The organism is Amycolatopsis melonis (assembly GCF_040064235.1).
GTDB classification, from domain to species: Bacteria; Actinomycetota; Actinomycetes; order Mycobacteriales; family Pseudonocardiaceae; genus Amycolatopsis; species Amycolatopsis melonis.
The window spans coordinates 56629-167801 of the sequence record NZ_JBDZYD010000003.1 but is presented as its reverse complement, the minus strand read 5'-3'; the positions used below and the strand labels follow the sequence as shown (position 1 = coordinate 167801).

The 111173-nt window shown below is 70.9% G+C and carries 114 protein-coding genes, 1 tRNA gene and 1 other RNA gene (2 of these 116 only partly in view); 65 read left to right on the top strand and 51 right to left on the bottom strand.

Features of this window, described 5'->3' with window-relative positions; translation table 11 throughout:
- The 6 genes from ABJI51_RS08660 to ffs all read left to right on the top strand — a co-directional run.
- Window positions 1-559, top strand: the 3' portion of a protein-coding gene (locus ABJI51_RS08660; RefSeq protein WP_348948989.1) for an ABC transporter ATP-binding protein. Its footprint begins 230 nt before the window's first position; only the last 559 of its 789 coding nucleotides appear in the window; its start codon lies beyond the left edge, outside the window; its stop codon occupies window positions 557-559.
- A gap of 26 nt (window positions 560-585) precedes the next feature.
- Complete coding sequence (locus ABJI51_RS08655; RefSeq protein WP_348948988.1) at window positions 586-3327, top strand: sensor histidine kinase; 2742 nt, start codon at window positions 586-588, stop codon at window positions 3325-3327.
- Window positions 3324-3758 carry a roadblock/LC7 domain-containing protein gene (locus ABJI51_RS08650; protein WP_043776017.1) on the top strand — a complete coding sequence of 145 codons (435 nt, stop codon included), beginning with the start codon at window positions 3324-3326 and terminating at the stop codon, window positions 3756-3758. The genes ABJI51_RS08655 and ABJI51_RS08650 overlap by 4 nt, the downstream gene beginning before the upstream one ends.
- An 8-nt stretch (window positions 3759-3766) precedes the next feature.
- Entirely contained in the window at window positions 3767-4114 is a 348-nt protein-coding gene (locus tag ABJI51_RS08645; RefSeq protein ID WP_348948987.1) for a DUF742 domain-containing protein, read from the top strand.
- Window positions 4092-4691: a GTP-binding protein gene (locus tag ABJI51_RS08640; protein WP_348948985.1), complete on the top strand. Its 600-nt coding sequence runs from the start codon at window positions 4092-4094 to the stop codon at window positions 4689-4691. Before ABJI51_RS08645 ends, ABJI51_RS08640 begins: the two co-directional genes overlap by 23 nt.
- Before the next feature lie 21 nt (window positions 4692-4712).
- Window positions 4713-4807: signal recognition particle sRNA small type (gene ffs / locus ABJI51_RS08635), an RNA gene on the top strand.
- A 148-nt stretch (window positions 4808-4955) separates the two neighbouring features.
- Here the strand turns inward: ffs and ABJI51_RS08630 are convergent.
- Window positions 4956-5981, bottom strand: coding sequence for a spermidine synthase (locus ABJI51_RS08630; RefSeq protein ID WP_489617902.1), 1026 nt, complete (start codon window positions 5979-5981; stop codon window positions 4956-4958).
- On the opposite strand from ABJI51_RS08630, the gene ABJI51_RS08625 reads away from it, so the two are divergent.
- Window positions 5916-8177 carry a DNA polymerase III subunit gamma and tau gene (locus tag ABJI51_RS08625; protein WP_348948984.1) on the top strand — a complete coding sequence of 754 codons (2262 nt, stop codon included), beginning with the start codon at window positions 5916-5918 and terminating at the stop codon, window positions 8175-8177. The genes ABJI51_RS08630 and ABJI51_RS08625 overlap by 66 nt on opposite strands.
- Window positions 8178-8208: 31 nt before the next feature.
- Here the strand turns inward: ABJI51_RS08625 and ABJI51_RS08620 are convergent, their stop codons facing one another.
- Window positions 8209-8640 carry a PPOX class F420-dependent oxidoreductase gene (locus ABJI51_RS08620; protein WP_348948982.1) on the bottom strand — a complete coding sequence of 144 codons (432 nt, stop codon included), beginning with the start codon at window positions 8638-8640 and terminating at the stop codon, window positions 8209-8211.
- Between the two features lie 49 nt (window positions 8641-8689).
- Between ABJI51_RS08620 and ABJI51_RS08615 the strand changes: the two genes are divergently transcribed.
- On the top strand, window positions 8690-9043 hold the full coding sequence (locus tag ABJI51_RS08615; protein ID WP_348948980.1) for a winged helix-turn-helix transcriptional regulator: 354 nt from the start codon (window positions 8690-8692) through the stop codon (window positions 9041-9043).
- Here the strand turns inward: ABJI51_RS08615 and ABJI51_RS08610 are convergent.
- The gene (locus tag ABJI51_RS08610; protein ID WP_348948978.1) at window positions 9028-9879 is read right to left on the bottom strand and encodes an N-acetylmuramoyl-L-alanine amidase; all 852 of its coding nucleotides are present in this window, start codon (window positions 9877-9879) and stop codon (window positions 9028-9030) included. The genes ABJI51_RS08615 and ABJI51_RS08610 overlap by 16 nt on opposite strands.
- Window positions 9880-9957: 78 nt before the next feature.
- On the opposite strand from ABJI51_RS08610, the gene ABJI51_RS08605 reads away from it, so the two are divergent.
- The 3 genes from ABJI51_RS08605 (at window position 9958) to ABJI51_RS08595 (ending at window position 12327) form a co-directional block, all read left to right on the top strand.
- Complete coding sequence (locus ABJI51_RS08605) at window positions 9958-10317, top strand: YbaB/EbfC family nucleoid-associated protein (protein ID WP_348948977.1); 360 nt, start codon at window positions 9958-9960, stop codon at window positions 10315-10317.
- 5 nt (window positions 10318-10322) lie between these two features.
- A complete protein-coding gene (gene recR / locus ABJI51_RS08600) occupies window positions 10323-10919 on the top strand; it encodes a recombination mediator RecR (RefSeq protein WP_348948975.1) in 597 nt (198 codons plus the stop codon).
- Window positions 10920-11007: 88 nt separating this feature from the next.
- Entirely contained in the window at window positions 11008-12327 is a 1320-nt protein-coding gene (locus ABJI51_RS08595; RefSeq protein ID WP_348948974.1) for a glycosyltransferase 87 family protein, read from the top strand.
- Here the strand turns inward: ABJI51_RS08595 and ABJI51_RS08590 are convergent.
- Both ABJI51_RS08590 and ABJI51_RS08585 read right to left on the bottom strand, forming a co-directional pair.
- Window positions 12284-12838 (bottom strand): glucosaminidase domain-containing protein, encoded by a 555-nt coding sequence (locus ABJI51_RS08590; protein WP_348948972.1) that lies wholly within the window; start codon window positions 12836-12838, stop codon window positions 12284-12286. The two genes, ABJI51_RS08595 and ABJI51_RS08590, sit on opposite strands and share 44 nt — an antisense overlap.
- A 58-nt stretch (window positions 12839-12896) precedes the next feature.
- On the bottom strand, window positions 12897-13994 hold the full coding sequence (locus ABJI51_RS08585; protein WP_348948971.1) for a UDP-N-acetylglucosamine 2-epimerase: 1098 nt from the start codon (window positions 13992-13994) through the stop codon (window positions 12897-12899).
- Window positions 13995-14078: 84 nt separating this feature from the next.
- Between ABJI51_RS08585 and ABJI51_RS08580 the strand changes: the two genes are divergently transcribed.
- From ABJI51_RS08580 to ABJI51_RS08530, 11 genes are all read left to right on the top strand, one after another.
- A complete protein-coding gene (locus ABJI51_RS08580; RefSeq protein WP_348948969.1) occupies window positions 14079-15098 on the top strand; it encodes a glycosyltransferase family 2 protein in 1020 nt (339 codons plus the stop codon).
- Window positions 15095-16399: a lipopolysaccharide biosynthesis protein gene (locus tag ABJI51_RS08575; protein WP_348948967.1), complete on the top strand. Its 1305-nt coding sequence runs from the start codon at window positions 15095-15097 to the stop codon at window positions 16397-16399. The genes ABJI51_RS08580 and ABJI51_RS08575 overlap by 4 nt, the downstream gene beginning before the upstream one ends.
- Window positions 16400-16484: 85 nt before the next feature.
- A complete protein-coding gene (locus ABJI51_RS08570) occupies window positions 16485-18452 on the top strand; it encodes a DUF6541 family protein (protein WP_348948965.1) in 1968 nt (655 codons plus the stop codon).
- Between the two features lie 23 nt (window positions 18453-18475).
- Entirely contained in the window at window positions 18476-19213 is a 738-nt protein-coding gene (locus ABJI51_RS08565; RefSeq protein WP_348949784.1) for a glycosyltransferase family 2 protein, read from the top strand.
- Window positions 19214-19226: 13 nt separating this feature from the next.
- Window positions 19227-19661 carry a DUF2304 domain-containing protein gene (locus ABJI51_RS08560; RefSeq protein WP_348948963.1) on the top strand — a complete coding sequence of 145 codons (435 nt, stop codon included), beginning with the start codon at window positions 19227-19229 and terminating at the stop codon, window positions 19659-19661.
- 52 nt (window positions 19662-19713) lie between these two features.
- A complete protein-coding gene (locus ABJI51_RS08555) occupies window positions 19714-20202 on the top strand; it encodes a uridine kinase family protein (protein WP_431605593.1) in 489 nt (162 codons plus the stop codon).
- 316 nt (window positions 20203-20518) lie between these two features.
- A complete protein-coding gene (locus ABJI51_RS08550) occupies window positions 20519-22189 on the top strand; it encodes an ABC transporter substrate-binding protein (RefSeq protein ID WP_348948961.1) in 1671 nt (556 codons plus the stop codon).
- Window positions 22190-22273: 84 nt separating this feature from the next.
- Window positions 22274-23275 carry an ABC transporter permease gene (locus ABJI51_RS08545; protein ID WP_348948960.1) on the top strand — a complete coding sequence of 334 codons (1002 nt, stop codon included), beginning with the start codon at window positions 22274-22276 and terminating at the stop codon, window positions 23273-23275.
- On the top strand, window positions 23272-24195 hold the full coding sequence (locus ABJI51_RS08540) for an ABC transporter permease (protein ID WP_348948958.1): 924 nt from the start codon (window positions 23272-23274) through the stop codon (window positions 24193-24195). The genes ABJI51_RS08545 and ABJI51_RS08540 overlap by 4 nt, the downstream gene beginning before the upstream one ends.
- A gap of 6 nt (window positions 24196-24201) precedes the next feature.
- Window positions 24202-25197, top strand: a complete 996-nt coding sequence (locus ABJI51_RS08535; RefSeq protein WP_348948956.1) for an ABC transporter ATP-binding protein — start codon at window positions 24202-24204, stop codon at window positions 25195-25197.
- Entirely contained in the window at window positions 25194-26306 is a 1113-nt protein-coding gene (locus tag ABJI51_RS08530; protein WP_348948954.1) for an ABC transporter ATP-binding protein, read from the top strand. Before ABJI51_RS08535 ends, ABJI51_RS08530 begins: the two co-directional genes overlap by 4 nt.
- Window positions 26307-26367: 61 nt before the next feature.
- Here ABJI51_RS08530 and ABJI51_RS08525 read toward each other — a convergent pair whose 3' ends face one another.
- Entirely contained in the window at window positions 26368-26799 is a 432-nt protein-coding gene (locus ABJI51_RS08525) for a YybH family protein (RefSeq protein ID WP_348948952.1), read from the bottom strand.
- Window positions 26800-26882: 83 nt separating this feature from the next.
- Between ABJI51_RS08525 and ABJI51_RS08520 the strand changes: the two genes are divergently transcribed.
- The 3 genes from ABJI51_RS08520 (at window position 26883) to ABJI51_RS08510 (ending at window position 29840) form a co-directional block, all read left to right on the top strand.
- The gene (locus tag ABJI51_RS08520; protein ID WP_348948950.1) at window positions 26883-27239 is read left to right on the top strand and encodes a YciI family protein; all 357 of its coding nucleotides are present in this window, start codon (window positions 26883-26885) and stop codon (window positions 27237-27239) included.
- On the top strand, window positions 27236-28423 hold the full coding sequence (locus ABJI51_RS08515) for an RNA polymerase sigma factor (RefSeq protein ID WP_348948949.1): 1188 nt from the start codon (window positions 27236-27238) through the stop codon (window positions 28421-28423). The genes ABJI51_RS08520 and ABJI51_RS08515 overlap by 4 nt, the downstream gene beginning before the upstream one ends.
- 778 nt (window positions 28424-29201) lie before the next feature.
- A complete protein-coding gene (locus tag ABJI51_RS08510; protein WP_348948947.1) occupies window positions 29202-29840 on the top strand; it encodes a DedA family protein in 639 nt (212 codons plus the stop codon).
- On the opposite strand, the gene ABJI51_RS08505 is transcribed toward ABJI51_RS08510, so the two are convergent.
- On the bottom strand, window positions 29837-30736 hold the full coding sequence (locus ABJI51_RS08505) for an EamA family transporter (RefSeq protein WP_348948946.1): 900 nt from the start codon (window positions 30734-30736) through the stop codon (window positions 29837-29839). The genes ABJI51_RS08510 and ABJI51_RS08505 overlap by 4 nt on opposite strands.
- Before the next feature lie 86 nt (window positions 30737-30822).
- Between ABJI51_RS08505 and ABJI51_RS08500 the strand changes: the two genes are divergently transcribed.
- On the top strand, window positions 30823-31728 hold the full coding sequence (locus ABJI51_RS08500; RefSeq protein ID WP_348948944.1) for a LysR family transcriptional regulator: 906 nt from the start codon (window positions 30823-30825) through the stop codon (window positions 31726-31728).
- A 61-nt stretch (window positions 31729-31789) separates the two neighbouring features.
- Window positions 31790-32692, top strand: a complete 903-nt coding sequence (locus tag ABJI51_RS08495) for an SDR family oxidoreductase (RefSeq protein WP_348948942.1) — start codon at window positions 31790-31792, stop codon at window positions 32690-32692.
- A gap of 95 nt (window positions 32693-32787) precedes the next feature.
- On the opposite strand, the gene ABJI51_RS08490 is transcribed toward ABJI51_RS08495, so the two are convergent.
- Together ABJI51_RS08490 and leuA are read right to left on the bottom strand one after the other, a co-directional pair.
- A complete protein-coding gene (locus ABJI51_RS08490; RefSeq protein ID WP_348948940.1) occupies window positions 32788-33759 on the bottom strand; it encodes a helix-turn-helix transcriptional regulator in 972 nt (323 codons plus the stop codon).
- Window positions 33756-35516 (bottom strand): 2-isopropylmalate synthase, encoded by a 1761-nt coding sequence (gene leuA, locus ABJI51_RS08485; RefSeq protein ID WP_348948938.1) that lies wholly within the window; start codon window positions 35514-35516, stop codon window positions 33756-33758. Before leuA ends, ABJI51_RS08490 begins: the two co-directional genes overlap by 4 nt.
- Before the next feature lie 240 nt (window positions 35517-35756).
- Here leuA and ABJI51_RS08480 point away from each other — a divergent pair, with 240 nt between their 5' ends.
- Window positions 35757-36128, top strand: a complete 372-nt coding sequence (locus ABJI51_RS08480) for a hypothetical protein (RefSeq protein WP_348948936.1) — start codon at window positions 35757-35759, stop codon at window positions 36126-36128.
- Window positions 36129-36137: 9 nt separating this feature from the next.
- Here the strand turns inward: ABJI51_RS08480 and ABJI51_RS08475 are convergent, their stop codons facing one another.
- From ABJI51_RS08475 to ABJI51_RS08465, 3 genes are all read right to left on the bottom strand, one after another.
- Entirely contained in the window at window positions 36138-36992 is an 855-nt protein-coding gene (locus tag ABJI51_RS08475; RefSeq protein ID WP_348948934.1) for a hypothetical protein, read from the bottom strand.
- A 26-nt stretch (window positions 36993-37018) separates the two neighbouring features.
- Window positions 37019-38173 (bottom strand): helix-turn-helix domain-containing protein, encoded by a 1155-nt coding sequence (locus ABJI51_RS08470; RefSeq protein WP_348948933.1) that lies wholly within the window; start codon window positions 38171-38173, stop codon window positions 37019-37021.
- 113 nt (window positions 38174-38286) lie between these two features.
- On the bottom strand, window positions 38287-38877 hold the full coding sequence (locus tag ABJI51_RS08465; protein WP_348948931.1) for a nitroreductase family protein: 591 nt from the start codon (window positions 38875-38877) through the stop codon (window positions 38287-38289).
- 228 nt (window positions 38878-39105) lie between these two features.
- Here ABJI51_RS08465 and ABJI51_RS08460 point away from each other — a divergent pair, with 228 nt between their 5' ends.
- Window positions 39106-40371, top strand: a complete 1266-nt coding sequence (locus ABJI51_RS08460) for an aspartate kinase (protein ID WP_348948929.1) — start codon at window positions 39106-39108, stop codon at window positions 40369-40371.
- Complete coding sequence (locus tag ABJI51_RS08455; RefSeq protein WP_348948927.1) at window positions 40371-41408, top strand: aspartate-semialdehyde dehydrogenase; 1038 nt, start codon at window positions 40371-40373, stop codon at window positions 41406-41408. Before ABJI51_RS08460 ends, ABJI51_RS08455 begins: the two co-directional genes overlap by 1 nt.
- A 12-nt stretch (window positions 41409-41420) precedes the next feature.
- On the opposite strand, the gene ABJI51_RS08450 is transcribed toward ABJI51_RS08455, so the two are convergent.
- Window positions 41421-41669, bottom strand: a complete 249-nt coding sequence (locus ABJI51_RS08450) for a hypothetical protein (protein WP_348948925.1) — start codon at window positions 41667-41669, stop codon at window positions 41421-41423.
- Window positions 41670-41830: 161 nt separating this feature from the next.
- On the opposite strand from ABJI51_RS08450, the gene ABJI51_RS08445 reads away from it, so the two are divergent.
- Together ABJI51_RS08445 and ABJI51_RS08440 are read left to right on the top strand one after the other, a co-directional pair.
- On the top strand, window positions 41831-43021 hold the full coding sequence (locus ABJI51_RS08445) for an RtcB family protein (RefSeq protein ID WP_348948924.1): 1191 nt from the start codon (window positions 41831-41833) through the stop codon (window positions 43019-43021).
- A gap of 16 nt (window positions 43022-43037) precedes the next feature.
- Complete coding sequence (locus ABJI51_RS08440) at window positions 43038-43418, top strand: DUF8711 family protein (protein WP_348948922.1); 381 nt, start codon at window positions 43038-43040, stop codon at window positions 43416-43418.
- A gap of 78 nt (window positions 43419-43496) precedes the next feature.
- Here the strand turns inward: ABJI51_RS08440 and ABJI51_RS08435 are convergent, their stop codons facing one another.
- Complete coding sequence (locus tag ABJI51_RS08435) at window positions 43497-44633, bottom strand: MFS transporter (RefSeq protein ID WP_431605592.1); 1137 nt, start codon at window positions 44631-44633, stop codon at window positions 43497-43499.
- A gap of 613 nt (window positions 44634-45246) precedes the next feature.
- Between ABJI51_RS08435 and ABJI51_RS08430 the strand changes: the two genes are divergently transcribed.
- Window positions 45247-45771: a hypothetical protein gene (locus ABJI51_RS08430; RefSeq protein WP_348948918.1), complete on the top strand. Its 525-nt coding sequence runs from the start codon at window positions 45247-45249 to the stop codon at window positions 45769-45771.
- Window positions 45772-46091: 320 nt separating this feature from the next.
- Here the strand turns inward: ABJI51_RS08430 and ABJI51_RS08425 are convergent, their stop codons facing one another.
- Window positions 46092-47144 (bottom strand): alpha/beta hydrolase, encoded by a 1053-nt coding sequence (locus ABJI51_RS08425; protein ID WP_348948917.1) that lies wholly within the window; start codon window positions 47142-47144, stop codon window positions 46092-46094.
- A 126-nt stretch (window positions 47145-47270) separates the two neighbouring features.
- Here ABJI51_RS08425 and ABJI51_RS08420 point away from each other — a divergent pair, with 126 nt between their 5' ends.
- The 5 genes from ABJI51_RS08420 to ABJI51_RS08400 all read left to right on the top strand — a co-directional run bounded on the left by ABJI51_RS08420 (window position 47271) and on the right by ABJI51_RS08400 (window position 51185).
- Complete coding sequence (locus ABJI51_RS08420; RefSeq protein WP_348948915.1) at window positions 47271-47843, top strand: NADPH-dependent FMN reductase; 573 nt, start codon at window positions 47271-47273, stop codon at window positions 47841-47843.
- A 136-nt stretch (window positions 47844-47979) separates the two neighbouring features.
- Window positions 47980-48402: an organic hydroperoxide resistance protein gene (locus ABJI51_RS08415; RefSeq protein ID WP_348949780.1), complete on the top strand. Its 423-nt coding sequence runs from the start codon at window positions 47980-47982 to the stop codon at window positions 48400-48402.
- A gap of 45 nt (window positions 48403-48447) precedes the next feature.
- On the top strand, window positions 48448-48924 hold the full coding sequence (locus ABJI51_RS08410) for a Dps family protein (RefSeq protein ID WP_348948913.1): 477 nt from the start codon (window positions 48448-48450) through the stop codon (window positions 48922-48924).
- Between the two features lie 73 nt (window positions 48925-48997).
- Window positions 48998-50386, top strand: coding sequence for a glutamate decarboxylase (gad, locus tag ABJI51_RS08405; RefSeq protein ID WP_348948911.1), 1389 nt, complete (start codon window positions 48998-49000; stop codon window positions 50384-50386).
- A 172-nt stretch (window positions 50387-50558) separates the two neighbouring features.
- The gene (locus tag ABJI51_RS08400; protein WP_348948909.1) at window positions 50559-51185 is read left to right on the top strand and encodes a TIGR03085 family metal-binding protein; all 627 of its coding nucleotides are present in this window, start codon (window positions 50559-50561) and stop codon (window positions 51183-51185) included.
- On the opposite strand, the gene ABJI51_RS08395 is transcribed toward ABJI51_RS08400, so the two are convergent.
- From ABJI51_RS08395 to ABJI51_RS08370, 6 genes are read right to left on the bottom strand one after another with little or no spacing between them, the layout of a single operon-like run.
- Window positions 51151-51846: a hypothetical protein gene (locus ABJI51_RS08395; protein WP_348948907.1), complete on the bottom strand. Its 696-nt coding sequence runs from the start codon at window positions 51844-51846 to the stop codon at window positions 51151-51153. The two genes, ABJI51_RS08400 and ABJI51_RS08395, sit on opposite strands and share 35 nt — an antisense overlap.
- Window positions 51843-53654: a carbamoyltransferase family protein gene (locus ABJI51_RS08390; protein ID WP_348948905.1), complete on the bottom strand. Its 1812-nt coding sequence runs from the start codon at window positions 53652-53654 to the stop codon at window positions 51843-51845. Before ABJI51_RS08390 ends, ABJI51_RS08395 begins: the two co-directional genes overlap by 4 nt.
- Window positions 53655-53674: 20 nt before the next feature.
- Window positions 53675-54919: a hypothetical protein gene (locus ABJI51_RS08385; RefSeq protein WP_348948903.1), complete on the bottom strand. Its 1245-nt coding sequence runs from the start codon at window positions 54917-54919 to the stop codon at window positions 53675-53677.
- Window positions 54916-56157: an ATP-grasp domain-containing protein gene (locus tag ABJI51_RS08380; protein WP_348948901.1), complete on the bottom strand. Its 1242-nt coding sequence runs from the start codon at window positions 56155-56157 to the stop codon at window positions 54916-54918. Before ABJI51_RS08380 ends, ABJI51_RS08385 begins: the two co-directional genes overlap by 4 nt.
- Complete coding sequence (locus tag ABJI51_RS08375; RefSeq protein WP_348948899.1) at window positions 56154-56795, bottom strand: glycosyltransferase family protein; 642 nt, start codon at window positions 56793-56795, stop codon at window positions 56154-56156. Before ABJI51_RS08375 ends, ABJI51_RS08380 begins: the two co-directional genes overlap by 4 nt.
- A gap of 57 nt (window positions 56796-56852) precedes the next feature.
- Window positions 56853-57164, bottom strand: coding sequence for a glycosyltransferase (locus tag ABJI51_RS08370; protein WP_348948897.1), 312 nt, complete (start codon window positions 57162-57164; stop codon window positions 56853-56855).
- A 271-nt stretch (window positions 57165-57435) separates the two neighbouring features.
- Between ABJI51_RS08370 and ABJI51_RS08365 the strand changes: the two genes are divergently transcribed.
- Genes ABJI51_RS08365 through ABJI51_RS08345 form a run of 5 tightly spaced genes read left to right on the top strand, consistent with a single transcriptional unit; the run spans window position 57436 to window position 61457 of the window.
- Window positions 57436-58212, top strand: coding sequence for a hypothetical protein (locus tag ABJI51_RS08365; protein ID WP_348948896.1), 777 nt, complete (start codon window positions 57436-57438; stop codon window positions 58210-58212).
- Window positions 58209-59240 (top strand): GNAT family N-acetyltransferase, encoded by a 1032-nt coding sequence (locus tag ABJI51_RS08360; RefSeq protein ID WP_348948895.1) that lies wholly within the window; start codon window positions 58209-58211, stop codon window positions 59238-59240. Before ABJI51_RS08365 ends, ABJI51_RS08360 begins: the two co-directional genes overlap by 4 nt.
- The gene (locus tag ABJI51_RS08355; RefSeq protein WP_348948893.1) at window positions 59237-60244 is read left to right on the top strand and encodes a GNAT family N-acetyltransferase; all 1008 of its coding nucleotides are present in this window, start codon (window positions 59237-59239) and stop codon (window positions 60242-60244) included. The genes ABJI51_RS08360 and ABJI51_RS08355 overlap by 4 nt, the downstream gene beginning before the upstream one ends.
- Window positions 60238-61257, top strand: coding sequence for a GNAT family N-acetyltransferase (locus ABJI51_RS08350; protein ID WP_348948892.1), 1020 nt, complete (start codon window positions 60238-60240; stop codon window positions 61255-61257). Before ABJI51_RS08355 ends, ABJI51_RS08350 begins: the two co-directional genes overlap by 7 nt.
- Before the next feature lie 14 nt (window positions 61258-61271).
- A complete protein-coding gene (locus ABJI51_RS08345; protein ID WP_086679218.1) occupies window positions 61272-61457 on the top strand; it encodes a tautomerase family protein in 186 nt (61 codons plus the stop codon).
- A gap of 62 nt (window positions 61458-61519) precedes the next feature.
- Here ABJI51_RS08345 and ABJI51_RS08340 read toward each other — a convergent pair whose 3' ends face one another.
- Window positions 61520-63370 (bottom strand): S9 family peptidase, encoded by a 1851-nt coding sequence (locus ABJI51_RS08340; RefSeq protein WP_348948889.1) that lies wholly within the window; start codon window positions 63368-63370, stop codon window positions 61520-61522.
- Between the two features lie 39 nt (window positions 63371-63409).
- Between ABJI51_RS08340 and ABJI51_RS08335 the strand changes: the two genes are divergently transcribed.
- The gene (locus ABJI51_RS08335; RefSeq protein ID WP_348948887.1) at window positions 63410-64153 is read left to right on the top strand and encodes a methyltransferase domain-containing protein; all 744 of its coding nucleotides are present in this window, start codon (window positions 63410-63412) and stop codon (window positions 64151-64153) included.
- A 162-nt stretch (window positions 64154-64315) separates the two neighbouring features.
- Here ABJI51_RS08335 and ABJI51_RS08330 read toward each other — a convergent pair.
- From ABJI51_RS08330 to ABJI51_RS08320, 3 genes are all read right to left on the bottom strand, one after another.
- Window positions 64316-64389: transfer RNA gene (locus ABJI51_RS08330), tRNA-Pro, on the bottom strand.
- Between the two features lie 29 nt (window positions 64390-64418).
- On the bottom strand, window positions 64419-65399 hold the full coding sequence (locus tag ABJI51_RS08325; protein ID WP_348948886.1) for a metallophosphoesterase: 981 nt from the start codon (window positions 65397-65399) through the stop codon (window positions 64419-64421).
- Between the two features lie 97 nt (window positions 65400-65496).
- Window positions 65497-65931 (bottom strand): hypothetical protein, encoded by a 435-nt coding sequence (locus tag ABJI51_RS08320; RefSeq protein WP_348948884.1) that lies wholly within the window; start codon window positions 65929-65931, stop codon window positions 65497-65499.
- Between the two features lie 252 nt (window positions 65932-66183).
- Between ABJI51_RS08320 and ABJI51_RS08315 the strand changes: the two genes are divergently transcribed.
- Window positions 66184-66558 (top strand): hypothetical protein, encoded by a 375-nt coding sequence (locus ABJI51_RS08315; RefSeq protein ID WP_348948882.1) that lies wholly within the window; start codon window positions 66184-66186, stop codon window positions 66556-66558.
- Between the two features lie 64 nt (window positions 66559-66622).
- Here the strand turns inward: ABJI51_RS08315 and ABJI51_RS08310 are convergent, their stop codons facing one another.
- Window positions 66623-68794 carry a transglycosylase domain-containing protein gene (locus ABJI51_RS08310; RefSeq protein ID WP_348948881.1) on the bottom strand — a complete coding sequence of 724 codons (2172 nt, stop codon included), beginning with the start codon at window positions 68792-68794 and terminating at the stop codon, window positions 66623-66625.
- 344 nt (window positions 68795-69138) lie between these two features.
- Between ABJI51_RS08310 and ABJI51_RS08305 the strand changes: the two genes are divergently transcribed.
- Window positions 69139-69435: a WhiB family transcriptional regulator gene (locus ABJI51_RS08305; protein ID WP_348948879.1), complete on the top strand. Its 297-nt coding sequence runs from the start codon at window positions 69139-69141 to the stop codon at window positions 69433-69435.
- 82 nt (window positions 69436-69517) lie between these two features.
- On the opposite strand, the gene bagB is transcribed toward ABJI51_RS08305, so the two are convergent.
- Genes bagB through ABJI51_RS08290 form a run of 3 tightly spaced genes read right to left on the bottom strand, consistent with a single transcriptional unit; the run spans window position 69518 to window position 71901 of the window.
- Window positions 69518-70627: an ATPase BagB gene (gene bagB / locus ABJI51_RS08300; protein ID WP_348948877.1), complete on the bottom strand. Its 1110-nt coding sequence runs from the start codon at window positions 70625-70627 to the stop codon at window positions 69518-69520.
- Window positions 70624-71631 carry an ATPase BagA gene (gene bagA, locus ABJI51_RS08295; protein WP_348948876.1) on the bottom strand — a complete coding sequence of 336 codons (1008 nt, stop codon included), beginning with the start codon at window positions 71629-71631 and terminating at the stop codon, window positions 70624-70626. The genes bagB and bagA overlap by 4 nt, the downstream gene beginning before the upstream one ends.
- 21 nt (window positions 71632-71652) lie before the next feature.
- Window positions 71653-71901, bottom strand: a complete 249-nt coding sequence (locus ABJI51_RS08290) for a hypothetical protein (RefSeq protein WP_348948875.1) — start codon at window positions 71899-71901, stop codon at window positions 71653-71655.
- A gap of 316 nt (window positions 71902-72217) precedes the next feature.
- On the opposite strand from ABJI51_RS08290, the gene sp36 reads away from it, so the two are divergent.
- The 7 genes from sp36 to ABJI51_RS08255 all read left to right on the top strand — a co-directional run bounded on the left by sp36 (window position 72218) and on the right by ABJI51_RS08255 (window position 76577).
- Entirely contained in the window at window positions 72218-72379 is a 162-nt protein-coding gene (sp36, locus tag ABJI51_RS08285) for a Sp36 family protein (protein ID WP_003068074.1), read from the top strand.
- 4 nt (window positions 72380-72383) lie between these two features.
- On the top strand, window positions 72384-72839 hold the full coding sequence (locus tag ABJI51_RS08280; protein ID WP_348948873.1) for a RidA family protein: 456 nt from the start codon (window positions 72384-72386) through the stop codon (window positions 72837-72839).
- The gene (locus tag ABJI51_RS08275; protein WP_348948871.1) at window positions 72839-73465 is read left to right on the top strand and encodes a hypothetical protein; all 627 of its coding nucleotides are present in this window, start codon (window positions 72839-72841) and stop codon (window positions 73463-73465) included. Before ABJI51_RS08280 ends, ABJI51_RS08275 begins: the two co-directional genes overlap by 1 nt.
- A 36-nt stretch (window positions 73466-73501) precedes the next feature.
- Window positions 73502-74635, top strand: coding sequence for a hypothetical protein (locus ABJI51_RS08270; RefSeq protein ID WP_348948869.1), 1134 nt, complete (start codon window positions 73502-73504; stop codon window positions 74633-74635).
- 108 nt (window positions 74636-74743) lie between these two features.
- Window positions 74744-75562 (top strand): NUDIX hydrolase, encoded by an 819-nt coding sequence (locus tag ABJI51_RS08265; protein ID WP_348948868.1) that lies wholly within the window; start codon window positions 74744-74746, stop codon window positions 75560-75562.
- On the top strand, window positions 75559-76326 hold the full coding sequence (locus ABJI51_RS08260; protein ID WP_348948866.1) for an MBL fold metallo-hydrolase: 768 nt from the start codon (window positions 75559-75561) through the stop codon (window positions 76324-76326). The genes ABJI51_RS08265 and ABJI51_RS08260 overlap by 4 nt, the downstream gene beginning before the upstream one ends.
- A complete protein-coding gene (locus ABJI51_RS08255) occupies window positions 76323-76577 on the top strand; it encodes a glutaredoxin family protein (protein WP_072475762.1) in 255 nt (84 codons plus the stop codon). Before ABJI51_RS08260 ends, ABJI51_RS08255 begins: the two co-directional genes overlap by 4 nt.
- On the opposite strand, the gene ABJI51_RS08250 is transcribed toward ABJI51_RS08255, so the two are convergent.
- Together ABJI51_RS08250 and ABJI51_RS08245 are read right to left on the bottom strand one after the other, a co-directional pair.
- Window positions 76555-77730 carry a carboxylesterase family protein gene (locus ABJI51_RS08250; RefSeq protein ID WP_348948864.1) on the bottom strand — a complete coding sequence of 392 codons (1176 nt, stop codon included), beginning with the start codon at window positions 77728-77730 and terminating at the stop codon, window positions 76555-76557. The two genes, ABJI51_RS08255 and ABJI51_RS08250, sit on opposite strands and share 23 nt — an antisense overlap.
- Window positions 77727-78548 (bottom strand): VOC family protein, encoded by an 822-nt coding sequence (locus tag ABJI51_RS08245; protein WP_348948862.1) that lies wholly within the window; start codon window positions 78546-78548, stop codon window positions 77727-77729. The genes ABJI51_RS08250 and ABJI51_RS08245 overlap by 4 nt, the downstream gene beginning before the upstream one ends.
- Before the next feature lie 83 nt (window positions 78549-78631).
- Here ABJI51_RS08245 and ABJI51_RS08240 point away from each other — a divergent pair, with 83 nt between their 5' ends.
- Window positions 78632-79597 carry an Lrp/AsnC family transcriptional regulator gene (locus ABJI51_RS08240; protein WP_348948860.1) on the top strand — a complete coding sequence of 322 codons (966 nt, stop codon included), beginning with the start codon at window positions 78632-78634 and terminating at the stop codon, window positions 79595-79597.
- 413 nt (window positions 79598-80010) lie between these two features.
- Here the strand turns inward: ABJI51_RS08240 and ABJI51_RS08235 are convergent, their stop codons facing one another.
- The 4 genes from ABJI51_RS08235 to ABJI51_RS08220 form a co-directional block, all read right to left on the bottom strand.
- Window positions 80011-81069 carry a DNA polymerase III subunit beta gene (locus tag ABJI51_RS08235; protein WP_348948859.1) on the bottom strand — a complete coding sequence of 353 codons (1059 nt, stop codon included), beginning with the start codon at window positions 81067-81069 and terminating at the stop codon, window positions 80011-80013.
- 40 nt (window positions 81070-81109) lie between these two features.
- A complete protein-coding gene (locus ABJI51_RS08230) occupies window positions 81110-82360 on the bottom strand; it encodes an MFS transporter (RefSeq protein WP_348948857.1) in 1251 nt (416 codons plus the stop codon).
- Window positions 82361-82791: 431 nt separating this feature from the next.
- On the bottom strand, window positions 82792-83466 hold the full coding sequence (locus ABJI51_RS08225) for a Crp/Fnr family transcriptional regulator (RefSeq protein ID WP_003081747.1): 675 nt from the start codon (window positions 83464-83466) through the stop codon (window positions 82792-82794).
- 148 nt (window positions 83467-83614) lie between these two features.
- Window positions 83615-83866: a hypothetical protein gene (locus tag ABJI51_RS08220; RefSeq protein ID WP_003081722.1), complete on the bottom strand. Its 252-nt coding sequence runs from the start codon at window positions 83864-83866 to the stop codon at window positions 83615-83617.
- Window positions 83867-84092: 226 nt separating this feature from the next.
- Here ABJI51_RS08220 and nth point away from each other — a divergent pair, with 226 nt between their 5' ends.
- Genes nth through ABJI51_RS08200 form a run of 4 tightly spaced genes read left to right on the top strand, consistent with a single transcriptional unit; the run spans window position 84093 to window position 87254 of the window.
- Window positions 84093-84776 (top strand): endonuclease III, encoded by a 684-nt coding sequence (nth, locus tag ABJI51_RS08215; protein ID WP_348948854.1) that lies wholly within the window; start codon window positions 84093-84095, stop codon window positions 84774-84776.
- Window positions 84773-85372, top strand: a complete 600-nt coding sequence (locus tag ABJI51_RS08210) for a TlpA family protein disulfide reductase (RefSeq protein ID WP_348948852.1) — start codon at window positions 84773-84775, stop codon at window positions 85370-85372. Before nth ends, ABJI51_RS08210 begins: the two co-directional genes overlap by 4 nt.
- Window positions 85369-86073: an NUDIX hydrolase gene (locus tag ABJI51_RS08205; RefSeq protein WP_348948851.1), complete on the top strand. Its 705-nt coding sequence runs from the start codon at window positions 85369-85371 to the stop codon at window positions 86071-86073. The genes ABJI51_RS08210 and ABJI51_RS08205 overlap by 4 nt, the downstream gene beginning before the upstream one ends.
- Window positions 86070-87254 (top strand): MarP family serine protease, encoded by a 1185-nt coding sequence (locus ABJI51_RS08200; RefSeq protein WP_348948850.1) that lies wholly within the window; start codon window positions 86070-86072, stop codon window positions 87252-87254. The genes ABJI51_RS08205 and ABJI51_RS08200 overlap by 4 nt, the downstream gene beginning before the upstream one ends.
- Here the strand turns inward: ABJI51_RS08200 and ABJI51_RS08195 are convergent.
- Window positions 87251-88129, bottom strand: coding sequence for a TetR/AcrR family transcriptional regulator (locus tag ABJI51_RS08195; protein WP_348948848.1), 879 nt, complete (start codon window positions 88127-88129; stop codon window positions 87251-87253). The genes ABJI51_RS08200 and ABJI51_RS08195 overlap by 4 nt on opposite strands.
- Before the next feature lie 109 nt (window positions 88130-88238).
- Here ABJI51_RS08195 and ABJI51_RS08190 point away from each other — a divergent pair, with 109 nt between their 5' ends.
- Entirely contained in the window at window positions 88239-89327 is a 1089-nt protein-coding gene (locus ABJI51_RS08190; protein WP_348948846.1) for an FAD-dependent oxidoreductase, read from the top strand.
- Here the strand turns inward: ABJI51_RS08190 and ABJI51_RS08185 are convergent.
- Genes ABJI51_RS08185 through nhaA form a run of 3 tightly spaced genes read right to left on the bottom strand, consistent with a single transcriptional unit; the run spans window position 89314 to window position 91966 of the window.
- On the bottom strand, window positions 89314-90240 hold the full coding sequence (locus ABJI51_RS08185; protein ID WP_348948845.1) for an alpha/beta fold hydrolase: 927 nt from the start codon (window positions 90238-90240) through the stop codon (window positions 89314-89316). The two genes, ABJI51_RS08190 and ABJI51_RS08185, sit on opposite strands and share 14 nt — an antisense overlap.
- Before the next feature lie 4 nt (window positions 90241-90244).
- The gene (locus ABJI51_RS08180) at window positions 90245-90736 is read right to left on the bottom strand and encodes a phage holin family protein (protein WP_348948843.1); all 492 of its coding nucleotides are present in this window, start codon (window positions 90734-90736) and stop codon (window positions 90245-90247) included.
- Between the two features lie 42 nt (window positions 90737-90778).
- Window positions 90779-91966 (bottom strand): Na+/H+ antiporter NhaA, encoded by a 1188-nt coding sequence (nhaA, locus tag ABJI51_RS08175; protein WP_348948841.1) that lies wholly within the window; start codon window positions 91964-91966, stop codon window positions 90779-90781.
- 187 nt (window positions 91967-92153) lie between these two features.
- Between nhaA and ABJI51_RS08170 the strand changes: the two genes are divergently transcribed.
- Window positions 92154-93611: a peptide MFS transporter gene (locus ABJI51_RS08170; protein WP_348948840.1), complete on the top strand. Its 1458-nt coding sequence runs from the start codon at window positions 92154-92156 to the stop codon at window positions 93609-93611.
- Here the strand turns inward: ABJI51_RS08170 and ABJI51_RS08165 are convergent.
- Window positions 93608-94336 (bottom strand): VIT1/CCC1 transporter family protein, encoded by a 729-nt coding sequence (locus ABJI51_RS08165; RefSeq protein ID WP_348948839.1) that lies wholly within the window; start codon window positions 94334-94336, stop codon window positions 93608-93610. The two genes, ABJI51_RS08170 and ABJI51_RS08165, sit on opposite strands and share 4 nt — an antisense overlap.
- A 129-nt stretch (window positions 94337-94465) precedes the next feature.
- Between ABJI51_RS08165 and ABJI51_RS08160 the strand changes: the two genes are divergently transcribed.
- Complete coding sequence (locus ABJI51_RS08160; RefSeq protein WP_348948837.1) at window positions 94466-94807, top strand: cupin domain-containing protein; 342 nt, start codon at window positions 94466-94468, stop codon at window positions 94805-94807.
- A gap of 77 nt (window positions 94808-94884) precedes the next feature.
- On the opposite strand, the gene ABJI51_RS08155 is transcribed toward ABJI51_RS08160, so the two are convergent.
- From ABJI51_RS08155 to ABJI51_RS08145, 3 genes are all read right to left on the bottom strand, one after another.
- A complete protein-coding gene (locus tag ABJI51_RS08155) occupies window positions 94885-95373 on the bottom strand; it encodes a DUF6319 family protein (protein ID WP_348948836.1) in 489 nt (162 codons plus the stop codon).
- A 141-nt stretch (window positions 95374-95514) separates the two neighbouring features.
- Window positions 95515-97497: an acetate--CoA ligase gene (gene acs, locus ABJI51_RS08150; protein ID WP_348948834.1), complete on the bottom strand. Its 1983-nt coding sequence runs from the start codon at window positions 97495-97497 to the stop codon at window positions 95515-95517.
- Window positions 97498-97597: 100 nt separating this feature from the next.
- The gene (locus ABJI51_RS08145) at window positions 97598-98197 is read right to left on the bottom strand and encodes a GNAT family N-acetyltransferase (RefSeq protein ID WP_348948833.1); all 600 of its coding nucleotides are present in this window, start codon (window positions 98195-98197) and stop codon (window positions 97598-97600) included.
- A 112-nt stretch (window positions 98198-98309) separates the two neighbouring features.
- Here ABJI51_RS08145 and ABJI51_RS08140 point away from each other — a divergent pair, with 112 nt between their 5' ends.
- From ABJI51_RS08140 to ABJI51_RS08130, 3 genes are read left to right on the top strand one after another with little or no spacing between them, the layout of a single operon-like run.
- Window positions 98310-98807 carry a phosphoribosyltransferase gene (locus ABJI51_RS08140; protein WP_348948831.1) on the top strand — a complete coding sequence of 166 codons (498 nt, stop codon included), beginning with the start codon at window positions 98310-98312 and terminating at the stop codon, window positions 98805-98807.
- Window positions 98800-99522, top strand: a complete 723-nt coding sequence (locus ABJI51_RS08135; protein WP_348948829.1) for a Fic family protein — start codon at window positions 98800-98802, stop codon at window positions 99520-99522. The genes ABJI51_RS08140 and ABJI51_RS08135 overlap by 8 nt, the downstream gene beginning before the upstream one ends.
- A gap of 50 nt (window positions 99523-99572) precedes the next feature.
- Complete coding sequence (locus ABJI51_RS08130) at window positions 99573-100094, top strand: hypothetical protein (RefSeq protein WP_348948827.1); 522 nt, start codon at window positions 99573-99575, stop codon at window positions 100092-100094.
- A gap of 1 nt (window position 100095) precedes the next feature.
- Here ABJI51_RS08130 and ABJI51_RS08125 read toward each other — a convergent pair whose 3' ends face one another.
- Window positions 100096-100401 carry an ArsR/SmtB family transcription factor gene (locus ABJI51_RS08125; protein WP_348948825.1) on the bottom strand — a complete coding sequence of 102 codons (306 nt, stop codon included), beginning with the start codon at window positions 100399-100401 and terminating at the stop codon, window positions 100096-100098.
- Between the two features lie 55 nt (window positions 100402-100456).
- On the opposite strand from ABJI51_RS08125, the gene ABJI51_RS08120 reads away from it, so the two are divergent.
- Entirely contained in the window at window positions 100457-101650 is a 1194-nt protein-coding gene (locus ABJI51_RS08120) for an MFS transporter (RefSeq protein ID WP_348948824.1), read from the top strand.
- Here ABJI51_RS08120 and nicT read toward each other — a convergent pair.
- The 7 genes from nicT to ABJI51_RS08085 form a co-directional block, all read right to left on the bottom strand.
- Entirely contained in the window at window positions 101586-102674 is a 1089-nt protein-coding gene (gene nicT / locus ABJI51_RS08115) for a Nickel transporter NicT (protein ID WP_348948822.1), read from the bottom strand. The genes ABJI51_RS08120 and nicT overlap by 65 nt on opposite strands.
- Before the next feature lie 115 nt (window positions 102675-102789).
- Window positions 102790-103719 (bottom strand): N-acetylmuramic acid 6-phosphate etherase, encoded by a 930-nt coding sequence (locus ABJI51_RS08110; protein WP_348948820.1) that lies wholly within the window; start codon window positions 103717-103719, stop codon window positions 102790-102792.
- A 23-nt stretch (window positions 103720-103742) separates the two neighbouring features.
- Complete coding sequence (locus ABJI51_RS08105) at window positions 103743-104744, bottom strand: MurR/RpiR family transcriptional regulator (protein WP_348948818.1); 1002 nt, start codon at window positions 104742-104744, stop codon at window positions 103743-103745.
- Window positions 104745-104956: 212 nt separating this feature from the next.
- Complete coding sequence (locus ABJI51_RS08100) at window positions 104957-106678, bottom strand: serine hydrolase domain-containing protein (RefSeq protein ID WP_348949779.1); 1722 nt, start codon at window positions 106676-106678, stop codon at window positions 104957-104959.
- A 47-nt stretch (window positions 106679-106725) separates the two neighbouring features.
- Complete coding sequence (locus ABJI51_RS08095) at window positions 106726-107985, bottom strand: exo-beta-N-acetylmuramidase NamZ family protein (RefSeq protein WP_348948816.1); 1260 nt, start codon at window positions 107983-107985, stop codon at window positions 106726-106728.
- Window positions 107982-109721: a glycoside hydrolase family 3 protein gene (locus tag ABJI51_RS08090; RefSeq protein ID WP_348949778.1), complete on the bottom strand. Its 1740-nt coding sequence runs from the start codon at window positions 109719-109721 to the stop codon at window positions 107982-107984. The genes ABJI51_RS08095 and ABJI51_RS08090 overlap by 4 nt, the downstream gene beginning before the upstream one ends.
- 641 nt (window positions 109722-110362) lie before the next feature.
- On the bottom strand, window positions 110363-111173 hold the 3' portion of the coding sequence (locus ABJI51_RS08085) for an HAD family hydrolase (RefSeq protein ID WP_348948814.1). Its footprint extends 20 nt past the window's final position; the window shows 811 of its 831 coding nt (coding positions 21-831); its start codon lies off the right edge, out of view; it ends in the stop codon at window positions 110363-110365.

Here is a 111173-nt window from a genome sequence, read left to right as displayed (position 1 = left end):
CGGGCTGGTCTTCCAGCACGGCGCGCTCTACCCGTGGCGCAGCGTCGAGAAGAACGTCGCGTTCGGACTCGAGCTGCTGCCGATCGACGCGGCCGAGCGCGCCCGGCGCGTGGACTGGTACCTCGCCGAAACCGGGCTCGACACCGTGCGCCGGTCGCTGCCGAAACAGCTTTCCGGTGGCCAGAAGCAGCGCGTCGCGATCGCGCGGGCACTGGCGTGCGAGCCGGAAGTCCTGCTGCTGGACGAACCCTTCGGCGCGCTGGACGTCCAGACCAAAGAGGACATGCAGGTGCTCATCCGGCAGGTGTGGGCCGACACCGGCACCACGGTGCTGATGGTCACCCACGACGTCGAAGAAGCGGTGTTCCTCGGCGGCCGCGTGGTGGTGCTCGCCTCCGACCCCGGCCGGATCGCCGCCGACGTCGAGGTGACGCTGCCCGCCGAACGGGACCTGGCGGTGAAGCGCACACCGGAGTTCCTCGCGCTGCGTGCCCGGATCGAGGACCTGGTCCGGGAGCAGCACCGCGGGCACGTCAGCCGGGTGGCCGCGGCCGAGTGAGAACGCCAAGACGGGAAGGTGGCGGGATGAGACACGGCAGGTCGGCCGCCAAACGGGCAGGCGGCGGGGGTTTCCTCGCCCGGCTCGGCATTCGCGGCAAGCTGAACCTGCTGCTGCTGCCCCCGCTGGCCGCGGTGGTGCTGGTGTCGGTGCCGTTCGTGCTCACGCAGGCGAACAGCGCCGGCGCGGCCACGCAGTCGGCGACCGTCGCCCGGCACGCCCAGCAGCTCGGCGGGCTGATGTGGCAGCTGCAGCGCGAGCGGCTGCTGACCGCCGCGTTCGTGGCGACGCCGTCGGCGAGCCCGGACCAGATGCTCCAGCAGCGCAAGGTCGTCGACGCGGCGGTCGAAGACGTCCGCAACGCGCTCGGCTCCGACGCCCCCGACGAGCTTTCCGCGGCACTGACCCGGATCGGCTCGCTCCGCGAGCTGCGGGAGAACGCCGCCCGCCGCGGTGTCGCCCTCGACAGCGTGGCCCGTACCTACAACGCCGTGATCGACGCGGTGATCGACTCGCTCGGCCTGGTCCCGCAGCTCACCAGCGACGCCGAGGGCGCACGGGAGCTGACGGCGCTGGACGCGCTGCTGCGCGCGAACGAGGAGAACTCGCTGCGCGCCATGGCCCTCATCGTGACCGCGGTGTCGCCCGACGCCGGACGGCCCATCCTGGACGACGCGACCCAGCAGGCGCCGATCTTCATCGACCGGTTCGTCCGGCAGGGCGACGACGGTGACGACGACCAGCGGGCCGCGCTGGTCGTCCGGGTCGAGCAGAGCGAGGCCGGGCGGCGCGTCGACGACCTCGCCGCCCAGGTCGGCAGCCCCCGCGACGCGGCGGGCACCACGCAGTACGTCGCCGACGTGCTTTCGGCGGCGGACACCCATGCGGGACAACGGAAACTCGTCCAGGAACGGGCGATCAGCGAGATCGCCGACTCCGCGACCGGGCGTGCCGACAGTGCGACCCGGCTGGCCTGGACGGTCGGCCTCGGCGCGGGCGGGCTGTTCCTGCTCGTCGCCTTCCTCGCCGTCGCGGTGTCCCGCTCGATCGCCGGCCCGCTGCGCCAGCTGACCACCGCGGCGACGTCGGTCGCCGACCTCGCGGGCACCGAGCTCGTCCGCGTGACCGACACCGAGGAAGCCGAGGAACAGATCCCGCGGCTGGCCACCATCGACGTCGTCTCCGACGACGAGCTCGGCAAGCTCGCCGCCGCGTTCAACCGGGTCCAGACCACCGCGGCCGAGCTGGTCGAACGCCAGGCGCTGACCCGGCGCAACACCAGCCTGATGTTCGCGAACGTCGCGAAGCGCACGCAGAACCTCGTCGGCCGCCAGCTCGCGCTGATCGACGAGGTCGAGCGCAACGAGCAGGACACCCGGCTGCTGGCCAGCCTCTACCGGCTCGACCACCTCTCCACCCGCCTGCGCCGCAACGCCGACAACCTGCTCGTGGTGTCCGGCACCCGCGACGAGACCCGCATCGCGGGCCCGATCGAGCTGGCAACGGCCCTGCGCTCGGCACTCGCCGAAATCGAGGACTACCAGCGGGTCAAGCTCGGCGTCGTCGCCGAGATCCTGCTGTCCTCGGCATTGGGCGCCGACCTGGTGCTCGTGTTCGCCGAGCTGCTGGAGAACGCGACGTCGTTCTCGCCGCCGGGGTCGATGGTCGAAGTGGACACGATGCTGCTCGCCGACGGCGCCTGCCTGGTCAGCATCGTCGACCACGGCATCGGCATGACCGCGGAGAAGCTGGCCGAGGAGAACAAGCGGCTCGTCGAACGCGAACGTCTCGAACTCGCGCCGACCAGCGTGCTCGGCCTGTTCGTGGTCGGCCGCCTGGCCCGGCGGCACGACCTCGGCGTCGAACTGCTCGCGACGCCGACGACCGGCGGTGTGACCGCGCGGCTGACCATCCCGCCGTCGCTGTTCACCCACCGCACCGGTCAGGCCCCGAAGAAACCCGAAGCAGCGCCGGTGATCCCGGCGCCCGCCACGGCCCCGCGCCACGCCGCTCCCGCGTCGTCCACTGTGGAAGAAGTCCGGTCCACTGTGGAGGATTTCCGGCCGCCTGCCGCCGAGCGGCCCGTCGAGCTCCCGCCGCCGGCGATCCCGGCGCTGCTGAGCACCGGCAACGGCAACGGCTTCCGCTGGTTCCGCGAGCTGGAACCGGTCTGGCCGGACGCCGAACCCGACGTCGGGCCCGCCGAAGAGCCCGAGGCCGAGGCCGAAACCCGCGGCGGGCTGCGCCGCCGGGTCCGCGGCGCCCAGCTGCCCACCACGGGAACCTCGACGCCCGTCGACGACGGCAAACCACGTCACGACCCCGACGCGACGAAGGCCGCCATGGACGGCTTCGCGAGCGCTTTCGCGAAGGCCGCCGAGGTCAGCGCGATGACGACCGACCCGCCGTCCGCGCCGCCCACCGTCGTCACCGAACCCGTGAGCCCGTCCCTCCCGGTCCGCGTCCCCGCCCTGGACGTGCCGCCGTCGGCCCCGGCCCCGATCACCGCCGCCCCGCAGTCGCGGGACGGCCTGGTCCGCCGCGTCCCCGGCGCCCAGCTCGCCCCCGGCCTGCGCCAGCAGCCCGCCGGGCGGCCGCTCGCCCGCGCCGCCGTCACCCGCGCCAAGCGGGACCCGGCGGCCGAGCGGGCGGCGTTCGACGCGTTCGCCGCAGGCCTCGCCAAGGCGGACGTGGTGACGGCAGACAGCCCGCCGCAAGGCGTGGTCGCCGGTCGTGTGATGGAACGAGGAGAAGAGAGCAGGAAATGAGCATCCCCGCACCTGGCGTCAGTGTCGAAGCCCAGAACTTCAACTGGCTGGTGAGCCGCTTCGCGCAGCACACCGCGGGCGCGATAGCCGCCATCGCGGTCTCGGCCGACGGCCTGCTGATCGCGATGTCGTCGGAGCTCGAACGCTCCAACGCCGACCGCCTCGCCGCGATCTCCTCCGCCATGCTCGGCCTCGCACACGGCGTCTCCGAAAGCCACCCGCTCGGCTCACCCGACAAGGTGATCATCGAGCTCGAGCACGGCTACCTGCTGGTCTGCACCATCAGCATCGGCTGCTCGCTCGGCGTCCTGGCGAACAAGCAGGCCAGCCTCGGCACCATCGCCTACGAGATGGCGATGTTCGCCAACCGCGCCACCGAGGTGCTGACACCGGGCCTGATCGAGGAGCTGAAGAACACCGTCGGCAGTTAGGGGAAGCGATGACCGAGGAACCTTCGCTGCTGCGGCCGTACCTGATGACCTCGGGACGGGCCCAGCCGGTCGACCAGAGCCTCGAGATCGAGGCACAGGTCATGACATCCCGCCTCGGTGCGGCGTCGCACCCGAAGCTCACGTTCGAACGCCAGGAAATCGTTTCCCTCTGCCGCAACACGATGTCGGTCGCCGAGGTGGCCGCCATGCTCGGCCTCCACATCGGCGTCGCCAGGGTACTGGTGGCCGACCTCGCCGAACTGGGCTACGTCGTCGTCCGGCGGCCGGGCAACCACAACAAGCACGACCTCGGCATGATCGAAAGGGTCATTCGTGGACTCGAAGCCATACACTGAACCGGGCGCCCGGCCGCCGGCCCCGGTCAAGATCGTCATCGCGGGCGGCTTCGGCGTCGGCAAGACGACAGCGGTGTCGTCCATCTCCGAGATCAAGCCCCTGACCACCGAGGCGGCCATCACATCGGTGGCGGCCTCGGTCGACCGCACCGGCCACGTCCCGGCCAAGACCACGACCACCGTCGCCCTCGACTTCGGCTGCATCACGATCGACGAAGAAGTCAAGCTGTACCTGTTCGGCACCCCCGGCCAGGACCGCTTCGGCTTCATGTGGCAGGACCTCGTCCACGGCGCACTCGGCGCACTGGTGATCGTCGACACCCGCCGCATGGACGACTGCTACCCGGCAGTCGACTACTTCGAGAACGCGGGCCTCCCCTTCGTGGTGGCGGTCAACATGTTCGACGGAGCACTCGGCCACAACCTCGACGACGTCCGCTGGGCACTCGCGGTGAGCGACGACGTCCCCCTGATCACGTTCGACGCCCGGCAGAAACTCTCGGTACGCGACGCACTGCTGGCAGTCCTGCACAACACGTTCAAGAAGGCCAGAGCCCAGGCGGGCGCAGGCGCTTGAGCACCCTTCGCTACACTGATCCACGGACCCCGCGCGGCGTCCACCCTGTGAACCTCCCCAGGGCCGGAAGGCAGCAAGGATAAGCAGGCTCTGGCGGGTGCGCGGGGTCCCCTTCGTTTCGGCTCCGGCTCTCGGGGCTTCGCCCCTTCGCCGGGCCTTCACTTCGTCCTTTTGCCCGGGGGGCCGAGCCCCCCGGACCCCCACGGTGCCTTCGTCGCGGCCTGGGGGGTCTGCCGTGGCCTCTTCCGTGGCTTGGGGTGTGTGTCAGAACAGGCCCAGGATGTCTTTGGGTGGGGTTGGGGGGTGGGGTGTGTCTGTGTCTGTTAGGGGGTGGGCTTTGGCTGCCAGTTTTTGGAGGTCGGGGCCGTGGATGCATCTTGCCGGGAATGGGGCTGAGGCTGTTCGGGTTGCTATTTTGGCTGTTGGGAGGGGGGTTGGGGAGGCTGCGAATACCAGGTTTCCGAAGCGGCGGCCTCGGAGGACTGCTGGGTCTGCCAGGAGGAGGACGTGGGGGAATGCTTCGTGGAGCGTGGCTAGGAAACGGCGGGCGAAAGGGAGGCCTGCGCCGTCTGTGATGTTGGCCAGGTAGGTGCCTTGGGGGCGGAGGATTTTTGCCGCTGCTCGGGTTGCTTCGAGGGTTGCCAGGGTTGCTGCCAGGGTTGCTCTCTCGAATGCGTCGATCACCAGGAGGTCTGCCGAGTTTTCGTGGCGTGTTGCCAGGCCCGTGCGGCCGTCTGTGATGCGGACGCGGAGGCCTGGGATCTTCAGGCCCAGGTGGGTGCGGACCAGGTCTACCAGCTCTGCGTCCGCGTCGAAGACCAGCTGGCGTGAGCCTGGCCTTGTTGCTGCGATGTACCTGGGTAGCGTGCAGGCTGCTCCGCCGATGTGGAGGGCTTCCAGCGGGCCCTGCGGTAGGTGGTCTATCACGTCGCCGAATCGGCGGATGTAGTCGAACTCCAGGTGGGTTGGGTTGTCGAGGTCGACGTATGACTGCGCTACGCCGTCCACTGACAGTAGCCAGGCGTTGCTGCGGTCGTCGTCTCTGCGCAGCTCGGCCGTTCCGAAGCGCACCGGGTGGCGGCCGGGGAGCGGGCCGGGCTTTCGTGTGCGGCTCACGGTGTCCGAGGCTATCGGAAACGTTCCGGCCACCCTGGCGACAAGCCCGGCCACCTTCGCCCTGACCGCAGGGCGAAGGTTGTCGGTGGTGCCCGGTACCCTCGCGAGGTGGCTCTCGCGCTGTACCGCAAGTACCGTCCGGCGACCTTCGCCGAGGTCATCGGTCAGGAGCATGTGACCGAACCTCTCCGCACGGCGCTGGCCGCCGGGCGGATCAACCACGCCTACCTGTTCTCGGGGCCGCGTGGCTGTGGCAAGACGTCCAGCGCGCGCATCATGGCGCGCTCGCTGAACTGCGCCAAAGGACCGACGCCGGACCCGTGCGGCGAGTGCAACTCGTGCCGCGCGCTCGCCCCCGAGGGGCCGGGCAGCGTCGACGTCACGGAACTCGACGCGGCCAGCCACGGTGGTGTCGACGACGCCCGTGAGCTGCGGGACAAGGCGTTCTACGCGCCTGCGGAGTCGCGCTACCGGGTGTTCATCATCGACGAGGCGCACATGGTCACCACGCAGGGCTTCAACGCCCTGCTGAAGATCGTGGAAGAGCCGCCGGAACACGTCATCTTCATCTTCGCGACCACCGAGCCGGACAAGGTGCTCACCACCATCCGCTCGCGCACGCACCACTACCCCTTCCGGCTGATCCCGCCGAGCTCGATGCGGGAGCTGCTGGAACGCAACGTCGCGGCGGAGGGCGTCCAGGTCGAGCCCGCGGTGTACCCGCTGGTCATCCGCGCGGGCGGCGGGTCGGCGCGCGACACGCAGTCGGTGCTCGACCAGCTGCTGGCCGGCGCCGGGCCGGACGGCGTCTCGTACTCGCGGGCGGTCTCGCTGCTGGGCGTCACCGACGTCGCGCTGATCGACGACATGGTGGACGCGCTGTCGACCGAGGACGCCGCCACGGTGTTCGGCACGGTCGAGAAGCTGACCGAGGCGGGCCACGACCCGCGCCGGTTCGCCACCGACCTGCTCGACCGGCTGCGCGACCTGGTGCTGCTGCGCGCGGTGCCGGAGTCCGCGGGCGGCCTGGTGTCCGCGCCGGAGGAGGAGCTGTCGCGGATGGTCGCGCAGGCCGAGCGGATCGGCCTCGCCACGCTGTCGCGCTACGCCGACATCGTCCACAATGGACTCCTGGAGATGCGCGGCGCCACCTCGCCCCGGCTCGTGCTCGAGCTGCTGTGCGCGCGGATGCTGCTGCCCTCGGTGACCGACGCGGAGAAGGCCCTGCTGGCCCGCATCGAGCGGCTGGAGCGCCGCGCGACGGCCCCTTCCGCCCCGGCTGAAGGCGGCGTGGAACCCCCGGTCCGGGCGACGCCGGAGCGGGAGTTCTCCCGGCCGTCCCAGCGCGCGGCCTCGGCGGGCCCGGCCCCGCTGCCCGAGCCGGTCAAGCCGCCCGGTCGCGTGGCCGAACCGGCACCGGCAAAGCCCGCGGACGACGGCGCCGCGCCCGCCGACGGTGGTTGGGGGACGCCGCGGACGCCGGGTGGCGGCACGCCTGCTCCGGCTGCGGCTCAGTCGGCTGACGGTGGCTGGGGAACGCCACGCACCCCGGGTGGCGGCACGCCCGCTCCGGCTGCCCCACCGGCTCCGGCTGCGGCCGCAGCCCAGCCGTCCGACGGTGGCTGGGGCGCGGTCCGCACCCCGGGCGGCGGCACGCCCGTCCCCGCTGCCACACCGGCTCCGGCCGCAGCCCAGCCGTCCGACGGTGGCTGGGGCGCGGTCCGCACGCCGGGCGGCGGCACCCCCACCCCCGCCGCCACACCGGCCCCCGCGCCGGAAGCCGCTCCTTCGGGCGGCATGGACGCGGCCGCGATCCGCAACGTCTGGCCACAGCTGATGACCGCGCTGCGCAAGTTCACCGGCGGCCGCAGCCTCGAGGCGATGCTGACCCAGGCCGCGGTGGCGAGCGTCGAGGGCAACGCCGTCACGCTCACCCACAAGTCCGAGCCACTGGCCCGCCGCCTCTCCGACCAGGACAACGCCCGCAAGATCGCCGGCGCGCTGTCCGACGTCCTGGGCGGCGACTGGCAGGTCCGCTGCGTCCACGGCAACGCCCCGGCGGCGGCCCCCGCGGCCCGTCCCCCGCAGGCGGCGCCCGCGCCGGAGCGGTCGTTCACGCGCCAGTCGGCGGCCGCCCCCGCCGAGCCCGCGCGACCGGCGGCCCCGCCTGCGCCGTCGCGGCCCAAGGTCACGACGACCGAGCCGGACATCCCGCTGCCCCCGGAACCGGCCGACGAGGACGACGAGGACCTCTACAACGAGGACGCCAGCCCGGCCCCGCCGCCACCTCCGCCCCCGCCGGAGCAGGACCCGGACGAGGTGGCCCGCAAGCTCCTCTCCGAGCACCTCGGCGCCCGCCCCCTGGACTGACGAAGAGCACATCGGGCGCCCGTACGGACCCTCAGGACGCCCAGGGGCCGATGCCGGTGACCCGGTCGGCCGTGATCCGCACGATGACGGCCGTCCGGGAACCCTGGTTGCCCAGCTCGTACCGCTCGGCGCCCAGGTATCGCCGGGCCTGGCGGTCCATCAGCGCGGTGAACTCGCCGGGGATGTCCGGCCCTGTCACCCGGGCCGTGCCCCGGACCAGCAGATACTGCGGCAGCCCCAGCGCGTTGCGCTCGTCGTGGTCCTCGATCAGCACCGTGACGCGTGGGTCGCGCCGGATGTTGCGCACCTTGGGGCGGCTGCCCTCCATGCCCATGACGATCTCGTCGCCCTCCCGGCTGGCCCAGACCAGCGAGGTCTGCGGGGAGCCGTCGGGGTTGATCGTCGTCAGCACGGCGTCGAACGGCCGCTCGAACAGGCGGTGACAGCTTTCGGGAAGTTTCATGCTCCCGAGCCTAGGAATCCGAAAGGTACCGCTCGGTACCTTGGTTTCCATGGGTGACTTCTCCGGCGACGTCTTCCTCGCCGACTGCCCGGCCCGCCTGGCGATCGAGATCATCGCCGACAAGTGGGCCGTCGTCGTGGTGTTCGCGCTCAGCCGCGGCCCGCGCCGGCACGGCGAGCTGGCCGCCCTCATCGGCGGCATCTCCCGCAAGGTCCTCACGCAGACCCTCCGCAAGCTCCAGGGCTACGGGCTCGTCGAGCGGCACGCGTACGCCGAAGCGCCGCCGCGGGTCGAGTACTCGCTGACCGAGCTGGGCCAGACGCTCGTCGAGCCGATCGGCGTCCTCACGCAGTGGGCGACGCGGCACGGCGAAGCCGTCCTCGAAGCTCAAGAAGCGAGGTAGGCCTCGATCGCGGCCGCGATGGCGGCGGCGAACTGCTGCCGCCCGGCCGCGCTCGTCATGCGGGCCGCCTCGGCCGCGTTGCGCATGTTCCCGCACTCGACCAGGGCCGCCGGGCGCGTCGACAGGTTGAGCCCGGCCAGGTCCGACCGCGGCGACAGGCCGTTGCTGCCGATGTAGTTCGCCGCGCTGAAGCCGTTCGTGCGCATGGTGTCCCGCAGCGTCTGCGCCAGCCGCAGCGACGGCGCGCCCTGCGCGGCGTTCAACGGCGGCGCCGAGTACGCGACGTGGAAGCCGGTGGCCCCGGCCGCTTCCGAGCCGTCGGCGTGGATCGAGACGACCGCGTCGGCGTCGGCTTCGTTGCCGATCGCCGCCCGGCGGTCGACGCAGGGGCCGACGCCGGTGTCGTTCTGTCGCGTGTAGACAACGCGGATTCCCTTGGCGGCCAACGCTTCCCCGACGCGCTGGGCGACGTCGAACGTGAAGGCGTGCTCGGGGTAGCCGCCGTCGGTCGAGGTGCCGGTGGTGTTGCACGGCTTGGTCTGCCCGCGCCCGGCGGGCACCGGCCGGTTGATCTCCGCCGGGTGCGCGCCGTTCCCGCCGTTGTGCCCGGGATCGAGCACGACGACCTTCCCGGCAGGCGTCGGCGTGGACGTCGGCGGGGCGGACGTCGGCGTCACCGCGGACGGCGTCGACGGCGGGGAAGACGTCGGGGAAGACGTCGAGGTGGCCGCCCGCGTGGTGCCGGGCGCGGCCGCCGGTGACTCTTCTTCGCAGCCGCTGAGCAGCAGGGCCCCGGCCAGCAGCAGGGGGACAGTCGCGCGTCGCACGGCGACCACGGTGCCACAGCCCGCCACCACGCGGGGCGCGACTACCCTGGTGGGGACACAGGCGTGCAGAGAGGACCGAGTGCGATCATGGCGCAACCAGGCGGCGGCTTCGACCTTTCCCAGCTGATGCAGCAGGCGCAGCAGATGCAGCAGAAGCTGGTGGAGGCCCAGGAGGAGCTCGCCAACACCGAGGTCACCGGCACGGCGGGCGGCGGGCTGGTCACCGCGACCGTCTCCGGGGACAGCCAGCTGAAGAGCCTGCAGATCGACCCGAAGGTCGTCGACCCCGACGACGTGGAGACGCTGTCCGACCTGGTCGTCGCGGCGGTCCGCGACGCGTCGGCGAACGCGCAGAAGCTCACCGAGCAGAAGCTCGGCCCCCTGGCCAGCGGCCTCGGCGGCGGTGGCGGCATGCCGGACCTCGGCAGCCTCGGCTTCGGCGGCTGACGAACTTGTACGAGGGTGTCGTCCAGGACCTGATCGACGAGCTCGGGCGGTTGCCGGGGGTCGGGCCGAAGAGCGCCCAGCGCATCGCGTTCCACCTGCTGGCCACCGACCCGGCCGACATCGCCCGCCTGCAGGAGGTGCTCGGCAAGGTCAAGGAGGGCGTGCAGTTCTGCGAGATTTGCGGCAACGTCTCCGAGCAGCAGACGTGCCGCATCTGCCGCGACGAGCGCCGCGACCTGACGGTCATCTGCGTGGTGGAGGAGCCGAAGGACGTCCTGGCGGTCGAGCGCACCCGCGAGTTCAAGGGCCGCTACCACGTCCTGGGCGGCGCCCTCGACCCGCTGTCGGGCATCGGCCCGGAGCAGCTGCGCATGCGCGAGCTGCTCAAGCGCATCGGCGAGGCGGACATCAAGGAGATCATCATCGCCACGGACCCGAACACCGAAGGCGAGGCGACGGCGACGTACCTGGTCCGCATGCTGAGGGACTTCCCGGGCCTGAGCGTGACGAGGCTGGCATCGGGCCTCCCGATGGGCGGCGACCTGGAGTTCGCGGACGAGCTGACCCTGGGCCGCGCCCTCTCCGGACGCCGGGCGCTCTGAGCGCCACTCCCGGATACCTCTTTCGGGCTAATCTGCGGGGTTGTTTTCCGGTCACTACACTGGCCCGCAGCCGAGGGGGGCAGGGTAGATGGCGATGACCATGTCCCGGCGGCAGCCGGGCGAACGCAGCTTGCCGGCACCGGTGTGGTGGGTGGCGCTGTCCGGGACACTCCTGCTGGTCGTGTTCGCGGGCTACACGGTGTGGGCCGGTGTCTGGTCGGCGACCGGGATCTATCTCGAGGACTTCCGGTCCTATGTGGCCACGGGCCGGGCGGTGCGCACCGGGATGCCCCTCTACGAGCCGGGTGTCTCGCACCTGCCGACGATCGGCGGCACGTTCAAGTACACGCCGTTCGCGGCCGGGGTGTTCGTCCCGTTGACGGTGATCCCGAAGCTGCTGCTGCCGTTGTTCGCCGTGCTGGTGAACCTGTTCTCGCTGCTGGCCGTGGTCTGGGTGTCGCTGGGACAGCTGGGCTACGCACGCGATCACGGCCGGGTGGCGGCGACGGCGGCGCTGACGGCGCTCGCGCTGCCGATGCAGCCGGTGCTGATGAACTTCACCGCCGGCCAGGTGAACCTGCTCCTGCTCCTGCTGGTGCTGGCGGACCTGACCGGCCGCAGGCACTGGTGGACCGGCGCGGGCGTCGGCCTCGCGGCCGCGATCAAGCTGACTCCGGCGATCTTCGTGGTGTACCTGCTGCTGACCCGCCGCTTCCGGGCGGCGGCGGTGGCCGTGGCGACGTTCGGCGCGACGGTGCTGGCGGGCTTCGTGGCCCTCCCGCGTGACTCGGCGGCGTTCTGGTCGGCCAATGTGGCGGACCCGTCGCGCATCACGGGTGACAGCGAAGTGATGTCCCCCGAGAACCAGTCGATCCGCGGCGCCCTCGCCCGCTTGCTGGACGTCCAGGACGTCCCGGGCACGGTCTGGGTCCCGGTGACCGCGGCGGTCGCCGTGGCGGCCCTCTGGATCGCCGTGCGGGCGCACCACCGGAACCGGGAACTCCTGGCGCTGAGCGTGGTGGGCGCGCTGATGGTCCTGGTGACCCCGTGGACGTGGACGCACTACTGGGTGTGGTTCATCCCGTTCTTCGTGATGGCGGCCTGCGCGGCCCACCGCGCCCGCCACTGGTGGCCGGCGGGCGTGCTGGTCCTGGCCTACCTGCTGGTGCTGCCCTGGCAGGTGGGGTCGGGCCGCAAGGACATCCCCCTGGTGGGCTTGGTGCTGCTCCCGGAAAACCATTCACCGGTGGCACAGGCGCTGGCCCACGCGCTGTACGTGGCGCTGGCTCTGGCGCTGTTGCTGGTGTCGGCCCTTCGCCCGGCCTGGCTCGACCCGGGCGAGGACGAGCCCGCACCGGCCGGGCTCACTGGTCGAGGCGGCGCAGGTCGTACCGGTCCATCAGCCTGATCACCTTGTCCGCGTACTCCGGGTCGGTGGCGTACTTCTTCGCCACCGCACGGATGAACGCATCCGGGTCGTCACGAACCGGCAGCGCCGCCGCGTAGTTCGACGAAGTCGTCAACAGGCGCCCGTAGTCGCGGAACGAGTCCCCGATCGACGCGTACGACCGGAAGTACGCGTCCACCGGATGGCACGGCGGCGGCACGCATTCCGTCGTCGGGTACCGCGCGCAGCGCACCGCGATCGGGCCCGGGTTCGTCGGCGTCACGCACTTGAAGCCGAAGTAGTTGCGCTCGTCCGCCGACAGCTTGCTGCGGCCCCAGTTCGACTCCAGGATCGACTGGGCCACCGTCACCGATGCCGGGATGTCGTACGCCGCGTGGATCGCGCGGGCGATCGGGGCCGCCGCGCCGACGTACTCCTGCTGGAAACCCGAATCCAGCGCGGCCTCGCGAACGGATGCCTGGTCGACCGGCGGGGTCACCAGCAACAGAGCGGCAAGTCCGATGTGGATCATGGCGGAAAAGCTGCCCGATCCACCGCGGATCAGCGACCCGCGTCACCCGATGGAGGCCTCAGCAGTAGCCGAGCTGTGCCAGGGTGTCCACGACGATCTCGGACGGGTGGTACTTGTCCATCCAGGACTCGCCACGGCGGTTCTGGTACGTGTCCAGGAAGTTCTGCAGCTTGTCGCCGCGCATTTCGGTCAGGACGACCGTCTCGCCGAGGTGCTGGGGGGTCTCCGTGCGCTCGCGGTGCACCGCGCAGGGGAGGCCGAGGTAGTAGCACTCCGCCGAAAGACCACCCGAATCGGTGACGACGTACTCGGCGCGGGCCACCAGCGGCAGGAACTTCAGGTACCGCATCTTCGGCTGGACGATGAACTGGTCGTCGAAGATGTTCCCGATGCCCAGCGAGCGGATCTTCTCGCGCTCCGGCGCGCCCGCCATGTACAGGATCGGCATCTTGCGGCTCTGCTCGCGCAGGATCTCCAGCGCCTCGCGGTACTTGTCCGGGCGCGACACCAGCTCGAAGCGGTGCAGCGTGGCCAGGCCGAACTTCTCCGGCAGGTTCGGCACGTCCAGCGGCTGGCCGATGGCAAGGCGCATCGCGTCGATCGCCGTGTTCGCCTCGGTGTCGACCACCACGCCGCGGGCGTTGCGGAGGTTGTTCACCTCACGCGCGCTCGGCGCGAAGTGGATGTCGACGATCTTCGCCGCGATCTTGCGGTTCAGCTCCTCCGGCAGCGGCGAGAGGATGCTGCCCGACCGCGCGCCCGCCTCGACGTGCCCGACGCGGGACTTGAGGATCCGCTTCCCGATCAGCGAGCCGTACGGCGTGGTGAACGTGTCGCCGTGCACCAGCACCAGCGGCGGGCGGCCGTCCTCGGTCAGCGCGGCGCGCAGCTCGTGGCGGCGGCTCCACGCGGTGCGCAGCACCTGCGCGGCCCAGCCGGGCACCTGGGCGGGCGACTCGAGGTTGTGGGCCTTGTCCTGCGGCACGAGCCAGACGTCCGGCTCCGGCATCTGCAGGTCGGCGAGAACGTCGGCGACCTCGTCGACGTGCTGGGCGGTGAACCAGATCTTCGGCCGCATCCCGCGCTCGCGGATCCCGTGGTAGACGGGCGCGATCTTGATCAGTTCCGCGGTGGTGCCGAGAATGAAGGAAATCACCGGAGGAGCCCATTTCTGGTCGGGTGCGGTGGCGTAAGGATACTGGCCGACCCGGCGCGGGGGTCGCCGGGTAGCCTCGGCACGGTGAGTGCGAACCCGCTCCTCCCCTCGCTCAGCGTCGTGATCCCGGTCTACAACGAGCAGGACTGGATCGAACGCAGTGTCGGCGCGCTGCTCGCGTCGGCGTCGGCCGCGGACTGGCCGATCGAGGTCGTCGTGGTCGACGACGGCAGCACGGACGCGACCCCGTCGCGGCTCGACGAGCTGCGCGAACGCCACGGCATCACCGTGATCAGCCAGCCGAACGGCGGCCGGTTCGAGGCCCGCCGGGCGGGCATCGCCAAGTCGTCCGGCGAGTGGGTCGCGCTGCTCGACAGCCGCGTCATCCTCGACGAGCACACCCTGACCTTCCTGCGCGACCAGCTCGTGGAGCACCCGGAGCGCGCGGTCTGGAACGGGCACATCAACGTCGCGTCCGAGCACAATCCGTACGCGGGCTTCATGGCCGGGCTGGTCAAGGTGCCGTGGCGCAAGTACTGCGCCAACCCGCGCCTGATGTCGTACGGCATCGAGGAGTTCGACGTCTACCCGAAGGGGACGACGTTCTTCTGCGCCCGCCGCGGCCTCCTCGAAGGCTCCGTGACGGCCTTCGCGTCGCTCTTCGACGACCTCCGCTTCGCCAGCGACGACACCCGCATGCTGCGGTGGATCGCCGAACGCGAGCGGATCTGGCTGGCCCCGGAACTGTCGGCGACCTACAACGGGCGTGACTCGTTCAAGAAGTTCACGCAGCAGGCCTACTTCCGCGGCACGACCTACGTGGACTCCTACATCGCCTCGCCCGGCCCGGCCCGCAACGCCCTGTTCGGCGCGCTCGCGGCCGGCGTGCTCGGCCTGGCCTTCGCCGCGAAGAAGCCGAAGACCACCCTCGCCGCCGGAGTCCTCGGTGCGGTCGCCGCGGGCGAGGTCGTCAAGAAGTGCGGCGCGACCGGCCCGGAGGCCCGCGCGGTCACCAAGCTGCTGCCGGTGTTCGCCGCCGGCTTCGGCGCCGGTGTCCTGCGTGGACTGGCCATGGCCGTGCGCGCCGGGCTGCGCCGTCGATGAGTGCCGACGTGGAGACCCCGGCCGTCGCGGGCAGCGGACGCAGGACGGCGGGCAGCCTCGGCGGCTCGCTGATCGTCTCGATCGGCCTCGGGTACGTGCTGACCGTGGCCTGCCAGCGGCTGCTGCCGCCGCAGGAGTACGCGGTCTTCGTCACGTTCTGGGGCCTGGTGATGGGCCTGGGCAGCGCGCTCTCGCCGCTGGAGCAGGAGCTCTCGCGCCAGTCCGCGGTGGCCGCGCTGACCGGCGGCAAGGCGGGCCGTCCGGCCCTGCGCGCGGTCGCGGTCGGGATGTTCGTCGCGGCCGCCTTCTCGCTCGCGCTGCTGATCCCGCCGGTCAACGAGCGGCTGTTCCACGGCGAGTGGTCGCTGGCGGTCATCGTGCTGGCCGGCGGCGTCGCCTTCGCCTGCCAGTTCGGCACCCGCGGCCTGCTCATCGGGCAGCACAGGGTGAAGTCCTTCTCGCTGCTCGTGGTCGCCGAACCGGCCGTGCGTGCCCTCATCCTGGGCGTCCTGTTCGTCTCGGTCGCCTACAACGTCGTGTCACTGGCGATCGCGGTCGCCGCCGGCTCGTTCGCGTGGCTGCTGTTCGCGCGGCCCGCCCGGCAGCTGCTCGATGTCCACGTCGAAGGCGACGGCTGGGGCGTCACGACCCGCCGGATGAGCATGCTGCTGGTCGGCGCCGCGTTGACGGCGGCCGTCATCACCGGCTACCCGGCGCTGGTCGGCCTGCTGGCCCCCGGTGGTGACGGCGACCGCGTCGGCGCCCTGTTCGCCGCGCTGGTCATCGCCCGGCTGCCGCTGACGCTGATCGGGCCGGTGCAGTCGCTGGCCGTGCCGTTCGTGGTGCGGCTTTCGGTCACCGAAGAGGGCCGCCACCGGCTGCGCCGCGTGCTGGCCCTCGGCGCCGCCGCGTCGCTGGTACTGGCCGCGCTGGGCGCGCTGGTCGGGCTCTGGCTCGGCCCGTGGGCGGTCCGGTTCGTCAGCGGCCCGGAGTACGCCATCGACGGCTGGCCGGTCGCCGGTCTCGTCTGGTCGTCGGTGCTGCTGGTGCCGATGCAGCTGCTCACGGCCGTGCTCGTCGCCCGCACCCAGGCCCGGCTCGTGCTGGTGACCTGGGCGGTGGTCACCGGCACGGCCTCGCTGCTGCTGGTCCTGCTGCCCGGTGACACGGTGTTCCGCGCGGTCGTCGCCCTCGCCGCGGCACCGGCGCTCGGCCTGGCCGTCGTGCTCGCGTTCGTCCTGCGCCGGGCGCCGGAAACCGTGTCCGGGGCAACCTCGGGCACCGGTGAAACGTCTTCATAGCCGCCCAGTAAGGTGCGGTTGCGAACCCGCCGGTAGGGACGGGAAAACGGCGTGAAATGCCGGTAAGGTTTGGACTGCGAATTCGATGAACGTGCTACTCGTTTTGCTCGCGTTCTGGCTGCCGGGTCTGGTGTTCGGTGCCGCGATCCGGCTGCGTGGCTGGACGCTCGCCGCCACCGCGCCCATGCTGACCTTCGGCCTCGTCGCGCTGGGCATCCCGGTGCTTGGCCGGTTCGGCATCCGCTGGACGATGCTCGACGTCGCGTTGTGGACGCTCGTGCTGTCGGCGGCCGGGTTCGCGCTCGCCTTCGCCGTGACGCGCTTCACGCGCCGTCGCCACCCCGACTGGACGGAACCGGAGCGGCCCGCCCGCAGTGTCCGCGACCACGTCCTCATCGGCCTCGGCGTCGCCGCCGGCCTGGGCATCGGCACCGTCACGTTCCTGCGCGGCGTCCGGAACATCGGCAACGTCCAGCAGGGCTGGGACGCCCCCTTCCACGCGAACCTGGTGCGCTGGATCGCCGAGCACGGCGACGCCCGGCCGTCGACCGTCGGCACGATCGCGAACCTGCCGGACGAGACGCACTACTTCTACCCGGACACCTACCACGCGCTGCTCGCCCTGGTCTTCGGCAAGGGCGGCCTGACGATCATGCCGACGCTGAACCTCGCGGCGCTCGCGGTGGTCCTCACGGTGCCGCTCGGCGTCGCCGCGATGTGCCACGCCTGGCGCATGCCGCCGATCGGCGTGGCCGCGGCCGCCACGGTGTCCGCGTGCTTCACGGTGTTCCCGTACGACTCGCTGTGGCGTGGTCCGCTGTGGCCGTTCGTCGCCGGCGTCGCGCTCATCCCGGCGATGCTGGCGGTCGCCCGGCACCTGCTGGAGCCGCGTGGCATCGCCGGGCCGGTCGGCATCGGGGTCGGCGTCGCCGGGCTGTGCGGCCTGCACACGAGTGTCGTGTTCGTCGTCATCGTGTACTTCCTGCTGATCCTCGCCGCGGTGCTGTTCCGCTTCGAGCCGATCACCTGGCGCCGCTCGCTGCCGTCGCTCGCCGCGACCGTCGTGCTGGCCGCGGCGTTCGGCCTCCCGGTGGTGCTCCCGTCGCTGTACAACGCCGGCGGGGTGACGAGCGCGTACTGGGCGTCCGAGGCCACGGTGTCCGGCGCGGTCGGCGAGACGATCACGTTCTCGCCGATGGCCGCGTTCCCGCAGTGGTGGATCGGCATCCCGGCGATCATCGGCATCTTCCTGCTGGTGAAGCACCGCCGGATGCTGTGGATGGTCGGCGCGTACGTCGTGCTGGGCGGGCTGTTCGCCGCGACGGTGTCGCTCGAAACCAACCTCGTGCACACCCTGAGCAGCCCGTTCTACAACGACCACTGGCGCATCGCGGCCCTGGTGCCGCTGGCCGGCTGTGTCGCGTTCGGCGAGTTCGCGCACACCGCCTCCGGATGGTTCGCCGAGAAGGTCGCCCCGCGGTTGCCGAACCTCAAGCCCGCCACGCTCACCCTGGTCGGCGTGGTGGTCGTCGCGCTGGTCGTCGGCGGCCTCAGCCGGGGCGGCTACATCGGCCGCAACGCGGCCCGCCTGCAGCTCAACTACAGCGGCGGCCCCACGGTCAGCAAGGACGAGGAAGCCGCCTTCACCTGGCTCGCCCAGCACACCGCGCCGGGCGAGCGCGTGCTGAACGACAAGGCCGACGGCTCGGTGTGGATGTACGCGCTCGCCGGGGTCATGCCGACGCAGTGGAACTTCTACGGCGCCGAGTTCGACACCGACGCGGGCTACCTGAGCGTGTTCGCCAACGACGTCGAAAAGTACCCGAAGGTGCGCAAGCTGCTCACCGACCTGAAGGTCCGGTACGCGTTCGTCGGGTCGGGCAAGGTGACCGCGACGACGCAGAACGACGTCGGTCTCCAGCACCTGGACACCAGCCCCGGGTTCAAGCTGGTCTTCCGCAACGCCGGCGCCAAGATCTACGAGATCGAGGGCCAGCAGGGCGTCGTGGCCGCCGGTGCCGCGCCCGGGTCCGCAGCCGGTAACGGGCAGTGAAAGGCTAAAGTGATCGCGTGTCCATGACCTCCGTGACCAGCCGCCGCGTGCTCATCGTGATGCCCGCGCTCAACGAGTCGGCGAGCGTCGCATCGGTCATCGAGCAGGTCAAGCGGGCGCGGCCCGAGGCCGATCTGCTGGTCGTCGACGACGGCTCGGTGGACGACACCGCCGCGCTGGCCCGCGCGGCCGGGGCCGAGGTGGCCCGCCTCGCGGTGAACCTCGGGGTCGGCGGCGCGATGCGCACCGGCTTCCGGTACGCCGCGGCCCGTGGCTACGACGTCGTCGTGCAGGTGGACGCGGACGGCCAGCACGACCCGGAGGAGCTGGACGCGCTGCTGCGCGGCCTCGACGACGCGGACATCGTGATCGGCTCCCGGTTCGCCGGCAAGGGCTCCTACAAGGCCAGCGGGCCGCGCAAGTACGCCATGGTGGCCCTGTCGATCGTGTTCTCCCGGCTGGCGAAGACGAGGCTGACCGACGTCACGTCTGGCTTCAAGGCCATGGGACCGCGGGCGATCAAGCTGTTCGCCGGCTACTACCCGGCGGAGTACCTCGGCGACACCGTGGAGTCGCTGGTCATGGCCATCCGGGCCAAGCTGACCATCAAGGAGATCCCGGTCATCATGCGCGAGCGCGCGGGCGGGACGCCCAGTCACTCGCCCGTCAAGTCGGCCGTCTACCTGGGCCGGGCCGGTCTGGCGCTGCTGCTCGCGCTGGTCCGCCGCCGCCCCGCGGTCGACTCGTCCGACTCGGCATAAGGAGCTTGGGAAGATGGCCGGTTGGCGCATCCTCAGCATCGTCATCGCTTGCCTGGTGCTGTTCGTCGTCATCGAGATGATGCGGCGGCGCAAGCTTCGCGAGAAGTACGCGGGCGTGTGGCTGATCGTCGCCGTCGGCGTCGTGGTGCTGGCCGTGATCCCCTCGGCAGCGCAGTTCCTGGCCCGGCTGACCGGGGTGGAAACCCCGTCGAACTTCGTCTTCCTCCTGGCAGGCGTGGTGCTGGCGCTGGTGTCGCTGCACCTGTCCACCGAAGTCGGGCACCTCGAGGAAGAGGTACGCACGTCCGTCGAGGAAATCGCGTTGCTGCGCTGCGAACTCGAAGACACCCGGCGGGCGCTGGAAGGCCGGATTTCCGAGCTGGAAGCCAAGACCGCCGCGCCCGATGATGTCAAAGGGCTTCCGGAGGTTGAGCGCGTCAGCAAGTGACGCCGTGATCGAGGCCCTGCTGGCCGCTCCGGCGCGGCTGGGCGGGGTTCGGGTGCTGGCCGTCGACGGGCCGTCGGGGGCCGGGAAATCCACCTTTGCCGCCCGGGTCGTTGCCGGGCTTCGGTCCCGGGGGTGCCGGACCGAACTGGTCAGCACCGATGCCTTCGCCACCTGGGACGACCCCGTCTCGTGGTGGCCGCGGCTCGTCGATGGTGTCCTGCGGCCACTGTCAGACGGCGTTCCCGGGGCCTACCGGGCCATGGACTGGACCACTGGGGTGCCCCGGCCGGGTGAACTCGTCGTGGTGAACGTGGCGGATGTGCTGGTGCTGGAGGGGGTTTCCAGCGGACGCACTTCGGTAAGACCTCTGCTTTCCCATCTCTGCTGGCTCTCCGGCGGCTCCGAAGCCGAACGGCTGGCCCGGGCCGTCGCGCGGGACGGCGAGGCCGCACGGGCGGAACTGGGCCGCTGGCAACGGTTCGAGCGGGGCTGGTTCGCCGTCGACGGTACCCCCGGAGCCGCGGACACCCGACTTTCGTAGGGAACGGACCGCCTACTCTGCGTAGAACGAACGCCCGGATCGATCCAGTGTTTCACCACGACCGGGCTAACGCCGGTACCGCCAAGTGAGTTAGTGATCCAGCACAGTGGGCAGTCGCAGTGCCCAAACGGTCACATTCTGTCGTGATTTACGGACACATTGCGGTCAAATCGACGTCCACGTAGCGCGATCGTAACCTCACGTGCTTAAGTGCGAGCCTTGTTCCCGCTAGTGTCGGCGAACACACGATCGTCCGCGAGTTCCTGACCGACCGGACGGTGACTTTGAAGCCGAAACATCTCCCAAGGGGTGCCAGATGCAGCAATTGCGGCTGACCCGAACACGCCGCGTGGCCCTGATCGGGCTCGCCGGCGCGCTCGCGGTTTCGCTGTCCGCCTGTGCGGAATCCAAGCGTGAAGAGGGCGCCGGGGGTGGTTCCGGGGGCACGATGATCTTCGGTGCGGCCGGTAACCCGAAGCTGTTCGACCCCGCGTTCAACGACGAGGGCGAGACCTTCCGGATCACGCGGCAGATCTTCGACACGCTGATCCAGAACAAGCCGGGCACCGCCGACCTCGAGCCCTCCCTCGCGGAGAAGTGGGAGCCGAGCAACGACGGCAAGACCTGGACGTTCACCCTGAAGTCCGGCGTCAAGTTCTCCGACGGCACCCCGATGGACGCCACGGCGGTCTGCTTCAACTTCGACCGCTGGTACAACATGAAGGGCGCCGCCGCCCAGAGCCAGATGATCTACTACGGCGACGTCTTCGAGGGCTTCGCCAAGAACGAGGGCGACGCGGGCGGCCAGCCGGTCTACAAGAGCTGCGAGGCCAAGGACCCGACGACCGCGGTCCTCAACCTGAACAAGGCCAAGGGCGCCTTCCCGGCCGCGTTCACGCTGCCGTCCTTCGCGATCCAGAGCCCGGCCGCGATCAAGCAGTACAACGGCGACACTGTCACCCAGAGCGGCGACTCGTTCACCTACAGCGAGTACGCGAACAAGCACCCGGTCGGCACCGGCCCGTTCAAGTTCGAGAGCTGGGACCAGGCCAAGGGTGAGATCACCCTGGTGCGCAACGACAGCAGCCCGACGCCGGCGAAGCTCGACAAGCTGATCTTCAAGGTCATCCCGGACGAGAACGCCCGCAAGCAGGCGCTGAAGGCCGGCGACATCCACGGCTACGACTACCCGAACCCGGCGGACTACGGCCTGCTGCGCAACGACGGCGAGCAGGTGCTCATCCGCCCGTCGTTCAACGTGCTGTACCTGGGCATCAACCAGTCCGGCAACCCGAAGCTGAAGGACGTCCGCGTCCGCCAGGCGCTGGCCTACGGCATCAACCGCGAGCAGTTCGTGAAGAGCAAGCTGGCCGAGGGTTCCGAGGTCGCGACCGAGTTCGTCCCGAAGGTCATCTCGGGCTACACCGACGACGTCACGAAGTACCCGTACGACGTGGACAAGGCCAAGCAGCTCCTGCAGGAAGCCGGCGCGCAGAACCTGACGCTGAAGTTCTACTATCCGACCGAGGTCAGCCGTCCGTACATGCCGAACCCGGCGGACACCTTCACGGCGATCTCCGAGGACCTGAAGAAGATCGGCATCACGATCGAGGCGCACGCCGAGCCGTGGAACGGTGGCTACAAGGACGACGTCCAGAAGTTCGGCAAGCAGGACCTGCACCTGCTCGGCTGGACCGGTGACTACAACGACGCCGGCAACTTCGTCGGCACGTTCTTCGGCCGCGAGAAGAAGGAGTTCGGGTTCAACAACCCCGAGCTGTTCCAGGCGCTGGCCGCCGCGGACGCGTCGCCCGCCGGTGACGCGCACGCCAAGGCCTACCAGGAAGTGAACAAGAAGATCATGGACTTCCTCCCGGCGGTCCCAATCGCGTACCCGACGCCGGCCATCGTGGTCGGCCCGAAGGTCAAGGGTCTGGTGGCGAGCCCGCTCACCGACGAGCGCTTCAACACCGTGACCGTGAGCTGATTGCAGCTATCAGCCGAGCAGGGGGTGGGTGCTACCGCACTCACCCCCTGCGCCTGATCCCGGGCTGGCGACAAAGGACTCCACGTGCTCCGTTTCATCGTGCGTCGGCTGCTACAAGCGATCCCGACGCTCTTCATCCTGTCCATCCTGGTCTTCGCATGGCTGCGTTCCCTGCCCGGCGGTCCCGCCACCGCGCTGCTGGGTGACAAGGCAACGCCCGAGAAGATCGCCGACCTCAACCGCGTACTCGGCCTCGACCAGCCGATCTTCCTGCAGTACTTCAAGTTCCTCGGCCGGGCGCTCACCGGCGACTTCGGCAACTCGCTGGTCTCGACCCAGCCGGTGATGGGCGAGATCGTCACCTTCCTGCCCGCCACCATCGAGCTCGGCGTGTCCGCGATGATCATCGCGGTCGTCGTCGGCATTCCCGCCGGTTACCTGTCCGCCCGCTACCGCGGCGGCGTGGTCGACAACGGTGTCATCGTGCTGAGCCTGATCGGCGTCGCGGTGCCGGTCTTCTTCCTCGGCTACATGATGCAGGACGTCCTGGCGGCCCCGCTGGGCCTGCCGTCGCAGGGACGTCAGGCCGCGGGCCTCGACGCCACGGCCATCACCAACTTCGCCATCCTCGACGGCATCATGACCAGCGAGTGGGATGCCGTCTGGGACGCGATCCGGCACCTGATCCTGCCCGCGTTCGCGCTGGCCACGATCCCGCTCGCGGTGATCACCCGGATCACCCGCGCGTCCGTGCTCGACGTCCTCAACGAGGACTTCATCCGCACGGCGAACTCGAAGGGCCTGACCCAGCCGGTGGTGCGCCGCCGTCACGTGCTGCGCAACGGCCTGCTCCCGGTGGTCACCACCATCGGCCTGCAGACCGGCGCGCTGCTCGGCGGGGCGGTGCTGACCGAGCGGGTGTTCAACTTCCGCGGCCTCGGGTTCCTGCTTGCCGAAGGCATCGAGCGGCGTGACTACCCCCGGCTGCAGGCCCTGCTGCTGTTCGGTGCGGTGGTGTACGTGCTGGTGAACATGCTGGTCGACATCTCGTACGGGATCATCGACCCGAGGGTGCGTGTGCGATGAACACTCTGCTGAACAAGAAGAAGGAACCGATCGACAAGCTCGCCGCGGCGAGCGGGCGCAGCCTCGGCGGCGAGGCGTTCCGCCGGATGCTGCGCAGCCCGGTCGCGATCACCGGCGGCGTCATCACCGGCCTGTTCCTGATCATCGCGATCTTCGCGCCGCTGCTGGAGCCGAAGGACCCCGACGTCCACTACCTCGGCGACCAGATCCGGCCGAACTTCATCCCCGGCGCGCAGTCCGGGTTCCCGCTCGGCGTGGACGACTTCGGCCGCGACTTCCTGTCGCGGCTGATCGCCGGTGCCCAGCAGACGCTGATCGTCGGTGTGCTCGCGACGCTGGTCGGCGTGCTGATCGGTGTCATCATCGGCGGGCTCGCCGGCGCGTTCGGCGGCTGGGTCGACACCGTCCTCATGCGACTGGTCGACGTCATGCTGTCGTTCCCGTCGCTGCTGCTGGCCATTTCGATCGCGGCGCTGTTCGCGAAGCCGAGCCAGTGGACGGTCATCCTGGCCGTGTCGATGATCGGCGTGCCGATCTTCGCCCGGCTGCTGCGTGGTTCCATGCTCTCCCAACGCGATGCCGACCACGTCCTCGCGGCGACGTCGCTGGGCGTGAAGCGCGGGACGATCGTGTTCCGGCACATGCTGCCGAACTCGCTCGGCCCGGTCATCGTGCAGGCGACGCTGACGCTGGCAACGTCCATTCTGGAGGCCGCGGCGCTGTCGTTCCTCGGCCTGGGCGACCCGGACCCGTCGCGGGCGGAGTGGGGACTGATGCTGGGCAAGGCCTCGCACCAGTTCCTCGACGTCCGCCCGGAGCTGGCGTACTACCCGGCCATCGCGATCATCGTGGTGGCGCTCGGGTTCACGCTGCTCGGCGAGTCCCTGCGCGAAGCCCTCGATCCGAAGAACAGGCGGTGAGCACCCATGGCACTCCTTGAAGTCCGCGACCTTTCGGTCGTCTTCCAGCGCAAGGGGGAGCGCCCCTTCACCGCGGTGGACGGGGTCAGCTTCGACGTCGAGCCGGGCCAGACGGTCGGCCTGGTCGGCGAGTCCGGCTGCGGCAAGTCCGTGACGTCGCTGGCGATCATGCGGTTGCTGGCCCGGCGCGGCAACACGGTCACCGGTTCGGTGCGCTTCGAGGGCACCGACCTGCTCAAGCTGTCCGACAAGGACATGCGCGACCGCCGCGGCCGCGACCTCGGCATGGTGTTCCAGGACCCGCTGTCCTCGCTGAACCCGGTCATCCCGATCGGGCTGCAGATCACCGAGGTGCTGGAACGCCACCGCGGGATGTCCCGCAAGGCGGCGTCGGTGGAAGCGGTCGACCTGCTCGGCAAGGTCGGCATCCCCGACCCGTCGCGGCGGCTTTCCGAGTACCCGCACCAGCTTTCCGGCGGGATGCGGCAGCGCGCGCTGATCGCGATCGCGCTGGCGTGCCGCCCGCGGCTGCTCATCGCCGACGAGCCGACCACCGCGCTGGACGTCACCATCCAGGCCCAGATCCTGGCCCTGCTGCGGGAACTGGTGCAGGACACCGGCACCGCGCTGATCATGATCACGCACGACCTCGGCGTCGTCGCCGGGCTGTGCGACGAGGTCAACGTGCTCTACGGCGGCAAGATCGTGGAGCGGGCGCAGCGGCACCGGCTGTTCGCCGAGCCGCGGCACCCGTACACGCACGGCCTGCTCGCGTCGATCCCGCGCCTGGACGCCGGCCGCGGCGAGAAACTGATCCCGATCCGGGGCTCGGTGGCCGACAACATCCCGTGGGACCACGGGTGTGCGTTCGCGCCGCGGTGCCCCAACGCGCTGCCGGTCTGCCGCGAGGTCCAGCCGGAGCTGGCGCCCGACCAGGGCGGGCTGCTGCGCTGTCACAACCCCGTGCGGCCCGCGGTCGCCGCGGGAGGAGGAACCCGATGACCCGTCCCGCTGGTGACGTGCTGCTCGAGGTCACCGACCTCAAGGTGCACTTCCCGATCAAGAGCGGCGTCGTGTTCGACCGGACGGTCGGGCACGTGTTCGCGGTCGACGGCGTCGACCTGTCCATCCGCCGCGGCGAAACCTACGGCCTGGTGGGCGAATCCGGGTGCGGGAAGTCCACTTTGGGCCGGGCGATCCTGCGGCTGAACGAGCCGACCGACGGCCACGTCGTCTTCGACGGCACGGACGTCGCCCACCTCAAGGGCGAGCAGCTGCGGAAGGCCCGGCGCCGGATGCAGATGATCTTCCAGGACCCGCTGTCCAGTTTGGACCCGCGGCAGTCGGTGGAGTCGATCCTGCTGGAGGGCATGCGCGCGCACGGCCTCGACAAGGACAAGGAGGCCACCCAGCGGCGGCTGCGCGAGCTGCTGGCGGCGGTCGGCCTGCCGGAGACGGCGCTGCGGAAGTACCCGCACGAGTTCTCGGGCGGGCAGCGCCAGCGCATCGGCATCGCGCGGGCGCTGGCCGTGGAGCCGGACCTGATCGTCGCCGACGAGCCGGTGTCCGCATTGGACGTTTCGGTGCAGGCCCAGGTGGTCAACCTGCTGGAGGACCTGCAGGACCAGCTCGGCCTGACGTACGTGGTGATCGCGCACGACCTCGCGGTGGTGCGGCACATCTCCGACCGCATCGGCGTGATGTACCTGGGTGCGCTGGTCGAGGAGACCGACGCGGACTCGCTGTACCGGGACCCGCTGCACCCGTACACGCGGGCGCTGCTGTCGGCCATCCCGGTGCCGGACCCGCAGGTCGAGGACACCCGCGAGCAGATCCTGCTCGCCGGTGACCTGCCCTCGCCGGCGAACCCGCCGTCGGGCTGCCGGTTCCACACGCGCTGCCCGTGGCGGCAGGCGAGCCTGTGCGACACCGACCGCCCGCAGCTGCGCGAAATCGGCAGCGGGCACCGGGTGGCGTGCCACTACGCGGAGGACATCCGCGACGGCCGCATCCAGCCGCACGAGGTGGAGCCGGAACTGGTGGAGCTCACCGGGGCGCTGAACCCCGACCTGGGCCCGCCGGACATCGGCACCTCCGCCGAAATCCTCTAGCCGGAGCTTTCACGTGAAAGTGGCGGGTGCCTGCGCCCGCCACTTTTACGTGAAAGTGGCGTCAGGGCTTGAGGTCGAGCGCGGCGCTCATCGAGCCGTCCATGTAGAACGGCGTCGAGTCGTGCACGTGGGCGATCCGCCACTCGCCGCCGGTCCTGCGGAAGCCCGTCGTGGACCGGAACCACAGCTCGAACTTCTGCGGCATCCCCTTCGGCGTCGTCGACAGCCGGGTGAGGCAGTGGCTGTAGGCGACGTCGCCGCCGACGGTGACCTCGAGGTCCCGGATCTCGTACTCGATCGGGCCGTCGAAGCCCGCGAACCAGGCCTTGCGCACCTCGGCGTCTTCGCCGTGGTGCACCAGCGGCGGCGCGAGGGTGTACGCGACCGCGTCGGGAAGGTACTGCCCGGCGAGCGTCTCGGCGTCACGCTCGGTCATCGCCTTCGCGCGGGCGGTCATCAGCTCGCGAATCTGCTTCTCGTCCTGCTCGGTCATGCCATCCTCCTGGGGTGGTGGTTGCCTGTCACCTGGGACGTAGGTGCCGCCGCGCGGATTTCGACATCCAGCGGGAGGCGTTCGTGAAATTCGTGGTCCTGATCTACGGCAACCCGGAGTCCCGCGCGGCGTGGGAGGGGATGAGCGAGGAGCAGCAGGCGGCAGGCCTGGAGTACTACCGGCAGCTCAACGCCGACCTCGACGCGTCCGGCGAGCGCATCGTCTCGGAGCGGCTGGCGTTCCCGGAGCGGGCCAAGCGGGTCCGCGTGACCGGGGACGGCCCGCTGACGACCGACGGGCCGTTCGCCGAGGCCAAGGAGTTCCTGGCCGGGTTCTACCTGCTGGACTGCGCGGACTTCGACCGCGCGACGGAGATCGCCGCGCGCATCCCGGAGGCGGCGTTCGGGGTGGTGGAGGTGCGGCCGGTGATGGGATTGTGAACCCGGAGCTGCTGCGTACGCTGGCCCCGCAGGTCCTGGCGGCGCTGGTCCGCCGGTACGGTGACTTCGACGCCTGCGAGGACGCCGTCCAGGAGGCGCTGCTGGCGGCGTACCGGCAGTGGCCGTCCTCAGGGATCCCGGACAACCCGAAGGGCTGGCTGATCACGACGGCGTCCCGCCGCCGCATCGAGCAGTGGCGCAGCGACACGGCCCGCCGCCGTCGCGAGGAGGAGGTGGCGCTCGCGCAGCCACCGGAGCCACCGCCGGTCCCGGACGTCGACGACACGCTGACGGTACTGCTGCTGTGCTGCCACCCATCGTTGCCGAGGCAGTCCCAGGTGGCGCTGACGCTGCGCGCGGTCGGAGGTCTGACGACGGCGGAGATCGCGCGGGCGTTCCTGGTCCCGGAGCCGACGATCGGCCAGCGCATCAGCCGGGCGAAGCGCTCCCTGCGCGGCGCGCGGTTCGGGCCACCGGAGCCATCGAGGCTGGCGGCGGTGCTGCAGGTGCTGTACCTGATCTTCACGGAGGGACACACGGCCAGTTCCGGAGACGAGCTGAACCGGGTGGACCTGACAACGGAGGCAATCCGCCTGACCCGCCGCCTGCACGCATCGCTCCCGGAAGACGGCGAGGTCACGGGGTTGCTGGCGTTGATGCTGCTGACGGAGGCCCGCCGCCCGGCCCGGGTGTCACCATCGGGCGCGCTGGTCCCACTGGACGCCCAGGACCGCGCGTTGTGGAACGCGGAGCTGATCGAGGAGGGGACCGCACTGATCACGGGAGCGCTGACATCGGCCCCGGTGGGCCCGTACCAGCTGCAGGCGGCGATCGCGGCGGTCCACGCGGAGGCGAAGTCGGCGGCGGAGACGGACTGGAAGCAGATCCTGACGCTGTACGACCTGCTGCGCGTGGTGGCCCCGGGACCGATGGTGACGTTGAACCGGGTGGTGGCATTGGCCCAGGTGAACGGCCCGGCGGCAGGCTTGGCAGAGCTGACGACGGCGGCCGCGGACCCGGCACTGGCGACGCACCACCGCGTGGACGCGGTCCGAGGGCACCTGTTGGAGTTGTCGGGCGACTTGAAGGGAGCGCGGGAGGCGTACGAGGCGGCGGCCGGGCGGACGTTGAGCCTGCCGGAGCAGGAGTACCTACGCGCCCAGGCGGCCCGGCTTAGCCCGTGACTCGTGCTCTTTGGCTGGGTCCCCTCGCGGGCCTTGGCAGAGTCACGTCCCGCGGTGGTGCTGCGCGAGTGTGGTGACCTGCTGGGGGTGGGTGGTCGCCTCGGTGCGGGCGACATGAACGACTCTTTCATGCCGTCAGACGACATGAACGACTCGTTCATGTCGTGCGGGACCTGCGGGAGGCATTGCCGGGGGCCTCCTGCCGGGACCAGCCCGCCCAGCCGGAGCCGCTCCCCCCCCCCCCCCCCGGAACCTCGCATGCCCCGCCGGAGCCGCCCCGCCCCTGCTGGGGCCCGCCCTGCTGGAAGTCCACCCCGCCGGAGCCGCCCCGCCCCTGCTGGGGCCCGCCCTGCTGGAAGTCCACCCCGCCGAAGCCACCCGCCCCTGCCGGAGCGCACCTGCCGGAGCTGCCGTGCTGGGGCCCGCCCCGCCGAAGCCGCCCCCGCCGGAGCCCGCCCTCCCAAGGGGGCCATCCCCGGTCCCAGCCTATCGCCGCCACCCGACCCGACCCCCGCGAAACAACCCCAAGATCCGAAGTTGTCCACAAGGGGATACCCCTGTGGACAACCTGTGGGCAACCCCTGCCAACCCAACTCCCCGCTGGTCACCGCCCCAAAGAACACCCAACCCCAACCCATCCCCGAACAGGTGAATCTCGGGCCACCACCCAGACCCCGACCAAAGGAGGACCCGGACCCATACCTGAGTAGGCCGCCCGCAGCGGACCGCCCCCGGTACCCTGCGGAAAGCAGATTCCGGACAGCAGGGGGTACGAGCAGTGCACATCGACCAATGGCTGCAGGCGATCCCGCCGTTGTCGGTTTACCTGATCGTCGGCGCGGTGATCATGATCGAAAGCCTCGGCATTCCGCTGCCGGGCGAGATTGTGCTGGTCAGCGCCGCCCTGCTCGCTTCACAGCACGACACGCTCAACCCGCTCTGGATCGGCATTCTGGCCAGTGCCGGCGCCATCATCGGCGACAGCATCGGCTATCTCATCGGCAAGACCGGTGGCCAGCGCCTGTTCGCCTGGGCGGGGCGGAAATTCCCGAAGCATTTCGGGCCGACGCACATCGCCAACGCCGAACGCATTTTCAACAAGCGCGGCGTGTGGGCCGTCTTCCTCGGCCGGTTCATCGCCTTCCTGCGCATTCTCGCCGGCCCGCTCGCCGGGTCGCTGCGCATGCACTACCCGAAGTTCCTGCTGGCCAACGCCGCGGGCGGCATCGTCTGGGCGGGCGGTACGACCGCGGCCGTCTACTACCTCGGGGTCGTCGCCGAAGAATGGCTCGGCAACTTCTCCAAGTACGGCCTGGTCGCCGCGATCGTCATCGGCGTCGTCGTCTTCTTCGTCATGAAGAAGCGCCTGGGCCGCAAGCACGCCGAAGAGGAAAAGCAGGAGGAAACGGCGGCCTAGACCGTCACGAGTTCCGGTTCGGGCTTGCGTGCTGTCCGCCGCAGGGAGCCGAGCAGGACGCCGGCGATCACGACCAGCGCCGCGCCGATCTCCAGGCCCGTCGGCCGCTCGCCGAGCAGCACGAACGACGCCGTCAGCCCGACCACCGGCACCAGCAGGGAGAACGGCGAGACGACGCCCGCCGGGTTGCGCCGCATCAGCGTCGTCCACAGGCCGGAACCCACGACCGTGCCGATCAGCACGACGTAGGCCAGGCCGCCGAGCGCGGTCAGGCCGGTCGGCGTCCCCAGCGTCGTCAGCGACCGCCACTGCGCCGCCGGGCCCTCCATGACCAGGGACAACGCGAACATCGGCAGCGGCGGCACCACCGACATCCACAGCGTGAAGTGCAGCGGGTTGTCCGGCTCGGCCTTGCGCGTGCTGAGGTTGCCGAACGCCCAGCTCAGCGCGGCCAGCAGGGTCAGCACCATCGGCAACAGCGCCGCGTGCCCGGCCCGCTGCCAGGCGATCGTGGCCATGCCTGCCACCGCCAGCGCGATGCCGGCCAGCTGGTGCGGCGTGACGCGTTCGCGCAGGAAGACCGCGCCGAGCAGCACCGTGAACGGCGCCGACGCCTGCAGCACCAGCGACGCGAGCCCGGTCGGCATCCCGGTGTCCATCGCGATGAACAGGAACGCGAACTGCCCGGTGCCGAAGCCGAGGCCGTAGCCGAGCAGGTGCCGCACCTTCACCTTCGGCCACGGCACGAACAGGATCGTCGGGACGGCGAGCACGGCGAACCGCAGCGCGCCCGCGAACATCGGCGGGAACTGACCGAGCGTGGCGTGGATGGCGAGGAAGTTGAGGCCCCAGAGGACGGCGACGAGCACGGCGAGCAGGCGATCACGAGCGGGCATGCCTCCACTGTGGCAACGGCGACCGTGTAGGACCAGCGAATATATCTTCACGAACCGTGTAGCAGAGCTTCACGTATGCTGACGTGGTGGATCTGGGTCGCCTGCGCACGCTGCGCGAGTTCGCCGACCGCGGGAGCGTGACGGCGGCCGCGCGGGCACTGCACTGCACGCCGTCCGCGGTTTCGCAGCAGCTGCGGGCGCTGCAGAGCGAGGTCGGGCTGCCGCTCACCGAGCCCGCCGGGCGCGGGCTGCGGCTGACCGACGCGGGCCGCGCGCTGGTCGCCCGCGCCGACGAGGTGCTCGCCGCCCTCGACCGCGCCGAGTCCGAACTGGACACCTACCGCAGCGCGCCGCGCGGCCGGGTGCGGCTCGCGATCTTCCAGTCGGCCGGGCTGATGCTGCTGCCGGGGCTGCTGACCCGCATCGCCGGTCACGACGGGCTGGAGGTCGACGTCCGGGACGTCGACATGACGCCGCCGGAGGTGCCGGGGCTGGTCGCGGACTACGACATCGTCGTGGCGCACCGCGACGAGCACGCGCCGGAGTTCGACGCCACCCGCCTCGACGTCGTGCCACTGCTGCGCGAACCCCTCGACGTCGCGCTGCCTGCCGGGCACCGCTTGGCGGGACGGCGCCGTGTGGAGCCGGCGGAACTGGCGGACGAACGCTGGATCAGCGTCGACTTCGGCTTCCCGGTGGACGACGTGCTGCGCTCGCTGACCATCCGCACCGGCGTGCGGCCGGTCGTCGTACAGCGGATCAACGACTTCCGGATCACCGAGCGGCTGGTCGCCGCCGGCCACGGCATCGCGCTGCTTCCGCGGTACACAATGGACACCCGGCGCGACAGCGGCCTGGTCGGCCGCCCGCTGGCGGGCATCCGCGCGGCGCGGCTGGTGGAGGCGGTCTGCCGGACCGGCGCACTGCAGCGCCCGGCGGTGGCGCAGGTGATCGAGGAACTGCGCGCGGAGGTCACCCAGCTCACGGCGTGACTCCCGGCCGGTTCCGGAAACCATGCCAGGAGTTGTCATGGTTTCCGGTGAGGCTGACGGCATGAACGAACTTTCCGGAAAAGTGGCACTGGTGGCGGGCGGCACGCGGGGCGCGAGCCGGGCCATCGCCGTCGAGCTGGGGCGCGCGGGCGCCTTCGTGTACGTGACGGGCCGGACCACGCGCGCCGGACGGTCCGAAGTGGACCGTCCGGAGACGATCGAGGAGACGGCGGAGCTGATCGAGAAGGCGGGCGGCGAGGCGGAGGCGATCCGCGTCGACCACCTGCAGCCTGCCGAGGTGGCGGCACTGGCCGAGCGGATCGACCGGCTGGACATCCTGATCGACGGCCTCTGGGGCGGCGACAAGCACCTGGGCTGGGGCCAGCCGGTGTGGGAGCACGACCTCGAGGCGGGCCTGCGCATGATCCGCCTCGGCATCGACGCGCACCTGATCACCAGCCACTACTTGCTGCCCCTGCTGATCAAGCGCCCGGGCGGCCTCCTGGTCGAGCTGACCGACGGCACGGCCGAGGCCAACGCGAAGTACCGCGACGGCACTTCGCTGCCGTTCTACCTGGCAAAGGCATCAGCGCACCTGCTGGCTATCGGCGAGGCGGCGGAGCTGGCCCCGCACGGCGCGACGGCGGTGGCGTTCACCCCGGGATACCTGAGGTCGGAGGCCATGCTGGAGCACTACGGGGTAACGGAGGACAACTGGCGCGACGCGTGCGCACGCGTGCCGCATTTCGCGATCTCGGAGTCCCCGACCTTCGGCGGCCGCACGGTGGTGGCCCTGGCGGCGGACCCCGACCGGCAGCGGTGGTCCGGGCAGACGGTGAGCAGCGGACAGCTGGCGAAGGTGTACGGGGTGGACGACGTCGACGGGAGCCGTCCGGACGCCTGGCGGTACATGGCCGAGGTCGCCGAGGCGGGGAAGCCCGCGGACACCACGGGTTACCGCTGAGGTCGCTGCGGTGACCTGAACGACTCGTTCATGTCGCCGGACGATATGAACGACTCGTTCATGTCGTTTCGGGCGGCCGGAAGCCCAGCCCGGCGTCACCCGTTCCGCGCCGCCAGCTCGGCACCGACCCGGGCCAGTGCCGCCCGCAGCGACGGCGGGTCCAGCACCTCGACCCCCGGGCTCAACGCAACCAGCTGGCCGAGGCCGATCTCGTCGTCTTCCAGGGCGAGTTCGGCCTCGGCCCACCCTGTCGCATCCGGCTCCGCCAGCGACACCACGGTATCCGCGAGGTGCTCCCCGCCGAACACCCGCCGCAGTTCGCGGACCGCAAGGCGGCTCAGCCGCGCCTTCACCCGCAACGGCCGCGCCACCTGCTCGAACGTCGCCGACGAAGCACGCCACCACGCGCGCAGGTCGAAGTCCGGCGGCCGGTCGAACGTGGTCTCCTGCAGCTCCGCGCGGGCGATGCGGGACACCCGGTACGTCCGGAGCGCGTCGTCCGGGACCACCCGGGCCACCAGGTACCACACGCCCGCCTTCAGCACGAGGCCCAGCGGCTCCAGCTCTCGCGTCGCCGGCTTGTCGCGGCGCTGGTAGACCACCGCGAGACGGCGCTGCGCCCACACCGCCTGGACCACCGTCGCCAGCGCCGTCGGCTCGTCCGCGCTGCCGAACCAGCCCGGTGCGTCCAGGTGGAAGCGGCCGGCCACCAGTGCCGCGTGTTCGCGCAGCTCGGCGGGCATGCCGGCGGCCACCTTCGCCCGCGCCGCGCTGCCCGCCGTGTCGAGGCCCAGCACCGCCAGTGCCTCCGGCACGCCGAGTGCGAACAGCGCGACCGCCTCGCGTGCTGTCAGGCCGTCGAGTTTTGCGCGCCAGCCGTCGACCAGGCGGAAGCCGCCGTGGCGGCCCTGTTCCGTCCACAGTGGAACGCCCGCGTCGCGCAGCGCCGCCAGGTCGCGGTGCATCGTGCGCTCCGAGACCCCCAGCTCCGCCGCGAGCTCGGCGGCGGTCGCGCTGCGTCGACGCTGGAGCGTGAACAGCAGCGCGACCAGCCGCTCGGCCCTCACCGGTTGGCGCGGTTCACCGCCGACACGACCGCACGCAGCGACGCCGTGACGATCGACGGGTCGATCCCGATGCCCCAGAACACCCGGTCGGAGATCGCGCACTCGATGTACGACGCCGCGCGCGCGTCGTCGCCCGGGGAGAGCGTGTGCTCGCTGTAGTCCAGCAGGCGCAGGTCGAACCCGACCGTCGACAGCGCGTCGAAGAACGCCGCGATCGGGCCGTTGCCGCGGCCGGTGACCTCGTGCTCGTCACCCTCCACGCGGACCGTCGCGGTGATGTCGTACTCGCCGTCGCCGTTGTCGCGGACGTGCTGGCGGACCAGCTCCAGCGGCGTCTTCAGCTCCAGGTACTCGGCCGAGAACGCGTTCCACATCGTGGCCGGGTCGACCTCGCCGCCCTCGGTGTCGGTGTAGCGCTGGATCACCTTCGAGAACTCGATCTGCAGGCGCCGCGGCAGGTCGAGCTGGTGCTCGGCCTTCATGATGTAGGCGACGCCGCCCTTGCCCGACTGCGAGTTCACCCGGATCACGGCCTCGTACGTGCGGCCGACGTCCTTCGGGTCGATCGGCAGGTACGGGACCTCCCACGGGTAGTCCTCGACCGGTACGCCCGCCTTGTCGGCGGCGTCCTTCAGTGCGTCGAGACCCTTGTTGATCGCGTCCTGGTGGCTGCCGGAGAACGCGGTGAACACCAGGTCGCCGCCCCACGGCGAGCGCTCGCCGACCGGCAGCTGGTTGCAGTACTCGACCGTCCGCTTGATCTCGTCCATGTCGGAGAAGTCGATCTGCGGGTCGATGCCCTGGCTGTAGAGGTTCATGCCCAGCGCGACCAGGTCGACGTTGCCGGTGCGCTCGCCGTTGCCGAACAGGCAGCCCTCGATCCGGTCCGCGCCGGCCTGGTAGCCCAGCTCGGCGGCGGCGATGCCGGTGCCGCGGTCGTTGTGCGGGTGCAGCGACAGGATGACCGAGTCGCGGCGGGCCAGGTTGCGGCTCATCCACTCGATCGAGTCGGCGTAGACGTTCGGGGTGGCCATCTCGACGGTCGCCGGCAGGTTCAGGATCACCGGCTTCTCGGGCGTCGGCTGCCAGATGTCGGTGACGGCGTTGCAGACCTCGAGCGCGTACGACAGCTCGGTGCCGGTGTAGGACTCCGGCGAGTACTGGAAGCGGAAGTCGGTGTCGGGCTGCCGGGCGGCCAGGTCGAGGACCATTTCGGCGCCCTGCGTCGCGATCTTCTTGATGCCTTCGCGTTCCTCGCGGAAGACCACGCGGCGCTGCAGGATCGACGTCGAGTTGTAGATGTGGACGATCGCGCGCGGCGCGCCTTCGAGGGCCTCGAAGGTCCGCTCGATCAGCTCGGGACGGCACTGGGTCAGCACCTGGATGCTGACGTCGTCGGGGATGGCGTGCTCGTCGATGATCTCGCGGACGAAGTCGAAGTCGGTCTGCGACGCGGCCGGGAAGCCGACCTCGATCTCCTTGTAGCCCATGCGGACCAGCAGGTCGAAGAACTTGCGCTTGCGCGCGGGCGACATCGGGTCGATCAGCGCCTGGTTGCCGTCCCGCAGGTCGACGGCACACCACAGCGGCGCGCGCTCGATGCGCTTGTCGGGCCACGTGCGGTCGGGCAGGTCGATGTTCTCGACCAGGTCGTACCACGGACGGTAGCGGTGGACCGGCATGGACGTGCCGCGCTGGGTGTTCCAGGCGGGCTGGCCGGCGGGCGCGGGACGGGAGGGTTTGCGGATCTTGCTCATGCGAGTTCGGGTGTCTCCAGATCGACGGGTGCGACCGGCACCACGAATCCCCGCGACGGGGAGCCGGTCCGGTCAGGCCCCGTCGCGGCAGCGAAGCAGGAGAGCGCGCGCCACGACCCCACCATAACCACGGACCGCGGGCGGAGGGAAGCCGGGCCGCGACGGAACTGTTATTCGAGGATGCGCCATTGGTGTTACCAGCGGGTAGCCATCGGTGTAGCTCCATGTCAGACTGCGGGCATGGGTGAACACGCAGAGTCGTCATCGGCGGAGGAGACCCGCGTCTCCCGCCGGGCGCCCGTCGACTGGCGCCAGACGCGGGGCCGCGTGGCCTCGGTGCTGGCCTCGATCGTCCGCTGGGCGGGCCTGGTCTTCGCGGCACTGCTGGTGATCCACGTGATCTTCACGGTGGGCTCGGCGAACCCGAACAACGGCATAGTGTCGTTCGTCCGCTCCTGGGCCGACAGCCTGGCCCTGGGCTTCGGCGACCTGTTCACACCGAGTGACGAAAAGCTGCGCGTCCTGGTGAACTACGGCATCGCGGCGATCTTCTGGCTCGTGGTGTCGGGGATCGTCGCGAAGGTCATCCGCCGGGTGGGCGGCGCTGCTTGAGGCCGCGGCTCAGTTCGGCCGGGGCAGCGCGCGAACGAACGCCGGCGCGAGCGCACGGATACGTGCTGCCGGAACATCGCCGGCGAGGGCGCTGACCGCCAGCCGCACACCGGGGGCCTCCGCTCCGCCGAACAGTTCGTGCAGGTAGCCCAGACCGGTCGTGGTGACTGCGCTCACCCGATCGTGGGCGATCAGGTTCAGGAAGGAAGCGGCAACGTCAGCCGGGCGGGTGGCCGACATCAGCCGGTAGACATCTCCCGCGTCTTTGTCGACGAGCCGGTGTGGCTTGCTTACCCGCGCGTCGTATCGGTCTTTGAGCTTGTAGGCCTTGGCCACCAGCAAGGCTGCGGTGCCCGCGACGTAGACGGACATTTGCCGCTTGTCGGTTTCGTCCAGAGCGGCGATGGTGAGCCGGGAACGATCGACGACGGCGGTTTCGATGCCAGCCACCCGGCGAACGGATCTCTCGTCGTGGGGTGGGATTCGAGCACCGCGGCGACCGCGAACCAGTGAGTCGCCCATCAGCAGATCGAGTTCGACGGACGTCGCGACGCCGTGGATCAGCTCGGTGCGGCCCCACAGGCCGGCCTGGTCGGGCTGGAGCAGTTCGAAACCTGCGCTACGCAGTGCTTCACTCAGCAGAGGCTCGTTTTCGAGCAGGCACGGGTCGAGTCCCAGGTCACCGTCGGACGTGTAGGCAGCCGCCGTGACAGCGGCATCGGCCGATCGCAGGTAGACAGCCTGGGCACCGACGACAGTGATCGCTTCGGCGTGATCGCGCAGGGCCTCGAGGCCGTCGAGCAGCACCCGCCGCGCCACGATCGAGAGTTGCCGAGGGTCGATGCCGTCCGGAACTTTGGACACCAGATCGCTTTCTCGTGGAGGAAGGCTCAGAACCGGGGCAGCCGGACGGGCTTGCCCGGTTCCCGCCAGGAGCTCTCGTTTTCGGACATGTACTCAAGCACTGCCACGGCTTCGGACGGCATCCGTCCTGGGCCGCCGAGCCCGTCCAGGACGAGCTGGCTGTACGCCACATGCGGAATCCCGTCCACGACACGGCACCTCTCGAAGACCACCTCGTCGTGACGGCGCAGCAGGAGGACTTCCGCTCCTTCGTCGACCTCGAAAAGGCCGAGCTCTTCGGCGAGCCGGTGGGGCGGATGCGGGCCGGCTTCCGTGTAGAGCATCAGCTGCCCGCCGCTGGCGAGTGGTGAGAGCACGCGTGCCGCGTAGTGTCCGGTGACTGCGGCTCGTGGCCGTTCTTCGGCTCCGAGGTCCAGCTTCCGGAGCCGGTCGAGCACCTCGCCGATGCCCCGGGGCGCAAGAGCTCCGACATACGGGTTGTGCCGGAGCAGGTCGTAGGAGGCTGCCCGGGCGCGCAGTAGTTCCGGCCAGTCGACACGGACGATGTCGCGGCCTTCGCGCCGGACGAGCAACTGCTCCTCCAGTTGCGTCAGCAGCCGGGATACCCACGGCAGGCTGACCCCGGCGGCTTCGGCTATGTCCGTCGGTCGGTACGGGGGTGTGAAATCCACCAGGAACCGAACGACGCGGCCGGCTCTCGGCCCGGCGAGTGTGACGTTCTTCGAATTCGGTTGGACCGGTCTGGGAGCGCGGCGGTCTCCTTGGGTGAGGATTCTTATCGCCGGGTCGGTCGAGGACAGGAAGGCATTGCCGGTGAGATCCAGGTACCCGATCCCGTGTCCACGCAGCACGTCCTGGGTGCGGGGACTGATCCAGCGCGCCACCAGAAGCACGATGAACGGTATTTGCGCTTCCCGGAGGCTGCTGCTCAACGGGACGAGGTGGCTTTCCGCGTAGCGCGGAGTGACCTGCTCCCTGACTTCGACCAGGAGTTCGGCAGGCTTGTCCCGGGTACCGGGCGGAATGATCCGAACCAGGGCGTCGAGTCCCGTGCGGGAGCCGGCGCCGATCTCCCTGGCGTTGCCGATGACGACCGACCAGTGGGTGCCCAGTACTCCCCGTAGCGTTTCGAGCGCTCGCTCGAGCAGCGAAGGCTCAGCGGGGGGCTCGACGGCGCTCATGGCAGCATAGTGTCACGAGTGAATACGTACAGTCAACAATAAGTTGCCCGAAACCGGAACTTTCCCCGTCGGGGCAAGTTGAAGTTAGGAGCAACTTGGCAGCTCAGGCTGGGTCAGAGGGCCGGCTTGCCCCACTCGCCGGTGAACGCGAACTCCGTCAGCGGCACCCGCTCCCGCTCCGCCTTCTCCCGCGCGATCCGCCACTCCTCCTCCAGGACCTCCGGCGCGGCAGGCAGCCCGACCGCGACGGCCACGCGCGGCACCACGTCGTCCGGCAGGGAGAACGACGTCCGCACCGACTCCGGCGAGAATCCCGCCATCTGGTGGGCCGCCAGTCCCAGCTCCACCGCCTGCAGCACCAGGTTCTCCGTCGCCAGCCCGAGCCCGTACTCCGCGTACGGCACCTGTCCCTTCTCGTTCGTTGTCACCATCGCGCCGATCAGCAGCACGCTCGCGCGGTGGGCCCAGGCCTGGTTGCCCGAGTTCAACGCCGCCAGGATCGCGTCGAACGACCTTGTTCCGCGGACGCCCACCAGGTAGCGGGCCGGCTGGGTGTTGCCGAACGACGGGGCCCAGCGGGCCGCCTCCAGCAGGGCGCGGAGCTGGTCCGGGGGCACGCTCGCCGACTCGTCGTACGCGCGGGGGCTCCAGCGCTCGGCCAGGAGGCGGGCGATCGGGACACTCGTCACAGCCGGCTTTCGCATGATGCCGACCCTACCCAGGCGTGCGCTGCATCACTCGGAAGGAAGGGCTCCGCACATTTCGTTGCTGTTGCGGAAGATTTACTTCCGAGTGACCCGCCGGACGGGCCCCGCCCACGTCAAGAGGGTGGCGGGCCGCTGCCGCCCCGGTAGGCTCCTGGTCAAATCATGGGACGCGGGGGCTCTCCGGTGCCCACCAGGGAGCCGCCCGGCCCGCGAGGAGGTTCGGGCGTGGCCCTCGTGGTCCAGAAGTACGGCGGATCGTCGCTGGAAAGTGCCGACCGGATCAAGCGCGTCGCGGAACGGATCGTCGCCACCAAGAAGGCAGGCAACGACGTCGTGGTCGTCTGCTCGGCGATGGGTGACACCACCGACGAGCTGCTCGACCTGGCGCAGCAGGTGAACCCGGCGCCGCCGGAGCGGGAGATGGACATGCTGCTCACCGCCGGTGAGCGCATCTCGAACGCGCTGGTCGCCATGGCGATCTCGGCACACGGCGCCGAGGCCTGGTCGTTCACCGGCTCGCAGGCAGGCGTCGTCACGACGTCCGTGCACGGCAACGCGCGCATCATCGACGTCACCCCCAGCCGGGTCACCGAGGCCCTCGAGCAGGGCTACATCGCACTCGTCGCCGGCTTCCAGGGCGTCGCGCAGGACACCAAGGACATCACCACGCTGGGCCGGGGCGGGTCGGACACCACCGCCGTCGCGCTCGCCGCCGCGCTCAACGCCGACGTCTGCGAGATCTACTCCGATGTGGACGGTGTGTACTCCGCCGACCCGCGGATCGTGCCGGACGCGCGCAAGCTCGACACCATCCCGTACGAGGAGATGCTGGAGCTGGCCGCCAGCGGGTCGAAGATCCTGCACCTGCGTTCGGTCGAGTACGCGCGCCGCTACGGCGTGCCGATCCGAGTCCGTTCTTCCTACAGTGACAAGCCGGGCACCACGGTGACCGGTTCTATCGAGGAGATCCCCGTGGAACAAGCCCTGATCACCGGTGTGGCGCACGACCGCTCCGAAGCCAAGATCACGGTCACCGGGGTGCCGGACCACGCCGGTGCCGCGGCCCGGATCTTCCGCGTGATCGCCGACGCCGAGATCGACATCGACATGGTGCTGCAGAACGTGTCCAGCACCGTGTCCGGCCGCACGGACATCACCTTCACGCTGTCGAAGGCCAACGGCGCCAAGGCGGTCAAGGAACTGGAGAAGGTCAAGGAGGAGATCGGCTTCGAGTCGGTCCTCTACGACGACCATGTCGGCAAGGTGTCGCTGGTCGGCGCCGGGATGCGCTCGCACCCGGGTGTCACGGCGACGTTCTGCGAGGCGCTGGCCCAGGTCGGCGTCAACATCGAAATCATCAACACCTCGGAGATCCGCATCTCGGTGCTGATCCGGGACGCGCAGCTCGACGACGCCGTGCGCGCGATCCACGAGGCGTTCGAACTCGGCGGCGACGAAGAAGCCGTCGTCTACGCGGGGAGTGGTCGCTGATGGCGGACGGGCTGCGGGTCGGGGTGGTCGGCGCGACCGGCCAGGTCGGCGCGGTGATGCGCAAGCTGCTGGCGGAGCGGGAGTTCCCGATCGCGGAACTGCGTTACTTCGCTTCGGCGCGCTCGGCGGGGTCGAAGCTTCCCTGGCGCGACACCGAAATCACGGTCGAGGACGCGGCGACGGCCGATCCGTCCGGTTTGGACATCGCGCTGTTCTCCGCGGGCGGGTCGACGTCGAAGGCGCAGGCGCCGCGGTTCGCCGCCGCCGGGGTCACGGTGATCGACAACTCCTCGGCGTTCCGGATGGACCCGGACGTGCCGCTGGTCGTCAGCGAGGTCAACCCCGAAGCCGTCAAGGAGGCGCGGAAGGGGATCATCGCGAACCCCAACTGCACCACCATGGCCGCGATGCCAGTGCTCAAGCCGCTGCACGACGAGGCGGGGCTGGTGCGGCTGGTCGCCTCGACCTACCAGGCGGTGTCCGGCAGCGGGCTGGCCGGTGTCGACGAGCTGGCGAACCAGGTCAAGGCGGCGGCCGAGCACGCGGCGCTGCTGACCCACGACGGCGCGGCGATCGAGTTCCCTGCGCCGGAGAAGTACGTCCGCCCGATCGCGTTCAACGTCCTGCCGATGGCCGGGTCCATTGTGGACGACGGCGAGCTGGAGACGGACGAGGAGAAGAAGTTCCGCAACGAGAGCCGCAAGATCCTGAGCATCCCCGGCCTCGGCGTCTCCTGCACCTGCGTGCGGGTGCCGGTGTTCTCGGGTCACTCGATCTCGGTGAACGCGGAGTTCGAGCGGCCGCTGACCGTCGAACGCGCGACCGAGCTGCTGTCGCACGCCCCCGGCGTCGAGCTGTCGGAGATCCCGACCCCGCTGCAGGCGGCGGGCAACGACCCGAGCTACGTCGGCCGCATCCGCGTCGACCAGGGCGTCGAGGGCGGTCGCGGGCTGGCGCTGTTCATCTCGAACGACAACCTGCGCAAGGGCGCGGCGCTCAACGCCGTGCAGATCGCGGAGCTGGTCGCCCGGGGCTGAGCGCCGCGCCGGTCACGCACGCAGTGCCAGCAACGCCGTCGCGGACAGCGTTTCCCGGTTCGCCGCCAGGCCGCCCAGCCGGCGGTCGTCGGCGAACCCGTTGCCCGTCCCGCCGTCGACGTGGCGCTGGTGGGTGGCCATGGCACGCCTGACGTTCTCGACGTACTGCGCGGCGGCGGCGAAGCAGGCCACGGGCCGTTCCTCGACGACGATTTCGAGCGGGGCGGGGAGGGCGGAAGCGGCGGCTTCGATGCGGTTCACGGCAGGTCCTTTCGCCGGAGACGGTTTCCGGCAGCGTAGGTTCCCGGCCGGTGCGGGAGAACCACCGATGTGAGGAGCCCGGGAGGCTGCGGAAATCGCCTTGTTCGTTTGCGGTGCCCGGGGGATCCTGGGCACCGCAAAACGCTTTCAGGGGAGGAACCATGTACACCGCTGTCGAGGGGGCCCGCGTCCCGATCCGGATGTGGGCGGACCCCGCGTCCGTCGAAGACCAGGCCATGCGGCAGCTGCAGAACGTCGCGAACCTGCCGTGGGTGCACGGCGTCGCCGTGATGCCCGACGTGCACTACGGCAAGGGCGCGACCGTCGGCAGCGTCATCGCGATGCGCGACGCCGTCTCGCCCGCCGCCGTCGGGGTCGACATCGGGTGCGGGATGAGTGCCGTCCGGACGTCGCTCACCGCCGCCGACCTGCCGGACGACCTCGGCAGGCTGCGCCGCCGCATCGAGTCGGCCGTGCCGGTGGGCTTCGGGCTGCACAAGACGCCGGTGAACCCGGCGAAGGTGCACGGCGTCGGCGGCTGGGACGCGTTCTGGAAGGGCTTCGGCGAGCTGCACCCCGGCGTCCAGGAGCTGCACGACCGGGCCGCGCGGCAGATCGGCAGCCTCGGCGGCGGGAACCACTTCATCGAGGTCTGCCTCGAACAGGGCGGCGCCGACGAGGGCCGGGTCTGGCTGATGCTGCACTCGGGTTCGCGCAACATCGGCAAGGAGCTGGCGGAGCGGCACATGGCGGTCGCGCGCAAGCTCCCGCACAACGCCGACCTGCCGGACCGCGACCTCGCGGTGTTCGTCGCGGGCACGCCGGAGATGGAGGCGTACCGGCGCGACCTGTTCTGGGCGCAGGACTACGCGGCGCGCAACCGCGCCACGATGGTCGCGCTGGTGAAGCAGGCGGTGCGCGACGAGCTGCCGCAGGTCACGTTCGACGACGCGATCTCCTGCCACCACAACTACGTCGCCGAGGAGACCTACGACGGCGTCGACCTGCTCGTCACCCGGAAGGGGGCGATCCGGGCGGGTTCCGGCGACCTCGGGATCATCCCGGGCAGCATGGGGACCGGTTCGTACATCGTCCGCGGGCTGGGCAACGAGTCGTCGTTCCAGTCGGCCTCGCACGGCGCGGGACGGCGGATGTCGCGGAACAAGGCCAAGAAGCTGTTCACGGCCGACGACCTCGCGGCGCAGACGGCGGGCGTGGAATGCCGCAAGGACTCGGGCGTCGTCGACGAGATCCCGGCGGCGTACAAGGACATCGAATCGGTGATCCGCGCGCAGACGGACCTGGTCGAGGTCGTCGCCCACCTCAAGCAGGTGGTCTGCGTCAAGGGCTGACCGGTACCGTGGCTTCATGACGAGGGGTGGAACCACGGCCGCGCTGCTGGCCGCGAGCGCACTGCTGCTGAGCGGGTGCGACCAGGTCAGCAACGCGGTCGACCAGGGGAGCAAGGCGGCGGACAAGGTTTCGACGTGCACCGAGGCACTCGGGCTCGCCGACCTGAACCCGCTGGTCGACCCGGACCGGCTCAAGGCCCGCGCCGAGGACAAGGAGCGCCGGCTGCGCGAGCTGGCGGCGAACGTCGGCGACCAGGACGTCAAGAAGGCGCTGCTCGGCATGGCCGACTCCTACGTCGAGGTGCAGAAGGAGCGCATCGAGGACGCGGGTGTCGTGGCCAAGTGGGTGCAGCGCAACGTCAAGAAGCTCGACGCCCTGCGCGCGGCCTGCAGCTGAACCCGCCGTTCCGCGGTCGTGAGTGAGAAACAGGGTTAGAACACTGTTTCTCACTCACGACCAGCTGCGGCAGACCCGCTAGCAGGAGCTTTCCGCCAGTTCCGCCGCCGGCGCCGGTTCGGGGGTGCGGCGGCGCAGCAGCCCGGCCGCCGCGATCACCAGCCCGCCCAGCCCGGCCGCCGCGAAGCCCCAGGCCGGGCTCGTGTGGTCGATCGCGAAGCCGACCACCGGGCTGCCCAGTGCCAGGCCGAGGCGGGTCGACGCGTCCTGCAGGCCCATTGCCTCGCCGCGGACCTGTGGTGGCGCGATCCGGCTGACCGTCTCGGTCGTCGCCGCCAGGGTCGGCGCGCACAGCAGGTTCGTCGGGATCAGCACCAGCATCAGCAGCCACCACGGATGGCCTGCCAGGCCGACCGGGATGACCAGCACCGCGAGCAGGAACATCAGCACGCCCTGGGGCAGTGACCGCCGCACGGCGCCGTGGATGATCCCGCCGGTGATCGAGGCCGCGCACATCACCGCGATGATCAGGCCCGTCTTGCCGATGTCGCCGTGCTCGCGCAGGGCCGCGAGCGTCGCCAGTTCCGTCCCGACCAGCACGAACAGCGCGCCGCCCGCGATCAGCAGGGTCGCCACCAGGTGGCCGCTCAGCCAGGTGCGCAGCTTCGGCCGCACCCCGGCCACGACCGGCTCGCGGTCGTCGCGGATCGGCGGGTCGACCAGCCAGATCAGCAGCGCCGTGCCGCCGAACAGCACGCCGAGCGCCGACAGCGTCCACGTCGGGGAGAACGCCGTGATCGCCGCGATGCCCGCCGCCGGGCCGATCATGAACGTCGCTTCGATCGAGATCGTGTCGAGCGCGTACGCCGCCCGCCGCTCGGAGAGCGGGACGAGCGCGGCCAGGATCTGCCGGGCCAGCGAACCCGCGGGGACCGAGAGCATCCCGGCCGGGACCGCGACGACGGCCAGCGCCTCGTACGGCAGGTGCGGCGCGGCGAACCAGAACGCCGTCGTGCCGAGCCCGCACACCGCGACCACCGGGCGCAGCCCGTACCGGTCGAAGCACCGGCCGAGCAGCGGCGCGCCGAGCGCCATGCCGAGGGTGATACCCGCGCCGACCAGCCCCGCGGCGCCGTAGCCGCGGCCGAGCCCGGTGACGATGTACAGCGTCATCATCACGCCGTTCATGGTCATCGGCAGCCGGGCCAGGAACATCAGGGCCATCGTCGACGGGACGCCGGGAACGGTGAGGACCCGGCGATAGGGCTGCATCGGCACGTCCTCGATGAGAACCCAGGGTGGTACGCGCGTGCAAGTTATTTCCGGGGAGGCGGGTGCCGGCCCGCACGCTCGCGCCGGGCGGACGTCCGGCCGCGGGCGATCCGGACGCCGCCACTTTGGTGGTCCTGGACCGCCTGGAGACGGGGTCCGCCGCTCCGATCGGCGAACGGATTTCGCATTTCCGCGCCGACCTCGCCCGTCCCGTGTGGGTGGCGGTGCGAGCGTGGGGGACGCCCCGTCTGGAGCAGTCCCGACACGCGGTCCGACGGAGTGATGAAGCCAAACGATCACCGTTTACACCCGGGTGAGTTACCCGGCTGCTCCAAAGTGGACAACCGCTACCAGCAGTGATGCTCGGAATCGGTCATGTTGATCTTCGGGGTGATGGACAAGGTTTCGACGTTAATCAATTGCGGTCCAGTTCGCCCCTTCCGGATTCGGCACGTAAGGGTTAGAAAACGTCCCTAACCGGTGATCGGGTGGCTTATCTCCGATACGGGGGGTATCGATTTATCCCGTCAGGTCTCCCGAGGCCAGGAGGTAAGGAATGAAAGGCAAGTTCGGGCGATCCATCGCCCTGGTAGCCGCCGGCAGTCTGCTTGCGGTCGCGACGGCGGGGATCGCTTCGGCGAGCCCGGCAGGGGGCAAGGGGTCCTCCAGCACCCAGGCCCTCGCCGCTCAGGTGCTCCAGATGCGTGACGACCTGACCAAGGTGGCCTACGCGGGCAACGTCGGCGCGACGCGGGCGGATCTGGGTCAGCTGAACCCCGTGCTCGCGGACATCGCGGCGGGGAAGCGCTACACGATCCAGACCGACACCCAGCAGCTCGCCGGCCTGGCCAAGGGCCGCGCCGACGAGTCCGCCCGGCTGCTGGCCGACCCGACGGCGAAGCCGCGCCAGCTGCCGCCGTTGCCGCTGCCGCCGATCCCGGACCTGCCCGGCCCGCTGAAGATCGTCAGCGACCTGCTGAAGGCTCTGCTGGGTGCCCTGACCGGCATCCTGGGCGGCCTGCTCGGTGCCCTGCCGGTGCCGCCGCTGCCGCTGCCACCACTGCCGGTGCCGGGGTCGTGACGGCTTAGTCACAGGAAAGCAGCCACAGGAAAAATGGGGGGCCCGGGGCCCGGCGGCGGACATTTCTCCGCGCCGGGCTCCGGGTTTCCTGGGTGGTCGGCGGCGGCTCACCTCAGTGTCTTGAATGACTCATTCGGGTCTTGGGAGGTCCTGAATGAGTCATTCAAGACACCGGACCGCCTCCGACCGCGGTTCCACGCGAGCGGTAGGTCCGCACAAGGTGGTTTGCCCACCTTGTGCGGCATCTGACGCAGCGAAGGGCACCTTCCTTGCGTCACCGGCACGGAAGGTGCACTTCAGTACGCGTTGGCCCGGAGCGGTCAGTCCCGTGTGGACAGACCCTGGCGCAGGGCGCCCGCCATCTCGGCCATCGCCTCGCGGAACCGGGTGCCGACCCCGGTGAAGTTGATGAACCCGTGGATCAGGTCCTCGTGCCGCCGCAGCGCCACCTCGACCCCCGCTTCGCGCAGCTTCTCCGCGTACGCCTCGCCTTCGTCGCGCAGCGGGTCGAACCCGGCCGTGACGACCAGGGCGGGCGGCAGGCCGCTCAGGTCGTCCGCGCGCAACGGCGAGAGCCGCGGGTCGGTCAGGTCCGTGCCTTCGGGCACGTAGTGGCCCTCGAACCACTTCATGTGCACGTCGGTCAGGAACAGGTCCTCGGCGAACAGGTCCTGCGAGCGGTAGCGCCGCGCGAAGTCCGTCGCCGGGTAGATCAGCAGCTGGAACGCCGGTGCCGGGCCGCCGCGGCGGACGGCCTGCTGGGCGGTCACCGCGGCGAGGTTGCCGCCCGCGCTGTCGCCGCCGACGGCGACGCGGGCCGGGTCGGCGCCGAGGTCGGCCGCCTTGGCCACCGCGTACTCGAACGCCGCCAGCGCGTCCTCGGTCGCCGCCGGGAAGGGGAACTCCGGGGCCAGCCGGTACTCGATCGACAGCACCCGGACGCCGGCGTGCTTGGCCAGGTAGCGGACGGCGTTGTCGTGGCTTGCGCGGGTGCCGACCACCCAGCCGCCGCCGTGGAAGAACACCAGCAGCGGCGACTTGTCGGGCAGCCCGGCCGGCGTGTACAGCGTCGCGGGCAGGTCCCCGTCGGGCGTCGGCACGGCGATCTCGCGCACCGAGACCGGCTCGATCGGCTTGCCGCTGACCAGGTGCCTGCCCAGGTCGAGCAGGGCGCGGGACTCCTCGACCGAGCCGCGGACCAGCTCGGCGCCCGCGATCTTCTGCAGCCGGAGCAGCAGCTGGGCGTCGAGCGCGAGTTCCTGGCCGTCGAGGCGGACGGGCCGTCCCGCCAGCGCCCGCCGGGCCGGTGCGGGCAGGCCGAAGACCAGCTGGGACGCGGCCGCCTGGACACGGATCGGGAGCGGGATCGCCATGGTTCCTCCTGAGCGTCGGTGCCGCCCTGGACGTTACTTGCCAGTAGGTAACGGGTCCAGCTGTGACCAGGACCTCCGTCCCAGAGTCTGGTCCTCCAGTTAAGTGGAGGGGTTAGCCTGGAAAACGTGACTTCAGCCAGGACGGTCAACGTGCTCGGGATCGGCGGCTCGCTCCGGGAGGGCTCGCAGTCCGAACACGCCCTGCGGATCGCGCTCGACGGCGCGGCCGAGGTGGGCGTGCGGACCAGCCTGCTCACCGGCCCGGAGCTGGTGCTGCCGTTCTACGACGCCGGCGTGCCCGAGCGCGACGAGCGCGCCACCCGGCTCGTCGAGGCCATCCGGCAGGCCGACGGCCTGATCGTCGTGTCGCCCGGCTACCACGGCGCGCTGTCCGGCCTGGTCAAGAACGCCCTGGACTACGTCGAGGACCTGCGGGACGACCGCCGTCCCTACCTCGACGGGCGCGCCGTCGGCCTCGCCGCCGTCGCCTACGGCTGGCAGGCCGCGGTGACCACGCTCGAGCAGCTGCGCACGATCACGCACGCCCTGCGCGGCTGGGCCACGCCGCTCGGTGGCTCGATCAACTCGGCCGAAACCAAGTTCGACGAGGCCGGGGGCGCGTCGGACGAGAAGAGCGTCCGCACCCTTCGCCTGATCGGGCGACAGGTCGCCGAATTCGCGGTGACGCGCGCCGCATGACGTTTTGCCCGGAGGCCGCCGGGTAACTCGTCCACGTGATGCCTGCCATGCAGCGGCACCATTCCGCGGGGCCGGGATGTTGTGCCCAGTGAGAACGCTCGAAGTGGAGCGTCCGGAACGCAAAGGCAGGCTGAACATGGGTCAGGCGCTCTACACGGCGGTGGCGACGGCACGCGGGGACGGCCGAAACGGCGAGGTGACGTCGTCGGACGGCGTCATCGACGAGTCGCTGGCCGTCCCGAAGGAGATGGGCGGCCCCGGTGGTGACAAGACCAACCCCGAGCAGCTCTTCGCCGCCGGCTACTCGGCCTGCTTCCACAGCGCCCTGCAGCTGGTCGCGCGCCAGGCCAAGGTGCCGCTGAACGGCTCGACCGTGACGGCGGAGGTGAGCGTGCTCAAGCAGGAGGTCGGCTTCGGCCTCGGCGTCGCGCTCAAGGTCTCGCTCCCCGGCCTGGACCAGGCGCAGGCCGACCAGCTGGTCGAGCAGGCCCACCAGGTGTGCCCGTACTCGAACGCGACCCGCGGCAACATCGAGGTCGCGCTCTCCGCGACGGTCTGACCCGCGCACCCCGGTCCGAACCAGTACGAGGAAAGGATCAACCAGATGAGCAACTCTCCGATCAAGAGCCCGCTGTCCGAGGCCGACAAGGAGATCACCGGCAACGCCCTGCAGGCCACGCTGGTCGACCTGGTCGACCTGTCCCTCATCGCCAAGCAGGCGCACTGGAACGTCGTCGGCCCGAACTTCCGCAGCGCGCACCTGCAGCTCGACGAGCTGGTCAACACCGCGCGCCAGTACGTCGACGAGGTGGCCGAGCGCGCCAACGCCATCGGCGTCTCGCCGAACGGCAAGGCGAAGACGGTCGTCGAGAGCTCGGGCGTGCCCGAGTACCCGGACAACTGGCAGTCGGTGGAGTCGACGGTCGCGGCGATCGTCGACATCCTCGCGGCCCTGATCGAGCGGCTGCGCAAGCGCATCGACGAGACCGACAAGAGCGACCTCGTCACGCAGGACCTGCTGATCGAGATCACCCGCGCGCTGGAAGAGGCGCACTGGATGTGGCAGGCCCAGCAGGCCTGACTTCGCGCCACGAAAGGGCCGTTCCGGACGGGACGGCCCTTTTTCGTCGGTGCGGGCCAGTACGTTCGGGGGCATGGTCTTGCATCAGGGGAACGCCGTCCGCCCGGACCGCGCGGCCGGGACGAATCCGTTCTACGCGGGGACGAACCCGGCACTGGCGGCCGGGTTCGTCATGCCGCACGACAAGCTGCGCGACGACCCGCTGCCCCCGGACACCGCGCTGCAGCTCGTGCGCGACGAGCTCATGCTCGACGGCAACGCGCGGCTGAACCTCGCCACGTTCGTCACCACGTGGATGGAACCGCAGGCCCGCGAGCTGATGGCCGAGTGCGTCGACAAGAACATGATCGACAAGGACGAGTACCCGCAGACGGCCGAGCTGGAGCGCCGCTGCGTGAACATCCTCGCCGACCTCTGGCACGCGCCCGACCCGGCCGACATCATGGGCTGCTCGACGACCGGGTCGTCGGAGGCCTGCATGCTCGCCGGGATGGCGCTGAAGCGGCGCTGGTCCCGGCTGGGCCGCGGCGGGAAGCCGAACCTGGTGATGGGCGCGAACGTCCAGGTGTGCTGGGAGAAGTTCTGCGAGTACTGGGAGGTCGAGCCGCGGCTGGTGCCGATGGAGGGCGACCGGTACCACCTGACCGCCGAGGAGGCCGTGGCCCGCTGCGACGAGAACACGATCGGCGTGGTGGCGATCCTCGGCTCGACCTTCGACGGCAGCTACGAGCCGGTCGCGGAGATCGCCGAGGCGCTGGACGCCCTGCAGGAGCGCACCGGCTGGGACATCCCGGTGCACGTCGACGGCGCTTCGGGCGCGATGGTCGCGCCGTTCCTCGACCCGGACCTGGTGTGGGACTTCCGGCTGCCGCGCGTGGCGTCGATCAACACTTCGGGCCACAAGTACGGGCTGGTGTACCCGGGTGTCGGCTGGGTGATCTGGCGTGACAAGGCGGCGCTGCCGTCCGAGCTGGTGTTCAACGTCAACTACCTGGGCGGCGACATGCCGACGTTCGCGCTGAACTTCTCCCGCCCGGGCGCGGAGGTGGCGGCCCAGTACTACACGTTCGTCCGGCTGGGCCGGGAAGGCTTCCGCGCGGTCCAGCAGGCGTCGCGGGACGTGGCGACGCACCTGTCGGCCGGGATCGCCTCCCTGGGGCCGTTCGAACTGCTGACCAGGGGAGACGAGCTGCCGGTGTTCGCGTTCACCACGCGTTCGGACAGCGGCTTCGACGTCTTCGACGTGTCCCGCCGGCTGCGGGAGCGCGGCTGGCTGGTGCCGGCGTACACGTTCCCGGAGAACCGGACGGACCTGGCGGTCCTGCGGATCGTGGTCCGCAACGGCTTCACGCACGACCTCGCGGACCTGCTGCTGGCGGACCTGGCCCGGGTCCTCCCGGAGCTGGAGCAGCTCGGCGGCCGCCCGAAGGACCCGGCCAAGGCGACCGCCTTCCACCACTGAACCCGTGACTCGCGTGATCCAGCCCGTAACCGGCGTGACTGGAGCCGTAACTCGCGTGATGGGAGCCGGACCGGGCCTGATCACGCGAGTTACGTGTCTGATCACGCGAGTTACGCGTGCTCGGCGTCTCTTCCTGTCGCCAGCGCTTGTACTCGCGGGTAACGTCGGGCGCATGGGTGTCGCTGCTGACGAACGCCGGGCGCTGAGCGCGCTTTTCGAGGATCTCGGGCCCGACGCGCCGACCTTGTGCGAGGGCTGGACCACGCGGGATCTCGCCGCGCACCTCGTCGTGCGCGAGCACCGGCCCGATGCCGCGCCCGGCATTCTCGTGCCCGCCCTTGCCGGGTACACCCGGAAGGTGCAGGACCGCTATGCCGCCAAGCCGTGGGCCGAGCTGGTCGGGCAGGTGCGGCGCGGTCCGGCGAAGTTCTGGCCCACCGCCATCGGGCCGCTCGACGAGCTGACCAACACCGCCGAGTTCCTCGTCCACCACGAGGACGTCCGGCGCGCGCAGCCGGACTGGGCGCCCCGGCCCGCCGACGCCACCCGGGACGCCGCCGCGTGGCGGTCGGCGAAGCAGGCCGCCAAGCTGAACCTGCGCAAGGCGCCGGTCGGCGTGACACTCCGGACCCGCGACGGCCGGGAGGCCGTGGTCAGGACCGGGCCGGACCCGGTCACGATCACCGGCGACCCGGTCGACCTGCTGTTGTTCGTCTTCGGCCGCGACGCCGTCCACCTCGACTTCGAGGGCGACGCGGCCGCTGTCACGAAGCTGCAGGCGGCGAAGCGGGGACTCTGAGCGCCCGGTCGACCCACCGCCCGGCCGGCAGCGCGACGACGACCGCGGCCAGCACCAGGTGCACGACCATGAACGCGACCGCGGCAGGCACGCTCGGCGGCCCGCCGAGGAACACGATCATGTGGGACGCCCACTTCAGCTCGGCCGGCTTCGCACCCGCCGCCCAGACGTCGTTGAGCGCCCAGAACGTCAGGTCGTTGACCCCCGAGATCACCACGAGGATCGACGCCACGCCGACCTTGAGCACGTTCGCCGTCCGGCCACCGCCGAGCCGGTAGGCCAGCAGCCCGAACAGCACGATGAACGTCGTGACGAACAGCTCGAACTGGTACACCGGCTCGAACGAGTCCGGCGACCGCCCGAACTGCTGGATCCGCAGCACCAGCTCGGTGTCCAAATAGGACATGTAGACGAAGACCGCGAAGACGATCAGCGCCGGGCCGAACCGGCCGCGCGGGAACAGCGACACCGTCAGCACCGCGAAGACGAACGGGCACAGCTTGAACGCCCATTCGCCGACGTTGTCCAGTGTCTGGTCCGGCGGCAGGACCACCATGATCAACAGGGTGCTGACCACGGCCGGGACGGCGGCGACCAGCCACAGCCACTGCCGCCGCCGGTAGAGCGTGCCGGCCCAGCCCGGCGCAACCGAAACCGTCACTCTTCCTCCAGCCGCGGCTTCTCCGCCCAGAACGGGCCGAGCGCCAGCGCGTCGACGTCGGTCTTGAGGTAGCAGGCGATCGCGTCCTGCGGGCTCGCGACGATGGGCTCGTTGTTGTCGTTGAACGAGGTGTTGACGACCATCGGCACGCCGGTGAGCCGCTCGAACTCGCTGATCATCCGCCAGTACAGCGGATTGTCCTCCTTGCTGACCGTCTGCACGCGCGCGGTGCCGTCGACGTGCGTGATCGCCGGGACCTCGTCGCGCTTGTGCGGCAGCACGTCGAACACCAGCAGCATCACCGGCGACGGGTAGTCGCTGACGAAGTACTCGCCCGCCCGCTCCACCAGGCACGACGGCGCGAACGGCCGGAACGCCTCGCGGTGCTTGACCTTCTCGTTCATCCGCGTCTTCGACTCCGGGTCGCGCGGGTCGGCGATCAGCGACCGGTTGCCCAGCGCGCGCGGGCCGCACTCCATCCGGCCCTGCACCCAGCCGACGATCCGGCCTTCGGCCACCTTCGCCGCCGTGTGCGCGGCGATGTCCTCGACGCGCGTGTATTCGACGCCTGCGTCCTGCAGTGCCTGCTCCATCTCGGCTTCGGTGTAGTCCGGGCCGGTGTAGGTGTAGCCGTCGCGCGGCCGCGGCTTGCCGTACTTGCCGACCGACACCGCGAGCGCGGCACCGAGTGCGCAGCCGTCGTCGGCGGCCGCGGGCTGGGCGAAGAAGTCCTCGAACGGCGTCTCCAGCAGGATCCGGCCGTTCATCACGCTGTTCAGCGCGACACCGCCGGCCACGCACAGCCGCTTCGAGCCGGTCTCCCGCTGCAGCCACCGCGCCAGGTGCAGGCCCGCCTCTTCGAGCGTCACCTGGAGTGCGTACGCGATGTCGCGGTAGTGCTGCGGGACCGGGTTTTCGGCCGTGACGCGGGTCTTGGGCCGCGCCGGGCCGAAGGTGTCGGTGAACTTCTTCGACATCACGTGCTTGCCGGTGCGGTGGTGGCCGAACCAGCTCAGGTCCAGCTCGAAGCTGCCGTCGTCCTTCAGGTGGATCAGCTGCTTGAACGCGTCGACGTAGGTGTCCTCGCCGAACGGCGCGAGACCCATGATCTTGCCCTCGTCCCGCGTCGGGTAGAAGCCGAGGTAGCCGGTGACCCCGGCGTACATCGCGCCGAGCGAATGCGGGAACTTGATCCGCCGCAGGTCGGTGATCCGGTTGCCACGGCCGTGCGCGAGGTAGGTGGCGGTGCCGTCGCTGCCGATGCCGTCGAAGGTGAGCACGGCCGATTCGTCCCACGGCGAGATGTAGTAGCCGCTGGCCGCGTGCGCCCGGTGGTGGTCGACCAGATGCGTCTTGAACTTCACCGGGCCGGTCCACCCGGCGGCTTCCTTGACGTCCTTTTCGAGGGTGAAGGACCGCTTGATGTGCGCGAGCACGGCCCCGCCGACGTGGTAGTCGTCGCTGCCCGTGCCGCCGCCGGTCTTGAAGGTGTCGACCAGCCCGGCCGACCGGCCGCCCTCGTCGCCGTTGGCGTTGCGGAAGACCTCCAGGGTGCCGGGGAAGTAGCGGGCGAACACCTTGGCGGCGTGGATGCCTTCCTTCCAGCGCTGCCAGTAGTAGGCGACGTGGTCGACGTCGGCCAGGGTGATCCCGCCGCGCTCCAGGCAGAACTTGATGGCCTCGGCGGGGAAGCCGCCGTCGTGCTTCACGCGCGTGAACCGTTCCTCTTCGGCGAACGCGACGATCTCGCCGTCCCGCACGAGCGCCGCCGCCGAGTCGTGGACCCTGCTGATCCCCAGTACGTACATGACTTTCCCTCCCAGTGGTTTCAGTGACGGCGGAGCAGGCGCCGCAGGACTGCCGCCTTGACCGCGAGGGCGAAGACGAGCGCGGCGAAGCCGCCCACCGGGCCCAGCGGCGGGACGAGCAGCGCCGCGGCCACGACGGTGGCGGCCAGTGACACGACGGCGGTCCCCGACGTCAGCGTCAGCACCTTGCTGTTGGTGTTTTCGACGAGGAAGCCCGCGTACAGGCCGATCGCATACAACGCCGTTTCGACGAGCACGAGGACGCCGAGGGCGAGGTAGGCGTCTTCGGCAGTGAGCAGCACGCGGGTGGCGGGCACGGCGAGACCGGCGCCGAGCAGCACGGCGAACGCGATCCCGGCCCGCTCGACGAACCGCAGCAGGACCGCCGCCCGTGCGCGCCCGGCCGCCGCGCCGGTGCCGCGCATCCGCCGCGAGACCGCAGGCTGGTGCAGCCGCAGCTGGTAGAACAGCAGCGAGCAGAACGCGCTCGACACGAGCAGTGCCAGGTAGAACGGGCCGCTGTCGGTGGTCCGCCCGGACAGCGCGAGCACGGCGAACACCACCGACGTCGCGATCACGTCGAGCAGTTCGGTCAGGCCGAGCAGGACGGTGCTGCGCGCGAACGCGGGCAGCAGCCGGTGGCCCGTGCTGCCGCCGCGCAGCCACGGCCTCGGCAGCAACGCCACCGAAGCGCCGAGAAGCACGAGAAGCCCGGCGAGCAGCAGCACCAGATGCGTCTCCGGTGACCAGCGCACCGCCCACGTCACGCAGGTGACGACGCCGACCACGACCGCTCCCGCGGTGAACGCGAGTGCGTCCAAAGTGGACTTCCCGCGCAGCCGGTGCAGCCCGGACACGGTCATCAGCAGCCCGCCGGCGATGGACCACGCCGCCGCCGTCAGGTAGAGCGCCGCGGCCGACCGCGGGGCCGTCACCAGCGCGACGACCATGGCGGCCAGCACCGCGAGCACCGGCGCCGCGGCGAGCCGGACCGCCAGGCCCGCGACGGCGTCCCGGGTCAGCCGCAGCCGCGGCAGGCTCTTCAGCGCGGACTTCTCCACCGCGGACGGCACGAAGTTCAGCCAGCCCATCAGGCCGAGCGCGTTGGCGAACCGCCCGTAGTCGTGGGCACCCCACGCCGTGATCAGGACCAGCCCCATCACCTGCACCGACACCCGGAACGCGCCCCGGCCGGCGAGCAGCCGCAGCACGACCGCCGTCCGCGGCGCGGCCACGACCGGCGGTGCGGTGGACGGCACGGTCACGGCAGGGGTACCGCCATGTCCTGCTCGTGGAGCAGGAACTTCAGCGTGCCGCGCACGGCGTTCTCCACCGACAGCAGCTCGGGCACCGAGCCGGCGGTGAGCACGACGTAGCCGAGCTTGTGGCCGGCCTGCTCGTAGGGCCGGACGAAGGAGCCCGCGTCGGCGAACAGGTGCAGCCCGACGAGGCCGGGCATCGCCAGGACGTCCTCCACACCGTCCACACCGGACAGATGACCGCCGCGGTCGGAGGCGAGGATGTGCACCAGGGTCGGCTTCGGCTCGTGCAGGTTCAGCCGCACCTCGCCGCCGGTGGCGGCCGCGATGCCGGCGGCGATCAGGTCGGCGCCGTAGCAGTGCTCGATGGCCTCCGCCAGCCCGTTGCCGCCCATCCGCGCCCCCATCTCGATGAGGTAGAGCCGCCCGTCCCGGCCGAGGACGGCGTCGAGGGTGAGCGGGCCGGTGCGGTAGCCGAGCTCGGTGCAGATGAGATCGAGTGCCTCGACCAGCTGCAGCTCGACGTCCGCGGGCAGGGCGCCGGGCAGCAGGTGCGACGACGTCACGAAGAACGGCGGCGGCGTCAGCGTGCGGTCGGTGACGGCGTGGAAGACGGTCCGGCCGTCGACGACCAGCGCCTCGATGGTGAAGTGCGTGCCGTCGAGGTGTTCCTCCACGACCAGCCGCCCGGACGGGGAGAACGCGAGCGACTCGGTGAACGCCGCGTTCAGCCGTCCCGGGCCGGAGCACGAGACGACCCCGCGGCTGCCGGAGGAGTCGACCGGCTTGACCAGTGCCGGGAAGCGCAGCTGCCGGGCGGCGTCGGCCAGTTCCCGGCCGGGACGGCCGCCGACACTGCGGTAGCTCGGCAGTCCCAGGTGGTCGCACAGGGCGCGGAACACGGACTTGTCGGTCGACGCCTTCACCGCGTACTCGGGCAGCGGATCCGGCATGCCCCAGTGCCGCGTCAGCCAGGCCAGCGCCGGCAGGCCGACGTCGCTGGCCGGGCAGAGCACGCCGGCAAGGTCGTCCCGTCCGTCGAGTGCCGCGGCGATCTGCTCCGGTGCCCGCACGCTGACCTGCAGGAACTCGTCGGCGCACGCCACCGCGGGCGCGCCGGGGCGGACGTCGACGCAGATCGTGCGGAACCCCAGTTCCCGCGCCCGCTCGTAGGTGCTGACCGAACCGTCCGCGCCCCCCAGGATCACCAGGGTCCTCTTCCGGTCCTGTTCGGACTTCGTCACGCTGAAACGCCTTTCCCCAGTTGGACGTCGATGAGCCGCGGACCGGTCTGGTCCTCGGCGGTGAAGAGCCGGTCGTCGGCGTCGACGGCGACGTTCGCTTCCCGGATGTAGAACTGCCGCGGCCGCGGCTGCCCGGCGCCGATCACGACGAGGTAGCGCACGGTCAGGGAGGAAACCAGCAGCAGCACGGAAATCAGGGCGAACAGCACCGCGGCCGTGGCGCTCGCGCCGAGCAGCCCGAACGCCGCCGCGCCCGCGGCGAGCACGCCGAGCCCGGCGGCGAACAACGCCGTCGCGGAGGCCGCCGTCGTCAGCCGCCGGGTGAACCCGACGAACAGCTCGATGGCGTGTGAGGCCAGGAATCCCATGCCCACTTTGGACTCACCGCGCGCACGGGCCCGGTGCGCCACCGGCACGCAGGTGTAGCGGCTGGTCAGCCGGGGGACGGTGGCCAGGAAGTACGGCGTGCCGAGCCTCAGGTCGACGATCTTGCGGGCCAGTTCGGCCCGGACCAGCCGGAACGCCGTGGCGCCCTGCGGGATCTCGATGCGCAGCACCCGGCGGCCGACGAAGTGGAACGCGGCGGTGCCCCAGCGCCGCAGCAGGGGGTCCTGTCGGTTGGTGCGGACGCCGAACACCGCGTCGTGGCCTGCTTCGGCGGCCGCGATGAGCTTCGCCGCCTCGGCCGCGGGGAACTACTGGTCGGCGTCGATGTGCAGGATCCACGGCTTCGCGGCATACCGGTAGCCCGCCGAGAAGGCGGCTTCGAAACCGAAATTGCGCGAAAAGGACACGTACCGCACCCGCGGGTCCGCGGCCGCGAGAGAATGGATCTTGGTCAGGGTCCCGTCGGTGCTCCCGTCATCGACGTAAAACAGTTCGAGCGAACACTGTCCCAGTGCGTTGGTGATTTCCCGATAGGACGGCTCGATGTTCTCGGCTTCGTTGAAGCACGGAATGACTACGCTGAGTCCACTTTGCTCCGGTCCAGGGAAAGTGCTGGTCATCTGCCTGGCCAAGGCCGCAGTACCGGTCTTGTGCCCGCTTGGTCACCGACCGTGGCATACCTGTCCATGAATCCCCCAGTGCTATCCGGTAAGTCCGCTTCTCCGTCTGCGCGACCAGCGAGTTATAAGCAGAAAAGCTTCCGTATGGGGACGGCAAAAACGCGAATTCCTCCTTTCGGACCAGGCAGGGGGTGGTGATCTTAGGACATTCGGCGTGTTCTGCCGCCGGAGCGCTTCCCAAGCCGGTCCGTCTGGCACAGACTCCTCCGCCATGGGGAATCTGGGGGTGGCGGTGCTGTGGCGGGCCGCCTATCTGCGGGCGGTTCGCTCGGCGTTCGCGACGGTGCCGTTCTACCGCGAACGCTGGGCACTCGACGGCCGCGAAGATCCGGTTCTGGTGCCCGGCCGGACCGGCACCGACGGCGGCGCGGCGCCGCTCGCCGAAGCCCTGCACAAGGTCGTCGACCTGGTCCCGCTGGCAGGCGGCACCCAGCGGCCCGAACCCGCCCGCGGGCTCGGCCGGGTGCTGCGGACAGCGCGCGCGCCCGGGCGCGGCAGCCTGGTCGTCCTGCTCGGGCCCGACGGCCTGCGCCCGCCGTCCGACCTGCCGAAGGGGGTACGCGGCTGTGTCACCGACCCGGACTCACCGTCGGCGGCGGTGCTCGGCGAGGTGACGGCGGTCCTCCGCCGTGGCCACCGCGTGCTCGCGGTCGGCGAGGACAAGGCGATCACGACGTTCACCGCCGCGGTGCCCGCCGAGCTGGAGCACCGCGTCGAAGCCGTGCCGCAGCGCGAACTGGACTCCCTCGACGCCGGCCCGTACGGCGTGCTGCACGACCCCGCGCTCGGCTACCTCGGGGCGCTGGGCCCCTGCGGCCGGTGGCACCTGGACTGGCCGCACGTCTACGCGCGCCGGACGTCCGCCGGGCTCGCGATCACCTTGCTGCGCCAGGATTCCCCGCGGTTCGTCGACGTCGTCCCGGCCGGCGGCGTGCGCGGCGAGATCGCGTCCTGCCCGCGCCACGGCACCCCGGTGGTCCTCACGTGAGGTTCGACTTCCACGATCCGCGGGTGGATCCCGCGCCCGCCCGCTGGGCCGAGTTCTTCCGCGCCGCGCGGCTGCACCCGGTGTGGGACTACGACGTCATGGGCCTGGAGGCGTGGGGCGCGCGCAACCCGCAGCTGCTCGTCGTCGCGGTCGAGGGCGGCGAGATCGTCGCCGCGCTGTCGGTCATGCTGTGCCGCCCGCGGGTGTCGCCGCGGTTCGGGCCCGCGCCGGGACGGCGGCCGCTCGGCCCGGTGTGGGCCGAGGTGTACCAGCCGTGGCTGAGCGGGTTCCCCGGGATCGTGTTCGCCCCGGACTTCCGCGACCGGACCGCGCTGGTGCGGGAGTTCGAACGGCGGCTGGTCCGCCACCTCGGCCCGGGCCTGCTGGGCGTGGTCTACCGCTCGATCGGCGCGGACCTCGCGGCCGGAGTCGACGGCCGAGGGCGTGTCGTCAAGCGCGTGGATCCGACGACGGTGCTGGAAAACCGGTTCGAGTCCGAAGAGGACTGGCTCGCGACCCTGCCGAGCGCGCGGCGGTCGGCGTTGCGCCGCCGTCGCCGCCGGATCGCGGAGAACCCGGACCTGGTGGTGCGCAGCGGCCCCGGCCGCGACGACGTCGACAGCGCCGTCGTCGCCGGGCTCATCCACGCCCACCGGGCGCGGTACGGGAAGCTCAGGATGGACACGCGCACGGTGCCGTCGGCCGGGTTCCTGCACCGGTTCCTGCGCCGACCGGACGTGCACACCCTGACCTACGCCACCGCCGACGGCAGGCTGCTCGCGGTCAACACGCTGCTCGACCACCCGGACAGCCCGACCATGCAGCACTGGGCGGCGGTGCCGCTGGCCGAGCGCGGTCCGGCAGGCCTGTACTTCGATTCGTACGTCCACGCGGTGCGGCTGCTCACCGAGCGCGGGGCGAAGGAGCTGTCGGCCGGGCGCGGCATGGTCGAGCTCAAGGAGCAGCTGGGCTTCCGGACCCGCACCCTCTACACGGCCGCGGTGCCGCGGCCGGTGCTGGGCCGATGACCTGGACGGTCCGGGTGCTCGACCCGCGGATGGATCCCGAGCCGCCCGGCTGGGCCGCGTTCCTCCGCGCCCAGCAGGCGCCGCTGACCTGGGACTACGGCCTCCTGCGCGAGGAGTCGCGGGACACGCCCAGCCCGGACCTGCTCGCCGTGGTCACCGACGGGGAGGAGCTGGCCGGCGCGGTGCTCGCCATGCGGTGCCGGGTGGGCCGTGGCGGGCTGTGCCGGCTGGAGGTGCGGCACGCCTGGGCGCCCTGCCACCCGCCGTGGCTGTTCGCCGAGGAGCTGGACGCGGCCGCGTGCCGGGAAATCCTGCGCCGGTTCGAGCGGGCCGCGTGCCGGTTCGCCGGTCCGGGCTGCCTCGGTGTCGTGTACCGCGCGATCACGCCGGAGACGGCCGGGCTGGTGTCCGGCTGGGGCCGGTCGGTCCGCGAAGTCCAGCCAGACCTGGTGCTGGAGAACACCTTCACCGACGTCGGCGACTGGCTGGCCTCGCTGAGCCGCAACCGGCGGTCGAGCCTGCGCGGCCAGCTGCGCAAGATCGCCGCGGACCCCGGGGTGGTCGTCCGAGCCGGGACCGCACGCACCGACCTCGACCCGGCCGAGCTGGCGGCCATGCTGCGCGCGCACCGCGAGGCCAAGGGACCGCTGAAGTTCGATCCCCGCGGCCCGGTCACCGCGGGCTACCTCGGCGCGCTCGTCCGCCGCCCGGACGTCGTCACGACGACCTACCACGACGGGCACGGACGGCTGCTGGCCTTCACCGACCTGCTCGACCACCCGGTGCTGCCCCTGCACCAGCACTGGGCGGCGCTGCCGCCGTCCGAGGGACGGCCGAAGCACCTGTACTTCGACGTCGTCGTGCGCGGGGTGCGGCACATGATCGAGCACAACCGGAAGTTCCTGTCGCTGGGCGGCGGGGTCACCGGGCTCAAGGTGTCGCTGGGGTTCACCCCGCGCCGGATGGTCGGGGTGGTCGTGCCGAGGCCGGTGATCCGGTGGTGATCGACGTCCTGGACCCGCGCTACGACGCGGAACCGGCGTACTGGGCGGCGTTGCGCGAGCGGGCCGGGCTGCGGGCCGACTGGAGCTGGCCGGTACTGGCCACCCAGGCGTGGGCCGCGCGGACCCCGCAGCCGGTCACGGTGTTCCGGGACGGTCCCGAGCCGTGGGGCGTGGTCGCTGCCGCGTGGGTCACCGGCCGGACCCGCCGGTACCGCTTCGCGGGCAGCGGCCGCGGACGGCTCGGCGGGCTGGTCGTCCGGGCGCCCGGCGTCAGCTCCCTGCCCGGCTGGTGGTTCGCCGGTCCCGGTGGCGGGCTCGACTGCCTGCTCGACGCGTACGTCCCGGCCATGCGGGCGGAACTCGGCCCGGGGTTCCGCGCGATGCTGGTCCGCCAGCTCGGCGAGCCGGCGGGCGGCGGGCTCCGGCTGGTCCGGCGCACCGAGGACGTCGCCGTGCTCGACGTGGCCCGGTTCGGCACCCGCGACGACTGGCTGCAGTCGCTGGCCAGGAAACGGAAGCAGAACCTGCGCAAGATCTTCCGCACGGTCGACGCCGACCCGTCGATCGAGGTGCGGCTGATGCCGGGCCGGGAGGCCGACCCGGTCGCCGTCGCGGAGGTCCTGCGGCACAACGAACGCAAGCACCGCGACGTGCCGATCGTCGCGCTGCCGCACTTCACCGGTTACCTGACCGCGCTGCTGCGGCAGCCGGACGTCTTCGTGGCCGAGTACCGCGACCCGGCCACCGGCAGGCTGCTGGCGGCCGGCAGCGTGCTCGACCACCCGCGGCTGCCGATCGCCCGGCACTGGGGCGCGCTCGCACGCGAGGACGGCGGGCGGCCCAATCTCTACTTCCACTTCTACGGCGAAGTGGTGAAGTGGGCGCTGGCAGCCGGGCGGCCGTCGGTGCTGTTCGGCAAGGGCATGGCCGAGCTGAAGGCCACCCTCGGCGCGCGGCTCGTGCCGCAGTACGCGGCGGCCGTCCCGGTGCTACCTTCCCGGCGTCACGCCTAGCAGCAGGAGCCGCCATGCCGATGATCAGCGTTGCCATGTTCCCCGGCCGCACGCCCGCCCAGAAGAGCGCCCTGGTCCGCGAACTCACCGACGCGTTCATCCGCACCTGCGGCGGCAAGCCGGAGGGCGTCCAGGTGACGCTGGTCGAGATCGGCGCCGACCACTGGGCCACCGGCGGCGTCCTGCACTCCGACCGCTGAAACTCTGAAGGCCACCATCAGGGCGTTGGATGCTGTGATGGTGGCCTTCAGAGGCTTCGGGGTCAGCGCAGGCCGAGGGACCGCCGCGCGAAGTGGACCTCGATCGCCGTCTGCTTGATCGTTTCGGCGATGACCAGGGAGCCGTGGCCCGCGTCGTAGCGGTAGAACTCGTGGTGGAGGTCGCGGCCGCCGAGCCGGTCGAGGTAGTTCTCGATCTGGCGGATCGGGCAGCGCGGGTCGTTGTCGCCTGCCAGCACGAGCACCGGCGCCGTCACGGCGTCGACGTACGTGATCGGCGAGCACTCGCGGTACACCGCGGGCACCTCCTCCGGCGACCCGCCGAAGAGCGCGCGGTCGAACGAGCGCAGCTGCTCCATCTCGTCCTCGTACGCGGCGACGTAGTCGGCCACCGGCACCCCGGCGATGCCCGCCGCCCACCGCGACGGCTGGGTGCCGAGCGCGAGCAGGGACAGGTAACCGCCCCACGAGGCCCCGTTGACGACGCACTTCTTCGGGTCGCTGAGTCCACTTTGGATGGCCCAGTCGTGTACCGCGGCGACGTCCTCCAGCTCGGTCAGGCCCGGCCTGCCCTCGATGGCGTCGCGCCAGGCCGAGCCGTAGCCGGTCGACCCGCGGTAGTTGACCTCCACCACGGCGAACCCGGCGTCGAGCCAGGTCGCGCGGTAGGCGGAGAAGCGGTCCTCGTCCGCCGCGTGCGGGCCGCCGTGCAGGGTGAACACCGTCGGCAGCGGGCCGTCCGGCGCGCCCGCGGGCCGCGAGACCAGCGCGTGGATCCGCCCGCCGACACCTTCGACGAACGCGTCGGTGACCGGCTCCGACCCCGGCGCCCGCTCACCCGGCGGTTCGAGCAGCACCGCGTCGGTGCCGTCCGCGGTCCGTGCCCGAACCGCGGCGGGCTCGGCGGCACTCGACCACGAGTACTCGATCGTGCCGTCCGGCCGGACGCCCGCGCCGCCGATCCGGCCGGGCGGAGTGTCCACAGCGGACAGTTCGGCGGTGTCGAGGTCGTACCGGTACAGCGAGCTGCGGCCCTGGTGGAAGTGCACGACGAGCAGGGCGCGCGCGTCCGGGTACCAGCCCGCGACGACCTCGCCGGGCAGGTCCAGCTCGATCTCGGTCTCGGTGCCGGCCCGCACGTCCCAGACGAGCAGCTCCTCGCGACCACGCCGTTCGTGCAGCACGAGCAGCCGCTGGTCGCCGGGCAACGGGGAGAACTCGAGCGCGGAGAGGCCCTTGCCCTCGCCGTCCCACTTCTCCGCGACGGTGCCGAACCCGTCGGTGGCGAGCACCCGCAGCGCGGGGTGGCGCGAGTCGCCGTGCTCGGAGTGCGAGATGGCGATCAGGCTTTCGTCCCGCGAGAGCGAGGCGATGCCGGCGTCGTCCGGATGGCTGTAGAAGCGGTGCGTCTCGCCGCCGATCCGGGCGAACAGCTCGCTGCCGTCGTCCGTCGAGACGCCGATCGCGACGACCCGCGCGCCGATCTCGAGGCCGGCCGGGTAGCCGTCGTGGACGTCCGGGACGGCCTTCTCGGGCCTGCTGCCCTCGGTCGCGGCGAACGGCTCGCGCACCCAGGAGCCGAACTCGTCGCCGTCGGTGTCGTCGAACCACCAGATCCACTCGCCGTCCGGCGACGGCGTGGCGTGCAGGGTGCCGTTGGGCCGGTCGGTGACGCGGCGGTGCTCGTCCGTCGCGCGGTTCCAGGCGTAGACCTCCCAGACGCCGCTGGCGTTGGAGACGTAGATGTTGGCGTCGGGGGCGTCGCGGGCCCATTCGGGCACGGAGATGCGCGGGGCGTGGAAGCGGGCGCGCCAGCGGGCCTCGGCTTCGGCGTCGTCGAACAGCCGGTCCGGGACCACCGCGGGCGGATATTGGTTGGCTGACTGGGTGCTCACCCCTCGATCCTGCCACCTTCTGGCCGTACTGTGTGCGGGGTGCTGGAGGGTTACGCGCGAGACGCGGTTTCGATGACGGCCGCGCGCACGGCTGCGGAGCGCGCGACGTTCGCCCAGCCGCTGTTCCGGCCGGGCATGTGGGTGCTGGACCTCGGCTGCGGCCCCGGCTCGATCACACTGGGCCTGGCGCCGGAGTCCCGGGTCCCGGCGGCGGACCGCGGCGACGGCCACGCGCCGCTCGCGTGCCGGGCCGCCAGGTCCACAGTGGACTTCGTGACGGCCTCGCCGTACGACCTGCCGTGCGCCGACGCGAGCATCGACGTGGCGTTCGCGCACGCGTTGTTCGAGCACCTGGCCCGTCCCGCGGACGCGCTGGCGGAGCTGCACCGAGTCCTGCGCCCCGGCGGCAGGCTCGCCCTGTCCACATCGGACTGGAGCAAGGCCCGCCTCCGCCCGAAGACGGCCAACGTCGACGCGGCCCTGCGCGGCCACCACCTGCTGCGCCGCCGAGCGGGCGGCGACCCGTTCGCGGGAGGCAAGATGGCCCAGCTGTGCACGGCGGCGGGCTTCACGGAGGTGGTGGCCCGCGCCCGGTACCGGGCGGACATGACCTACCGCGACCTGGCGAAGTACGTGGAGGCCCGCCTGGAGGCAGCGATCGCGGAGCCGGGCCGCGACCGCGACCAGCTGGCAAGCGCGGCCCGCTCGGCATGGGTGTGGACGCGCGGCGGGGACGGCGACTTCAGCCAGTGCTGGGTCGAGGTGACGGCGACCAGGCCGTGAAACCGCCTCACGCCACGGTTACGGCGATGCCCGGGAACGCAGGGGGGTCCAGGGCGGCGAAGCCCCCTGGCGGGGGTCTGGGGGTTCGACCCCCAGAAGACGCCGAGAGGGCCAGCGTGGTTGGCGTTTTCAGCCAACACACCGGCCCTCTCGGCTCTCTCGTCGGGGTGGCGGGATTTGAACCCACGACCTCCTCGACCCGAACGAGGCACGCTACCAAGCTGCGCCACACCCCGAGGTACTGCTTAACGGGTCGTGGAGAAGTCTAGCGGACGCTGTCGCGGGCTTTTCGGGGGGCCACCTTTCGCGGTCCGTCGGCGCCCGATCCGCGCGGGACCAGCGTCAACAGGCTGGCCTCCGGCGGGCAGGCGAACCGCGCGGGCGCCCACGGCGAGGTGCCGAGCCCGGCCGAGACGTGCAGCCACATGTGCGCCCCCCAGCGCGACGCCCCGCGGGCGCGGCTGCGATCCAGGTCACAGTTGGTGACGATGGCGCCGTAGCCCGGAAGCCGGAGCTGGCCGCCGTGGGTGTGGCCGGCGAGCACGAGGTCGTAACCGTCGGTGGCGAAGGTGTCGAGCACCCGCGGCTCCGGCGAGTGCGTGACCCCGATCCGGACGGCGGCGCCGCTGTCGGCCGGGCCCGCGATGTCGGCGTAGCGGTCCCGGCGCAGGTGCGGATCGTCGACCCCGGCCGCGAACACGCGCTGCCCGCCGACGTCGATGGTGCGCCGGACGTGCGTGAGATCGGTCCAGCCGTGCTCGACGAAGGCGGCACGCAGGTCCCGCCACGGCAGCTGGACGCCGTGGATGCGCTTCTTCTTGCCCTGCGGCATGAGGTACCGGGCGGGGTTCTTCGGCTTGGGCGCGTAGTAGTCGTTGCTGCCGAAGACGAACAGGCCGGGCCGGTCCAGCAGTGGCCCGAGCGCGCGCAGCACGGCGGGAACGGCGGTCCGGTGCGAGAGGTTGTCCCCGGTGTTGACGACGAGGTCCGGATCCAGCTCGTCGAGCGCGGCCACCCACCGCTGCTTGCTGTGGTGCCCGGGCAGCATGTGCAGGTCCGAGACGTGCAGGATGGTGAACGGCCGCGCCCCGGGCGCCAGCACCGGCAGCTCGGCGGTGCGTAGGGTCCAGTGCCGCCGTTCGATGCCGACGGCGTAGCCGAGGGTGGCGACACCAAGGGCGAGAGTCCCCGCTGCGAGGCGCTTGACACGCGTCGCAGACCCTCCGTTGTTACTGAACGTGTTCACAAAGCCAGGATACGTGTTCGAATGTGTGAGGGGGTACGCCGGTGCGGCGTCATTACCCAAATGACGCAGCGTGGCGCTCGGCTACCTTCGGTAGTGACTAGGGGCAGGAGGGCAGCTCTTGAAGCTTGATGCTGCTCTCGTTCCGGACCGGCAGGGTGATGTCGTACTCGTAGCAGGGGTCGACCGAAATCGTGCCGAACGCGCCAGAGGTGGCCACGTGGAACGACGCGATCACCACGATCCCCGAGTCCGGCCTGCGGATTTCGTGCACTTGCCCGATGGATCGCCGCGTGGCTTGCTTGATTTCGTCATCCGTCGGGGCACTTTCACGTGCTGCGGACGCGAGGCGTCCCACCGCGCCGTGAGCTTGCACATCCGCGGCGTCCGCGGCGTTCTTGAAGGCTCGATCGTTCAGGTCGGGCGTTCCGAACGTGATCCAGAGGACGATCGCCGCGACGAGGGGTATACCGAGCCCGAGCAGCCAGGCGATCCTGGCCGCTCGGGGACGTTTGCTGCCGGTCTTCTCAGTCACGAACCGTGGTATCCGATCGTCGTGAGCGTGTTCTGGGGAACCCGAGTGTACCCGCTCGGCAATTCGCGAATTCCTGAAATGAACGAGGAATTCGGTTAAGAGCGGCTTCGCCGACGCCTTCCGGAAAATCCAAAATGTCGGCCACCTTAAAGCTTCTCGTCACTCGAACGGCTGATTGATCAAGTGTTGTGCAGCGTGGGTAACTCTTGCCAGGAAATGCGGCCTTCGAGCTCGCGAACCAGGGGAGACTGAATGACGAAATTCCTGCGGCCATTGGCAGCTGTCGGTGCCTCGATGCGGCTGATGGCCTCCACTGCGGGCGTCGCGGCGGCATCGACGGAAAGCGTTTACACGTGCGGCTTCCAGTCCTCGCCCTGGTGTGCGCTGACGCTCGCGAACGTCAACGAGCGAGCCCAGCCGACTTCGAAGTCGGCGTACGTCGCCACCGTCGCGAAGGGGGATGCCTTCGAACTCTGGTGCTGGTCGGAAGGAGAGTCGATCAACGGAGACGACATCTGGTACTACGGCTCGCCGAACGTCGAGCCGCCGGACCGCCCGGAAGGCTGGGTGACCGGGTACTGGCTGGACACCGGCCACGACCCCGCGTCCCAGATCAGCCACTGCTGACGGAGGCGCAACAGCAGCGGGGCGGGAGGTGCCACACCTCCCGCCCCGCTGCTTCGGCTCGAAGCTAGCGCGCGCCGCCGCCCATGTACTGCGGATCAGGCTGCGGCAGGTCCATGACCGGCTGGCCCTCCATGATGTTCTTCATCGCGCCGAACCACGTGCGGGCCGGTGCCCGGCCACCGAAGATGTTGCCGGTGGGGCACACGTGGACTTCGTTCTGGACCTGGGCGTCGCAGATGCCGCCCTGTCCGCCGCCGAACTTGAACGTCATCGCCGCGCCCGCCATCTGGGGAATACCGGCGACGAACGCCGCCGACGCGTTGAGCTGGGTGGTTCCGGTCTTGCCGATCATCGGGCGGTCCCAGTTCACCGCTCGGGCCGCAGCTGCCGACGTGCCACCTGTTTGGTCGTCCTTGGACAGGCCGACGGCCAGGGTGTTGGCCAAGCCTTCGGGAACGGCTTGCTCGCACGGCGCTTCCTTGACCGGCACCGGCTTCCCGTTGCGATCGGTCACCGCCGCGATCGGCGTCGGCGGGCACCAGACCCCGCCCGACAGGATGGTGGCGGCCACATTGGCCAGTTCCAGCCCGCTGACCGGGCTCACTCCGAGGGTGAACGAGCCGAGGCCGGGGCTGTTGTCGTGGGGCCCGTAGAACTTGGCTTGCGTGTCACGCAGCTCGGCCTTGCTGGCGTTGGGGTCCGGAGTGCGGCCGGCCGCGTTGGTGGCCATCGTTTCGCGCAGCCCGAGACGGTGCGCCATGTCGACTGCCGGGCCGGTGCTGCCGATCCGATCCTCCAGCTCGACGAACGTCGTGTTCGGCGACGTGGCGAGGGCGGTCTGGATATTGGCGCCCGAGATCTTGCTGTAGTCGCCGGCGTTGCCCACGCAGTACCAGTTCGAGCGCAACGGCGGTCCGGTCGGCGGGCAGGTCTTCGGGCCACCCGCGAACACGCGGGAGGTGTAACTGTCCGGAATGTCGACCGGGGAATAGATCCCGACGATGCCCTTCTCCATCGCGGCGGCCGTGGTGAAGATCTTGTACGTCGACCCGGCGCCACCGGTGTTGTAGACACCCGCGGGCAGCGTGTACGTCGTCTGCCCCGCCGCCTGGTCCTGGCCGTAGTCACGGTTCGCCGCCAAGGCGACCACCTCGTGCCGGTTCTTGCCCGGCTTCACCAGTGACAGCGTGTTCGCCACGTACGGCTGGGTCTTCTTGACCTGGGCCTCCGCCGAGGCCTTCGCCGCGCTGTTGGCGCGCTTGTCCAGCGTGCTCTTGATCGTGTAGCCGCCCGTGTAGAGCTGGTCCCTCGTCAGCCCGGACTTGAGCAGGTAGTCCTCGACGTACTGGCAGAAGAAGCCGTCCTCCGGGCCCGCTCCGATGCAGTTGGCCGGGGGCTTCTTCGGGGTGTCCGGGACGACGCCCAGCGGCTCGGCCTTGAAGCGGTCCGCGTCGGCCTTGGCCAGCTTCTTGTTGTCGACCATGCGGTCCAGGACCAGGTTGCGGCGCGCGGTGGCCTTGTCCGGGTGCTTCCACGGGTCGTTGTTGATCGGGTTGTTCACCAGGCCGGCCAGCAGCGCCGCCTGCGGCACCGTGAGCTTCTCCGGCGTCGTGTCGAAGTACGCGTGTGCGGCCGCGCCGATGCCGTAGATCTGGCGGGAGAACTCGACGATGTTGAGGTAGCCGGCGAGGATCTGCTGCTTGGTCAGCTTCGTCTCGAGCTGGATCGCGATCCGCGCTTCCTTCAGCTTGCGGGCGATCGACTGCTCCTGAGCCTTCTTCTGGCCGACCGTGTCGCCCCGGTAGACGACGTTGATCAGGTAGTTCTTGACGTACTGCTGGGTCAGCGTCGAGGCGCCCTGGGTGTCGGCGCCGGTGCTGTTGCTGACCGCCGCGCGGAGCGTGCCCTGCCAGTCGACGCCGTGGTGCTCGTAGAACCGCTTGTCCTCGACCGAGACCAGGGCCCACTTCATGGCCTCGTTGATCTGGTTCTCGGTGATCGGCAGCCGGTACTGCTCGTACAGGGTGGCGATCGGCGAGCCGGTGTTGTCGGTGATCGTCGTGACCAGCGGCGGCGGGATGTCGGCGAGGTCGGAGGAGGTCTTCTCCACCGTCTCGCTGGCCTGGTTGGACATGACGCCTGCCGCCCCCACGACCGGGAAGAGCATGCCGGCGACGAGCACCCCCGCGAGCAGACAGAGGCCGATGAGCTTGAACAAACCATCCGCTTTTCGCACGAAGGCCAGCCTACGCGGAACCGGTAGGGCGCCGGTGACGCCCTGTCTCCACCGGTGTGACTTCAGTGACAAAACCGACCCCCTTCGGTGACATCTGGTAACGGAAGGCATGCTGGGTCTCGACGGGGGGAACCGAGGGCCCCTACAGTCCGTCAACGTCTCACGAAGAAAAGCCGACGGATGGATCAACGCGAGTGGGAGCTCGCCTGGTCCGAACGGCGGCACCGGCACCGGGGAGGTGCCCGGGTAACCGACGTGAGCAGAGGGAGACACGCTCGCGGGGGCAGGGAGCGCAGTGCCTTTCCCCGCTGGTGCGTCGATCACCAGGGTAGGGAGCTGGGGGTATGGAAACCAACCAGTCGAGCTGGCGAATCAACGCGTCCTGCCGGGACGCCGATCCGGACGGCCTGTTCGTCCGGGGTGCGGAGCAGAACCGGGCCAAAGCGGTCTGCATGGGCTGCCCGGTCCGCACCGAATGCCTCGCCGAAGCACTCGACGGCCGGATCAACTTCGGTGTCTGGGGAGGCATGACCGAACGGGAGCGGCGGGCGCTGCTGCGCCGCCGTCCCGACGTGGTGAGCTGGGCGGACCTGCTCGAAGCGGCCAAGCGGGACGCACAGGAGCGGGTCAAGGTCGGCTGAGCGGGTGCGGGCGGTGCGGACCTGCTGCCGCGCCGCCCGTGCCGCTCAGCCGGGGCGCCACTTTCACGTGAAAGTGGCGCCTTCAGCCGGCGAGCTTCACGCCGATGTCGCGCAGGCCTGCCAGGTCGTGCACGTCACCGGCCAGCGCGGGCACCCGGGCCAGCGCCACCTCGGGGTGCGCCCGGGTGAACCGCGCGAGCAGCCGTTCTTCGCGCGCCGCCAGGTCGACGCGGTCGGCGTGCAGCCGCAGCACGGCCTCGGCCAGCGGCGCGTTCTGCAGGTTCTCGGCCGCGGCCAGCGCCTCGGCGGCCGACAGCGACGCCAGCACCGGGTGGGTCCGGTTCGCGATCAGCCCGGCCAGCGGCATCGACTCCGAGGACAGCCGCTCGACGAAGTAGGACGCCTCGCGCAGCGCGTCCGGCTCCGGCGCGGCCACGACCAGGAACGACGTTCCCGACGAACGCAGCAGCTCCGCCGTCTTGCGGGCGCGCTCGCGGAAGCCGCCGAACATGCTGTCGAACGCCTGCATGAACGCCGACGCGTCGGTCAGCAGCTGGCCGCCGATGATCGTCGACACCGCCTTGGCGAACATCGAGAACCCGGCGTTGACGACCTTGCGCAGGCCCCAGCCGCCTGCCTTCGCCGGCCCGGTCAGCAGGCGGATCATCCGTCCGTCCAAAGCGGACGACAGCCGCGTCGGCGCGTCGAGGAAGTCCAAAGCGGACCGGCTCGGCGGGGTGTCGACGACGATCAGGTCCCACTCGCCGGTCGCCGCGAGCTGGCCGAGCTTCTCCATCGCCATGTACTCCTGCGTGCCGGAGAACGACGTGGAAATGGTCTGGTAGAAGGGGTTCTGCAGCAGCTGCTCGGCCCGTTCCGGCCCGGCGTGCACGCGCACCATGTCGTCGAACGTGCGGCGCATGTCGAGCATCATCGCCCACAGCTCGCCCTTGGGCTCGAAGCCTTCGACCTGCACCTGCTTCGGGTGGTTGCCGAGTTCGCGCAGGCCGAGGGCCTGGGCGAGGCGCCGGGCGGGGTCGATGGTCAGCACGACGGTCTGGCGGCCGCGCTCGGCCGCGCGCAGGGCCAGCGCCGCGGCGGTCGTCGTCTTGCCGACACCGCCGGAGCCGCAGCAGACGATCACGCGGCTTTCCGGGTCGTCGAGCAGCGCGTCGATGTCGATCGTGGTCACAACCGCACCCCCTGGTCGGTCAGGGCCTCGGCCAGGTCGTAGAGGGCGGCGACGTCGATGCCGTCGGTCACGTCCGGCAGTTCGAGGGTCGGCAGGTCGGCCTCGGCGAGCTGCTCGCGCGCCCGCTGCTCGGCGGCCACCCGGACGGCGTGCTCGACAGTTTCTTCCACGAGTGCGTCCAAAGTGTCGTCCGGCAGCTTCAGCCCGGCCGACGCGAGCCCGGTGCGGACGCGGGAGGCGTCGACGCGGCCGTCCGCGGCGGCGGTCACCGAACGGGCGGGCAGCCGCGGCGGCCGGACCCGGTTGACCAGCACCGCGCCCGGGCGCAGGTCGGCGCCGTCCAGCTCGGCGACGGCCTCGACGGTCTCGCGGACCGGCATCTCCTCCAGCAGCGTCGTCAGGTGCACGACCGTCTCGCCGGAGTGCAGCAGCCGCACGACGCCCTCGGCCTGGCCGCGGATCGGGCCGGTCTTCGCCAGGTCGGTCAGCGCCTTGGTGACGTCGAGGAACTTGACGACCCGGCCGGTCGGCGGCGAGTCGACGACGACGGCGTCGTAGGTGTGCCGCCCGTCGGACTCGGTGCGGCCGACGCACTCCTTGATCTTCCCGGTGAGCAGGACGTCACGGAGACCGGGCGCGAGCGTGGTCGCGAACTCGATCGCACCCATCCGCCGCAGCGTCCGGCCGGCGAAGCCGAGGTTGTAGAACATCTCGAAGTACTCGAGCAGCGCGGCTTCGACGTCGACGTGCAGCGCGCGCAGCTCACCCCCGCCGGGAACCGCGGCAATGCGCTGCTCGGCGTAGGGCAGCGGCTCGGTGTCGAAGAGCTGGGCGATGCCCTGACGGCCCTCGACCTCGATGAGCAGCACCCGCCGGCCTTCGCGGGCGAGCGCGAGCCCGAGCGCGGCGGCGAGCGTGGTCTTGCCGGTCCCGCCCTTGCCGGTGACGAAGTGCAGCCGGGCGCGGGCAAGCTCGTCGGTCCAGCCGGCATGGGGATTGGTCACTTCTTCACCCTAAATCAGCGCTCAGCTCGCCAGCAGCATGACGCTGACCGCAGCCGTGACGGCCGCCACGAGCACTCCGGTGACCAGCGCGGGCAGCACGGTGAGGGTGAGGACGCCGAGCACCAGAAGCAGGGTGAAGGTGATCACCCCGCTGAGGGCGACCTGGCCGGAGTTCTGCGTCCGGTCGCGCACTTTCGCCATGACGACGAGCACCAGCGGGAGGCCGGCCGCCGCCAGCAGCGCCGTCATGACCACGCGCCAGGTTTCCACGCCGCTCACGCTAGCGGTCGCCAGAGCGCCCCAATGTGGCCTTCGGTGCTCCATCCATGCCCCCGCCGCCGCCCTCAACGGAGGCGCTCCGCGCCGCAGTGCTCATTCAACGCACCGAAGGCCGCCTTGGGTGCTCCACCCATGCCCCCGCCGCCCTCAACGGAGGCGCTTCGCGCCGCGGTGCTGATTCAGCGCACCCAAGGCCACCTTGGGGCGTTGGGGACGAGCGTGAGATGGGCCACAGCCCGGCGCGTCGTGAGGCGTTTTCCGGCGGCCGTCCCCGCCGCTCTTGCCCGCTTGGCTACGCTCCCGGTTCATGAGCGCCACGAAGTGGGAGTACGCGACCGTCCCCCTCCTGATCCACGCGACGAAGCAGATTCTCGACCAGTGGGGCGAGGACGGCTGGGAGCTGGTCACCGTGCTGCCGAACCCGAGCGGCGAGCAGCACGTCGCCTACCTCAAGCGTCCGAAGGGCTGACCCCGTGAGCTGGAGCGAACGGCTGAAGGAACTCGGCATCGAGCTGCCCGGCGTGGCCGCCCCGCTGGCCGCGTACGTGCCCGCGGTCCAGAGCGGGAAGCACGTCTACACCTCCGGCCAGCTGCCCTTCGTCGACGGCGTGCTCGCCGCGACCGGCAAGGTCGGCGCGGAGATCAGCCCCGAAGAGGCGAAGGGCCACGCCCGCACGTCGGCGCTCAACGCGCTCGCGGCCGTGCACGCGCTGGTGGGCATTGACAACGTCGTGCGGATCGTCAAGGTTGTCGGCTTCGTGGCTTCCGCGGAGGGCTTCACCGGTCAGCCCGCGGTCGTCAACGGCGCGTCCGAGCTGCTCGGCGAGGTCTTCGGCGACGCGGGCATCCACGCCCGCTCGGCCGTCGGCGTCGCGGAGCTGCCGATCGGCTCGCCGGTGGAGGTCGAACTGATCGTGGAGGTGCAGTGATGGACCCGGACATCGAGCAGTCCACCCACGAGCTGCTGCTCCGGCTGGCCGGGCGGCTGCCCGACCAGCTGCTGTGGCGGTTCCGCGACTGGCTCGGCGAGGGCGCGATGGGCACGCTCGCCCGCACCCTGCCGAGGTCTTTGCTTAAGCACAGGATCGACCTCGACCAGACGGAGTACCGCCTGCTCGTGGCCGGGCTCATCCCGCACGGCGCCGACTGGCACCAGGTCAGTTCGACCCTGGGGGTAGACGACGTCAGCGAGAACCGGTACACATTCACGTCGAGTGCGCCCGAATGGGTTAACTCGGTCGACTCCGTTTCCGTGCTGATCCACGCAACGTTGCGAGGACGGCCGGATGTGGGGGAAGTGCGGCAGAGCTGGCGACACCTTGGTGTGGTCGGCCAGGGAACGGCCAAGCGTGTCCTGCTGATCACCGCGCTGAACGGTCTGCCGAGGCTGACCGGCGAACTGCAGCGGGTGCTGCGGGTGCTGGGGGACGAAGAACCCAGTGTCGAGGTCATCCCGCCGCGCTTCGACCTGCCCGGGTACCACCGGGCCGCGCTGGCCGACTCGGAGCTGGTCTGCGTGGGCGCGGTCGCGGGGACCCGGCTAGTAGCCGCTTAACGCTCGCCCGCCAGCGAGCTGGGAGGGAGCAAGGCAATGGTGGAGGTCCACGACGGCCCGCCCATGGACGGGTTCTCGGTGCCCCTGCGCCTGCACAACCTGTTACTGGCCCTGGCGGGCCGGATCGACGACAGCGCGCTGACCGAAGCTCGCGAGCTGATCGCCCGTGCGCACATCGACGAGGCGGTCGAGCTGACCACCGGCACGCTCATCGCGGGCCGGATCCCGGTCAGCTCCGCCGAGCAGCGCGAGCTGGCGCTCGTGCTGGAAATGAGCCGGTCGGACGCGACGCTCGCGAACGACCTGCTGGTCGACGAGACCGAGCCGGTCAACACGCACCGGTTCAGCGGCGAGAACTCCCCCGAGTTCGGCATCGCCGAGGCGCTCGACCGGACCCTGCAGGTGCTGCCGGACGTCCGTTCGGTGCACGCGGTGTGGCGCAACACCCCGGCCGGGAGCGTGCCGGGCGCGCTGCCGCAGCGCGTGGTGCTCGTCGAGCTGGGGCCGGAGGGCAACCCGCCTGCCGTCGCGTTCCGCGTCGACACGGCGCTGCGCCGGGCCGGGATCCACTCCGTCGTCGAGGTCAGCGGGCCCGGGGTCGCGCACTCCGAGTACCACCAGGCCGCTTCGGCGGCCGCGTCGCCGGCCTGGGTGACCGGGAGCGCGACGTCGGCTTCGTCGTCGTACCGGCCGGAGCCTGCCAAGCCGTCGGCCCCGGCGGCCTCGCCGGAACCGGTCGCGGAGTCGGGCAGCAGGCACAGCATGCGGTCGAGCAGCACCACCACGACGTCGCCGGCCGAGCCGGTCGCCCCGGTGGTGCCGATCGTGACGCCGCAGCCGTCGTCGGAGACGCCGCGCAAGGCGCGCTCGGAGACGCGGGCGGAACGCACCGCCGACCTGACCCCGGCCGAGGTCGCCCAGCTGCGGCAGGCGCTGGCCGAGGATCCGGAGAAGGGCCGCGAGATCGCCGCGGGCAAGCCGTCGATGCACGAGGTCGTCGAGCTGCCCGCGCTGGACCTGGACGACCCGAGCCTGAGCGAGCGCGACCGGGCGCTGCTGCGCGAGCTGCACGCCGAGCTGGCCGAGCGCGAGCGGGCCGAGGCGGCGAAGATGCGGCTCAACGGCGCGTCCCGCTCCGGCGGCGACCAGCGCGGCTGGACCGCCCCCTAGGTTTCCCGGCGCAAGGGCGGCACTTTCACGTGAAAGTGCCGCCCTTGCGCTGTCTGGGATGCCACAAGTGCGCGACGGGACGTCGGGTGGCGGAGGTATGTTGCCCGGGTGGAGCAGCCAAAGGAGTTTGTCTTCGACATTCCCGTCGGCGCGGGGGTCGCGACGCGCGCCAACGCCGACGGCCCGCCGGCGACGCCGAAGGACGCGGCCACGGTGATCCTGGTCCGGGACGGCGCCGACGGCGTCGAGGTCTTCCTTCAGCACCGGGTCAAGGGCATGCCGTTCGCGGGCGGGATGACCGTCTTCCCCGGCGGCGGCGTGGACACCCGGGACGCGGACGCGTCCGTGGCGTGGGCCGGGCCGGAGCCGTCGTGGTGGGCCGCGCGGTTCGGGTGCGACGACGCGCTCGCGCGGGCCCTGACCTGCGCGGCCGTGCGCGAGACGTTCGAGGAGTCCGGGGTGCTGCTCGCGGGTGGCGCGGACACCGTCCTCACCGACGTCACGCCGTACGCGGCCGCCCGCCAGGCCCTGGAGACGCGCGAGGTGTCGCTGGCCGGGTTCCTGGCCGACGCGGGCTTGACGCTGCGCGCGGACCTGCTGCGCCCGTGGGCGCACTGGATCACGCCGGAGCAGGAGCCGCGCCGGTACGACACCCGCTTCTACGTCGCGAAGCTGCCGGAGGGCCAGGAAGCCGACGGCGCGACGTCGGAGGCGTCGGCCTCGGGCTGGCAGCGGCCCGGCGACGCGATCGCCGACGCCCGCGAGGGCCGCCGGATGCTGATGCCGCCGACCTGGCTGACGTTGAGCGAGCTGGCGCAGTTCGCCACCGCCGACGAGGTGCTGGCCGCGCCTCGCGAGATCGTCCGGATCGCGCCGACGCTGATCCGCGAAAACGACCACGTCCGAGTCGTCCTGGAGCCGCGATGACCGCCCCCGCCTACGGCGTGCTGCGCCGCGTCACCGAGACCGCCTCGGTGCTGCTGGAGAACAACCCGTCGTCGATGACGCTCGAAGGCACCAACAGCTGGGTGCTGCGGGCGGCGCCGGACGCCCCCGCGGTCGTCGTCGACCCGGGCTACCGCGACCTCGAGCACCTGGAACTGCTCGCCGGCGTCGGCGCGGTCGAGCTGATCCTGCTGACGCACTTCCACCCCGACCACGCCGAGGGCGCGCCGTGGTTCGCCGAGTGCGTCAAGGCGCCGGTGCGGGCGTTCGACCCTGCGCTGTGCATCGACGCGTCGTCCTTTGTGGACGGTGAGGAGATTTCCGCGGGCGGCCTTTCGATCCGCGTGCTGCACACGCCCGGGCACACCGACGACTCGGTGTCGCTGGTGCTCGACGGCCAGGTCCTGACCGGCGACACCATCCTCGGCCGCGGCACCACGGTGCTGCACGACCTCGGTGACTACCTGCGCTCGCTGCGGAAGCTCATCGAGCTGCCGCCGGGCACGGTGGGGCTGCCCGGGCACGGTCCGGAGCTCCTCGATCTGCCCGCGACCGCGCGGGAGTACCTTTCGCATCGGGAACAGCGGCTGGACCAGGTGCGTTCGGCCTTGGAGACGCTCGGTGCGGACGCCACCCCGCGCCAGGTGGTCGAGGTCGTCTACGCCGACGTCGACCGGGCGCTGTGGGCGCCCGCCGAGCTGAGCGTGCAGGCGCAGCTGGACTACTTGCGGTCGGAGGAGAAATGAGCAACGTCGAGGTCGAGTTCTACTGGCGGCCGGGGTGCGGGTTCTGCGCCGCACTGGACCGGCCGCTGTCGAAGAGCGGCTTCAACATCCGCAAGATCAACATCTGGGAGGACCCGGCGGCGGCCGCGCGGGTGCGCGAGGTCGCGAACGGCAACGAGACGGTGCCGACGGTGATCGTCGGGTCCAAGGCGATGGTGAACCCCTCCTTCGCCGAGGTCGAGGCCGCGGTCAAGGCCGCGTCCGCGGACTGAGCGCGGCCCACTTCGGGCTGGGCCGCTTTCCGTGCAGGAAGGCGGCCCAGACTTCGCGTAGCCCGGTTTCGTTTTCTAGCCCCTTCGGGGCGCCTTCGAGCATCGGCGCGTTCCAGACGTCGTGCGTGCCGAAGAGGAACGGAATGTCCAGGCAGTGGCAGGCGCCGAACCGGTTGCCCGGGGCCTGCCAGTCGAAGCGGTAGGCGAAGGCGTCCAGTTTCGCGGCGAGCTTGTCGTCGAAGAAGAAGCCGTTCGTTTTCTCGATCGCTTCTTGCGGCGCGTCCGGGACGAAGGTGCGGAGTTCTTCCCGCGTCCAGCTGATGAGCGCCGATCCCGGCGGCGCGGCTTCGACGAGGTCGGCCGCGACGAGGTCGCCGTCGGCGACCAGCTGGAACGGCGGTTCGATCCCGGGCTTGCGGGCGGCCACCTTCAGCTGGGCTTCGAGGATCTTCTCCGTGGGTGCGGTCCGAACGTCTTCGCCAAGTTCTCCCTGTAGCAGCAAGGCGTTCTGCTGCGCTTCGTCCCGTGTGGACGGACGCATGCCCAGCGGTGCGCTCTGCAGGGCGATCCGCCTGACGAGACCTCGCGCGCGCGGCGCCGACCACAGGGCGAGCGCCGACTGGGCGCCCGCCGACTGCCCGCCGAGGGTCACTTCGGCGGGGTCGCCGCCGAACGCGGCGATGTTGTCGCGCACCCAGCCGAGGGCGGCGAGCTGGTCGGCGAGGCCGAGGTTCGGCGGCACGCCGTCGAGGGCGAGGAAGCCGAGGACGCCGAGCCGGTAGTTGAGCGTGACGACGACGGCATCGGCCTCGCGGGCGAGCCGCGTGCCGGTGTACCAGACCTGCCCGCCCGAGCCGCTGGAGAACCCGCCGCCGTGAATCCACACCAGCACCGGGCGCCTGCCGGTGGCCGACGGCGTGAAGACGTTGAGGGACAGGCAATTCTCGCTCTGCGGCAGCGGCATCGGTCCCAGCGCGTGCTCCAGCCGTGACGGCGGCTGCGGCGCGGCGGGCCCGGCTTCGAGCGCGTCGCGGACGCCGGTCCACGGCTTCGGCGGGACCGGCGCTTCGAAGCGTTCCGCGGTGGCGTAGGGGATGCCCAGGAAGGTGCCGTCCACGCCGCGGACGCGGCCAGTGGTGGTTTCGACGATCATCGAGCCTCCTCGAAGGACAGTGCGGCGCCGCAGGCGTCTTCGGCCCGGACGAAGAAGCCGCGGTCGTGGGTGGTGGTGGGAACGTGCTGCCCGACCAGCTGCCGCGCGTGCGCCAGATCGGTGACGGCGACGCCGTGCGCCGCGAAGTACGGCGGCTCTTTCGGGATTTCACCGGGCAGGACGGCATCGAGATCGCTCACGCCGGCGATGTCGACGAGCTGCCGTCCGCCGGTGATGACGGCGTAGCGCCTTTCGTAGGCGGCGACCTCGTCGTCGGGCACGACGAGCAGGACCCAGGCGACGGCACGGGCGCCGTTCGGATGGCCGAGGTAGCGCGGCTGGTGGACGTACTGCGGGGTGAGGTGCTCGGCGGTGTGCAGGATGCCTTCGGGTGTGCGGTCGCGTCCGATGTGGACACTGCGGAAGCGCGCGGTCCTGGTGCCTTCGGGCAGCTCGACGTCACGCTGCAGCTGCAGCACCCCCGAACTCGACAGCCCGGCTTCGCGGAGCCTGCGTTCGGCTTCGGCCGAGTCGTCGACGCCGAAGGAGCAGCCGTGCAGGCCGTCGCCGCGGGCGTCCAGGATGGGCAGCACGTGCCACGGGTCGCCGGCCTGCTCGTCGACGATGCCGATGAGTTCGAGGAACGAGCCGCCGAAGTAGGCGCAGCGGTTGGCCGTGCAGCTCGGCAGCAGCTCGCCGCCGTCGGTGCGGGACGCGAAGTGCCGCGACGGCGGGCTGAGCGTGAAGCCCAGTTCTTCGTAGCGCCGCCAGGTTTCCGCGTAGCGGCGGGTCAGGAAGACGGTGTGGTCGATGTTCACGGCACCAGGCTGGAGCTGTTCACCGTGGTGTTCCATTCACGCGGAAATCCTGCGCGGAATCCGACGTGACCTAGGCTGATCCGGTGGAATCCGGCCTGCTCGACGACCTGGACCGCGGTTTGCTCCACGCACTGCAGCTGGACGGCCGGGCGTCGTTCAGCACGATCGCGGCGGTGCTGGGCGTCTCGGACCAGACGGTCGCACGCCGCTACCGGAAGCTGCGCTCGTCGGGCGCGGTGCGGGTGGTGGGCGTGCCGGAGGCGGCGCCGCTGGGCCAGGTGCACTGGCTGGCCCGCGTGCACTGCGTCCCGGACGCGGCGGCGCCGATCGCGGCGGCACTGGCCCGGCGCGACGACACGCAGTGGGTGAGCCTGATGTCCGCTGGCACGGAGATCGTGTGCTTCATCCGGGCACCGCTGCGCGAGCAGGCGGACGGCCTGCTGCTGGGCCAGCTGCCCCGCACGCCCCGGGTGGTCTCGGTGACGGCGTACCGGCTGCTGCGCCGCTTCGCGGGCGGCCCGTCGGGCTGGCCGGGCCGCGCGAGCGCGTTGTCGGCGTCGCAGGTGGCGCGGCTGCGCCGTGTCCCAACCGGGGTTCCATACCACCCGGAGCCGAGTGACCCGGCCCTGCTGGCGGCCCTGGCCCACGACGGCCGAGCCGACATGTCGACATTGGCAGCGGCCTGCGGCCGGTCGGAGTCGACGGTCCGCCGTCGCCTCGAAGCCCTGCGCGCCTCGGGAGCGCTGTACTTCGACGTCGAGGTGGACGCGGCCCTCCTGGGCTACCCGCTGACGGCGACGCTCTGGCTGAGGGTGGCGCCCTCAGCCCTGGAATCGGCGGGGCGAGCGTTGGCATCGCACCCCCAGGTGGCCTTCGCGGCGGCAACAACGGGCCCGGCGAACCTGGTGGCGAACGTGGGCTGCCGCGACGACGCGGCCCTGTACTCGTACCTGGCCGACGACCTGGGTGGGTTGCCGGGGGTGCAGCAGGTGGAGACCGCGCCGATGATCCGGACGTTGAAGCGCTTCGGGACGGTGGAGCCGGTGTAGCGCGGGAGAGTGCGCGCGCCGGTGGACGAGCCCGGGGACCAGCGAGCATCGGCGGCCGTGGCGGGCCGGGGCGACGAGTGCACGACCGGCTGCGGTGGACGAGCCCGGGGACCAGTGAGCGCCGGCGGCCGTGGCAGGCCGGGGCGACGACCGGCTGCGTGGACGAGCCCGGGGACCAGCCAGCATCGGCGGCTCTAACGGCCCGGGGCGACGAGCGCACGACCGGCTGCGGCGGACGAGTCCGGGAGCCAGTGAACATCGGCGGCTCTGGCGGGCCGGGGCGACGAGCGCACGGCGGGCTGCGGTGGACGAGCCCGGGAACCAGCGACCATCGGCGGCTCTAACGGCCCGGGGCGACGAGCGCACGACCGGCTGCTCCGGGGCGGCCCTGCCGGTCGGGCCGGGCGCCTGACCTACCTCGGCAGCATCGGCATCAGGTAGTACGTCAGCTCCACCTCCCCAGGCTCGACGGCCCGCAGGATGCACGCCCGCATCCCCGGCTGGATCGCCAACGTCACCCACTCACCCGTGAACGCCGCCAATGCGTCGAGCAGGTACCTCGCCTGGAACGACGGGGACGTCCGGCCGCCGCTTACCTGGGCCTTCAGTGTCTCCTCCGCTTCGCCCGTGTCCTGGCGGGCGCTCGCCAGGCGGACGTGGGCGTCACCGACCTCGAGCGTCAGGACCCTGCGGTCCTCCGCGTACACCCCGACCCTCCGGACCGCCGCCGCCAGGGCGTCCGCCTCCACGGTCACCGTGGTGTCCACCGCGCCCGACTGGATCGACTTCTCCGACAGGAAGCCCGCGTCCAGGACCGCCGTCGCGATCAGGCCTCCCGGCCAGCTCACGCCGAAGCGCCCTGGGCCCGCGTGGAGGCCTACCCGGCCGCGGGCCTGGCGGGCCGCCTCCGTCAGCAGGGCTGCCGGGACCAGGACGTCCAACTCTCCCGGGGTGGCCTGGGGCAGGCGGGCCACCGCCATCCGGTAGCGGTCCGACGCCGTCAGCGTGAGGCGGTTGCCTCCCTGCAGGCGGACGCCCGTGAACAGCGGGAGCGGGTCGTCCTTGGCCGCCGTTCCCGCGACGATCCTCAGTGCCGACGCGAATGCCGGACCGTCCACTTCGGACACCTTGGCCGGTGGTCCGCCGTCCGCCGCGGTGTCCGGGAGCAGCGGGAGTGCGAAGCGGGCGTTGTCCAGCCGCAGGGCCAGGCGGCTGCCTTCGACGACCAGGCGGACCAGCTCGGCGTCGAGCACCTTGAGCGTCTCGGCCAGCGGGGCCGCCGGGACGACGACCGCGCCGTCGGTGTGCGTGGTGGCCGGGCAGCCGAACCGGACGGCCAGGTCCGGGGTGGTTCCGGCGACCGTCAGCCCGGCCGCGTCCGCCTGCAGCCGCAGCCCGGTGCGGGCGGGCAGCAGGCGCGACGCGGCCGTGACGGCCGACGAGAGGCGGTGGGCAGGCGCTGTGACGTCCATGACCCCAAGCTAGCCACCACCACCGACAAAAACCGGAAAACTAGGCGTTGACCAGCGCACGAGCCGGCGCCGGGGCCGGTCGCACGGTGCTGCGCAGCAGCCAGACCGCCGCTGCCAGCAGCAGGCCCGCGACGCTCGCGGCCAGGAAGGCCGCGCCCGGGCCCGCGTGCTCGACGACGTAGCCGCTCACCGACTGGCCCGCCGCCAGCCCCAGCGTCACCGCCGTCAGCACCCAGCCGAACGCCTCCGCCGCCGTCCCGGCCGGGGCGACCAGCTCGATCGCCGCCGAATGGGCGGTCGACTGCGGGGTGATCAGCGCGCCCGCCAGCAGCATCATCAGGGCCAGGCCCCACAGCGACGACGGCCACGCGAGCAGCGCGACCAGCGCACCGAACCCGCCGAGCAGCACCGGCAGCCGCAGGCCCAGCTGCCGTGGCCACGGCCGCAGGCTGTACGCGACGCCGAACGCCACCGAACTCAGCGACCACGCCGACAGCAGCAGCCCGCCGAGCGAAGGCGAACCGGCCTCGGTGGCCGACGCCGGCACGGCGACCTCGACGAACCCGATCACCACGCCGAAGCCCAGCGCGGCGAGCGCCAGGGTGCGCATGCCCGGGCTCGCCAGCGCGCCGAGCAGCGAACCCTGGGAGCCCTCCGACGGACCCCACGCCCGCACCGCCGGGCTCAGCGCGAACAGCACCGCCCCGGTGATCTGCAGCGCGACGCCCAGCACCAGGCCGGTGCCCGCCCACGGCGCCAGCACCAGCAGCCCGGCCACGCCGGGGCCGAGGATGAAGAAGACCTCCATGCTGATCGCCTCGTAGGAGAACGCGGCGTTGCGCGCGCCACCGGGCGGCAGCAGCCGCGACCACAGCGCACGGGACGCCGACCCGACCATCGGCTCGGCCAGGCCGGTCGCCGCGCCGAAGGCGACGAGCACGGCGGTCGGGGCGTGCGACTCGATCGCCGTGACCAGTGCGGTCATCGCGAGCGCGGACAGCAGCGCGACGACGAGCAGGGGGCGCGTCGGCCCGAACCGGTCGATCAGCCTGCCCTGCACGACCGCGCCGACCGACACCCCGACGAGTGAACCGGCCGAGACGAGCCCGGCGGCGGCGAAGGAACCGGTTTCGCGCTGGACGTAGAGCAGGGCCGAAATGCCGATCATGGCGATCGGCAGGCGGGCGAGCACGGACGCGACGGCGGGCCGCCGGGCCGCGCGGGTCGTCAGCGCGGTGCGGTAGTCGGCGAGGGACGTGCGGCTTTCGTGGTTCGAGACAGACTGGGACACGCGTACCAGTATGCCGCAGAGTGGTACGTCGGTACCAGTTATTTCCCGGTCAGGTGCGTCACCAGCGCGGACGGAAGCTGATCTTGGTCCCGGACGGGGAGGTCTCGATCCGGTAACACTGCCGATATTCTCCGTGGACTCCTGCAACGAAACGGCGCAGACGGCGTCCTTGAGAGTGAATGGCCTTGAATTCGTGGGTATGGGCCGTGATGGTTGAACAACAGCACAGAACCCAGCTCCCTCCGGCATATGGGTCGGGGCCTGATCCGGAGGGCGGGGAGCGCGGATCGTCGGGGGATGGTCCGCGCAAACAACGAAGAGCCGGTGCGCCACGTCGGGGGTGGCGCCCGGCTCTTTGTTGTTTTGCTCAGCTGTCGGCCCAGCACGAAGGCCCCTCACCCAGCCGGGTGAGGGGCCTTCGACGGCAAGACTCAGCGAGCGCGGCGGGCCAGGCGCTCCGGGTCCAGGATCAGCACGCTCTTGCCCTCGAGCCGCAGCCAGCCGCGGTGGGCGAAGTCGGCGAGCGCCTTGTTGACGGTCTCGCGCGAGGCGCCGACGTACTGGGCGATCTCCTCCTGCGTCAGGTCGTGCGTGACCCGCAGCAGGCCCGCCTCCTGGCTGCCGAACCGCTGCGCGAGCTGCAGCAGCGCGCGCGCCACGCGGCCGGGGACGTCGGTGAAGATCAGCTCGGCGACCATGTTGTTCGTCCGGCGCAGGCGGCGCGCGACCACGCGCAGCAGCTGCTCGGCGATCTCCGGGCGGGTCGAGATCCACTGGCGCAGGGCCGGGCGGTCCATGGTGACCGCGCGGACCTCGGTGACCGTGGTCGCGCTCGACGTCCGGGGGCCCGGGTCGAAGATGGACAGCTCGCCGAACATGTCCGACGGGCCGAAGATGCCCAGCAGGTTCTCGCGGCCGTCCGGCGACTTGCGGCCGATCTTCACCTTGCCGGACTGGATGATGTACAGCTTGTCGCCGGGCTCGCCCTCGTTGAAGATGACATGGCCGCGGGGGAACTCCACGGATTCCAAGGTCTGGGCCAGCGCCTCCGCCGCTGCCGGCTCCACACCCTGGAAAATGCCCGCACGGGCCAGGGTTTCGTCCACCTCGGGTGCCTCCTCGTCGAGAAACGATCACGCTCCCCCGGTGCTGGAGGAGCGTGCCGCCGATCACTTGCGCGTCAGTCTAGGGCGTACTCCCGAGATCGCCCGCTGAACTCGCGTATCGCGGAGACGATCTCGTTCGACGTGGAGCCTAACTCCGCACGCGGCGCGCGCGTAGCCTGGCTGCCCGTCCGCCCAGCCTACGCAGCCGGAACAGCTCCAGCGCACGGCCGATGCCGTGCCCGTAGAGCGCCCTGACCTCGTTGGGCTGCGCCTGCTCGAGGAACTCTTCGACCTCGTTCTCCTGCACCGCGACGTGCTTGAGCCTGCTCTCCACGCGCTCCATGCCCAGCGCGAAGAACATGATGACCAGGGGGACCAGGATGACGAACCAGACAGTCATGACCGGACCCCGAAACACTCAGTGGAAAGCATCTACTCCAGATCCTCGCTCATGGCGGCCGGAAAACGCGCCGAGGTGGTGCTCTGGCGTGTCGGTCGTCCACCGGTGCAGTCACCGGCTCGTCCGACGGCGCCCGTAGGCTATCGGGGTGCCACCTGCCACCACGAACGCCCCCCGTGAGGGCGCTGGTGAAAGCCGGTTAGCTCTGGTGAGACGCGCCAGGCGGATGAAGCGTTGCTTGGACGACGTGTATCCGGACGCCCACTGCGAGCTCGACTTCACCACGCCGCTGGAACTGCTGGTCGCGGTCGTGCTGTCCGCGCAGACCACCGACGTCCGGGTGAACCTCGTCACCCCCGCCCTGTTCAAGCGCTACCGGACGGCCGCCGACTACGCGGGCGCCGACCGCGCCGAGCTGGAGGAGTACCTCCGCAGCACCGGCTTCTACCGGGCCAAGGCGAACTCGGTGATGGGCCTCGGCGCGGCGCTGGTCGAGCGCTTCGGCGGCGAGGTGCCGAACAAGCTCGAAGACCTCGTCACGCTGCCCGGCGTCGGCCGGAAGACCGCCAACGTCGTCCTCGGCAACGCCTTCGACGTCCCGGGCATCACCGTCGACACGCACTTCGGGCGGCTGGTCCGGCGCTGGAAGTGGACGGCGGAGGAGGACCCGGTCAAGGTCGAGCACGCGGTCGGTGAGCTGATTCCCCGCAAGGAGTGGACGATGCTCTCCCACCGGGTGATCTTCCACGGGCGGCGGGTCTGCCACGCCAAGAAGCCCGCCTGCGGTGCCTGCCCGCTGGCCAAGGACTGCCCGTCGTACGGCACCGGCCCGACCGGCTTCGAGGAAGCCGCGAAACTGGTCAAGGGCGTCGAAAAGGACCACATCCTGGCCATGGCGGCGCCCCGGTGACGAGAGTCACCAAGTGGTCGCTCGCCGCCGCCGTGCTGGCGGTGGCGCTGATCGTCGCGCTGCTGCCCCGCGGCGGCGACGACCCCGCCGCGAAGCCGTCCGCGGACCTCGCACCGGCCCGGGCCGCGGCGGCGCTGCAGCCGTGCCCGGCGCCGGGGTCCGGCGCGCCGGTCAAGCAGCTCGACGGGGTCACCGCGGACTGCCTCGGCGACGGCGCGAGCGTCGACCTCGGCCGGGCGCTCGCCGGTACTCCGGTGCTGGTCAACGTGTGGGCGTCCTGGTGCGAGCCGTGCCGGACCGAGCTGCCCGTGCTCCAGGAGTACGCGAAGCAGCCGGGTGCCGTGCGCGTCCTCGGCGTCCAGGTGCAGAGCCCGGCGAAGGACGGGCTGGACCTGCTGGCGAAGCTCAGCGTGCACCTGCCGTCGGTGTTCGACGGCGACGGCCGCGGCGGGCCGGTCCGGACGGCGCTGAAGGTGCCGCCGCGGCTTCCGGCGTCCTACCTCGTCACCGCGGCGGGCGAGGTCCGGTTCATCGCGAACCCACCCACCTTCGTGAACACTGACCAGGTGCGCGCGGCAGTCGAGGGGGCATCGTGATCGGACCACTGGTCGAGCCGGAGTCGGTTCCCGAATGGCTCCGGCCGCTGGTCAAGGTGAGCGGCGAGGTCGACTCCCGGACGTTCACCCGGTTCAGCCCGCCCGAGGACGCCTACACGCGCCCGGCTGCGGTGCTCGTCCTCTTCGGCGAGCGCGAAGCCGACGGCGAGCCGGACGTCCTGCTGCAGCGGCGTGCCGACACGCTGGGCTCGCACGCCGGCCAGGTCGCCTTCCCGGGCGGCGGCGCCGAGGACGGCGACGGCGGCCCGGTCGGTACCGCGCTGCGCGAGGCCGAGGAGGAGACCGGGGTGGTCCCGTCCGGCGTCCGGCCGGTCGCGGTGCTGCCCGAGCTGTTCGTCCCGGTGTCCGGGTTCGCCGTGACGCCGGTGCTGGCGCACTGGGCCGAGCCGTCGCCGGTGCACGCGGTCGACCCGGCCGAAACGGCATCCGTCGCCCGCGTCGCGATCGCGGACCTGGTCGACCCGGCCAACCGGTTCACGGTCAAGAAGGCGGGCGCGCCGTGGAAGGGCCCGGCCTTCGAGGTCGACGGCCTGTTCGTCTGGGGATTCACGGCCGGTCTGCTGTCGGTCCTGCTGAGCCTGGGCGGCTGGGAACGCGAGTGGGACTCGGGAGACGTCCGGGACCTCGACGAGGCCCTGGCGGCGTATCGGGCGCGGCTTGAAGAAGGAGTGACGCGGTGAACTGGGTCGACGTGGTGGTGCTGCTGCTGGCGCTGCTGGCGGCGGTGTCCGGCGCGGTCCAGGGCGTGATCATCGCGCTGCCCTCGCTCGTCGGCGTCATCCTCGGCGCCGTCGCCGGGATCAAGCTCGCGCCGGTCGTCGTGGCGTTCTTCGACGACCCGGTGTGGAAGGTCGCGCTCTCGGTCGCGACGGTGGTGTTCCTGGTCGCGCTCGGCGAGGCGATCGGCGTCTACGTCGGCCGCAGGCTGCGCCAGAAGATCAACCCGGTCAAGCTCTCCGGCGTCGACAAGACGCTCGGCGCGGTCGTGCAGGCGCTGGTCGTGTTCGTGGTGGCGTGGCTGATCGCGACGCCGCTGACGGCCGTCTCCGGCGCGCCGTGGCTGGCGAAGGCGATCAACCACTCGGTGGTGCTCGGCAAGGTCAACGACGCCATGCCGCAGGCCGCGCAGGGCTTCCCGAGCCAGCTGCGCAAGCTGCTCGACGCGTCCGGCTTCCCGTCCATTGTGGACCCGTTCCAGAAGGCCCCGACCGCGGACACGTCCCCGCCGGACCCGGCGCTGCAACGCAGCGCGATCGTCCAGCAGCTGCACGGCAGCGTGGTCAAGATCCGCGGCAGCGCCAGCTCGTGCTCGCGGTCGCTGGAGGGCAGCGGGTTCGTGATCGCGCCCCAGCGGGTGATGACGAACGCGCACGTCGTGGCCGGCACCGACACGGTCGGCATCGAGACGACGCAGGGCGACTACCCGGCCCGCGTCGTCTACTTCGACCCGGAGGTCGACATCGCGGTACTGGCCGTCCCGCGGCTGCGCGCCGAGCCACTGCAGTTCGCGCCGGAGACGGCACGGGCGGGCGACAGCGCGATCGTGCTCGGCTACCCGCTCGACGGCCCGTACCGCGCGACGCCCGCCCGCGTGCGCGGCCGGATCAACCTGCGCGGCCCGGACATCTACGAGGCCCACACGGTGCAGCGGGACGTCTTCACGGTCCGCGCGGAGATCCGCAGCGGCAACTCGGGCGGCCCGATGGTCGACCCGGACGGCAAGGTCATCGGCGTGGTCTTCGGCGCGGCGGTGGAGGACCCGGAGACGGGCTTCACGCTGACGGCCGAGCAGGTCCGCGCGGAGGTCGACGCGGCGTCTTCGCAGACGGAGAATGTCTCGACGGGGTCCTGCGCCGCCTAGCGGCCGAAGCGCCGGGCCAGGCCGTCCAGCAGGGCGCGCATGCCCAGCTCGAAGATGTCGTCCAGGACCAGGTCGTAGCCCGTCTCGGTCAGCTCGGCCAGCATGCGGCCGAACGTCGGGTGGCCTGCCGCCATCGCCGCCACCGCCGGGGCCTGGTGGTCCATCCAGTCGTCGCCGGTGAGCCCGGACGTCGCCAGCGCGCTCTGCTCGCGCTCCAGGTGGATCGCCATGCCCTGGACGTGGCTGAAGAACAGCACGTGCAGGTCGCACAGCGTCGCCGCGTCGACGCCCAGCTCCGACAGCGCCGACAGGGCCCATTCGCCGTGGACCGCCAGGTTGCGCAGCGGCAGCGGCCGGGTGATCGGGCCGAGCTGCGCGAGCCACGGGTGGCGCTTGAACAGCGACCAGAGCGTGCGGCCGCCCAGCGTCAGCCGGGCTCGCCAGTCGCCCGACGGCCTGGCCGGGTAGCCGCGCTCGCCGAACGCCGCGTCCGCCATCAGCAGCACCAGCTCGTCCCGGCCCCGCACGTACCGGTACGGCGCCATCGCCGCGACGCCGAGGCGGGCCGCCACGCCGCGCATCGACAGCGCGCCGAGGCCCTCGGCGTCGGCGATGGCGATGGCCGTCCGGACCAGCCGGTCGCGCGTCAGCCCGCGCTGCTCACGGCGGTCGGGACCGGCGACGACCGTGCCCGACCGCGGCTCCGCCCGGACGACGCCCTCCTGGCTCAGCAGGGCCAGCGCCTTCGCCGCGGTCGCGAGCGCGACGCCGTGGTCGGCCGCGAGCCGCCGGGTCGAGGGCACCCGCGCACCCGGCGCCAGCTCGCCGCGGGCGATCCGGCCACGCAGCTCGTCGGCGATGGCCACGTACTTCACCGCTGCCTCCTGACCTAGTACAGACAGCCATCTGTACTAGCACAGATGTAGCCATTGAACTGCGGGAACTCCACAGTGGTGCGCAACAGCGTACAACTCTGGAGGAAACATGCGGAACGTCCTGATCTCCGGCGCCGGGATCGCCGGCAGCACCCTGGCCTGGTTCCTGGCCCGCGCGGGCTGGACGGTGACGGTCGTCGAGCGGGCGCCCGGCCCGCGCACCGGCGGCCAGGCGATCGACGTGCGCGGTGCCGCGCTCGACGTCGTCGACGAGATGGGGATCGGCGACCGCCTGCGTGCGCTGCGGACCCGGATGCGCGGAATGTCCATGGTGGACGGTGACGGCCACGAGCTGTGCCGCTCGGAGGAACACACCTTCAGCAGCGGACGGCTCGACAGCGCCGACTTCGAGGTGCTGCGCGACGACGTCGTCGCGGTCCTGCAGGAGACGACCCACGTCGAGTACGTCTACGGCGACGCGATCACCGCTCTCACCGAGCAGGAGCACGGCGTGCGCGTCGAGTTCGAACACGGCGGCTTCCGGACGTTCGACCTGGTCGTCGGGGCCGACGGCCTGCACTCGGCGGTGCGACGGCTGGTGTTCGGCCCCGAGGAGCAGTTCACCCGGCACCTCGGGCAGTACCTGGCGATCTTCCCGGCCCCCAACTTCCTCGGCCTCGAGGACTGGCAGGTGTGGTTCCGGCACGAGGACACCGGCGGCGCGGTCTACCCGGTGCGCGGCAACACCGAGCTGCGCGTGACCCTCGGGTTCGGCTCGGAACCGCTGCCGCGGATGGCCGTCCCGGAGCAGAAACGGCTGATCGCCGAACGGCTCGGCGGGGTCGGCTGGGAAGTGCCGAAGCTGCTCGAAGCCATGGCCGCGGCGGAGGTCTTCTACTTCGACGCCATGGCCCAGATCCACCTCGACCGCTGGTCCTCGGGCCGGGTCGTGCTGGTCGGCGACGCCGGGTACTGCGCTTCGGCGCTGTCCGGGCAGGGGACGAGCCTCGCGCTCGTCGGCGCGTACGTCCTCGCGCAGGAACTCGGCCGGGCGGAGCACGAAGAGGCTTTCGCGGCCTACGAACGGCGGATGCGGCCCTTCGTGGCCCTCAACCAGGCGCTGGCCACCGAGAACCCGGAAGGCCCCGCCGCCGAGGAGTCGGTGGAGCGGGCGAAGAACGCCATCAGTCTCGCTTGAGGAAGTCCACCAGGGCTGCCGACGTGCGGTCCGGGGCTTCGAGGTGGGGGAAGTGCCCGACGCCCGGCCAGATCTGCGGCTCGGCGTGCGGGCCCGCCCAGCGCACCGACGACTGCGCCGTTTCGGGCAGGATGCAGGTGTCCTCGGCGCCGTGCAGCTGCAGTGTCGGCGCCGCGATCCGGGTGCCGACGGCGTCGGTGAACCGGCGGCCTTCGCCGCGGAACTGGGCGCGGAACGCCCACCGGTAGTACTCCAGCGCGCTGTGCGCGACGCCCGGCACGAGCATCGCCTGCCGGAACTTCCCGGCACTCTCGGTGAAGTCCGAAGTGGACCGCCAGCGCGGTCCGGCCCAGCCGCCGAACAGGTCCGCCACGGCCTGGGCGTCGTCCTTCACCAGCCACTTCTCCGGCGCCATCGGCACCTGGAAGCGGAAGAGGTGCCCGGCCGCGCGGCCCTGGCCGCGCCACGGGCGGGCCGTGCCCCGGCGCAGCGCGAGCGGGTGGGCGGCGCCGATCGCCGTCACCGACGACACCAGCCGCGGGTGCAGTGCCGCGACCGTCCAGGCGAGCATGCCGCCCCACGCGTGCCCGGCCAGGTGGGCGCGTCGCGCCCCGAGCGACTTGATCAGGCCGCCGACGTCGCCGGCGAGCGTCCACGCGTCGTAGCCGCGCGGCGGCTTGTCCGAGTCGCCGTAACCGCGCAGGTCGACGGCGACGGCGCGGAATCCGGCGTCGGCCAGTGCCCGCAGCTGGTGGTGCCAGGTCCACCAGAACTCGGCGAATCCGTGCAGCAGCACCACGACGGGCCCCTCGCCGAGCTCGGCCACGTGCAGCCGGATGCCGTTCGCGGACACGTCGCGGTGGGCCCACGGGCCGTCGAGCCGGACGATCGACGGGTCGGGGGACGCGTGCAACGACTCAGTCGCGCGTGGTCACGCCGGTTTCGGCGGCACGCTGCGGCTTGAGCGCGGCGGCGGTCTCCTTGACGCTGGCGATCGTCCGCTCGGGCGCCTTGAACTTCCGCACCTTGCGGTAGCCGAGGAACCCGACGCCTGCCGCGACCAGCAGCATCAGGACGAACACGATGCCGAACGCGATCCAGCGGTAGCGCAGCCACTCGGCCAGCCCCTCGGCCGCGAAGAAGAACAGGAAGAACGTGCTGTACAGGAAGACCGTCAGCGCGATCAGGAAGAAGACCGCCCCCTTGAGGCCCTTCTTCACCTCCCCGACCAGCTCGGACTTCGCCAGCTCCATCTCGGCCCTGACCAGGGTGGAGATGTGCTGGGTCGCGTCGCCGACCAGACGGCCGATGGACTGGTCGCTTGGCGCGTCGGTGGCGGAGGACAGCGGGAGGTAAGGCACGGCCCCCACGCCGTCGGGGCCGGTGCGCTCGTGTTTGGGGCTGCTCACCGGGTCATCGTGCCATGCGTCCCGTGACCGGGCGCGGCGGACTCACTGTGTGTCGGACATTTGCGCATGAACCTTGCTACGACGGAGTAGCAAGGCCGCCGCCAGCAGGGACGCCGCCGCCGACGCGAGCAGCACCGCCGCCTTCGCCAGTTCGCTCGCCTGCTCGGGCAGCGCCAGCTCCGCGATCAGCAGGCTCACGGTGAACCCGACCCCGCCGAGCACGGACAGCGCGGCCATGTCGCGCCAGCCCATCCCGCGTGGTTTCTCCGCCGCGCGCAGCTTCACCGCGAGCAGGCTGGCTCCGAGGATGCCGACGACCTTGCCACCGAGCAGCCCGGCGAACACCGCGAGCGGCAACGCCGTCGTGAACACTTCGCCGAGCGCGTCGCCGTTGACCGTGATCCCGGCCGCGAACAGCGCGAACAGCGGCACGGCCACCGCCGCCGACCACGGCTGGAGGCGGTGTTCGAGCCGCAGCGCGGGTGCTTCGGCCTCGCCTTCGTCGGCGCGGACGCGGGTGAGCAGGCCCAGCGCGACGCCGGCGATCGTCGCGTGGACGCCCGCCGAGTGCACCGCGACCCACGTGACGAGCGCGAGCGGGACGTAGATCCACGGCGTCCGGACCCGCCGGTGCTGCAGGAACGCGTACAGCGCGAGGGCGGCGACGGCGACCGCCACCGCGACCAGGTCGAAGCCCGTCGTGAACAGCACGGCGATGACGACGATCGCGCCGAGGTCGTCCACCACGGCCAGCGACAGCAGGAAGATCCGCGCGCTCGACGGCAGGTTCGACGCGGTAAGCGCGAGCACGCCGAGAGCGAACGCGATGTCGGTCGCGACCGGGATCGCCCAGGCCCGCTCGATGCCCGGCGTGCCCCAGCCGACGGCCAGCGCGACGAGGGCGGGCACGACCATGCCGCCGATCGCGGCCACGACCGGCAGGATGGCCTGCTTGAAGCGGGACAGCTCGCCGACGACCAGCTCGCGCTTGAGTTCCAGCCCGGCGACGAAGAAGAACAGGGCGAGCAGGCCGTCCTTGGCCCAGTCGCCGACCGTCAGGTCGAGGTGCAGGAACTGCGGGCCGATCCGGAACTCGCGCAGGGCGTGATAGCTGTCCCGCAGTGGCGAATTGGCCCAGACCAGCGCGACCGCGGTCGCGGCGAGCAGGATGAGCCCGCCGGTGGTCTCGGTGCGCAGGTACCGGGCGAACTCGGACAGGGGACGGGACACGGCGGCTCCTCGGGGTTGCCGATCACTGTTGCCGACCAGACTTCCCGGCGCACCTTGACGGTATTTTAATGCCTTTTGTCACGGATCGTCATGACGGTCGCCACACGTTGTGCCGGTGGTGAGTCACCTGATCGGCCCATACCATGCCAAGCGACAACGAAGTCCGAGACAAAGGATGAGGACAGTTGTGAGCACCTCCACAGAGGTCCAGCAGGACACGAGGTTCTTCGGGCACCCACGAGGACTGGCGAACCTCTTCGGCGTCGAGATGTGGGAGCGGTTCTCCTACTACGGGATGCTCGGCATCCTGCCGATCTACCTCTACTACAAGGTCGAGCAGGGTGGCCTGGGCCTGGCGCAGGAGTCCGCGCTCGGCATCGTCGGCGCGTACGGCGGCCTGGTGTACCTCTCGGCGGTCATCGGCGCCTGGGTCGCCGACCGGCTCCTCGGCTCGGAACGGACGCTGTTCTACAGCGCCGTGCTGATCATGATCGGCCACATCAGCCTCGCGCTGCTGCCCGGCCTGGCCGGGATCGGCGTCGGCCTGGTGTGCGTCGCGGTCGGCAGCGGCGGGCTGAAGTCCAACGCGACGGCCATCGTCGGCACGCTCTACGCCGAGGGCGACGAGCGGCGCGACGCCGGCTTCACGATCTTCTACATGGGCGTCAACCTCGGCGGTTTCGTCGGCCCGCTGCTGACCGGGCTCGCGCAGAGCGAGGTCGGCTTCCACCTCGGCTTCGGGCTCGCCGCGATCGGCATGGCCCTCGGCCTCGGCCAGTACACGATCGGCCGGAAGAACCTCGGCGAGAAGGCCAAGGAGGTCCCGAACCCGCTGCCGTCGTCCCAGCGGCTGCTCGCCGTCGGTGCCGCCGTCGTGCTGGTCGCGGTCGTCCTGGCGCTGGTGCTCACCGGCGTCGTCCACCCGGGCAACCTCGCCGACGTCGTGGTGTGGGTGGTCGCCGCGATCTCGGTCGTCTACTTCCTGGTCATCCTGACCAGCAGCAAGATCACCGGCGTGGAACGCAGCCGGGTGCTGTCGTTCATCCCGATGTTCCTCGCCAGCGCCGTGTTCTTCTCGCTGTACCAGCAGCAGTTCACGGTCGTCGCCGCCTACACCGACCAGCGGCTGGACCGGGACCTGTTCGGCTGGGTGATGCCGGTGTCCTGGGTCAGCTCGATCAACCCGGTGTTCATCATCGTGTTCGCGCCGATCCTCGCCGCGCTGTGGACGAAGCTGGGCGAGCGCCAGCCGTCGACGCCGATGAAGTTCGTGCTCGGCACGGTGCTGATGGGCGTGGCCTTCCTGCTGTTCCTGCCGATGGTCGGCAGCGGCAAGAACGCGAGCCCGCTGCTCGCGCTGGTGGGCATCCTGTTCGTCTTCACGATCGCCGAGCTGTGCCTGTCGCCGGTGGGGCTGTCGCTGTCGACGAAGCTCGCGCCGGAGGCGTTCCGGACGCAGATGGTGGCGCTGAACTTCCTGTCGATCTCGCTGGGCACGGCGATGTCCGGCAAGCTGGCCGAGTACTACACGGTCGACGACGAAGGGGCGTACTTCAGCACGGTCGGCCTGGTCGCCATCGGGGTCGGCGTGCTGCTGTTCCTGGGCATTCCCTTCATCCGCAGGCTGATGAAGGGCGTCCACTAGCCGACGGTGACGCCGAAGAGCACCCCGACGTAGTACGTGACGAGCATGGTGAGGGCGCCGACGCCGACGTTCCGCAGGATCGCGCGCCCCACCTTCGCGTCGCCGAGCCGCGCGCTGATGTACCCGGTCAGCGTGAGGCCGACGACGACCGCGGCGGCGCACGCCCAGACCCGCAGCGAGACGCCCGCCCAGGCGATGGAGAGGATCGGCAGCAGCGCGCCGACCGAGAACGCGACGAACGACGCCCACGCCGCCTGCCACGGGCTGGTCAGGTTGTCCGGGTCGATGCCCAGCTCGGCCTCGGCGTGCGCCTGCAGCGCGTCCTTCTCGGTCAGTTCGCGCGCGACCCGGCCGGCCAGTTCCGGCGAGAGGCCCTTGTCCTCGTAGATTTCGGCGAGTTCGCGTTCCTCGGCCTCGGGCATCTCCTTCAGCTCCTGCTTTTCCAGCCGGAGCAAGGCCTGTTCGGTGTCGCGCTGGGTGCTCACGGAGACGTATTCCCCGCCTGCCATGGAAAAGGCGCCGGCGACGAGCCCGGCGATTCCGGCGGTGAGAATCGTGGTGCTTTCCGTGGTCGCCCCGGCCACGCCGACGACGATGCCGGCGACCGACACGATCCCGTCGTTCGCCCCCAGCACCCCGGCACGCAGCCAGTTCAGCTTCCCGCCCACGCTCCCGTGTGGTTCGTGGGCGTGCTCCACCGCGTCACCGTCGATCGTCTCGGTCACCAGAACAGTGAAACACGGAAGCGGATTCCGGGCGAGAGCAGGGTTTCCGGTCAGGGCGGCCTAATTAACACATGCCTTACCTAAGTGGCGTCCTGTGTGGACTCACCGGTTCTGGGTCATGATGGAGGCATGGAAGAGCAGGTATGGCAGCCGCTGCGCACGGTCGAGGGCCTCTCGCTGACCGGAGGCGAGGGCCGGTTCCGGCTGCTGGAGACGGCGGCGAGCGGAGTGGCCTACCTGATCCACTACCCGGCGGGAGTGTCCTCGCCGACGCACGCGCACGACCACGACAGCATCGTGTACGTGCTGTCGGGCCGCCTGCGCGGCGCGGTCGACGGCGTCGAGGCGGTGCTCGAACCGGGGAATTCGGTGGTGCACCCGAAGGGCGTGGCCCACCACGTCGAGGCGCTGACGGACGCCATGTGGGTGGAGTTCAAGTCGCCGCTGCCGGGCCGCCCGCCGATCGCCTGAACCACCCAGGCCGCCGCCGGGAAGCGGAAACGCCCGGCCCCGCCGATCGCGGACCCGGGCGTTTCCTGGGGTGAAGCTCAGACGTCCAGCTCGGCGAGGGCCTGCTTGGCCTTCTCCAGCTCGGCCTCCAGCGCGGCGACCTTCGCGGCCTGCGCCTCACGGGCCTGGTTGATCACCTCGTCGATCGGGCCGGACAGCTCGGCGTGCAGCTCCTTCGCCGCGCGCGAGACCGCCGCGGCCGGGATCTCCAGGCCCTTCGCGACCCACTTCGAACCGTTCTTCAGCTCGGCCTGCCACTCGCCGTCGGCGGTGCCGGTGACCGTCAGGATCAGCTCGACCGTGCGGGTCTTCTTCGCCGTCGACGCCGTCGCCGCACCCTTCGGGCGGCCGCGCTTCGGCTTGGGAGCCTCCTCCTCGGCCGCGGACTCGGCCGCGGACTCGGGCGAGTCCGCCGAGGGAGAGGGGGACGCGGACTCGGTGACGGGCGCCTCGGCGGCGGGAACCTCCGGAGTCGAAACCGGAGCCGAAGCCGTTTCCTCGTCGTGCGTCAGGACATCCACGGTCATCGTCGTGTCGTCTCCTTGCCCGGGAAGTGGGTGTGGTTCGCGGCACAGCGTAGAACATGCGTTCGAGTCGTGCCACTCGGGGTGTCATGACAGAGCCCTCCCGGCGAGAAGCCGGAAGGGCCCTGACGCGAGAACGCTAGCTCACTCCTCGGACTTGCCCGACTTCAGGCCCGACGAGATCAGGTCCATCACCGACGAGTCCGCCAGCGTGGTGACGTCCCCGACCTGCCGGTTCTCGGCGACGTCGCGCAGCAGGCGGCGCATGATCTTGCCCGAGCGCGTCTTCGGCAGCTCCGGCACGACCATGATCTGCCGCGGCTTCGCGATCGGCCCGATCTCCTTCGCGACGTGGTTGCGCAGCTCCTGCACGGCCTCGTCGCCACCGTCCACGGCGTTGCCGCGCAGGATGACGAACGCGACGATGCCCTGGCCGGTCGTCGGGTCGGTCGCGCCGACGACCGCCGCCTCGGCCACCGTCGGGTGCGAGACCAGCGCCGACTCGACCTCGGTCGTCGAGATGCGGTGGCCGGACACGTTCATCACGTCGTCGACGCGGCCGAGCAGCCAGACGTCACCGTCGTTGTCGTACTTCGCGCCGTCGCCGGCGAAGTAGAAGCCCTGCTCGCTGAAGCGCGACCAGTACGTCTCCTTGAAGCGCTCCTCGTCGCCCCAGACGCCCCGCAGCATCGACGGCCACGGCTTGTCGAGCACCAGGTACCCGCCGCCACCCGGGCCGACCTCGTTGCCCTGGTCGTCGACGACCTTCGCGGAGATGCCCGGCAGCGCCTTCTGGGCCGAGCCCGGCTTGGCGGCGGTGACGCCCGGCAGCGGTGAGATCATGATCGCGCCGGTCTCGGTCTGCCACCACGTGTCGACGATCGGGGTCTTGCCCGCGCCGATGTTCTCGCGGTACCAGATCCATGCCTCGGGGTTGATCGGCTCGCCGACCGAGCCCAGCACCCGCAGCGACGACAGGTCGTACTTCTCGGGGATTTCCGCGCCCCACTTCATGAACGTGCGGATCAGCGTCGGCGCGGTGTAGTAGATGGAGACCTTGTACTTCTGGATGATCTCCCAGTGCCGTCCCTCGTGCGGGGTGTTCGGCGTGCCTTCGTAGACCACCTGCGTCACGCGGTTTGCCAGCGGGCCGTAGACGATGTAGCTGTGGCCGGTGATCCAGCCGATGTCCGCGGTGCACCAGTAGACGTCCTCGCCCGCCTTGTGGTCGAAGACGTTGTGGTGCGTGTACGCCGTCTGCGTCAGGTAGCCGCCCGACGTGTGGAGAATGCCCTTCGGCTTCCCGGTCGTGCCGGACGTGTACAGGATGAACAGCGGGTGCTCGCTGTCGAACGCCTCGGGAGTGTGCTCTTCGGACTGTCCGTCGACCAAGTCGTGCCACCAGAGGTCGCGGCCCTCGGTCCACGGCACCTCGCCTTCGAGCTGGTCGCCCGTGCGCTTGACGACGATGACCTTCTCGACGGTCTCGGCCCCTTGGAGCGCTTCGTCGACATTGGCCTTCATCGGCGCGGCCTTGCCGCGGCGGAACTGGCCGTCGGAGGTGATGACGAGCTTCGCGGCGGCGTCGTCGACGCGCGCCCGCAGCGCCGTCGGGGAGAAGCCGCCGAAGACGACGCTGTGCAGCGCGCCGATCCGCGCGCACGCGAGCATCGCGAAGATGGCCTCGGGGACCATCTGCAGCTGGATCGCGACGACGTCGCCGGCGGTGACGCCGAGCGAGGTGAGTGCGTTGGCCGCCTTGGAAACCTCGGTCTTCAGCTCGGCGTAGGTGATGTCCCGGGTGTCACCCGGCTCGCCGACCCAGTGGATCGCGACCTGGTCGCCGTGGCCGGACTCGACGTGCCGGTCGACGCAGTTGTAGGCGACGTTCAGCTTGCCGCCGACGAACCACTTCGCGAACGGCGCATTGGTCCAGTCCAGTACCGTGGTCCACTTCGTGTCCCACGTGAGCCGCTCGGCCTGCTTGGCCCAGAACGCTTCGCGATCGGCGTCCGCCTCGGCGTAGAGATCGGCCTTCGCATTGGCCTGGGCAGCGAATTCTTCGCTGGGCGGGAAGGTGCGGCTCTCGGTGAGCAGGTTGTCCAGGGCTGGGGACTGCTCGGTCATGGTTGCAAGGCCTCCTGTAGTGCGCCGATACGACGGCTAGCGGCACGCTAGCGACGTTAGTCCGCCTTGTAAAAGGTTGCACCCACGTTGCCCCGCCGGATCACCGTGCCAGGCGAGCGGTGGTGACTAAGCGTTCGTTCAGGCGGGCCTTCGCGCCCGGCCACTCCGGCGCCACCATCGAATAGGTGACAGTGTCGCGCGACGAGCCGTCCGGCCGGATCCGGTGTGCCCGCAGGATGCCCTCGCGCAGCGCGCCGAGCCGCTCGATGGCGCGTTGCGAGCGCAGGTTCCGGATGTCGGTCTCCCAGGAAACCCGTTGCGCGCCAAGGGTTTCGAAGGCGTGGGTGAGCAGCAGCAGCTTCGACTCGGTGTTCAGCCCGGTGCGCTGCCACGCGGCGCCGATCCAGGTGTGCCCGATCGACAGGATCCGGTGCTTCTCGACGACCTGGTAGTACGACGTCGTCCCGGCGACGCGCCCGGAAGCGTCGATCTGCGCGAACGGCCGCCGGTCGGGATCGGCCAGCGCCTGCTCGACGAACCGCTCCATGGCCGGGACGTCGGCAGGCTGCCGCGTGCTCAGCCACGTCCAGATGCCGGGGTCGGCGCCGGCCTCGAACAGGCCCTTGGCGTGCTCGGGGGACAGGGGTTCCAGGCGGACGTGCTCGCCGGACAGGATCGGTTGCGTGTTCCAGTCGCTCACGGGCTCACCGTAGGACCGATATTGGCTTTCCCTGATAGCCAGTTTCCGAGCATTTCAAGAGGCCACTTCGGCGTTGCCTATGCTCGGCGGACCACGACGAAGGGCGAGATCGATGGCCGAAGAGCGGGAAGAGCTGACCTGGGAGCTGTTCGGCACGGCGAGCCGTGAACTGGCTCACACGATCGCCGACGACGGCTTCGCGCCGGACCTCGTCCTGTCCATCGCCCGCGGCGGCCTGTTCGTCGCCGGCGCGCTCGGCTACGCGCTGGACGTGAAGAACCTGCACGTGATGAACGTCGAGTTCTACACCGGCGTCGACCAGCGCCTCGACCTGCCGGTGATGCTGCCGCCGGTGCCCAACGTCGTCGACCTGGCGAGCAAGAAGGTGCTCATCGCCGACGACGTCGCCGACACCGGCGCCACCCTCAAGCTCGTCCGCGACTTCTGCCTCGACCACGTCGCCGAGGTGCGCTCGGCGGTCGTCTACGAGAAGCCGCACTCGACGGTGAAGTGCGAGTACGTCTGGCGGCACACCGACAAGTGGATCAACTTCCCGTGGTCGGTGCTGCCGCCCGTGGTCTCCCGCGAAGGCCAGGTGCTCGATGCCTGACCCGCTCAAGCCCCTCCTCGACCTCGACGGCGTCGCGGCGGCGGCGAAGTCGGCGCAGGACGCGATCTTCGCGGTCCACCGCCTCCCGGCCAACCTCCGCGGCGGCGCGGCAACGGCGGCGGAGGCCTCGGTGCGCGCCGCCCGCGCGTCGGCGGGTATCGAAGGCGCCAACCCGGAGCTGCCCGCCGACGGCACGGTCGACGACCCGGTCCTGGCGGGCGCCCTGCGCGTCGCGGAGACACTGGAGTCGCTGCTGCCGACCTGGCGCCGGGCACCGCTGCAGGCGTTGGCGCGCCTGCACGTCCTGGCCGCGGCGGACCTGGTGGACGACCAGGACGCACTGGGCCGCCCGCACTCCGGCGGCGGCCGTCTCGAGCTGCTGGCCCAGCTGGTGACCGGAGCAACGTCGGTCCCCGGCCCGATCCTGACGGCGGTCGTCCACGGCGAGCTGCTGGCCCTGAAGCCGTTCGGCAGCGCGGACGGCATCGTGGCCCGCGCGGCGGCCCGGCTGACGATGGTCGCCACCGGCCTGGACCCGAAGTCGCTGAGCGTGCCCGAGGTGTCGTTCTTCCGCCGCGTGCCGCGATACCTCGAAGCCGCGGAAGGCTTCGCGAGCGGAACGCCCGAAGGGGTCCGCGGGTGGCTGCTGTTCTGCTGCGAAGCGTTCGAGGCCGGTGCGCGCGAGGCGAGGAGCATCTCGGACGCGGCTTCCTGACACCGAAACGGCGGTAGCCCGTGCCGCCTCGTTCGTGGTCCCGTACCGGTATGAACCGGAAGTGCGGTGCTTTCCTGACAGCAGTGCTCGCCGCGGTGAGCGTGCTGGCGTCCGCCGGGCCGGCGCAGGCCAAGACCGCCGTCCAGACCTGTACCGGCACCTGGGCGGTCACCTACGACCCGCCCATCACCAACACGCCCCGGCTCGTGTCCGGGGTCCTCACCGGCACTTTCCCCGTCTGCACCGATCCGCAGGCCTTCACCGCGACCTACACCCAGGTGTTCACCGACGTGGTCTCCTGCACGACGCTGCTCAACGCCGGTTCGACGTCGCGCACGTACGTGTGGGGCAATCCGGCGGCCGAGCCGACCACCTTCACCTACAACTTCACGACCACCGTGGTCGGCGGTCAGGTCGTCGTCACGAACACGGGCGTGATCACGGCCGGGCGGTACGCGCCGGGCAGCGCGGTCCAGGTGGCCACGCTCGTGACGCCGGACGCCCTCGCCTGCGCCGGCCCGGGGATCGGCAGCCTCACCGGCCCGACGACCCTCACCATCTATGCCCCGTGAGTTAGGCCAGCACGGCGTCCAGCAGGCCGGGGAACCGCGCCTGCACGTCCTCGCGGCGTAGCTCCACCCAGCGCGTCCGGCCTTCGACGAACGTCGTCGTCAGCCCGGCTTCGCGCAGTACGCGCCAGTGGTGCGACAACGTCGGCGCGGTGATGTCCAGGTCGTACTCGCCGAGCGCGCAGCTGCGTGGCTCGGTCTCCTTCGCCAGCTCACGCACCAGTTCCAGGCGCACCGGGTCGGCGAGTGCCTGCAGCACCGGCACGATCTCGATCGCTTCGCGGGCCGGTTGGGGCAGTGTCCGGGCCACGGGAAATCCCTTCGATCATTTGACAACGATCGAAGTGTATCCCCATCATGACCGCATGACGATTCGACGATCATCTAATGATCGGCTGGGGGTCCTGCTCGTTCTCGCGGTGGGCACGTTCACCGTCGGCACCGACGGGTTCGTGCTCAACGGCCTCCTCCCGGTCATCGCCGCCGACCTGCACGTGACCGAGTCCGTGGCCGGCCAGCTCACCACCGTCTTCGCCCTGACCTACGCGATCGCCTCGCCGCTGCTGGCCGCGTTCACCGGCGGCTGGGACCGCCGGTGGCTGCTGGCAGGCGGCATGGCGCTGTTCACCGTCGGCATGGCCGGGCAGGCGCTCGGGACGTCGTTCGCGGTGGTCGCCGTGGCCCGGCTGCTCGCCGCGGTCGGCGCCGCCGCCTTCCAGTCCAACGCCTACGTCCTCGCGGGCGCCCTTTCCTCCGAAGAACGCCGTGGCCGCGCGCTCGCCACCGTCGCCGCCGGGATGAGCGTGTCCATGGTGCTCGGCGTCCCGATCGGCGTGCTGGCCGGGAACTGGCTCGGCTGGCGTGCGGTGATGTGGGGGATCGGGGTGGTCGCGGTGGTCGTCGCCGCGCTGATCCCGATCGTCCCCGAAGTCCGCGTGCCCGCCGCCGGCCTGCGGGCCCGCCTTGCCGTCGTCGTGCGGCCGCCGGTGGCCCGCGTGCTGCTGGTGACGATCCTCGGCACGCTCGCCGGGTTCACCGTGTTCGTCTACCTGCCGGTGCTCGTCGGGCCGGTCGCGAGCGGCGCCGTGCTGTCGTGGGTGCTGGTCGGGTCCGGGCTCGGCCAGGTCGCCGGCACGACGTTCACCGGCCGCGCCACCGACCGCCTCGGCCCTGGCCGCGTCCGCCTGCTTTCGCTGGCAGGCACCGCGGTCGTGCTCGCCGTCCTCGACTTCGCCGTGCTTTCGCTGCCCGGCGCGCTGCTGCTCGCCTTCTTCTCCGGGGCCTTCAGCGGGATGCTGATGGTGCCGCAGCAGCACCGGCTGTTCACCGTCGCCCCGGACGCGCCGACTGTCGCATTGGGACTGAACGGCTCGGCCATCTACGTCGGCGGCGCGCTCGGTTCCGCGATCGGCGGCGTCGTCCTGGCCGCCGCGGGACCGTCGTGGGTCGGCCCGGCCGGCGCGCTCGCCGCCGCCGCGGCGCTGGCCGCCTGCGTCAGGAAAGCTTCGCCGACCACTTCTCTTCGATCCGCCCGAACCGCCACACCGCCAGTGCGATGACCCACGTCAGCACGAACAGCCCGGCGATCCCGAAGCCGACGTAGTCCAGGTTCACCGACGCGATCGCGGCCAGCGGACCGGAGGTGATGGCCAGCTTCTCGGCCAGGATCGAGACCAGCTCGATCGTCCCGACGACCAGCGCCACCGCGACCGAGAGCGCGGTCACCGTGATGTTGTAGAAGATCTTGCGGACCGGCTTCGCGAACGCCCAGCCGTAGGCGAAGTTCATGAAGCAGCCGTCGGCGGTGTCGAACAGGCTCATCCCCGCCGCGAACAGGATCGGCAGCACGAGGATCGCGTACCAGGGCAGCGAAAACGTCGCCGCGCCCGCGGCGAGCACGAGCAGCCCGATCTCGGTCGCGGTGTCGAAGCCCAGCCCGAACAGCACCCCGACCGGGTAGATGTGCCACGGCTTCCGCACGGCCTTCGTTGCGCCGCGCAGCAGCCGGTTCAGCACGCCGCGGTTGTCCAGGTGCCGTTCCAGCGCGGCTTCGTCGAAGTCGCCGCGGCGCATCCGCCGGAACACGCGCAGGATGCCGGCCAGCACCACCAGGTTCAGGATCGCGATCACGTACAGGAACACGCCGGACACCGACGTCCCGATGACGCCGGTGACGTCGTGCAACGCCGACGAGCCGTCCTCGACCTGCCCGGCCAGCGCGCGGACGCCGAGGGACAGCAGCAGGCACAGCGCGAAGACGACCGTCGAGTGCCCGAGCGAGAACCAGAAGCCGACCGACAGCGGGCGCTGCCCGTCGGCCATCAGCTTGCGGGTGGTGTTGTCGATCGCCGCGATGTGGTCGGCGTCGAACGCGTGCCGCATGCCGAGCGTGAACGCGGTGACGCCCAGCCCGATCCCGAACACGCCGGACGAGCCCAGCGCGTAGTGCCGCGGCGCGACGAACGCCGCGAGCACGACCCAGCCCACGACGTTGAGCAGCAGGACGAACCCCGCCATCCCGCCGATCGACACCCACTCGCGGCGCGACAGCCCGCGCCGCGAGTCCACGGAGACGTCCGTCATCGCCCACCCGCCTTCTCTCGTCTGAGAGGTTAGACAGATGAGCAGATGACGGGCAATGACAACCGGGGCTTCGCCCCGGGCCGGGGGCTCCGCCACCCGGAGCCCCCGAAAGCTGTTAGCTCGCCCGCACCCGCAAGTTGTCCAGTGCCTTGCGGACGTGACCGCCGGAGCTGTGGAGCGCCTTGGCCGCGCTCGTCACGTCCGAACCCGACAGCAGGTGCACCAGCGCCACCTTGAGGTCGCCCCCGGCCTCGGTGAGCGCGTCCGAGCAGTCCGCCATCGTCATGCCGGTGGCTTCCTGCAGGATCCGGATGGTCCGGCCGCGCAGCTTCGCGTTCGTGGCCCGCACGCTGACCATCAGGTTGGAGTAGGTGCGGCCCATCTTGATCATCGTCGCCGTCGAGAACGACGTCAGGAGCATCTTCTGCGCCGTGCCCGCCTTCATCCGGGTCGAGCCGGCGATCACCTCCGGGCCGGTGTCGACGGCGATGAGCACGTCCACCCCGGCGGGCTTGGCGGCCTTCGGGTTGCCCGAGACCAGCCCGGTCCGCGCGCCCTGGCGGGACGCCGCGGCCAGCGCACCCAGGACGTACGGCGTCCTGCCCGACGCCGTCAGCCCCAGCACGAAGTCGCCCGGCTGGACCATCGCGGCCATCTCCGCCGCGCCGGCCCCCGAGTCGTCCTCCGCGTTTTCGACGGCGTGGCGGAGGGCCCGCTCGCCGCCGGCGTGGTGAGCGATGAACCAGTCGCCCGGCACGTTGAACGTCGGCACCAGCTCGGCCGCGTCCAGGGTGGCCAGGCGCCCGGACGTGCCCGCCCCGACGTAGTGCACCCGGCCGCCTGCCCGCAGGGCGTCGACCGCGTAGTCCACCGCGCGCGCCACCTGGGGCAGCACCGCGGCGACGGCACCGGGGACCGTGCGGTCCTCGGCGTTGATCGCGCCCAGGATCCCCGCCGTGGACATCAGGTCGATGTCCGTGGTGCGGGGATTGCGGGTCTCGGTCGGCGAATCGACGTGCACCGCCTGCACGGGGACGGTCATCATGCGCCTCACCTTTTCGTCGGTCATTACTTGCCGGTTTCCCGCGGACGGCGACGACCGTCCGGCCTGACCCCCAAGCGGTGCGAGCCGACCGCGTCCCTGGTCGCGTCCAGTGCGCTGACCGACGCGTCCATGTGCCGCTGCGCGACGCCGATGAACAGGCAGTCGATGACGGTGAGCTGGGCGATGCGGCTCGCCGTCGCTCCCGAACGGAAAGTGGTTTCCCGTGCTGCGGTCGTCAAAACGTAGTCGGCGACCTCGGTGATCGGCGAGCGCGGGAAGTTCGTCACGGCGATGGTGATCGCGCCGTGCTCGCGGGCCACGCGCAGCGCCTCGACGGTGTCGGTGGTCGCGCCGGTGTGCGAGACGCCGATGGCGACGTCACCGGGGCTGAGCACCGCGGCCGAGGTGAGCATGATGTGCGTGTCCGACCACGCGAAGCACACGCGGCCGATGCGGTGCAGCTTCTGCTGCAGGTCCGCGGCGACGAACGCGCTGGCACCGACGCCGTAGACGTCCACGCGGCCGGCGCTCGCGACGACCTCGATCACGCGCTCGAGCGTGGCGACGTCGAGCTGGTCGGCCGTCTCCTCGACGGCACGCGCGTCGGCGAAGCTGACCTTGCCGATGACGGCGGCCAGGTCGTCCTCCGGGCCGATCTCGCCGCCGAGGTTGCGCGTGGTGCGCGCCTCGGTCCGGGCGGTGTCCGCGGCGAGCGCGATGCGCAGCTGCGGGTACCCGCCGACGCCCACCGCCTTGCAGAACCGCGTCACCGTGGTCTCGCTCGTGTTGGCGGCGAGGGCCACCTCGGTGATGCTGCGCCGGGCGACCGACGCCGGGTCGTCCAGCACGACCTTCGCGACGCGCTGCTCCGCCCTGGCCAGGCCGGGGAGCAGCGACCGGATCCGCACCAGCGGGCTGGCGTCCGCGTCCCGCACGGTCGTCTGGACCGATACGGGCTCGGACGGTGCCGTGCCGACTACGGATTCGGGATCATTCACCGTCGGAAAGTTACTAACCGTTGGCATTTGCGACAAGGCTACCCACACCCTTCGGTACGATCGCAACCCGTCCGTGTCTGCGGATCTGGGATTTGCGATTAATCGTTGACCAGAAAGTCGCCAACAGGGTCGACCTTGTTAACGAGGTCAAGCTAACGACTTGGCAACTTAGTGTCGCGATGCAAGCGGCAAGAAGACGGTAAAATCCGGCTAACGGTCGACACTCGGCGATGCGCCGGTCACCGAGCGCTCAACTGCCAACCCTCTGCAACGAAGGCGGCGGGCTCACGCTCACCGTCGAGGAGTGATCGGCCGCTCTCGGTGACTTTCACACCGTCGACCGAAACGCCGCGGCCGGTGTAGAGCGGGTCGGTGCTGTAACGCCAGCGGAGGCTCACTGAAACGCCTTCCGGCAGGCTCGCCGTCACCTTCCACCAGGCCCGGTGGCCGTGTCCGGAGAGCGACGTGACGCTTCCGGAGGGTGCGCCCGGCCCGGACGCCGACAATGCGACTGGTTGCCAGTTCACGCCGTCGGTGCTCGCCAGCAGCTCAAGTGGATCACTCGGGCCTTCGGTGTCCACGAAAGCAAAAAAGGACACCCGTGCTTGATCACTATGCGTAGTAAAAGCGCGAGTACTCAGCGTGGCGACGGAGGCGTTACCCAGCGTGCTCGTCCAGGCGTCCGTTCCGACGGCAGGCCGCACGGCCATGGCCCTGGCCAACGAGGTCGCCCACACCTGGCGGGCGGTGTTGATCGAACCCCAGGTCCGCGTCGGGTGCACGCGGTTGGTCAGCAGGATCGCGAACGACCGCGATTCCGGGTCGATGACCAGCGTCGTTCCGGTGAAACCGGTGTGCCCGGCCGTCACCGGCGACGCCAGTGCACCCATGTACCAGGGCTGGTCGAGCTCGAAGCCGAGGCCGTGCGCGTCGTCCGGGAACTGCTGGTTGTAGTTCGTGAGCAGCTGCCGGACGGTGTCCTGACGCAGGATCCGGTGCCCGCGATAGCTGCCGCCGTTGAGGATGGCCTGGGCCAGCGTGGCCATGTCGTTCGCCGTGCTGAAGACGCCGGCGTGCCCGGCGACACCGCCCAGCGACCACGCGTTCTCGTCGTGCACGCTGCCGCGGACCATCCCGCGTGGCGGGTTCGCCTCGAACTCCGTCGCCGCGATCCGGTCCAGCTTCGCCGCGGGCGGGTTGTAGCCGGTGTCCACCATGCCGAGCGGCGCGGTGATCCGGTCGTGCACGACCTTGTCGAGGGACTGCCCGGTCAGCTTCTCGACGATGAAGCCGAGGGTGAGCAGGTTGATGTCGGAGTAGAGGTAGGTCGTGCCCGGCTTGTTCTTCAGCGGGCTGTCCAGCACGGCCTGGCGGCGCGACGGGATGTCCGGGTAGCCCGCCCACAGCGACGGGACCGGGTCGGCGTCGAAGCCCGAGGTGTGCGTGAGCAGCATCTTGACCGTGACGGCGGCCTTGTCGCCGGTGGCGAACTCCGGGAAGAAGCGGGACACCGGCGTGTCGATGGTGAACTGACCGCGTTCGACGAGCTGGAGCACGGCGATCGAGGTGAACAGCTTCGAGATCGACGCCATGTCGAAGATGGTGTCGTTGCGCATCGGGACCTGCTGGTCCGCGGGCAGCTCGGTGCCCTTGGCGTCGGCGTACCGCAGCGCGCCGCCGACCGCGTACCGGTCGACGACGACGCCGTCGTGCGCGAGCAGGCCGACCGCGCCGGAGAAGTGCGGGTGCCCGCTCGCGTCCGGCCTGGTCCAGCTCGCCAGGAAGTCCTCGGCGGCCTTGATCGGCGCCGGATCCAGGTCGACCTCCTGCGGACGGCCGTCGCGCAGCGTCGTCCACGGCGGCGCGAAGCCGTGCTGCGGCCGGTCGAAGCGGCCGGCCGTGGGGTCGTGGCTGGTGATGGCGCCGGCTCCCGAGGTCAACGTGGTCAGCGCGACCAGCACACCGGTGGCCGCGGCGATGACCTTCCTAGCACGCACGACTCGTCCTCTCAGCGGTAGAGCAGGTAGCGGCGGCGGTTCCGGTCGAACTCGGCCAGCTCGGCCCGCCAGGCACCGGTGACCTCGTCGACGCCCGCACCGGCGTCGACCATCGTCCGCAGCCGGTCGGACCCGGAGAGCTTGTCGATGTAGTTGTCGGACCGCCACGCGAAGACGTCCGGGTGCAGCGCCTTCGCCGTGACGAGCATGGCGACCGCCGTCCGGATCGCGTCGAAGGCCCGCGGATCGGTCACGCTCAGCTGCACGCCACCGCAGGTCTGGTTGGCGAACTTGCTGAACGTGGGCACGAAGTAGGTCTCGCGGAAGGCCGCCCCCGGCAGGCCGGCGTCCTCGAGCTTCTCGCGCCAGCGCCAGTCGAGCCCGGGCGCGCCGACGATCTCGAACGGCCGGGTCGTGCCGCGGCCCTCGGAGAACACGGTCCCTTCGAACATCCCCGTGCCCGGATAGACGAGCGCGGTGTCCGGGGTCGGCATGTTCGGGCTCGGCAGCACCCAGTTGAGCCCGGTCTGCGCGAAGAGCGTGTCACGCTGCCAGCCGCGTACCGGGACGACCTCGAGGTGCTCGAGCCGGACGCCTTCGCCGGGCAGGAACTCCCCGGCGAAGAAGCGGGCCAGCTCGCCGACGGTCATGCCGTGCTGCTGCGCGATCGGCTTGCGCCCGATCCCGGAGGCGAACTTCGGGTCGAGCACCGGCCCGGCCGCCCGGCCGCCGAGCGGGTTCGGCCGGTCCAGCACGACGAGGGCCGCGTTCGTCTTCGCGGCCGCCACCATCGCCGTGTAGAGCGACCAGATGTAGGTGTAGAAGCGCGCGCCGACGTCGGCGATGTCGAACACGACCGTGTCGACGCCCGCCTTCGTGAACAGCGAAGCGAGCTTCGTCGCGTCGACGCCGTACGCGTCGTACACCGGAATGCCGGTACGCGGGTCGGTGTAGTCGCCCTCGGACCCGCCGGCCTGCGCGCTGCCGCGGAAGCCGTGTTCGGGCCCGAAGGCCGCGACCGGTTTCACGCCGGCCGCGACCATCGAGTCGACGATGTGGTCGCCGTCCAGCAGGACACCGGTCGGGTTCGACAGGACGCCCACCTTGCGGCCCTTGAAGGCCCGCCAGCCCTGCGCGGCCAGCTGTTCCGCGCCGGTGAGCACGCGGCCGTGTCCCTGCTCGGGCTCGGCCCCGGCCACGGCGGACCCACCCGTCAGGGCCGGGACCGCCAGCGCGCTCGCGCCGAGGAAGTGGCGCCGGTTGAGGTTCACCAGGTCAGCCCGTGGCCGAACGGGTACTTCACGGTGTGCACGTCGGCGCCCGCGGGGATGTCGACCGGCAGCTTCCCGACCGGCTTCGTCTCGCCGAGGATCACCTTGGCCAGCGCCTCCAGCGTCGGCCCGATGTAGCCGTAGGTGGCCAGCCACGTCTTGACCGGAGTCGCGTAGCCGGCGTCGTACGGGATCTGCGCGGCGACCGCGACGACCGGCTTCCCGGTCGCCTGCAGCGCGTCGAGCAGCTTGCCCTGCAAGGGGAACCCGCCGAGGTTGTTGGTCAGCACGACGACGAGGTCGGCGTTGCGGGCGCTCGCGGCCGCCTGCGCGATCTGGGCGTCCGTGGGCGCCTGGCCGGTCGCGTAGGCCGTCGCGGTGGTGCCGTGGGCGGTCAGCTTCTGCGCCAGCGACGCCGTCGTCGAGACACCCCAGCCGGTGACGAACGTGGTCGCGGGCTTCTGCTTCAGCGGCAGGAGACCGGCGTCGTTCGCGATGGCGGTGATGCCGCGGTCGGCGATGTCCTGGGCGGTGGCCAGGCTCGACGGGATGCCGACGGTCTGCATCACCCGGCCCGGGTCGACGAACGGCGAGAACAGGATGCCGCGCTTGAACTTCAGCTTCAGCACGCGCAGGACGCTCCGGTCGATCCGCTGCACCGGGATGTCCCCGGACTTGACCGCGTTGAGGACGGAGTTGATGGCGACGTCGAGGTGCACGGGCATGAGCAGCTGGTCGACGCCCGCCTTGAGCGCGAGCACCGGGATTTCGGCGTCGTTGTGCAGCTGCCGCACCCCCTGCATCTCCAGTGAGTCGGTGATGACGACGCCGTTGTAGCCCAGTTCGTTACGCAGCTTGCCGGTGATGATCGGCTTCGACAGCGTCGCGGGTTCCAGCGACGGGTCCAGGCTCGGGAACTGGATGTGCGCGCTCATGATCGAGTCGACGCCTGCCGCGATCGCCGCCTTGAACGGCGGCACGTCGGTGCTGCGCCACTGCGCTTCGGTGCTGTCGATGCGCGGCAGCCCGGTGTGGCTGTCGGTCGGCGCGGCGCCGTGCCCGGGGAAGTGCTTGGCGGTCGCCGCCACGGATTTCTCGAAGCCCTTGACCTCGGCCGTGACGAAGTCACTGGCCAGGCCGGGCTGCCCCGAGAAGGACCGGACGCCGATGACCGGGTTGACCGGGTTGGAGTTGACGTCCGAGTCGGGCGCGAAGTCCTGGTTGATGCCCACGGCCCGCAGCTCGCGGCCGAGGATGGTCGCGGCCTGCGTCGCGCGGCCGGTGTCCCGCCCGGCGGCGATGGCCATGGCGTTCGGGAACTCGGTGGCCGGCGCGCCCATCCGCGTGACCGTGCCGCCCTCCTGGTCGGCGGCGATCTGCAGCGGGATGTGCGCCCCGCTGGTGACCGCGGCCTGCTGCAGGCCGTTGGACAGCTTCGCGACCTGCACGGGGTCGTCGAAGTTGTCGCGCGAGTCGTTGTTGAAGTAGATGACGCCGCCCAGGTGGTACTTCCGCACGACCTGGGCGGGAGTGTCGACGCCGAAGTCGGCCTGGTTCTTCGGGTTCACCTCGTCGGCCGTCTTGCCGTTGACCCAGGTGACGAAGAGCTGCCCGACCTTCTCCTCGAGCGTCAGCCCGTGCAGCGTCCGCACCGCGGCGGCTTCCGCCTGCGCGTCGGCGCTCACGCTCGGTGCGCTCGCCGCGGTCGCGACACCCACACCGGTGAGGGCGAGCACCCCCGCGACGGGCAGGGCGAACGCATGGAACCTCCGATTTCGGGTCGTCACGACCAGCCTCCCAGAAAGTTGCGGGCGCCCGGTGCGACGTCAGAAGTCCACCCGGAGGCGCCAGTATCGGGAAGCTACTCACCGAATCCGGTCGTGTCCATCGACCGAGCGCAGCAACGGCCCAGTCGTACCCGGATCGGTAGGAAACCCCGCGGCGGGCGGACACCGGACCCGCGATATGACGAGGCGGCGCCCGTGACCCCGGAGGGTCGACGGGCGCCGCCTGCAAGCGCGGACTTCTCGGGCGACCAAGCGTGCAACTCTGGTCGTACCTACATGGACTCGGCGTGTGGCGTCCCACTACGCAGTCCCTAGACGACGAGCCTCCCGCGGCGCGCTGCGCGTGGGTACCCGGAGTCCGCGCACGGAGGTTTGCCGGGGTGGAACAGGCTTCTCTTCTACCTGTTCCCTGGCCGACCGAACGTCCGCACTTACTTTCTACGCCGTGAGCCCGGTCACTTCAAGTGCGCGGACGGGTGCACCGGTACAGAGGCTGGATCGGGTGACATCGGCACCCTGCGCGACGGACAATTCGGGGCTGGGCTCGGTAAAGCCGCAGGCCGTACGGCCGTGTGGGTGGCCGGCCGGGGTTATCGGGACCGACGGCGACGGCTGAGGCCGTACCAGGTCGCGCCGGCCGCCACCGCGCCGACACCGAGCGCGACCATTCCCGCCGACCGGGTGGGGATCCGGGTGCGCAGCGACATCGGCCGGTCGAAGGCCAGGATCGGCCAGCCGCGGTCGAGGGCTTCGCGGCGCAGCAGCTTGTCCGGGTTCACCGCGTGCGGGTGGCCGACGACCTCCAGCAGCGGGATGTCCGTGCTGGAGTCGGTGTAGGCGAAGCACTCGGCGAGGTCGTAGCCGTAGGTCGCGGCGAGCTGCTTCGCGGCGACGGCCTTGTTCGCGCCGTAGCAGTAGAAGTCGACTTCGCCGGAGTAGCGGCCGTCGACGATCTGCATCCGCGTGGCGACGCTGCGGGTCGCGCCGAGCATCTCCGCCACCGGCGCGACGACCTCTTCGCCGGTCGCGGACAGGACGATGACGTCGTGCCCGTCCTCGCGGTGACGCGCGATCAGTTCCGCCGCCTCCGCGTACACGAGCGGGTCGACGACGTCGTGCAGGGTTTCGCGGACGATCGCCGAAACCTGGGCGACGTCCCAGCCGGCGCACAGCGCGGAAACCTCGGCACGCAGGCGCTCGGTCTTGTTCTCGTCGGCGCCGGCGAGGGAGAAAACCAGCTGCGCGTAGGCACTGCGCAACGCCGCCCGGCGGTTGATCAGCCCTTCCTTGAGCAGCGGCTTGCTGAACGCCAGCGCGCTCGACGAAGCGATGATCGTCTTGTCCAGGTCGAAGAACGCGGCGACCGCGTGCTCCGGGCCCGGCTTCCGGATGCGCGACGGG

Bases quoted from the DNA above. Each gene is read 5' to 3' on its own strand.
- ABJI51_RS08655 (WP_348948988.1), top strand. From the start codon at position 586: ATGAGACACGGCAGGTCGGCCGCCAAACGGGCAGGCGGCGGGGGTTTC.
- ABJI51_RS08650 (WP_043776017.1), top strand. From the start codon at position 3,324: ATGAGCATCCCCGCACCTGGCGTCAGTGTCGAAGCCCAGAACTTCAAC.
- ABJI51_RS08645 (WP_348948987.1), top strand. From the start codon at position 3,767: ATGACCGAGGAACCTTCGCTGCTGCGGCCGTACCTGATGACCTCGGGA.
- ABJI51_RS08630 (WP_489617902.1), bottom strand. From the start codon at position 5,981: ATGCTCCTGACCGATGACCTCGGCGAAGGTCGCCGGACGGTACTTGCG.
- ABJI51_RS08620 (WP_348948982.1), bottom strand. From the start codon at position 8,640: ATGAAACTTCCCGAAAGCTGTCACCGCCTGTTCGAGCGGCCGTTCGAC.
- ABJI51_RS08615 (WP_348948980.1), top strand. From the start codon at position 8,690: ATGGGTGACTTCTCCGGCGACGTCTTCCTCGCCGACTGCCCGGCCCGC.
- ABJI51_RS08605 (WP_348948977.1), top strand. From the start codon at position 9,958: ATGGCGCAACCAGGCGGCGGCTTCGACCTTTCCCAGCTGATGCAGCAG.
- ABJI51_RS08595 (WP_348948974.1), top strand. From the start codon at position 11,008: ATGGCGATGACCATGTCCCGGCGGCAGCCGGGCGAACGCAGCTTGCCG.
- ABJI51_RS08590 (WP_348948972.1), bottom strand. From the start codon at position 12,838: ATGATCCACATCGGACTTGCCGCTCTGTTGCTGGTGACCCCGCCGGTC.
- ABJI51_RS08575 (WP_348948967.1), top strand. From the start codon at position 15,095: ATGAGTGCCGACGTGGAGACCCCGGCCGTCGCGGGCAGCGGACGCAGG.
- ABJI51_RS08570 (WP_348948965.1), top strand. From the start codon at position 16,485: ATGAACGTGCTACTCGTTTTGCTCGCGTTCTGGCTGCCGGGTCTGGTG.
- ABJI51_RS08565 (WP_348949784.1), top strand. From the start codon at position 18,476: ATGACCTCCGTGACCAGCCGCCGCGTGCTCATCGTGATGCCCGCGCTC.
- ABJI51_RS08560 (WP_348948963.1), top strand. From the start codon at position 19,227: ATGGCCGGTTGGCGCATCCTCAGCATCGTCATCGCTTGCCTGGTGCTG.
- ABJI51_RS08550 (WP_348948961.1), top strand. From the start codon at position 20,519: ATGCAGCAATTGCGGCTGACCCGAACACGCCGCGTGGCCCTGATCGGG.
- ABJI51_RS08540 (WP_348948958.1), top strand. From the start codon at position 23,272: ATGAACACTCTGCTGAACAAGAAGAAGGAACCGATCGACAAGCTCGCC.
- ABJI51_RS08535 (WP_348948956.1), top strand. From the start codon at position 24,202: ATGGCACTCCTTGAAGTCCGCGACCTTTCGGTCGTCTTCCAGCGCAAG.
- ABJI51_RS08530 (WP_348948954.1), top strand. From the start codon at position 25,194: ATGACCCGTCCCGCTGGTGACGTGCTGCTCGAGGTCACCGACCTCAAG.
- ABJI51_RS08525 (WP_348948952.1), bottom strand. From the start codon at position 26,799: ATGACCGAGCAGGACGAGAAGCAGATTCGCGAGCTGATGACCGCCCGC.
- ABJI51_RS08505 (WP_348948946.1), bottom strand. From the start codon at position 30,736: ATGCCCGCTCGTGATCGCCTGCTCGCCGTGCTCGTCGCCGTCCTCTGG.
- ABJI51_RS08495 (WP_348948942.1), top strand. From the start codon at position 31,790: ATGAACGAACTTTCCGGAAAAGTGGCACTGGTGGCGGGCGGCACGCGG.
- leuA (WP_348948938.1), bottom strand. From the start codon at position 35,516: ATGAGCAAGATCCGCAAACCCTCCCGTCCCGCGCCCGCCGGCCAGCCC.
- ABJI51_RS08480 (WP_348948936.1), top strand. From the start codon at position 35,757: ATGGGTGAACACGCAGAGTCGTCATCGGCGGAGGAGACCCGCGTCTCC.
- ABJI51_RS08470 (WP_348948933.1), bottom strand. From the start codon at position 38,173: ATGAGCGCCGTCGAGCCCCCCGCTGAGCCTTCGCTGCTCGAGCGAGCG.
- ABJI51_RS08465 (WP_348948931.1), bottom strand. From the start codon at position 38,877: ATGCGAAAGCCGGCTGTGACGAGTGTCCCGATCGCCCGCCTCCTGGCC.
- ABJI51_RS08455 (WP_348948927.1), top strand. From the start codon at position 40,371: ATGGCGGACGGGCTGCGGGTCGGGGTGGTCGGCGCGACCGGCCAGGTC.
- ABJI51_RS08445 (WP_348948924.1), top strand. From the start codon at position 41,831: ATGTACACCGCTGTCGAGGGGGCCCGCGTCCCGATCCGGATGTGGGCG.
- ABJI51_RS08440 (WP_348948922.1), top strand. From the start codon at position 43,038: ATGACGAGGGGTGGAACCACGGCCGCGCTGCTGGCCGCGAGCGCACTG.
- ABJI51_RS08435 (WP_431605592.1), bottom strand. From the start codon at position 44,633: ATGTTCCTGGCCCGGCTGCCGATGACCATGAACGGCGTGATGATGACG.
- ABJI51_RS08430 (WP_348948918.1), top strand. From the start codon at position 45,247: ATGAAAGGCAAGTTCGGGCGATCCATCGCCCTGGTAGCCGCCGGCAGT.
- ABJI51_RS08425 (WP_348948917.1), bottom strand. From the start codon at position 47,144: ATGGCGATCCCGCTCCCGATCCGTGTCCAGGCGGCCGCGTCCCAGCTG.
- ABJI51_RS08415 (WP_348949780.1), top strand. From the start codon at position 47,980: ATGGGTCAGGCGCTCTACACGGCGGTGGCGACGGCACGCGGGGACGGC.
- ABJI51_RS08410 (WP_348948913.1), top strand. From the start codon at position 48,448: ATGAGCAACTCTCCGATCAAGAGCCCGCTGTCCGAGGCCGACAAGGAG.
- gad (WP_348948911.1), top strand. From the start codon at position 48,998: ATGGTCTTGCATCAGGGGAACGCCGTCCGCCCGGACCGCGCGGCCGGG.
- ABJI51_RS08400 (WP_348948909.1), top strand. From the start codon at position 50,559: ATGGGTGTCGCTGCTGACGAACGCCGGGCGCTGAGCGCGCTTTTCGAG.
- ABJI51_RS08390 (WP_348948905.1), bottom strand. From the start codon at position 53,654: ATGTACGTACTGGGGATCAGCAGGGTCCACGACTCGGCGGCGGCGCTC.
- ABJI51_RS08370 (WP_348948897.1), bottom strand. From the start codon at position 57,164: ATGACCAGCACTTTCCCTGGACCGGAGCAAAGTGGACTCAGCGTAGTC.
- ABJI51_RS08365 (WP_348948896.1), top strand. From the start codon at position 57,436: ATGGGGAATCTGGGGGTGGCGGTGCTGTGGCGGGCCGCCTATCTGCGG.
- ABJI51_RS08355 (WP_348948893.1), top strand. From the start codon at position 59,237: ATGACCTGGACGGTCCGGGTGCTCGACCCGCGGATGGATCCCGAGCCG.
- ABJI51_RS08345 (WP_086679218.1), top strand. From the start codon at position 61,272: ATGCCGATGATCAGCGTTGCCATGTTCCCCGGCCGCACGCCCGCCCAG.
- ABJI51_RS08315 (WP_348948882.1), top strand. From the start codon at position 66,184: ATGACGAAATTCCTGCGGCCATTGGCAGCTGTCGGTGCCTCGATGCGG.
- ABJI51_RS08305 (WP_348948879.1), top strand. From the start codon at position 69,139: ATGGAAACCAACCAGTCGAGCTGGCGAATCAACGCGTCCTGCCGGGAC.
- sp36 (WP_003068074.1), top strand. From the start codon at position 72,218: ATGAGCGCCACGAAGTGGGAGTACGCGACCGTCCCCCTCCTGATCCAC.
- ABJI51_RS08275 (WP_348948871.1), top strand. From the start codon at position 72,839: ATGGACCCGGACATCGAGCAGTCCACCCACGAGCTGCTGCTCCGGCTG.
- ABJI51_RS08270 (WP_348948869.1), top strand. From the start codon at position 73,502: ATGGTGGAGGTCCACGACGGCCCGCCCATGGACGGGTTCTCGGTGCCC.
- ABJI51_RS08260 (WP_348948866.1), top strand. From the start codon at position 75,559: ATGACCGCCCCCGCCTACGGCGTGCTGCGCCGCGTCACCGAGACCGCC.
- ABJI51_RS08255 (WP_072475762.1), top strand. From the start codon at position 76,323: ATGAGCAACGTCGAGGTCGAGTTCTACTGGCGGCCGGGGTGCGGGTTC.
- ABJI51_RS08250 (WP_348948864.1), bottom strand. From the start codon at position 77,730: ATGATCGTCGAAACCACCACTGGCCGCGTCCGCGGCGTGGACGGCACC.
- ABJI51_RS08235 (WP_348948859.1), bottom strand. From the start codon at position 81,069: ATGGACGTCACAGCGCCTGCCCACCGCCTCTCGTCGGCCGTCACGGCC.
- ABJI51_RS08220 (WP_003081722.1), bottom strand. From the start codon at position 83,866: ATGACTGTCTGGTTCGTCATCCTGGTCCCCCTGGTCATCATGTTCTTC.
- nth (WP_348948854.1), top strand. From the start codon at position 84,093: ATGAAGCGTTGCTTGGACGACGTGTATCCGGACGCCCACTGCGAGCTC.
- ABJI51_RS08190 (WP_348948846.1), top strand. From the start codon at position 88,239: ATGCGGAACGTCCTGATCTCCGGCGCCGGGATCGCCGGCAGCACCCTG.
- ABJI51_RS08160 (WP_348948837.1), top strand. From the start codon at position 94,466: ATGGAAGAGCAGGTATGGCAGCCGCTGCGCACGGTCGAGGGCCTCTCG.
- ABJI51_RS08155 (WP_348948836.1), bottom strand. From the start codon at position 95,373: ATGACCGTGGATGTCCTGACGCACGACGAGGAAACGGCTTCGGCTCCG.
- acs (WP_348948834.1), bottom strand. From the start codon at position 97,497: ATGACCGAGCAGTCCCCAGCCCTGGACAACCTGCTCACCGAGAGCCGC.
- ABJI51_RS08140 (WP_348948831.1), top strand. From the start codon at position 98,310: ATGGCCGAAGAGCGGGAAGAGCTGACCTGGGAGCTGTTCGGCACGGCG.
- ABJI51_RS08135 (WP_348948829.1), top strand. From the start codon at position 98,800: ATGCCTGACCCGCTCAAGCCCCTCCTCGACCTCGACGGCGTCGCGGCG.
- ABJI51_RS08130 (WP_348948827.1), top strand. From the start codon at position 99,573: ATGAACCGGAAGTGCGGTGCTTTCCTGACAGCAGTGCTCGCCGCGGTG.
- ABJI51_RS08120 (WP_348948824.1), top strand. From the start codon at position 100,457: ATGACGATTCGACGATCATCTAATGATCGGCTGGGGGTCCTGCTCGTT.
- nicT (WP_348948822.1), bottom strand. From the start codon at position 102,674: ATGACGGACGTCTCCGTGGACTCGCGGCGCGGGCTGTCGCGCCGCGAG.
- ABJI51_RS08110 (WP_348948820.1), bottom strand. From the start codon at position 103,719: ATGATGACCGTCCCCGTGCAGGCGGTGCACGTCGATTCGCCGACCGAG.
- ABJI51_RS08105 (WP_348948818.1), bottom strand. From the start codon at position 104,744: ATGCCAACGGTTAGTAACTTTCCGACGGTGAATGATCCCGAATCCGTA.